Below are 108,266 nucleotides of genomic sequence, written 5' to 3'. Positions count from 1 at the left end.
GACGCTCACTACCCGATCGAGGTCGGACGCGCCTACACGCGGGTCGACGCCGACCCCACTCCCGAGTCGGTCGTCGAGGCGATCCGGGCGGGACGGGTCGAACCCGAGGTCGCAGGCGGCTCCCTCGCGCGACTCCTCCAGCGGGGCTATCGCCGGATCCACGAACGCAAGGGTCAGCTCACGGATTCGACGCCCGGCGTCGGCACGCCCCCGGAGGGCTAGCGCTGTTCGTCGAGGATCAGCCGCGTGGTGGTGCTGACGACCTCGTCCATGTCGCGGGCGCGCGTGATGAGGTCGTTGACCTCGCGCGTGTCGGCGGCGTCGACGACGAGGACGACGTCCTCCTCGCCGCTGACCTGCCAGACGAAGTCGACGGCGCTCCAGTCGGCCATCCGTTCGGCGACCTCGGTGGTGTCGACCGCGACGTCGACGCCGAGTTCGATCATCGCCTTGATGTTGCCCGTCCGGGTCGCGACGGTAAAGCGCTCGATGACGCCGGTTTCGAGCATCCGGTCGACCCGGTTTCTGACCGTCCCCTCGCTGGTTCCGACCCGATCCGCGATCTCCGTGTACGGGATCCGGGCATCCCGGCGCAGCACGTCGAGGATCTCTCGATCCAACTCGTCCATTGAGATCTACGGGTTGAGTACCGGGGAGCTTTATCGTTACGAAATTCGTAACTTCGCTTCGAAAGCAAGGTTTATACTCGGCGTGTTCGTACGCATCTCGTAATGTCGGACGCCTACCTGGCACTCGAGGGGGGTCGCGTACTCGAAGCACGCGCTCGCGCACCCGGAACCGCGCGAGGGGAGCTGGTCTTCACGACCGCGTACACGGGCTACGAGGAGAGCCTGACCGACCCCTCCTACGAAGAACAGGTGTTGACCTTCTCCTATCCCCTGATCGGGAACTACGGCGTTCGAGAGGAGCGATTCGAGTCCGAGCGGGTCCACCCACGGGCCGTCGTCGCACTCGAACTCACCGACGACGTCGCCGCGTGGCTCGAACACGAGGAGATCCCCGCGATCGACCACCTCGACACGCGGGATCTCGTCACGGAGATCCGCGATACGGGCGCGATGAAGTGCGGGATCGCCGCCGGCCCCGACGCCACTCCCGAGGACGCGCTCGCCGAACTCGCCGAGTGCAAGGGGATGAGCGAGCACACCGACATCGGCGCGCAGGTCAGCGTCGACGAGCGCTACACCGTGGAAGGCGGCGAGTACGACGTCGCGCTGATCGACTGCGGCGCGAAGGGGTCGATCACCTCCTCGCTGACCGACCGCGGCGCGGACGTCCACGTCCTGCCCTACGACACGACGCCCGCGGAGATCCGGGAGTTGGACCCGGACGTGCTGTTCATCTCGAACGGCCCGGGCGACCCCGCGAACTTCACCGCGGCACGGGAGTTGGTCGAGGAGTTCGTCGGCGACCTCCCCATCGCGGGGATCTGTCTCGGCCAGCAGATCGTCGCCCGTGCGCTGGGCGGCGAGACCGAGAAGATGGTCTTCGGGCACCGCGGCGTCAACCAGCCCGTTCGTGACCTGCGCTCCGGACGGGTGGTGATGACGACGCAGAACCACGGCTACACGGTCGCCGAGCCCGGTCCGGAGCTCGACGTGACCCAGGTGAACGTCAACGACGACACCGCCGAGGGGCTCGAGAACGACGAGCTGGACGTGATCACACGCCAGTACCACCCCGAGGCGAACCCGGGGCCCCACGACTCGCTCGACTTCTTCGACAGCGTCCTCGAACTGGCCGACCGGCCGGTCGCGACCGCCGACTAGGGCGGGAGCACCCGCCGGGGCGTCAGTACGTCGCTGTAGTCGGTGATGACGCCGTCGACGTCGCTGGCCGCGAGGAGCGCGGCCTCGTACCGGGTGGCGGGCGACCAGACGTTGATCCGCATCCCCGATTCGTGTGCCCGGTCGACGAGGTCGGTTCTATCGCCGACGGCGGCGTCCGTGAGGAGGTAGGCGGCGGGGTGGATCGCCGTACAGCCGTATCGGCGGGCGAGGGCCAGACCGGTCTCGGGGTCCTCGCCGAACAGGACGGCGGTCGGGACGTCGGAACCCTCGCTCACGGCCGCCAGCGCGCCCTCCCAGAACGTCGAGACGAGGACCCGGTGGTCGAACCCCGCGAGGGTGTCGAGCGCCGAACGAACCCAGTCCCAGTTCTCGGCCGGCCCGTCCCCGGTCGAGAGGACGCCGAACCTGCCCTTGAGGTCGAGGACGACGCCGACGTCCTGCGGGACGGCGGCGAGCGCCCGGTCGAGACGCGGGATCGAAAAGTCGCTCTCGAGCACCTCGGTCCCGAAGACGACCTCGCTCGGGGTCCGGGCGACGAGGCCGCTCCGGGCGGTGAGGCGGTCCAGCCGGTGGTCGTGAAACACGGCGAGGTCGCCGTCGGCGGTCGGGCGACAGTCGATCTCGATCCAGTCGGCTTCCTTCCCGGCGGCCCGGATCGCGCCCACGGTGTTCTCTGGGTACTGCCCCGCGAAACCGCGGTGGGCGATCAGCGACGGGGTCCCCTCGGGGGGCGAGGGCCGAACCCCCGATTCGACCGCCCACATCGGCTCGACGTCCCGATCGGAAGCCATCGGCGGGCCGTTGCTCGCGCGAGCGTATCACTCTTGCTAACTGGCGACTGGGGTCGGTTCCGAACCCCTAGTAGGCATCTATACCGCGCTCGGCTCGGTCCACGTCATCGGAACGACGTTTTTCGGCGACCCCCGAAGCCCCTCGCGGCTCACGACCTCGAAGGTGCGGTTCTCCGCGTCGGGCGTGAAAGGGGCGGCGACCATCAGGCGCGCGACGTCGGCCCGGGAGATCCGCCCTGAGACCGAGTCGCCGCCCTCGCCGACGACGACCTCCCCCGTCGGCGGGCCGTTCGTCAACCCGCCCGGCCGGAGGATCGTGTAGGGCACGCCCGACTCCCGGAGGTGGCTCTCCGATTCCTCCTTCGCCCGCAGGATCGGCCCGATGAGGACCCGTGCGGGGAGGGGAAGGCCCTCCTCGGCATCGCCCACCCCGAGCGATGACTCGAAGACGAACCGCTCGATCCCCTCCTCGCTCGCGGCGTCGACGAGGTTGCTCACGCCCTCGCCGTCGACGAACTCGCCGAAGAGCGCGTCGAGTCCCGGCTTCGTCCCCACGGCACAGAGGACGGCGTCGACGTCCCGCACCGCGCGGTCGGCGTCCGCCCGGTGGAGGAGGTTGCCGACGATCACCTCGTCGGCTCCCAACCGCTCCAGTCGACCGACCGTTTCTGGGTCGCGCGTCATCGCGCGGACCCGGAGGTCCGTGGTCCGAAGGAGGTTCATGATCTCGCGGCCCGTCTCCCCGCTCGCGCCCGCCACCAGCACGGTTTCGATGGCCATGACTCGAGTGAGAACCGCGAGGCGGTTGAAGGTTTACCCGGCGAGGTGTGATCTTCGCTTTGAACCCACTACCAATTACGGTGGGATCGACCGTCCGACCCTGTATCCCACTCATCGCTGCGCTTTCGTCATCCGCCACTCGGGAAACCGCCGTGAAACAGCGAGAAGCGGAAGTATCGGAGCGGTCTTGATCTCCACAACGATTTTATAGTATAATAACCAAAATTTTTGAGATGTATCGACGTCGATTGCTCGGGTCGCTCGCTGGTGTTTTTGCGGCGTGTACGGGAGGGTGTAGTCGGACTTCGAGGGCGAGAGTATCTCACACGCTGATATGTTTCGAAAACGAAACGGACGATCCGGCGACGATTTCGTGTACGATCCGGCGGCGCGACGCGATTCCGTTTATTCAATCCGAGACCGTCTTTTCGGACCAGCTATCGGTAGCACCCGATCGAGCGACACTGATCCATGATGTCGTCCGACCCAGTCGGAAATACGCGCTCGAACTCGAATTCGACCCCCGTGACGACGTATCACACGAATTCACAGGCCATCACGGTGTTCTGTACGTCGTAATCGGATCGGACCGAGTCGACTTCGTCCCCGAATCTGCAGAAGGGTGAGATGGCCGCCACGCTAGTTTCGTGACGGTTCCTGCCATCCGTCCGGTACGCGTTGGAAATTCACTCGCCGTCGGTCACCGGCCCCACTCTGCCTCTCGAACGGGGCGCTCGGAGACCGCCCGCACGTCGAGGGGTTCGTCGCGGGCGCTGAGCGCGTCCAACGCCGCCTGCACGCTCGGCGCGGTCGAGTAGTAGGTGACGTCCTCCTCGACGGCCGTCTGGAGTGACTCGCGGTCGCGCGTGATCACGAGGTCGACCTTCCCCTCGCGGATCGCCTGCGGGACGTCCTCGTACTCCTTGACCTCGTAGAACTCCTCGAATCCGTCGACGTCGAGGTCGATCACGGCGGTCCCGCCCCGCGGCAGGACCGCCCCGGCGGCCTGCTGGGCCTTCCAGTAGGCCTTGCCGAACGAGTCGGCGGTGCCCATGACTTCCCCGGTGGATTTCATCTCGGGGCCGAGCCGGGGGTCCGATCCGGGGAGGCGGTCGAACGGGAGGACGACCTCCTTGACGCTGGTCTGTTCGGGAATCCCCTCGGAGACGTCGAGATCGTCGATGCTCGCGCCCGCCATCACCTGCGCGGCGATCTTCGCGATCGGAACTCCCGTCGCTTTCGAGACGAACGGCACGGTGCGGGAGGAGCGCGGATTGGCCTCCAGGACGTAGACCTCGCCGTCGTAGACCGCCAGTTGGACGTTGAGCAGTCCCACGGTGTCGAGCGCGCGGGCGATCTTCTCGGTCACCTCGCGGATGCGTCCCATCGCGTCGGCCTCGAGCCAGCGCGGGGGGATCATACACGCCGAGTCGCCCGAGTGGACGCCCGCGGTCTCGACGTGCTCCATGATCCCGCCGATCAGGACGCGCTCGCCGTCGCTCACGGCGTCGACGTCGAGTTCGACGCCCCCCTCGAGGAACTTGTCGACGAGGATCGGCTTGTCGGGCGCGACCCGCACCGCCTCCTCGATGTACTCCTCCAGTTCCGCGTCGGAGTGGACGACCTCCATCGCCCGGCCACCGAGGACGTAGGAGGGCCGCACCAGCACCGGATAGCCGATCCCGTGGGCGAGATCGAGGGCCTCGGCCTCGCTCGTGGCGGTCCCGCCCTCCGGCTGGGCGATCCCCAGTTCGTCCATCAGCTGGTTGAACCGGTCGCGGTCCTCCGCTAAGTCCATCGCGTCGACGGTCGTGCCCAGCACCTCGCAGTCCAGTCCACGCCGCTCGATCTCCTCCTCGAGGGGTTCGCCGATGTCGACGGAGGTCTGGCCGCCGAACTGGATCATCGCGCCGTCGGCACCCGTGGTCTCGATCACGTCCGCGACCTCCTCCGCGGTGATGGGTTCGAAGAACAGCCCGTCGGAGGTGTCATAGTCCGTCGAAACGGTCTCGGGGTTGTTGTTGACGACGTGAGCCTCGATCCCGTTTTGCCGGAGTGCTTGGACCGCATGCACCGTACAGTAGTCGAACTCGACGCCCTGGCCGATCCGGATGGGGCCGCCGCCGACGATCACGACGCTCTCGACGTCGGTGTCGACCTGCACCTCGTCGCGGCCCAGTCGGTCGCCGCGGGCGCGCGCCGAGTAGTAGTACGGCGTCGAGGCCGCGAACTCCCCGGCGCAGGTGTCGACCTGCTTGAAGTCGCGCTCGGGCGCGCTCTCCTCGACCGCGTCGATCGCGCCGCCGTCGGCCTGCGGGATCGTCGACGCCTCGCTGGCGTCGATCCCCGCCGCGACCTGCGCGTTGGTGAAGCCGATCTCGGCCGCGCCCGCGAAGTCGCCGTCCTGTGCGGCGTCGGCCGCGCGGGCGACGGTCTCGTAGCGCTCCGTGTACCACTCCTTGATCCCGGTGAGTTCGCACACTTCCTCGACCGAGTAGCCCCGCGAGAAGGCCTCGAACATCCCGTAGTGGCGATCCGGCGAGGGCGTCTCGAGGTAGTCGGTTTCGAGTTCGGCGTCCGAAAGCTCCTTCCAGTCGACGTCGGGGACGTACTCCGTCGAACGAAGCGCCTTCAACAGCGACTCCTCGAAGGTCCGCCCGATCGACATCGCTTCTCCAGTGCTTTTCATCGCGGTGCCGAGTTCGAAGTCGACCTCGTCGAACTTGTCCTTGGGCCAGCGCGGAACCTTCGTCACGACGTAGTCGATCGCGGGCTCGAAGGCGGCGGTGGTCTCGCCGGTGATCTCGTTGTCGATCTCGTGGAGCCGTTTGCCCAGCGCGACCTTCGCGGTCACGCGCGCGATGGGATAGCCCGTCGCCTTCGAGGCCAGCGCCGAGGACCGGGACACGCGGGGGTTGACCTCCACCACCCTGTATTCGCCGCCGGGCGTGCCGTCGTCGCGCCAGGCGAACTGGATGTTACAGCCGCCCTGGATGCCCAGATCCCGGATGACCTCCAGTGCCGCCGAGCGCATCTCCTGGTGGCCGTCGTCGGGGATCACCTGCGAGGGGGTGACGACAGTGGACTCACCAGTATGAATGCCCATCGGGTCGATGTTCTCCATGTTGCAGATGATGATGCACGAGTCGTCCGCGTCGCGCATCACCTCGTACTCGAGTTCGACCCAGCCGGCGATCGATTCAGTAATGAGGACCTCGTTGTTGCGCGAGAGGCGAAGCCCCCTGCGGACCGACTCTTTCAACTCGTCCATCTCCTCGACGACGCCCGACCCCGACCCGCCGAGCGTGTAGGTCGTGCGCATGATCACGGGCAGGCCGCCGACGGCCTCGACCGCCGACTCGACCTCGGAGACCGACTCGATAGTGCGCGAGCGGGGCATCGGCTGGCCCAACTGCTCCATGCGCTCGCGGAACTGGTCGCGGTCCTCGGTCGCGTAGATCGTCTCCAGGGGCGTGCCCATGATCTCGACGTCGTGCTCCTCGAGGACGCCCTCCTCGGCGAGTTCCGCGGTCACGTTGAGCCCCGTCTGCCCGCCCAGTCCGGCGATCACGCCGTCGGGACGCTCCTTCCGGATGATCTCCGCGATGGCCTCGGTCGTGATCGGCTCGATGTACACCTTGTCGGCCATCTCGGGGTCGGTCATGATCGTCGCGGGGTTCGAGTTGACGAGGACGACTCGGACTCCCTCCTCTCGAAGCGCCCGGCAGGCCTGCGCGCCCGAGTAGTCGAACTCGGCGGCCTGTCCGATCTGGATCGGGCCGCTCCCGATGAGAAGGATCGTCCGTTGCTCCCCGTCGACCGTGTCCTCGTCGCTCATCACCCGGACCCAGTTCGCACATCGTAATAAGAGGAACGATACGCTGTGAAAAACGAAGCGAGATTTCGAAATTCGAATCCATCGGAACGACCATACCAGACCCGCGAGAACCACCAATGTGATCGATCCGATTCACCCGCCGCCGCTCGAACCGGGTGATGGCATCGCGCTCGTCGCTCCGTCACGCCCGATCGGGGACGACCGGCTGACGATCGCGCGCGATCGGCTTCGCGAAGTCTTCGACCTCGAACCCGTCGTCTTCGACACCGCGACGCGCGAAACGAAGTGGCTCGAAGCGAATCCCGCCGCCCGCGCCGAGGACCTCATGCGGGCGTTCGAGGACGACTCGATCCGCGGAGTGATGGCCGTCACCGGCGGCGACGACCAGATTCGAATCCTCCCGCACCTCGATCCCGACCGGCTGACCGACAGCCCCACGCGCTTTTTCGGCTACAGCGACAACGACAACGTCCGGCTCTTCCTCTGGAACCGCGGGATCGTGAGCTACGGCGCGGTCTGCATGCCGACGCTCGCAGTCGATCGCGAGATCCACCCCTACACCGAGCGGTACCTCCGACGGGCCTTCTTCGAGGATCGAATCGGCGAGATCCGCCCCGCCGAGGAGTGGACGGAGGGGTGGTACGACTTCGAGACGCGCGAGCCACGCGAGTGGCACGAAAGCGACGGGTGACGCTGGCGAGGAGATCAGGAGGTTTCGGGCCGACTCTGGGGCGGCTGTTTCGCGATCCTGAACTGGCAGCTCCAGACGGGCCGCTATCTTCCGAGTCCGGATGCACTTGATGGTGCGGTGTTGGCTCTCGAAACCAGCGAGGAGGTCCCGCTGGCACAGGACGTGGGCTACCTGCTCCGATCGCTCGGCGAACGTGGCTAGTTACGGCGGTTTTCGGGCGTGATGGTCGGCCGCCCGCGGGCGTTTTCGCCGCATGTGGATCGTAAAGTCGGTTTCGAGGACTATCGCGAGCGGCTCTACGGCGAGATCCGCGAGCAGCTGACGGAGTACAACCCCGACGCAACGGGCGTCTTCGACGTCGATTTCGGGCATACGGATCCACGGATTCCGATCCCGGTCGGTGGCGAGGTGCGATTGGAGCCGGGGAAAGAGCGGATCGTTTTCGAGTGATCGGACTATCGTCTGTCCGCGTTCGACCTACAGCAGCAATCCGAATAGCAGGCACTCTTTTACCCACACAGCACACACAGAACACCATGGGAGCGAAGAACATCTCGATTCCGGAGTCGGTTTACGAGCGGCTGAAAGACGAGAAGCGCGACGACGAGAGCTTCGGCGACGCAATCGACCGGCTGCTGAATTCGCGCCCGCTCGGGGAGTTCTGGGGGGCGTGGAGCGAGGAAACCGCGGATCGAGCCAGAGAAGCGATCCGCGGGGGACGCGAGCGCTCGAACGAGAAGATCGCGGAACGATACCGCTGATGGTCTGTCTCGACACCTCGTTTCTGATCGACGTTCTCGAAGCGAACGAGGACGCACGGGAACTGATGGGCGAACTCGACGGAGAACGGGAACATCTCTCGGTGACGCCGGTGACTGCCTCGGAGCTATGGATCGGTGGACATCTCGGATCACGAGCGGAGTACGAAGCGACGCGCGAGTTGCTCCAGTCGCTGACGTGGCTCAATTTCTCGCGGGATTGTGCGCGTCGAGCGGGTGACTTACAAGCCGATCTTATCCGAAAGGGCGGAGAGCTCGGAGTTGCGGACTGCATGATTGCGGCAATCTCACTCGAACACGACGAACGTCTCGTAACGGGAGATTCGGATTTCGAACGGGTTCCGAATCTCCGCGTACAGACGTATAAATAAAACGTAAAACTCAGGCCGGCCGGTCGAACTCGCTTTCGAACTCGCGAGCTTTTCGATAGTCGTCGACGAACGCCTCGACGTCGAACTCGAGCATCTGCTCCTCGAACTCGTCGGCGGCCTCCGAGTTCTCGCTGTGACTGATCGCGTGGTCCATGAGTTCGACCAGCAGTTCGACGACGATGACGTGCAGTCGCCGGGAGTCGAAATCCGTCAGCCAGAGCATCGAATACCCGACTTGACCGTTCTCGGAGACGTCCTCGGCGACGACCTCCTCGGGAAACTCCTCGAGGACGATCCCCATGACGTGGGGCGTACCGAACTCCCCGAACTCGTCCTCGGTCTCGACGGTCTCGCGCAACACGTCGACGATCGCCTCTGGGACGAACCGCGAGGGAGGGTGGACGTCCATCACGACGGCGTGGCGCTCCCCACAGGAACAGGCGTACTCGCGCATCCCCATGTCGAGTTCCGCGAGCGAGACCGACTCGCCACAGGGAAGCTCGATCGCCTCGTCGCCGGGAACGCGGGGCGTTGCCATCGGTCTCACTTGCGTCGTCGGCCGGTTAAAGGGCGCGTTTTCTACCACTCGACCCCGTCGGGGTCGTCCCACTCGTCGTGCGGGTCGAGGTCCGCCGACTCGGGTTCCTCGCTTCGCTCGCGCATCTGGACGAACGCCCGGGCCGAGACGGCGAGCCAGAAGACGTTCGCGACCGCCGCGACGGCGATCGAGACGACGGCCCCGGCGACGGGGACCGGCGAGAGGACGAGCGCGCCGAGGGTGCCCGCGAGCGAGATGGCCACGTAGACGACGACAGCCCCGAGGAGAAGGAGGAAAATCGCGACCCGGTCGCCCCGCGAGAGCCGCCAGCTCTCGACCATCGCGTCGATCGCGTTTCGGTCCTCAATGGCGATCAGCGGCCGGACGAAGTAGAAACAGACCGCGAGGAAGATCCCCGGGAGGACGAGGGCGGCGAACCCGACGGAGACGAGCGTCAGCACGACGATCCGGGCGGCGATCTCGTTGACCGTCGCGAGCGTCAGTCGTCGCGAGACCAGATCGTCGGGGATCGCGTCTGTGTGCTCGCTCGCCATGACCCGAACGGCGACGACGCTCGTCGCGGCCCACGCGAGCAGCCAGACGAGAAGCAGGAGGACGATAACCGAGCCGGGAAGCGAGAGCGCGAGCGGCGTCGAACCCTCGGGCAGCGTCTCGGGCTGGGGCTGGCCCGCCTCGGCGGCCAACTCGGCGGCGAGGGATTCGAGCGCGACCGTCGCGCTGTCGAGGGCGACGTTGCCGACGAGCGCGACGAGCACGAAGACGCCGACGAACACGAGGCCGTTGCGACTCGCCAGTCGGTCGAGCCCCTCCTTCAGCACGCGGACGACGTCGAGTGACATACCGGTCGGTGTCCCGGCCGCGTAATAAACCTCCTCGATTCAGGGCCAGTCGTCGCGGGCGTCCTCCTCGGGTTCCGGTTCGGGGGCGTCGGCCGCGAGGTCCCAGTCCGCGGCCTCGGCGGCGTCCCCGACGGGGAGGTACTCCCAGCCGACGCGTTCGGCGAGCTCGCGGTCGGCCTCGCTCGTGCCGACGAAGACGTGGCGTTCGGTGTCGAACTGCTCGCGAACGCTCTCGAGGCTCTCCTCGCGCCCGCGCGGGCCCGAGAAGAAGTCCTGTCGGATCCGGTGTTTGCGCGTGAAGTTCGTCACCACGTAGGTCGGCTTCTCGCTGACGACCCCCACGTACTCGGTCCACTGCCGGGCGTCGGTAAAGACCCGGTCGGGTTCGGCCAGTTCCTGTAAGGCCGCCAGATCGAACGCGAGGGTCATGTCGGCGTCCCCGTTCATACCCGTACTCGGCCGGGGCGACCGAAAACGGTACCGTTTCCTATTCTAGCCCGTTCATCTCGTCGTCCGAGAGTTCGATCCCGCTCGCGGCGACGTTCTCCTCTAAGTGCTCGACGCTCGACGTACCCGGGATCGGCAGCGTGACCGGCGAGCGCTGGAGCAGCCACGCCAGCGCGATCTGGGACTCGCTCGCATCGTGAGCATCGGCGATCTCCGAGACGGTCTCCTCCTTCTCCCCGAGGTCGTCGTCGCCCGATCCGATCGGCGACCACGGGATGAAGCCGATCCCGGCGTCCTCGCAGGCCTCCAGAACGTCCTCGTCGGAGCGATCGCCGACGTTGAACTCGTTCTGGACCGTCGCGACCTCAACGATGTCGCGTGCGGTTTCCAGTTGTTCGACCGAGACGTTGCTCACGCCGACGTGCTCGATCAGTCCACGATCCTTGAACTCCGCCATCTGCTGGATCGAGTCCTCGAAGGGCACCTCGGGGTCGGGGCGGTGGAACTGATAGAGGTCGATCGAGTCGACGCCGAGGCGATCCAGACTGCCCATCAGCGCGTCCTGAAGGTACTCGGGGTCGCCACACGGGGGCCAACGTCCATCCAGGGTGCGCCACAGTCCGCCCTTAGTCGCGACGACCACGTCCTCGTAGTCGGGGCCGAAGGTCTCGCCGATCAGGCGCTCGCTGACTGCGGGACCGTAGGAGTCCGCGGTGTCCACGAAATCGACGCCGATCTCGCGGGCGCGTTCGAGGACATCCTTCGCTTCCTCCTCGTCCTCGGGCGGGCCGATGATGTCCTCGCCGGTGATTCGCATCGCGCCGAAGCCGAGTCGATGAACGGTCAACTCGCCGCCGATGTCGAACGTGTCGCTCTCGTTTTCTACCATCGCCTCGAAAAACGGGTTGCGGGGACTTCGGTGTGTGCCTTGAAGCGGCCCTTACCAGTAGCCGCCAGCGGACCCGTCGTGCAGTGTTCGATACGGGACTGAAGCCTGCGGATCGGTATATCTACCTCTTGATCGGATGATTTCGGTTATCCTGGTGATCTTGTGATCAGATATAACGCTGTGGAATCGAGCGTTCACGAGCGCTCCGATCCGCGCTCGATGTCCTCGTCGCTTTCATTTAGAGGGCGGTCCAATGGCGCATCACAGTAGGAACAGGACTGTCGGTCTCCCGAATTGGGTGATCCGCATTCGGGACAGTTGATCGTCGTAGACGCACGCTGGCTGTCCGGAGATCGCTCTCGGTTCGCGTCAGACTCGATATACTGATGATCGTACAGAACGCCGCACTCGTCACACCGGGCCGCGTTTCGGCCGTCCCATGTACTCCCGACCGCCTGCTTGAGATCGCTCTCCTGGGCCACACGAACGTTGATCACCGTCATCTCCGAGCCACCACAGACTGGACACGTCATCTGTATCGGATACGTCAGGTAACGATCCCTTATCTGTACCGCTGCTCCAGCCGGTTACGGGGGAAGAGGCCTTTCTTGGCTGAGGATCGTCCTGCACCAATTGCTGGAACGATCGTCCGTCTCGATCGGTTTCTCTCCCGTATCTGCCAGCTGGTTCACGGACCCTTTCGAGTAGAAAACCGACTCCGCAGCGACTAGTACGCCCTACTGCGAGACCGCCAGATCGTCGAGGTCGATCTGTTCTTCGAGCAACACGTCGGTCTGGCCCTCGACGACCGTCTCCTCGCGCATGAGCTTCTTCAGGCGGGTCTGTGGCGAGAGGTCGCCGATCAGGACGCCGCCGACGACCTTGCCGTTCTTGAGCGCGATGCGGCGCCACTCCGTCTCGGAGTACTTGCGCTCGACGTACTCGTCGCCGATGGTCGGGTGGCCGAAGGAGAGGAAGGGGAAGTCGAAGTGGGTGATCGAGTAGGAGGAGACCCAGCGAAACGCCTCGCTTTCGGCGCCGGCGGCCATGTTGACGCCCGCGACCTTGCCCTGTTCCTTCGCGGAGCCCCACGAGCCGTTCTGGGCGTACTCGCCGAGGATCGTGTCGTAAAAGCGGGTGAGGTCGCCCGCGGCGTAGATGTCGTCGACGCTGGTCTGCATGTACTCGTCGACGACGACCCCCTCGTCCTGTTCGATGCCCGATCCCCGCAGGTACTCGGTGTTGAAGTTCAGCCCGATGGCGATGCCGACGAAGTCGGCCTCGAACCGGTCGCCGTTGGGATCGATCGCCGCGGTGACGCGCCCCGAGTCGTCGGTTTCGAAGTGATCGACGCCGCTGTCGAAGACGGGGGTGACGCCCTTCTCCCTGAGGCCGTCGTGGATGATCTCCGCGCCGTCCAGCGAGAGCGCGTAGCGCCACCAGCGGTTGCCGCGCATGAGGTAGTGCCCGTCGACGCCCTGTGCGCCACAGATCGCCGCGAGGTCGATGCCCAGCAGGCCCGCGCCGACGGCGACGCCGGTCTCGGCCTCGCTGGCGTCGGCCTCGATTTTTCGAGCGTCTTGGAACGTCCAGAAGTGGTGGATCCCCTCCGCGTCGCTGTTCTCGACGGGCAGTTGGGTCGGGGTGCCGCCGGTCGCGATCAGCAGTTTGTCGTACCCGAGGTCGTCGCCCTCGTGGGTGTGAACGACGTGGGCCTCGGGGTCGATGTGGGTGACGTGGGTGTTGAGCGAGAGGGCGATGTCGCGGTCCTCGTACCAGCCCTCGTCGTGGATGGAGATGGGGGCTTCGGGCAGCTTTCCCTTCGCGAACTCCTTGATGAGGATGCGGTTGTAGAGTGGTTCGCCCTCGTCGGTTATGACCGTGATCTCCGCGTCGGGATCCTTCTCCCGGAGGGTCTCGGCGGCGGAACTCCCCGAGATCCCATCGCCGATGATCACGTACGACTGGGTCATGGCGGTGGATTCGACACGAGGGGTAAAGTCGGTTGCTATTCGGACGACCGGCGGCGGGACGTTCATACGCCTGGCGTCCCAATCCCCGCGCATGAAGATCCGACAGAACCCGCGTCACTGGGCCGCGAAGAAGGCGCTGTCGACCCCCGGCGTCAGCACCGTCGCCAACTACGGGCTGGTCAAGATGCACACGCGGATCTTCCTCGGGAAGGCCGACGAGGACCGGCGCGAGGAGCGCCGGGCGCACCTCGACGCCTTCTTCGACGCGACGATGGACACCTATCTGCGCGCGCTCGAGGAGGAGTTCGACGAGGCGAGCGCCCGCGAGATCACCCACATCCAGGCCAACTTCGACTTCTACAACCACGGTTGGACCGAGATGATGGAGATCCCGGTCGACGAACTCGAGAAGCACTACGAGCGTTACGCCAACTTCTTCGAGCGCTACGACGTCACCATCGACGACCCGCTCGGGGCCTTCCGACCCGCCGAGGGCATCCCCGAGGCACCCGCGACCCTCGAAAAGCTCGACGATCCCGAGCATCCCCACGCCGAGGGCGGCTTCGCGGACGACCTCTACGTCGAGGACGAGCACGGCGAGGTCGGCGTCGGCGGCGGCGAGGAACCCGAGGACGTCGACGTGGGCAGCGCACCGGGCGTCCGCGACGAGGGCGACGCGTAGGCGCGGAGACGCTACCTTTTTGCCCCCCCTGTGGGTAGGTCGGGCATGGTCACCGTGCGGGCCCCCGCGACGAGCGCGAACCTCGGCAGCGGCTTCGACGTCTTCGGCGCGGCGCTCTCGCGACCCGCCGACGTCGTCCGGGTCGAGCCCGCAGACGAGACGACCATCGAGATGCGCGGGGCGGGAAGCGAGTTCATCCCCGAGGACCCCGGGAAGAACGTCGCCGGGGCGGTCGCCGAGGCGCTCGACTCCCCCGCGACCATCCGGATCGACAAGGGCGTTCGCCCCTCCTCCGGGCTGGGCTCCTCCGCGGCCAGTTCCGCCGGAGTCGCGATCGGGATCAACGAGGCCTACGGACTGGGCCACACCCGCGAGGAACTGGTGCCCTACGCCGCCGAGGGCGAGGCGCTCGTCTCGGGCGAAGCGCACGCCGACAACGTCGCCCCCGCGATCATGGGCGGCTTCACGATCGCCACCCCTCGTGGAGTCACGCAGGTCGACGCCTCGATCCCGCTGGTGGTGTGCCTGCCCGAGATCGTGGTCTCGACGCGGGACGCCCGGCGTGTCGTCCCCCGCTCGGCGGAGGTCTCGGAGGTCGTCGAGTGCGTCGGGCGGGCCGCCACGCTCGTCGCGGGGATGTTCCGCGACGACCCCGACCTCGTCGGGCAGGGCATGGAGGACGGCATCGTCACGCCCGCGCGCGCGGAGTTGATCGACGGCTACGCCGACGTGCGCGAGACCGCCCTCGAAGCGGGCGCGACCGGCGTCACGGTCAGCGGCGCAGGCCCGGCGATCATCGCGGCCTGCGAGGGCGAGCGCAGGAAGGCGATCGCGAGCGCGATGCTCGATCGATTCGCCGAGGAGGGGATCGAGGCCCGTGCCTACCAGACGGAGGTCGGCCGCGGCGCGGAACTGTTCTGAGGGTCACTCGACGGGAACGACCTCGCCGTGGCGAGCGCTCTCGGCGAGCGCGTCGATGGCCTCCATGTTTGCGACCGCCTCCTCGCCGTCCGTCCGCGGCGGATCTCCGGATTCGACGGCCGAGGCGAACGCCTCGACCTCGAGGCGGTACTGGTCGACCGGGTCGAAGGTTTCGATCCCCTCGCGGCCGTCGACCCGGTAGGCGAGTCCCGTGGATTCGGCGGTCGGCGCGTCGAAGGCGTCCTCGACCTCGATCCAGCCGTTTTCCCCCTCGACGCGGTAGCGCTGGACGAGCTGCGAGTCGAACCCGGAAGCGATACGGGCCGAAGCGCCGCCCCCGAAGTCGAGAACTCCCGCGAGGTCGGTGTCCACGCCGGCCCCTCGCGAGTCGTGGGCGGTCGCGAAGGCGGCCTCGGGTTCGCCGAGGAAGAGCCGGGCCACGGAGACGGGGTAACAGCCCACGTCCATCAGGCTCCCGCCGGCCAGTTCCGGCGAGAGGCGCACGTCCTCGGGATCAGAAAGCGGGAACTTGAACGTCGCCGATACGGAGTGAACGCCCTCTAGCTCCTCGCGGGCGAGTCCGACCGCCCGCTCGGTTCGAGGGTGATACCGGTACATGAACCCCTCCATCAGCGTCACGCCCCGCTCGCGACAGTGCTCGACGACCGCACGGGCCTCCTCGGCGTCCGCGGCGAGGGGCTTCTCACAGAGCACGTCGAGGCCGGCGTCGGCCGCCTTGCGGGTCCACTCGGCGTGCAACCCGTTGGGAAGCGGGACGTAGACCGCATCGATCCCCCCGTCCTCGAGCAGTTCGTCGTAGCTCCCGTAGTGGCGCGGGATCGCGTACTCCTCGGCGACGCTTCGCGCTCGCTCGTCGTCGCGCGAGGCGATCGCCCCGACTCCGTGCTCGCTCGCTTCGACCGCCGGGAGGAACGCCTTCCGTGCGATGCCCGCCGTACTCAGGACTCCGAACTCCATGCCGGAGGGTGGAACCGTCGGTATAAAAACATCGAGACACCGGCCCGCTCCCGTTGCTCTTCGATCGGCCGTCCCAAGACACGAGCTGCTACGAAAAGTATAAATTCTTCTCCGCTAAATAGAGATTTAGAGATGTCTAATTCGTCTGGCGGAGCCTCGGACGAGGGGCGTGAACGGAATGGCTGAACTGTTCGATATCCTCGTCGCGTCGATCCGCGACGGGTTCGTCCAGGTGAGCGCGTTCGTCGCGATCACGGTGGTGGTGTTCAGTTATCTGCAGTACCGGACGGGCGGACGGCTGGTCGAGCGCCTCGAGCGCAACGAACGCTGGCAGCCGCTGGTCGGCGCGTTCCTGGGACTGACGCCGGGCTGTGGCGGCGCGATCGTGGTGATGCCGCTGTACATCCGTGGGAGCGTCGGCTTCGGGACCGTCGTCGCGACGCTGATCGCCACCGCCGGCGACGCGGCGTTCGTCATCCTCGTGCTCGCGCCCGGGGCCGCGCTGTACGCCTACGGGATCGCGTTCGTCACGGCGGTCGTCTCGGGGTACGCGATCGACCGATTCGGCCTCGGGGTCGGCCGCGTCGACCGCGCGGTCGCCCGGTTGCGTCCGACGGTCACCGACGGCGGGACGATGGCGAGCGCGAACCCCGCGGCGAACCCGGGCCACGAGTACGGGATCGGTGCGTGCGGCCACGACCACGGGGACGAGCGGGAGACTGGATTCATGACGTGGCTGAGCCACGCCGTCCACGTCGCGTGGTGGCTCACCGCGCTCGTGGCGCTCGCCGCCGGCACGGCCTACCTGCTCCGGGGGGCGCCCGACGTCGCGATGACCGTCGCACCTACCTTCGAGGGCGCGTTCACCGTCGCCGGGATCGTCGGGTCGGTCCTCTCGGTGTACCTCTACGCGGTCGGCCGGCGCTACATCGGCGGGGGGCACGTCGGCCACGTCCGTGAGTCGTTCCACAGCGCCTACGACACGTTCCAGCACGCGGCGATGGAGACCAGTTTCGTCACGGTCTGGGTGATCGGGGGTTACCTGCTCTACGAGTACACCGTCGTCCTCGGGAACGTCGACGTCGCGGCGCTCGCGGCCGCGGCGGGGCTGCTCGCGCCGGTCGGCGGCGCCGTCATCGGGCTGATCCCCGGGTGCGGTCCACAGATCGTCCTCGCGGGCGTCTACGCCGAGGGCGCGATCCCCTTCTCGGCGCTCGTCTCGAACGCGATCAGCCAGGACGGCGACGCGCTCTTTCCCCTGATCGCGATGGACAAGACCGCGGCGATCGTCGCCTCGATATACACCACGATCCCCGCGCTGGTGGTCGGGATCGCCCTCCACGCGCTCTTCGGGCCGATGTTCGGGTTCGGGGTGCTCTGAGGCCGACCGCTCGAAAAGGGGCGTCGTCCGGGGGTCGTCTAAACGCCGCGATCCTGCATCCGCTCCTCCTCGGGGAGGTCGACGTTCGCGTCGCCCTTCATGCTCTTTCCGATATTGGAGGCGACCTCGGCGAGTTTCTCGGGGTCGTCCCAGTTGAGCGTCGCCGCGACGATCGCGTCGGCCATCGCCTCGGGGTTCTCCGCGCCGAAGATCCCAGAGCCGACGAAGATGCCGTCACAGCCGTGGTGCATCATGAGCGCGGCGTCGGCGGGCGTGGCGATCCCGCCCGCGGCGAAGTTCACTACGGGGAGACGGCCCGCGTCGGCGGTCTCGTGGACGAGGTGGGCCGGCGCTTCGATCTCGCGGGCGAACGCCTCGCGCTCCTCGTGGGTCATCCCCTCTAGCTTGCGGATCGCGCCCTTGATCCGGCGCTGGTGGTGGACCGCCTGGTTGACGTCGCCGGTGCCGGCCTCGCCCTTCGTGCGGATCATCGCCGCGCCCTCCTCGATCCTCCTGAGGGCCTCGCCCAGATCGCGCGCCCCACAGACGAAGGGAGCGGTGAAGTCGCGCTTGTCGATGTGGTAGGCGTCGTCGGCTGGGGTGAGCACCTCCGATTCGTCGATCATGTCCACCCCCACCGCTTCGAGGATCTGGGCCTCCTTCGTGTGGCCGATCCGGGACTTGCCCATCACCGGGATCGAGACGCTCTCGACGATCTCCGCGACGTCCGCGGGGTCGGCCATCCGGGCGACCCCGCCGCGTTTGCGGATGTCGGCGGGCACGGCCTCCAGGGCCATCACCGCGACCGCGCCGGCCTCCTCGGCGATCCGCGCCTGTTCGGCGTTGACGACGTCCATGATGACGCCGCCCTTTTGCATCCGTGCGAACCCGCGCTTGACGAGATCGGTTCCCCGCTTCAACTCCTCGATGTCGGTCTCCGCGGCCATGTCGGGACGGTGGGACGGGCGCGTGTAATACGTATCGGTCGGGCCGGCGTCGCCGTCGTTATCGCGTTTCCATCCCCGCACCGAGGACGATCCCGATGGCGACGCCCATCGCGAGGTCGTCCATCGCCACTCCGATCGCGATCCCGATCACGAGGCCGATCGCCATGCCCGCCCCGTGATCCGTGTTCGAATCACTTCCCTCCGAGTCTCGATCCAGATGTACTGACATGAGTTTCATTCGACTCGAACGGAGATAACTGTCACTGCCGAACCCGGGAGTGAATCACCCGAGCACGCCCGCGAGCGCGTCCATCGCCCGGTCGACCCGCTCGGGGTCGGCGTTGTGGCCCATGTGTCCCACGCGGAGGAGGTCCTCGGAGAACTCGCCCAGGCCGGTGGCGAGGACGACGCCCTCGTCCGCGACCCGCCGCTGGATGTCGCCCGCGTTCTCGACATCGAAGGCCGTCACGGTCGGGGAGGCCAGTTCCGGCGCGAACGCCTCCAGCCCGAGGTCACGCCCGCGCTCGCGACAGCGCTCGGCCGCCCGCTCGTGGCGCTCGAAAACGCTCCCGACTCCCTCCTCGAGGAGGAGGTCGAGCGAGGCGTCCAGTGCATGGAGGTTCGACACCGAGTGGGTGTAGGGGAAGGCGGCGGGCGGGTCGTCGAAGTCGAGGTCGCGCCACGGTTCGAGGCTCAGGTAGAAGGAGTCCTGCTCGGTCGCCTCGATCCGCTCCCACGCCGCGTCGCTCACCGACAGCGTCGCCAGTCCGGGCGGCGAACTGAGACACTTCTGGGACGCCCCGAGACAGATATCCATGAATTCGGTCGGCACCTCGACGCCGCCCAGCGAGGATACCGCATCACAGATCGTGAGCACGCCCGCCTCGTCGAGAACCGAGAGAACTCCATCGAGATCGTTCAGGACGCCCGTCGGCGTCTCGCAGTGGACCATCGTCGCCACGTCAGGCTCGTGTTCCTCGACCGCTTCCTTGACCGCCTCGGGGTCGAACCCCTCAGTCGGCGGGACCTCGCAGGTCACGGGCTGGCCGCCGTGGAGTTCGACGAGGTCGGCGAATCCCGCCCCGTAGATCCCGTTCGCCAGACAGAGGACTGTATCGCCCTCCTCGATCAGCGAGGCGACGCTCGCCTCGAGTCCGAGCATCCCCTCGCCCGCGAGGACGAGGAGGTCGTCCTCGGTTCCGTAACCCCTTCCGAGTTTTCCGAGGAGGTCCTCGTAGAACGCGGTGAACTCCGGTTCGACGTCGGGGTTCTGTATCGGGCGGGCCATCGCCTCCCGGACCTCCTCGGGGAGCGCGGTCGGCCCGGGCGTCATGACCAGCGTCTCTCGGTTCATACCCGACCCTCGACCGCCGTCGCCTAATACTGTCGGTCATGGGAGCCTGAACTGCGGTGGCACGAGTCGCCGGACAGCAGCCTAACTCTCGCCCGTCTTGGCTGTCGTCGATTCACGGCGGTATGACCGACAGTATAAACCGGTGTGGGTCGTGGCCGAACCGGCATCTCTTTGGTTCACTCACACACCCTTCGGGATAATGACCGGGTCGGAGCTTCCCCGCTGGCTCGCGCCGCTCCCCCGCCGACTGGAGGGGTTCGGGTTGCGGTACGCGTGGGCCATCGTCGCGATAAACGTGGCAGGAACGGCCTTCGGCTTCTGGTACTACCGCTTCCAGTTCTCGGGCACCCCCCTCGCCATCTGGCCGTGGGTGCCCGACAGCCCGCTCGCCACCCTCTTCATGGCACTGAGCCTCGCGCTTTGGAAGCTCGACCGGGGGAGCGAACTGGTCGACATGCTCGCCTTTTTCGGCAACGTCAAACTCGGGCTCTGGACCCCGTTCGTCCTCGTCGTCTTCAACGACGCCTTCCTCGCGGGGACCGCCGCCCCGATGTACGCCTTTCTCCTCGTGAGCCACCTCGGGATGGTCGCCCAGGCGTTTCTGATCCACCGCTACAGCGACTTCTCGATCCCGGCGGTCGCCGCCGCGCTCGCGTGGTACAGTTTCGATCTGATGGTCGATTACTTCGTCCCGATCGTCGGCGGACCCCACCACACGGCCCTGCCCTTTTCCGACCCGACGGCAGTCCCGATGGCGGGCAACACCACGGCGTTTCGGATCGCCGCGCTGGGCGCGACGCTGCTGACGATCTGGATCACCTTCTTTGCGCTCTCGACGCGCGCGGAGAAGGCGGCGGCCGAGTGATCCGATCTCACTCGGCGCCGGTGTGAGCGCGCACCCAGAGTTCGCCGATGCGCGAGAGGCGCGTCCGGTGGGACTTCCCGTGTTCCTCGCGCTCGATGTAGCCCTTCCCGCCCGGGCCGAGCCGATCGACGTTGTAGATCACCTTCGAGCGGAAGCTGTCGGTGTACGGCTCGTCGAGTTCGTCGGCGAGCGCCTCGGCGAGTTCGCTGACGCTCTCGAAGACGCCGTCCTCGCCGAGTTTGAACAGGATGAGTTCCTCGAACGGCTTGACGTTCGAGAAGGAGGCGATCGGGAGTTCGACGATGTGGCCGCCGCCGATCGCCTTCGCGCCGATGGTGGTGCCCCGTTCGTCGAACTCGCCGAGGAGGTCGCGGGCGGAGTCGAGGCGCTGTGCGATCCGATCGGGGTCGACGTCGCCCGACTCGAGATCCTCGAGCAGGCGGATCTCGCGGCGGAGTTCCTCGGCGAGTTCGGTCTCGAGGTACTTCTCGGGGGCGGTGTAGTAGGTGTGGACCCTCCGGCGGTCGGCCTCGCGTTCGACCATCAGCGAGTTCGCAGCGGTCGCGACCGCGAAGCTGACCGTACGAGGCATCGCGCTGACGTTGACCCAGACCTCGTTGCCGGCGTCGAGTTCGGCGTCGATCAGCCGGTAGGCCTGCTCGAAGGCCGCGTCGTAGTCGTAGACGTCCTCGAGGGCCAGTCGCTCGGTGTCGGCCCCCAGCAGGTTCCGGAAGTCCGTCTCGAGCTTGCGCGCGAGGTGCTTCGAGTACTCGACGTTGGCCTCGCTCCCGACCGCGCCCTCGATGAGGATCACGCGGTCGACGTCGTGCTGGTCGCGCACCAGCGGCGCGATCAGCCGGTCGTAGTCGAACCCGACCGGCACGATGTGCGTCTGCATACCCGTCGGTGCGCCCGTGAGGGGTTAAGGACTGTCGAACGGGACCAGAACTAACACGGGTCGCCCCGACCGGACGGACATGACGATCGAACTCAGCGAGGCGGTAGACGAGGCCCACTACGTCACGTTCAGCGCCGACCGGCGGGTGATGGCGGTCTGGTACGGGGCCAACACCGTCAGCTTCTTTCTGGTCGAGGACCCGGCGGCGATCGTCCACATCGAGACCGTCTCGATCGGGGAGTACCGCTTCGGGGAGACGAGCCGCGAGGACGCCGAGGGGACCATCGACTCGGTGTTCGCGGAGTATCGCCACACCAACGCCTGAAACCGACACGCGCAAGGGTCGCAGCGATCAGTACACGCGCGTCCCGTTTTCGACCTCGCGTTCGGGTTGGAGGTGGACGACCTCGCCCTCCCCCGCGTCCACCCCGGTCACGAGACACTCGCTTTCGAAGCCCGCGATGGTGACGGTTCCGAGGTTCACGACGGCGACGACCTGCCTGCCCACGAGGTCGTCGGGGTCGTACAGGTCGGTCAGCCCCGCCGCCGACCGTCTGGTTTCGGAGCCGAAATCGACTGTCAGCTTGTAGACGTCCTTTCTTGCCTCGGGAAACCGCTCGACGGATCGGATCTCGCCGATGCGCATCTCGACGTCCTCGAGGAATCGTTCGGGACTGATGTCGGGTTCGTCGATACCCATAGCCCACCGCTTCGTGTCGCCGCCCATAGTAGTTCCGTCACCCCAATGCGGCAATTATTTTCCCCACCGGCGCGAACTAGACGGCGTCATGGAGGCGTTCATGACAGTTACCAATGACACTCAACGATACAGCGAAATACCTCATTCACGCGGACATCACGGCAGACGGGGTGGTCGAGCGGAGTGACGTCGTCGGCGCGATCTTCGGGCAGACCGAGGGACTACTCGGGGACGACCTCAACATCCACGACCTCCAGCAGTCCTCGAAGGTCGGGCGGATAGACGTCGAGGTCGCGAGCCAGAACGGCCAGTCGGCCGGTACCGTGACGGTCGCGAGCAGCATGGACAAGGTCGAGACCGCCGTGCTCGCGGCGGCGCTCGAGACCATCGAGCGGGTCGGCCCCTGCCGGGCGACCCTCGAGGTCAACCGGATCGAGGACACCCGCGCGGCGGCCCGCCGCGAGGTCGTCAGCCGGGCGCGGGACCTGCTCTCGACGGCGTTCGACGAGACGGTGCTCTCGAGCGACGAACTCCTCGATCGGGTCAGAGAGAGCGTCCGCGTCGAGGACATCACCGAGTACGAGGGCTATCCCGCCGGGCCACGCGTCGCGGAGGGCGACGCGGTCATCGTCGTCGAGGGGCGCTCGGACGTCCTCCAGCTGTTGAAGTACGGGATCAAGAACGCCGTCGCCGTCGAGGGGACGAACGTCCCCGAGGCGGTCGCCGATCTCACGAAGGAGCGCACGACCACGGCCTTCCTCGACGGGGATCGCGGGGGCGAACTCATCATGAAGGAGCTACAGCAGGTCGGCGAGATCGACTCCGTCGCGTTCGCGCCGGCGGGCCGGTCGGTCGAGGACCTCTCACGCGAGGAGGTCATGGAGGCGCTCCGAGAGAAGGTGTCGTATCAGGCGATGGTCGAGGCGAACACACCGGTCGTCGCCGCGACCGACGGCAGCGCCCGACCCGCCCCCGACGGCGAGTCGGCGGTCGAGACGACCGAGCGACCCGAATCGCCCGATACACCCGCCGAGCCGACGGATCCCGACGCAGACGTGACATCGTCCGATGACGGGGATCGCACGGAGGCGAGCGAGGAGCCGTCGAGCCTGCGCGAGCACGCCGAGGCCGTGATCGGCGAGGGAACCGAGACGGTTCGGCTCCTCGACGGCGAGTTCACGGAACTGGCGAACGCGCCGGCAGAGGAGGCGTTCGAGGCGGTCCGCGGCGCCGAGGCCCCGCCCCACGCGCTCGTCGTCGACGGCGCGTTGAGCCAGCGCGTCCTCGACGTCGCCGCCCAGCGCGGCGTCTCGCAGGTGATCGCGCGCGAGCGCGGCCAGTACACGAAACGGCCGACGAGCGTCCGGATCCGCACCTTCGAGGAACTGGTCGGTCCCGCGTAGGGTTCTCAGAACAGGCCGCCGAGAACGGCGAGCGAGACGGCGACCGCCGCCCCCACGAGGGTCGCGAGGAAGTTCACGCCCTGGTTGTCGAGCCAGCGGTTCTCTACGGTTGCTCCCAGCAGGCTGTCGGCGGTCATGCCCGCGACCCCGCCGAGGGCGATCAACACCGCACCCACCGGGGTGATCGCGTCGAACAGGAGGAGGGCGGGACCGGCGACGATGAGCGCTCCCGCGAACCCCGCGAGTTCGCCCTGCCACGTGACCGCGCCGTCGGTCCCGGGGGGAACGCGCTCGCCGGTGGTGACGAGTCGGGGGCCGTCGTAGACGCCGCCGATCTCGCTGGAGAGGGTGTCGGCCATCGCGGTGGCGACCGCGCCCGCGAACGCGAAGAAGAAGAGGTCCGGGGAGACCGCAAGGGGGTCGGGCGTCGCGGCGTAGCCCAGCACGGCCACGAGCGCGACCGCCGAGTTCCCGAGGACGTTGCCGCTGCCGCGGGCGCCCTCGTTGTCCTCGGCGACCCCCCGGGCGCGTTTCCTCTCGTATTGGAACTTCGAGGAGAGGCCGCCGATGGCGAAGAAGGCGATCAGCAGGACGAACCAGCCGTAGCCGCCGAGGACGATGGTGACGAGCGCCAGCAACATTCCGGTGACCATCCCCGGGATCGAGGCGGTCCCCAGCGCGTAGGAGACGTAGCCCAGAAGCGCCGTCACCGCGATGGCGGCGGCGATTTCGAGGGGTGTGGTCTCGATCCCGAGGTCGGCGATCACCCACAGGACGAGCCCCACGCTGAGGAGGACCAGCGGGTCGTCGCGCTGGTAGAGGACGCTCCTGAGGAGCGAGGCGATGAGCGCGCCACAGGCCGCGAGGAACGCCGCCGACGCCGGTTCGACCCCGAGCGAGAAGGGGGTGACGAGCAACTGTGCGGCGGTCCCCGCGAGGAAGCCGCCGGCGACGAAGCCGACGGCGGACGCCAGATCGTCCGTCCGGCGGGCTACAACTGTTTGCTGGAGGAGGTTCCCGCCGGCGAGCAGACAGACGGTTCCGGCGAACAGTTCGGGCGGGAAGCCGACGACGACGAGCAGGGCGAGGCCGGTCGCGGCGAGCGAGAAACCCGCCAGCCCGTAGAGCGTGCGGTCCTCGTGGTCGCCGGGGCGTGCGAAGAGGTCGAAGACGGGGCCGCCGTCGATGACGAGCGCGGCCAGCAGACCGACGGCGGCGAAGGGGACGAACGCGGCGGGGCCGAGAAACGGCGCGGCGAGCGAGAGGCTGCCCACGAGCGCGAACGCACCTGCACGCCGGACTCGGCCGGTCACACCGATCCGGTTTCGGGGTCGAACACTTATACTATCGGATGTGGACACACGCGCCGGGGCGGCCGATACAGCGCGACGGCCCGCGGACGCGGGCCGTGAGGCTTACGGGGCCGCCAGCGAGAGATGGCGTGTGGGCCTGTACGACCGATATCTCGCCGCCCGCGTCCGGCGTCACGACGGCACGCCGCCGAGCCACGTCGCCATCGTGATCACCGAGCGCGACCTGCTCGAACGCGGGGCCTACGAAACCCTCGAGGACGTCCTCGGGTGGGCCTTCGAGTACGACGCCGACCGCGTGACCGTCTACGTGAGCGTCCTCGACCCGGCGGCCGCGCCCACGCTCGTGAGCGAACTCGAAGAGGTCGACGCCCCCCGGCCCGTCGACGTCCGCGGACCCGACGACACCCGGCGGGTCGACGCCCCGATCAGCATCGGGATCGGCCTCGGGGGAAAACGCGAGTTCGCCCGCGCGGTGCGCGGACTCGCCCGCGAGGTCGAGCGCGGCGAGCGCGACCCGGACGGCATCCGCGACGAGGACATCGAGGCCCAACTGGTCTTTCCCGACGAACCCGACCTGCTGATCAAGACCGGAGCCGAACGGCTCTCGGACTTCATGATCTGGCAGTCCGTCTACGCCGAACTGTACTTCACCGACGTCAACTGGCGGGACTTCAGGAAACGCGACTACCTCAGGGCCGTGCTCGATTACAAGAAGCGAAGCAGGCGGTTTGGGCGATAGTCCAAATCACGGGAGGCTCGTACGAGTCTCCCGGTGGTTCGGCCGATAGGCCGAGACTCGTCACGAGCGAAGCGAAGTGACGGCGGTTCGGACGATAGTCCAAACGACGTCGGGTAACGAGCGCCAGCGAGTGGACCGACGGAGTCCGGACGCCAGTCCGGATCACTCCCGCTTCCGTGCGGCGAGCCCGACGCTCTTGACGCCGTACTTGTTACACGCCCCCTGTGCTCGCTCCGAGACGAACTCGTACTGGGAGTTCTCCCGGACCTCGTTCACGTCGAAGCCCGACGCTTCGACGGTCGTCGTGTAGTCGTCGACCTGTTCGGCCCCGCCGATACAGGCCGCCCAGAGGTCCGCGTTGGTCTTGATGGACTCGGGCATCCGCTCCTCGCTGATGATGTCCGAGAGCGCCAGCCGACCGCCCGGTCGGAGGACGCGATACGCCTCGTCGAACACCCGCTCCTTCTCGGCGGAGAGGTTGATGACGCCGTTCGAGATCACGACGTCGAACGACCCGTCCTCGAACGGGAGGTCCTCGATGTACCCCTTCTCGAAGGAGACGTTTCCGAAGCCCCCGTCGTCCCGGAGCCGCCTCGCGTTCTCCAGTTGCTCGTCGGTCATGTCCAGGCCGGTCACGCTCCCGCTCTCGCCGGCGTGCAGCGCCGCGACGAAGGCGTCCATCCCCGACCCGCTGCCCAGGTCGAGCACGTCCTCGCCCTCCTCGATGGCGGCGAGGTCGAAGTGATACCCCACGCCCGCGAACGAGGCGATGGCCTCCCCGGGGACCCGGTCGAGGTCCTCGGGCGGGTAGCCGAGGCGTTCGGCCAGCGGGCGCCCCATCTCGAAGTGGAACTCCCCGTCGGGAGCCTGGGCGACGTCCCGGTAGACCTCCTTGACCTCGCGTTCGAGCCGCTCGACGTCGAGTGATTGTGCCATTCGTGCTCACCTCGTTAGACGACTTGCAGATGGTCCCCACGGAGTTCCTCGTCGGTAAACTCCTTTCCGTGAACCTCTTTCATGTGGTTCTTGGCCAGTTCGAGCGCCTCTTCTTCGTTTTCCGATTGAATGATGAACCGGCAATCAGCTTCTGCCGCTTCACAATCGAGTTTGTGTGCTTGCGTCATGTGTGATCAGCCTCTCAGTCGTCCGCCGCGGCCGCCCGCTCCTGGATGTAGGCGGCGGTCTCGGCGACCTCCTCGCGGAAGACGTCGAGGTCGTAGTCCTGTGCCTGTATCAGGGCGCTGTAGCGCGGCGTGTAGCTCGCGAGGAAGAACAGCTCCGAGAGTTCCTCCTCGCTCACGCCGTGAAGCCGTGCCGCCCCCTTGTGGAAGTGCCGGCAGTACTCGCAGCCGATGGCCGCCGCGACCGCGAGGCCGACGAGTTCGCGGGTCCCCGGGTCGATCGCCGACTCCCCGAACAGGAAGCGCTTCAGGTTCGGCCACTCGTTTATCAGCGCCTCCTCCGGGAGGGCCTCCATATAGCCCGGGAGGAGCCCGAGGTGTTCCTCGATGTCCGTCACCGTCTCCTCGTACGTCTGTGTCATGGTTTCCCACCCACACGTACTACCCCCGGGAAGGACATGTAGGCATCTAGCGGGATTCGGGCGGCGGGCGACCGGATTGCAGGGAGTGACACCGTTGCAACCGCTGCAATCCGGCGGGTGGACGGACGGTCCCGATCCCCCGTTGGCGTCTCAGGGGACGGCGGTCTCGACGGCGAGCGGCCGCGCCCTCCGGCGATACGAGTCGTAGGTCGATTCGGCCCACTCGCGGACCGCGGGCGCGTCGGTGTCGATCAGGGCCCGGACCGTGCCGCTGTCGGGGTCGTAGCCGCTGATCCCGACCCGGTCGTCGAGGAGACAGAGCCCGTAGGCCGGCAGGCCGTCGCACACCAGAACGGCGAGGTTGCCGCTCTCGAGGGGATCCGCACAGTGCTCGGGGTACGTCGAGAGGACGTGTCTGGCGGCGCTCGGCGGGTCGACGATCTCCGTCGCCATCCCGTCGACGATCCGCCGTCGGAGTTCGTCCCTGCAGGGTTCGAGCAGCGCGAGTTCGGGCCCGGCGAAGCGGAACCGTTCCGTCTCCCGGAGCAGCGAGACGAACCGGTTGACCGGCCGGTAGGGGTCGTCGGCCGCCGCGACCGTCACGACCGCGTCCGCGAGCGCCTCGATGCCGAGGTCGTCCTCCTCGATCGAGAGCAGCGGCCAGACGTCCCGTAGTCGTCGCTCGGTCTCGATTCGCTCGATCAGTTCCACCGTCCCCCTGGCGACGAACGCACCCAACTGGGTTGCCTCGTGGCGGTGTCCGTCCTTGCGGATCCAGCGCCGGGCCTCGAACTCGCGCAGGGTCCGACAGACCGTCGAGGCCGACACCCCCGTCAGCGCCCGCAGTTCGCGCCGGTCCCGGGGGCGGTCGGCCAGCGCGTCGAGCGCGACGATGCGGTGGGCCGACCGGGTGAGGAAGGCGACGTCGTCGGTCGCCGACGGCGGGCCGAGTCCGCCGTTGGCTCCGTTCCGGTCGCCATCGTCGAACGTGAGGTCCATGGTATCAGTACGCATCCATCGACAATAGCGTTCGGGTCGCGTTCGGGGGCGTTACCGATCGGTCGCTTTCGGGGCCTCGACCGGGGCGTCGCCCTCGCCGTCGATGACGTTCCGGGCCTTCGGGAGGTCGACGTCCGAGAGCGCGCCGACGAGCGCGAGCGCGCGGCGGGTCTTGGTCCGCTGCCACGAGGCCTCGCGGTGCTGGTAGGTTCTGACCGCGCGGAGGAAGTCGACCTTCGAGAACTCCGGCCAGTAGGGCGCACAGAAGAAGACGGCGGCCTCGTTGCCGTTGGCGTGCCACGGCAGGAAGTTCGAGGTGCGCTCGTCGCCGCCGGTGCGGATGATCAGGTCGACGTCGCGGACCTCGTCGTCGTAGAGCCGCCGGTCGATCCGGGTGGCGTCGATCTCCTCGGGAGCGAGGCCGCCGGCCTCGACCGCGCGGGCGACGTCGCGGGCGACGCCCAGCAGTTCGGCCCGGCCGCCGTAGGCCAGCGCGATGTTGAGCACGAAGGTGTCGTACTCGTTCGTCCGTTCCTCGGCGTAGCGGGCGGCCTCCCGGACGCGTTCGGGGAGGAGCGCGAGGTTCCCGAGCGCGCGGATCGTCACGCCGCCGTCGTGAACGCGCTCGGCGTCCGCGAACTCCCGGAGTTTCTCACAGAGCAGGTCGTAGAGCGCCTCTCGCTCCTCGGGGGGGCGTTCGAGGTTCTCGGTCGAGAACGCGTAGAGGGTGAGTTCCTCGATGCCGAGTTCCTCACACCAGTTGAGCACCTCTTCGGTGGTCCGTGCGCCGGCACGATGCCCGTCGGAGGTCTCGGTGCCGCGTTTCCTGGCGTATCGGCGGTTGCCGTCCTGGATGACGGCGACGTGGGTCGGCCCGTCGTCGATCTCGCGCAGGAGGAGGTTCTCGTACACGCGGGAACCGAGCGAGCGTGCGAGCGATACCATCTATCTCCGGCGACGCCACCCGAAACAATGATACTGTCGGTTGCAAGCCATTACACACCGGTCGTGACCGTCCTGCGACCGGTGTGACCAGTTGCAACCGATGGTATCGCCTCGTGCCCGGCCGATACGTGCGCACATTTTTAAGGGTGGGCGTCGAACGGGGAGTTGCAATGGCGAAAGGTACGGTTGATTTCTTCAACGACACCGGCGGTTACGGCTTTATCGACACAGAGGACTCCGAGGAGGACGTGTTCTTCCACATGGAAGACGTCGGCGGCCCGGACCTCGAAGAGGGACAGGAAGTGGAGTTCGACATCGAGCAGGCCGACAAGGGCCCGCGAGCGGTCAACCTGCAGCGGCTGTAATCGGCGCTTCCAGCGATAGTCCGGGGCATCCGCCCGTGAACCACGTTCTGTCATTTTCACGCGCCGCGAGCGACGCTGACCGTGAACGGTATAGGGCCGGCGCGCCCACCGACCGTATGAGCGAGACGCTCGACGACGACCTCTATCGACGGACCAAACGGCTGCTCGAACCCGGCGAGATCGAACTCGTCGGCGCGATCGTCCACACCGATCTGGGGAGCGCCGAGGACATCGAGATGCACCAGGCGACCGTCGACATCGGCGAGGTCATCGCCGAGGGGGCGGGCCACGACCCGCGCGACACCTACGTCTACTCGGGGACCGACGACACGAACTTCGCGTCGAACCAGCACCAGGGACTGACCATCGAGGGGGACGAGTTCGTCTGGGAGTGCCAACAACTCCTGCGCGAGGGCACGTTCGACGTCGTCTTCTACTACGAGGCGTCGGCGGATCACGAGGCGATCCTCGAGGGGATCCGCGAGCTTGGGTTCGACGTGACCGGCGTCGAGGAATAGGGGGAGACGAACGCGACGCTTATCCCACCCGAACCCCGAGCGTGGCGTATGACTCGGGCCCAGGTCGAGGACCTCGACCGCGTCGACCGCGCCCTGCTCAACGCCTTTCAGGGCGGGTTTCCGGTCTGTGAACGCCCCTTCGAGCGGGCGGCCGAGGCGCTCTCCGCTCGGGGCGTCGAGACCGACGGCGAGGACCTCCTCGAACGCACTCGACGGCTGGACGAGGAGGGCGTCCTCACGCGCTTCGGCGCGCTGATCGACGCCCAGGAGATCGGCGGCACGGCGACGCTCGTCGCCATGCACGCCCCCGAGGAGCGCTTCGATGAGGTCGCGGAGGCGGTCAACGCCCACCGCGAGGTCGCGCACAACTACGAGCGCGAGCACCCCCACCTCAACATGTGGTTCGTGGTGAGCGTCGCCGACCCCGACCGGGTCAAGGAGGTGCTCGCGGCGATCGAGGCCGAAACGGGCGAGAGGACCTACGACCTGCCCAAGAGACGGGAGTTCCGCGTCGAGGCGAAGTTCATGCTCGACGGGCCGATCCCCGAGGGCGATATCGACCTCTCGCATCTCGGCTCCGACGTGGAACCGTCGGGCCGCGGGACGCTGACGCCCGACGAGCGAGACCTCGTGCTGGCGATTCAGGGGGGGTTCCCGGTCGTCGCCGACCCCTACGAGGCGATCGCCGCCGAGCTCGGGGCCGATCCCGACTGGGTCCGCGCGACGATCAAGCGGTTCAACGAGGAGGGAAAGGTCCGGCGTGTGGGCGTGATCCCGAACCACTACGCGCTGGGCTACACCGAGAACGGGATGACCGTCTGGAACGTCCCCGACGACCTCGTGAGCGAGGTCGGCCCCGCGGTCGCCTCCCTCCCGTTCGTCACCCACTGTTACGAGCGCCCGCGCCACGAGGGCGTCTGGCCGTACGACTTCTTCGCGATGACCCACGGCCGAAGCGAGGCGGAGAGCAGGGACCGGATCGAGCAGGTGCGCGAGACGATGAACGAGTTCTGGGACGTGCGCGACGACGACTGGGACACGCTGTTCTCGACACGCATCCTGAAGAAGACCGGTATCCGGTTGGAGGAGCGCGCCGACGCGAACACGAGCGAGGGAGAGGGGTGATTGTTCTGCGACCGCGAGCCGCGCGGGACCGACGGTCCCGCTGGAAACCGGCGGCTTCGCCGCCGGTGACGACCGTCGGGAGCGAGCGGTGTTTTTTCGTCCAGGTTTTTTGCACGAGCGGTTCGCGAAGCGAACCCGAGTGGAAAAAAGGTGGGTCACCATGATCCCGCTGCTTCACGACTTCACCGACCAGACGGTGCTGGTATTCGGCGGCGGACGCGTCGGCGCGCGGAAGGCCCGGCGGTTCTCGCGGGAGGCGCGCGTCCTCGTCGTGAGTCCCGACTTCGCGGGGGAGTTCGACGGGAGCGAACTGATCCGGGCCGCGCCGACGTCCGAGGAGGTGCCGAATTGGTTCGAGCGGGCCGATCCGGCGCTGGTCGTCGCGGCGACCGACGACGAGGGATTGAACGCCGCGATCGAACGCGAAGCGCGGGAACGAGGGGTGTTGGTCAACCGCGCCGACACGCACGGCTCCCGGGAGCCGGGAAGCGTCGTCGTCCCCGCGACGATCCGCGAGGACCCCGTGGTGGTGTCGATCTCGACGGGTGCGAGGAGTCCGGCGCTGAGCAGGGAGCTCAGAAAGCGGATCGAACCCGAACTCGCGGGGGCGGGCGAGATGGCCGACCTGACCGCCGAGTTGCGCGAGGAGCTAGCCGACCTCCCGCCGGAACGGCGCCGGGAGGCGCTCCGGGCGGTCGTCTCCTCGTCGGCGGTTTGGAAGGATTTACGTAGGGGCGACACGAAGCGCCCGCAAGTGGTTGCAGACGTGATCGACAGCGTCGAGACGGGGGGAGAGTCGTCGTGAGCGGCGGCGTCATCGCGGGCGTTCGGATCACCCACGAGACCGCCTCGGTCGACACCATCGACGCCGCCTGTCACCTCGACCAGACGGAACTCGTCGAGGAGCTACTGGCCCGCGACGGGGTGTGCGAGGCGTTCGCGCTCCAGACGTGTAACCGTGCGGAGGCGTACGTGGTCGCGTCGGACCCGGCGACGGGCCGGGCCGCGCTCGAACGGTGGGTCGACCCCCTGCCGGAGGAGGCGGTCCGCTGGTCGACCCACGAGGCCAGCCTCCGGCACCTCCTCCGGGTGGCCGCCGGCCTCGAATCGCTCGTGCTGGGCGAGGACCAGATCATCGGCCAGGTGCGCGAGGCCTACGCCGACGCCCGCGGCGTCGGCGCGCTCGGGGAGGTCCTCGAGGACGCCCTGTTGAAGGCGATCCACGTCGGCGAGCGCGCACGCACCGAGACGGCGATCAACGAGGGCGTCGTCTCGATCGGCAGCGCGGCCGTCTCGATGGTCGCCCACGAGCGCGAGATTAACGGCGCGAGCGCGCTCGTGATCGGGGCCGGCGAGATGGGGACGCTCGCCGCGCGGGCGCTCTCGCGGTACGACCTCTCGGGGCTCGTCGTCGCGAACCGAACCCGCTCGCGTGCCGAACGGGTCGCGGCGGACCTCCCGATAGCGGCCGAGGCGCGCTCGCTCGACGGGCTCGAGGAGGCGGTCGCAGGCGTCGACGTGGTGATCGCCGCGACCGGCAGCGACGACCCGGTGCTCGACGCCGGCGCGTTCGACCCGGGCACCTGCGTCGTCGACCTCGCGAAACCGCGCGACATCGACCCCGCGAGCGACGCTGCCGAGTCGGTGACGGTCCACGACCTCGACGACCTCGAGCGCGTGACCGAGCGGACCGAGGCCCAGCGCGCCGCGGCGGCCTCGCGGGTCGAGGCGATGGTCGAGCGCGAACTCGACCACCTGCTCGAACAGTTCAAACGGGGGCAGGCCGACGACGTGATCGGCGGCATGTACGCGGGGGCGGAGCGCGTAAAGCGCGCGGAGGTGGCGACCGCGCTCTCGAAGCTCGAAGCGCAGGGCGGGCTGACCGACGACCAACGGGAAACCGTCGAGGCGATGGCCGACGCCCTCGTCGGCCAGTTGCTCGCCGCGCCCACGCGGAGCCTGCGGGAGGCCGCCGCCGAGGACGACTGGGAGACCATCAACGCCGCGATCCAGCTGTTCGATCCGACCGACGACGGGGACGGCGAGACCCCGAGACCGCCGGAGGGCGTCAGCCCGGACGGGTCTTCGGAGATGCCCCCGGGGATCGCCGCCCGCCTCGACGACGACTGATCGAACCCGCGGGCTGACTTTTATCCGCCCTCGCGTCGAGGGTCCGGTATGGCAGAGTTACTCGACGACGAGGAGATTCGTGACCGGCTCCCCGAGGGCTGGGAGCGCGACGGCGAGGAGATCACCCGCACGTTCGAGTTCGACGACTATCTCGACGGGATCGAGTTCGCCCGCGAGGTGGGCGTGCTCGCAGAGGAGGAGTTCCACCACCCGGAGATGATCGTCGGCTACGAGGAGGTCGAGGTCCGCTTCACGAGCCACGAGGAGGGCGGAATCACCGACCAGGACGTCGAGATGGCCCGACGGGTCAACGAGGGGGCGTGATACTGTCGGTCATATCTTCGTGAATCGAGTGGAGCCGACGGGCGAGACTCGTGCCGGTGCCCGTCGAATCACGCTGCAGGTCGTACGCCCATGACCGACAGCATGAGCCGGTACGTCTTCTCGGTGCGGTTTCGACTCGATCCGGAGGGGATTCGCGTCGAGCCGTCGACCTTCGGGACGACGCTCTACCGCGAGGCCGACCCGCCAAGCGAGGAGGGCTGGCTGTTCTTCCGGGACAACCTCTGGCGCGGCGAGGCGAACGCGTCGGGGCACCTCCGGGAACTCGCGGAGGAGGCGCTCGGCGTCCCGGTCGAGGCCGTCGAGTACCGCCGCTTCGAGACGACCGCCGAGGGGTACGCGGCGTTGAAGGAGGCGATCGCCGCCGACCTCGGGCAGTTCAACGCCGACTCGACCGACGAGGTGCTGAACAAGTACTTCGGGAGTTCGATCGAGGTGGAGTAGGGGGCCGACAGCCTCATATGTTCACGAGCGCGTAGCTAGGCCCCTCGATGACCGGCAGCGCGTACGACTACGACTTCTGGCTGCTCGACCTCGACGGCACGCTCGTCGACGTCGAGTGGTCCTACGTCCGTGAGACGTTCGACCGCGTGGGCGAGCGCCTCGGTCGGGGCTTCTCCGACGCCGAGGCGCGGAGCCTCTGGTACGGCCTCGGGGGCGACCGGGAGGCGCAGATCGCCGCGCTCGGCCTCGACCGGGGGCCCTTCTGGGCCGCGTTCGACGCGGTCGAAACGCCAGCCGAGCGCGTCGAGGCGACCACGCTCTACGAGGACGCGGCGTTCGTCGCCGACATCGACCAACCCGTCGGACTGGTCACGCACTGTCAGCCGTTCCTCACCGAACCCGTCCTAGAGCGCCTCGACATCGCCGACTGGTTCGACACCGTCGTCTGCTGTTCGGACGCCCTGGGTTGGAAGCCCGACCCGACGCCCGTCGAGCGAGCCGTCGGCGACCTCGGCGTCTCCGGCCGGGGCGTGCTCGCGGGCGACGGCGCGAACGACGTGGGCGCGGCGTGGAACGCCGGCCTCGACGCGATCCACGTCGAGCGCCACGGGGCCGAGAACCGCGGCGTCTGCGTGCTGGGCGACCACCGCGTGCGGAGCTTCTCCGAACTCGATCTCGGTTCAGCGCTCGAAGCCCGGTAGCTCCGCAGGGGCGTTCTCGATCGCCTCTCGAAGCGCCTCGACGCCCCGTTTCTCGAGCCTGTTGGGGTTCGCGAGCACCGTCACCCGTTCCTCGCCCAGCGAAACGAAGTCCAGTTCTAGCTTCTCGGCCGTCGCGCGCAGCCCGAGACCGGCGTCGGCCTTCCCGGACGCGACCTTCCTCGCGGGGCTCTCGTGGGCGCGGGCGGCGAGTTCGAACCCGTCGATCCGCTCCTCGAGGTCTCGACGCGACTCCCCGTGCGACTCGGCGAGGTCGGCGATGGCGGCGGAAAGTGTCGTCCGGAGCCCCGAGTCCGTTGGGCGGTTGACGAACCGGCGGTCCCGGTCGACGAGGTCCGCGAGCCCCTCGATCCCTCGGGGATTGCCCGACCCGACGACCAGCCCCCACTCGCGGGTCCAGCCGCCGAGTTCGACCGCGTCGGCCTCGCGCTCGATCGGTCCCGAGACGGCGGCGAAGTCGGGCACACCCCGGTCGAGGCGGCGGAGTCCCTGTCGGCTCCCGATCGCGAGGTAGCGCGGCCGGTCGAGGCCGTCGAGCACGCTCGAAAGGAGGGGGTCGTCCTCGCCGACGCCGAAGACCGTCGGCGGGCGCACCTCGGGCGAGAACAGCGTGACAGAGACGGGTTCGCCCGCACCGAGGTAGGCCGTGTCGGGACCGACCTCGACGATCCCGTCGGCCTCGACGAGGCTGGTCGTCGCGCCCGAACCCTTGTCGACCGGATAGGCGAGCGCCCCCTTTCCAGCGCTCTCGACCAGTCCGACCGGCATGAGGCGGGTGCGGCCCTCGCCGTAGCGCTCCTCGACGGCCATCTCGGCGTCGACGGTCGCCGTGCGGGGTTCGGGCAGGCCTGCCGCCCGGCGGATGGCGGGGGCGACGAAGTGCCTGAAGATCATGAGCGCCGAGACGGGATAGCCGGGGAGGCCGACGTACGCCGAGTCGGGGAACTCGCCGACGAGCATCGGCTTGCCGGGCTTGATCGCCACGCCGTGGAGCAGGAGGTCGCCGCGCTCCTCGATCACGCGGTAGATCACGTCGACGGCGCTCGCCGACGTCGAGCCCGACGAGAGCACGAGATCGCACTCGGCGGCGGCCTCGACCAGCACGCGCTCCATCTCGTCGTAGTCGTCGCCCGCGTGGGGATACAGTACTGCCTCCCCGCCCGCTTCCTCGACGGCGGTCGCGATCGTGTAGCTGTTGACGTCGTAGATCTGCCCGCGCTCGCTTTCGACCTCCTCGCCGGGGCGGACGAGTTCGTCGCCCGTCGAGACGATCCCCACGCGCGGTTTCGCGCGCACGGGGACCGAATCGATCCCGAGCGCCGACAGCAGGCCGATTTCCCTCGACGTCAGGCGGGTTCCGGGCCCGAGCGCGCGCTCGCCGGCGGCGACGTCGGCCCCGGCGAGCATGACGTGATCGCCCGGCGCGAGCGAGGTGCGGACCTCGACGCGTCTCGCGGTTTCACCGCTCGATCCATCCGCGGAGCCACGCTCCGCGCGTTCGTCGGTCCGCTCGACCATCACCACGGCGTCGGCGCCCTCGGGCATCACCGCTCCGGTCGAGATCTCGGCGCAGGTCCCCGCCTCGACGTACACGTCGGGTTCCTCGCCGGCGTGGACCGCGCCCGCCAGATCGAGGACCGCGGGGTCGGCCTCGTCCACGCCGAAGGTGTCGCGCGCGCGCACGGCGTAGCCGTCCATGCTCGCGCGGTCGAACCCCGGCACGTCGAGCGCGGCGTCGACCCGCTCGGCGAGAACCCGCCCGCGGGCCTCGCGCAGGGAAACCTCCTCGGCCCCGCTCGAAAGCGAGAGCGAGGCGATCGCCTCGTGGGCTTCTTCTGGGGGGACGAGGTCGCGGAACTCCTTTCGATCGGTCATACTCGCATCCCTCCCCAGGGGTCGTCCGATCGCGTCGTATCCGGTCGGCTCCCGAGCATGGCCGTGACCGCCACCGTAACGTGCATACTCACACTGGGAAAGCCAGCGGCTTCAAGGGTCGGTCTAGACGCCGAATTGCCGTCAGAGACGGCGAACGAAACCGCCGCGAGGCGGATATACGACCAGATACTATCCTCTACGGAGAATGGCCGGGAGAGGGGTCCGGATACGATGGAGACCGTAGTGGCACACGAGCAGAAGAGCGGACGATATCGGGCGCTCGGCGTGATAGCGATCGCGGAACTGCTGGTGATGTCGCTCTGGTTCAGCGTGACCGCCGCGGCGCCCGAACTCGCCACCGAGTGGGCGCTCTCGCCCGCCGAAACGGCGTGGTTGACGATCGCCGTCCAGTTGGGGTTCGTCGTCGGCGCGCTCCTGTCGGCCACGCTCACGCTCTCGGACGTGATCCGACCACGGGTGCTGGTCGCGGGATCCGCGTTGCTCGGGGCCGCGTTCACCGTCACGATCGCCGCGTTCGTCGACGCGGCCGCCCCGGCGATCGTTCTCCGGTTCCTGACCGGCATAGCGCTGGCGGGGGTCTATCCGCCGGGGATGAAGCTGATCGCCGGCTGGTTCCGTGCGGGGCGGGGGTTCGCCATCGGCGTCCTCGTCGGCGCGCTCACCGTCGGCTCCGCGCTCCCGCACCTGCTCCGGGCGCTGGGCGGCGTCGGAAACGCGCGAGCCGTCCTGTACGGATCGGCGGGGCTCGCGGTGGTCGGCGGCCTGCTCACGCTGGTCGTCGAGGAGGGGCCCTACCAGTCGCCGGCCGCGCCGTTCGACCCGCGTGCCGTTGGCCGCCTCCTTGGCGATCGACCGACGCTCCTGGCGAACGGCGGCTACTTCGGCCATATGTGGGAGCTGTACGCCGTCTGGACGTGGATTCCGGCGTACCTCGCGGCGAGTCTGGCCGCGAACGGGACGACCGCATCGACCGAGTGGGCGTCGCTGATCGCGTTCGGGACGATCGCCGTCGGCGGGGTCGGCGCCGTACTCGCCGGCCTCGCGGCCGACCGTCTCGGACGGACGACGATCACGAGCGCGAGCATGGTCGCCAGCGCGAGCGCCTGTCTCGCCGCCGGCGTGCTGTTCGGCGCACCGGTCGCCCTCCTCACGCCCTTCGTTCTGGTGTGGGGGTTCGTCGTCGTGGCCGACTCCGCACAGTTCTCCGCCTGCGTGACCGAACTCGCCGAGGAGAGCTACGTCGGCACGGCACTGACGATACAGACGGCGATCGGGTTCTCGCTCACGACGGTGTCGATCCAACTGGTCCCGGTCGCGGCGGCCGCCGTCGGCTGGCGCTGGGCGTTTTCGATCCTCGCGGTCGGTCCGGTGCTCGGGACGCTCGCCATGCTCCGTCTGCGCGCGCGCCCGGAGGCGGCGAACCTCGCGGGTGGACGGCGCTAACCGCTATGCCGACCACTCCCAGTCCTCGACGGCGATGGTCTCGCCCTCGGCGATCCCCTCGCGGTCCTCGGGGACGACCACCCAGCCGTCCGCGAGCGCGACGCTCGAGAGGACGCCCGACCCGCTGACGCGGGTGGGGCGGGCGGTCGTCTCATCGCCGTCCCCGCCCGCACGATCGAGTTTCACCCGTGCGAACGTCCTGATTCCGGGTTCGCTCCTGATCTTGCGTTCGAGACGCGCCTCGGTCGTCGGGTGGTCCTCGCAAGGCATTCCGCCCGCCCGCTTGAGCGCGGGCCGGAGGAACTGCACCGCGTTGACGATGCAGGCGACGGGGTAGCCCGGCAGCATCAGGACGGGCGTGTCCTCGACGATACCGAGGGCGACTGGGTGGCCCGGTTTGAGGGCGACCCCGTGGACGAGCACCTCGCCGATCTCGGAGACGACCTCGGGGATGAGGTCCCGTTCGCCCACCGAGGATCCTCCGGTAGTGACGATCAGGTCCTTCGTGAGGTCGCGCTGGATCGCCGCCCGCAGCGCCTCGGGGTCGTCGGTGACGATCTCCCGGTAGGTGGGCCGCCCGCCCCAGCGGTCGACGAACCGCGAGACCGTCAGCGCGTTGGTCTCGATCACCTCCCCGGGGGCGGGATCCGACTGGACGAGTTCCTCGCCCGTCGGGACCACCGCGACCGTGGGCCGCTCGCGGACCTCGACCTCGGTCAGCCCCACCGACTTGAGGAGGCCGAGATCCGAGGGACGAACTCGATGTCCTGGCTCGTAGAGCGTCTGGCCCTCCGAGACGTCTTCTCCTACTGGCCCGACGTTCTCGCCCTCGGCGACGGCGTCGCTGACTTCGAGTTCGTCGCGGACCTCGCTGACCTGCTCGATCATCACGACCGCGTCGGCCCCCGCGGGGAGTTCGCTGCCGGTGTGTACGCGGACGGCGGTGTCGGGGCCGATCTCCTCACCCGCCCGCAGGAGGTTCGGCGAGCGGTCGCTCGCGCCGAAGGTGTCCTCGGCGCGCACCGCGTAGCCGTCCATCGCCGCCCGGTCGTAGCCCGGCACCGGGTTGGGGGCGCTCACCGTCGTCGCGAGCGTGCGGCCGTCGGCGCTCGCGAGCGGGACGCGCTCGGTCCGGTCGTGTGGCGTGACCCGATCGAGCAGGCGCTCGCGGGCCGCCTCGACGCGCGTTCGCTCCTTGAACCCCGCGTGTCGGAGGTCGTCGTGGCTCATGTAGGTGGGTTGCGGGCGCGGGACCAAAAGCACACGTCGTCGACACGCTCGTCTCACGGGACCGTGCGGTCCGGCGGCGATCGTTCCCTCCCCGTCCCCGTGCTCGCGGTCCTCACGGCCGTCGCACCCGGATCGCCGGTCGGCACCGCGTTCGTGCTCGGCGCGTGACCGCGGGCTTTTTCGCCCCCGCCGCCGTAGCGCCGGGTATGTCAGCGCTGCGCGAGGCACTCCGGGAGTTGCCCGAGGCCGTTTTCGCGGATCTGCTCGAACGCGACGAGGAGTACCTGGTGGTGCTCGACCTGCCGGGCGCGACGCGCGAGAGCACCGAGGTCACCGCCGAGGACCGCCGGGTGCGGATCGAGGCCCGCCGCGAGAAGGACGCCCCGCAGGGCTTCGAGTACCTCCGGGAGGAGCGCTCGCTCTTTCTGGACGTCGACCTCCCGTTGCCCCCGGACGCGATCGGCGAGGAGGCCCACGCGACGATCGAGCGCGGCGTGCTCGAACTGTACGTCCCCCGTCGTGAGCCGGCCGAGGCGACGACCATCCCCATCGAGGACGCCTAGGCGGGGATGGTACGGCTCCGTGCGTACCGACGGTTCTTCGTCGTCGCGTGGCAGTTCCTCCCGCTCCTGTGGGCGTATACGCGTGATCGCAATCGGTTCGTGTTCTTCGGGAGCGCCCGGCAGGTCGACGTCGAGACCCAGCGCGAGCGGGCCAACCGCCTGCTGGAGTCGCTGCTGACCCTCGGGCCGACGTTCATCAAGCTCGGCCAACTGCTCTCGACGCGCCCGGACGTCCTCCCGCCGGCGTACATCGACGAACTCTCGAAACTGCAGGACGAGGTGCCCCCCGCCGAGTGGGAGGAGGCCCGACGGGTTCTCGAAACGGACCTCGGGCCCGTCGAGGAGCGCTTCGAGGAGTTCAACCGGAACGCGATCAGCGGCGCGAGCCTCGGGCAGGTCTACCGGGCGTACATCGACGATCGGCTCGTCGCGGTCAAGGTCCGCCGGCCGGGGATCGAGTCGCTGATCGAGGCCGATCTGCGGGTGATCAAGTTCTCGCTGCCGCTCCTGTTGCGGTTCGTCCAGGACGCCCAGGCGTTCTCGCTCGAGAACCTCGCCGACGAGTTCGCGAAGACGATCCGCGAGGAGATGGACTACGAGCGGGAGGCCGACATGCTCCGGGAGATCCGCGCCAACTTCGAGGACAACGACCGGGTTCTGATCCCCGAGATCGTCGACACCCACTCGACGGGGCGGGTGCTCACGATGGAGTACATCGGCGGGACGAAGATCAGCAACGTCCGCGAACTCGACGAGCGGGGGATCGACCGCCACGAACTCGCCGAGACCCTTCAACGAACGTACCTCCAGATGATCGTCGACGACGGCGTCTTCCACGCCGATCCCCACCCGGGCAACCTCGCCGTTCGCGAGGACGGGGCGATCGTCTTCTACGACTTCGGGATGAGCGGGCGGGTCGATTCGTTCATCCAGAACAAGATCGTCGAGTTCTACATCGCCGTGGCCAACCAGGACATCGACGCCATTCTGGATACCTTGATCGAGATGGGTACCCTGAGCCCGGAGGCGGACCGGCAGGTGATGGGCGACGTGATGGAACTCGCCATCGCGGACGTTCGAGGCGAGCAGATCGAGCAGTACCGCGTCAACCAGATCATCAGCCAGATCGAGAACACGATCTACGAGTTCCCCCTCAGACTCCCGTCGAACCTCGCGCTCGTCCTCCGGGTCGCGACGGTCGTCGAGGGGGTGTGTGTCACGCTCGATCCCGACTTCGACTTCATCGAGACCGCGACGGAGTACCTCACCGAGGAGGGCTACCGCGAGGAGACCGCCCGTCAGTTCGCCGAGGAGACCGGCCGGGAACTGTGGGAGTCGACGCAGGCGTCGATCCGCCTGCCTCAGACCGCGGACCGAACGCTCGCGCAGCTCGAACGCGGGGACGTCACGATCAACGTCGACATCGAGGACCCGAACGACGTCTTCGACCGGTTCGCCAAGCGGCTGATCTATGGACTACTGCTCTCGGTGACGCTGATCTCGACGTCCATCATCTACTCGTTTCGGGCGTGGCAGCCCGCGGTCGTCCCCGCGTTGCTCTCGGTGTTCATCGTCTACGTGCTCTATCGCTCCTTCACGAAGCGCCGCAAGGGGATCCGCGCGCGCCCGCAGTTCACCCGCCAGAGCATGCGCCAACGGCGCGAGGAATGAACCCATGACCGATAGCGACTCCCCACGACCGTGACCTACGAGATCGAAACCGAACCGCCGACCCCCGCGGAGTTCGTCTCGCTTCGCCGGGCCGCCGGTCTGAACGCCCACACCGAGGAGGCCGCTCGCCGCGGGCTCGGCAACGAGCTGTTCGCGGTAACTGTACGAGAGGGGACGCAAGCGGTCGCGATGGGACGGATCGTCGGTGACGGCGCCACCGTCTACCAACTCGTGGATATCGCGGTTCACCCCGATCACCAAGGCGAGGGCCTCGGCCGGCGAGTGGTCGAACGACTGCTCGCGTATCTGGACGACAACGCCCCCGAGACGGCCTACGTCAACCTGATCGCGAACGTTCCGGAGTTCTACGAGCGATTCGGGTTCGAGACGTGCGCGCCCGAACTGGTGGGGATGGATCGGCAAGGTTGAGGTGGGGTCGGACGTAGCCCCGCTATGGAGATCGCGCCCTTCGGACTCGAACGCTGGTTCGACGAGTACGAACACGACGCCGAGATCATGCTCGCCGAGAGCGGGATCCGCAGTCTGGAGGCGAACCGCTTCGACACCGACCCCGGCGAACTCGGCTACGTGATCCCGACGGACGGCGATCCCGAGTTCCGTGCCGAGATCGCTGCGCGCTACGGTCGCGACGCCGAGGAGGTCTGTTTCACCTGTGGGACCCAGGAGGCGAACTACCTCGTCTTCCGGTCGCTGCTCGAACCCGGGGACCATACGGTCGTCGTCACGCCGACCTACCAGGCGCTTTCGGCGGTGCCCGAGTCGATCTGTGACGTCTCGCGGGTGAGCCTCTCAGTACCCGACTGGGGGCTCGACGTCGATACGGTCGCGGAGGCGATCCGCCCCGAGACCCGCCTGCTCGTGCTGAACAACCCGAACAACCCGACCGGAAGATATCATTCGAAGGAAACGGTGGAAGCACTGTACGAGTTGGCCGAGGAGAACGACGCCTACCTGCTGTGTGACGAGGTCTACCGATTGCTCTGTGAGGACCCCCTCCCCCCCGTCGCGTCGATGGGCGAACACGGCATCAGCACGGCGAGCCTGACGAAGGCCTACGGCCTCGCGGGGTTGCGCTTCGGCTGGATCGCCGGCCCCGAGGAGGTGATCGAGGGCGCGGTGCGCTGGAAGGACTACACCACGATCTCGCCCTCCGTTTTCGGCCAGCACGTCGCGAGACAGGCGCTGGGCGAGCGGGAGGGGGCGATCCTCGCGGAGAACCGCGAGTTGGCGCGCGAGCACCACGATATGGTCGCCGAGTGGATCGACGAACACGGGCTGGAGTGGCACGATCCAGTGGGAGTAAACGGGTTCGTGACCGTCCCCGACGGGTTCGACTCCGGGAAGGAGTTCTGTCGAGCGGTCGTCGAGGCCGAGGGCGTCGTGCTCGCGCCGGGGGAGTTCTTCGGGTTCGAGGACTATTTCCGGATCGGCTTCGGACTTCCGACCGCGGAGTTGGAGGAGGGACTGACGCGGGTCGGGCGTGTGATCGAGGACCACGAGTAGCGCGTTCCAAACCACTTATACAGCTACCGTGGGTAGCGAAGCGCATGGTAACGCAGCAAAAGCAGGTCCGCGATCTCCAGGAGGGCGGCTATGTGATGATGGACGGTGCCGCGTGCAAGATCACCCACTACAGCACGGCGAAACCGGGCAAACACGGCAGCGCGAAGGCCCGCGTCGAGGGCAAGGGGGTCTTCGACGGCAAGAAACGCAGTTTCTCCCAGCCCGTCGACGCAAAAATTAGAGTACCGATAATCGAGCGAAAGCAGGGGCAGGTCATCAACGTCGAGAGCGACACCGTCGCGCAGGTGATGGACCTCGATACCTACGAGACGATCACGATCAGCACCCCCTCGGACGCGGACCTCTCGTCCGAGGACAGCATCGAGTTCCTCGAGATGGAAGGGCAGCGGAAGATCGTCTGATGTTCCCCGGCGCGTCGACCGCGCGCGAGGACGCCGACTACGCGATCGTCGGCGCGCCGCTCGACGTCTCGACGACCTTCCAGCCGGGAGCCCGGTTCGGCCCCGACCGGATCCGGCGGTTCGCCGAGACGTTCGACGACTACGACCGGCGTACCGACCGGCACTTCTCGGACCTCTCCGTTCACGACCACGGCGACGTCCGCGCCTGGACCGACGCCGCCGAGTACGTCGAGCACCTCTCGGGCGTGGTTCGGGACGTCGTCTGGGACGACGCCGTCCCCCTGCTTCTGGGCGGCGAGCACACCGTCAGCGCCGCGGGCGTCGACGCGACCGATCCCGACCTGTTCGTCTGTCTGGACGCCCACCTCGACCTCCGCGAGGAGTACGACGGCGACGAGTGGTCCCACGCGTGCGTGACCCGCCGCGCGCTCGAAACCGCCGAGGAGGCGATCGTCGTCGGCGCGCGAACGGGGAGCGAGGAGGAGTGGGACCGCGCCGCCGCGGAGGACGTTACCGTCGTCCCGCCCGAGGAGGTCGGCGCGTGGCTCCGGGCGGTCAAAGAAGGGGAGCGCGATCCGTTCGCGGGGAGGGACGTCTACCTGAGCGTCGACGTCGACGGGGCGGACCCGGCGTTCGCGCCGGGGACGGGCACGATGGAGCCGTTCGGCCTGACGCCGCGGGAGATGCGCGGGGTCGTCCGCGCCGCGGCACCCCACTGCGTGGGGTTCGACGTGGTCGAGGTCAACGACCGCGACGACGGCCAGGCGGCGGCGCTCGGTGGAAAGTTACTCAGGGAGTTCGTCGCTACACACGCCCATGGAACTGACGGAACTGTGTGAGCGCTACGACGACCGCCTCCGGACCGAGGCGTTCGACGGGATCGACGCGAGCGCCAACGGGTTGCAGGTCGGCCGCGAGGGAGAACTCGACCACGCCGCCTTCGCGGTCGACGCCGCACGCGAGACGATCGATCGGGCGGCCGAGGCGGGCGCGGACGTCCTCTGTGTGCATCACGGCCTCTCGTGGGGCGGCATAGAGCGAGTAACGGGTCGGAGTTACGACCGGATCGCCGCGTTGATCGAGAACGACATGGCGCTGTACGTCTCTCACCTCCCGCTCGACGCCCACCCCGACCTCGGGAACGCCGCCGGCGTCGCCGACCACCTCGGACTCGGGAGTCGGGAGCCGTTCGGGTCGCTCGAGTCCGAGACGATCGGGCTGGCCGGGCGTGCGTCCTCGACGTACAGCGCGGCGGGGCTCGAGGACCGGCTCTCGGACCTCGACACCGGCGGAGGGGCCGTCCGCGTGCTGGATTTCGGTCCAGAGGACGTAGAGGACGTCGCGATCGTCACCGGGAGCGGGGCCGACTGGCTCGCGGAGGCCGTCGAACGGGGTGTAGACGCGTTCGTGACCGGCGAGGGAAAACAGAAGGTCTACCACGAGGCGCGGGAGGCCGGCGTGACGGTCGTCCTCGCGGGCCACTACGCGACCGAGACGTTCGGCGTCCGATCGCTGCGGGCGCTGGCGGACGACTGGGGGCTCGAAACGACGTGGATCGACGCCCCGACGGGCATGTAGCCATAGTCCAGCCTGAAATACGCTCGTGGAATCGCGCTACAGTGACTCCTCAACGAAATCCGACGCTAATTCTTGATAGGCCGCGTGTTCGGCGTACTCTTCGACGAAGGGCTGTCGATGGTACCGAACGCTCCCGCTTCGGGGATCGTATTCGACCACATCGAGCTGCTCGAGCCGCGGGATCGCCCTCTCAATAAGGAGTGATTTGAGAGCAGCACCGCCGACCAGTGACGGTCGCTTGCTCTCGTGGGCTGCAAGCGTTTGAATCCCTGTGACCAACTCCCTTATCGAGATACTGGAGTCGGATGCCGCCAGGAAATAGTAGATGATATAGCGGCACGACTGCGATGAAAGCGCCTCGAAGACGGCTGAGTGAGCTGTTGCCCCGCCAAAGACATCCCTTTCAGAGGAAACAACTGATTCGATGTCGCTACTCATCGTTACCACTCCGTGTGTGTCGACGTTCGGCTGGTGAATACCGGTTCATTGTGTCAGAGGCACCTGTTAGGAGCGCCCACCTCCGAGAGGTTATGAGCGCAGCGGTCTCAGTCGCGTTCCTATACCCCGTCACCTCTCGGACGGCAGACGCTGAGCCGTACCTACGTCATCGACTATTGAAATCATCGAGGTTGATGCACAAACCCATTTATGCCTTCTTGTTTGACGGTGTAGTGTACTCCTATGGTGATTACATGAGTATTATCGCTGAATTTACCGTCCCAGCGGACCAATTTGCCCTGTACGAGACACTCAGCACGGCGACGGACATGATCGTCGAGGTCGAACGGGTCGTCTCCCATGGCCCCGATCGGATCATGCCGTATTTCTGGACCTCTGACGGGGATCACGAGACGTTCGAGGCCGCAGCGAGGGACGATCCATCGGTTGAAGACCTCACGAGGATCGACGAACTCGAGACCGCGGTCTTATATCGTGCGAATTGGATCCGGGACGTCGAATCGGTCGTCTACGCGTATACTGAGACAGGGGCGATCCTCCTCTCTGCGACCGGCCGTAACGAACGCTGGGAGCTGCAACTCCGATTCGATTCGGAGGATGATCTCACCCAGTTCAGCGATTACATCACGGCGAACGAGTTCGAGCTCGATCTCACTCGACTGTATCGTCCCTCGTCTCCAACAACCGACTTGCATGCCGTGCTCACGGAGACTCAGCGTGAAACGCTGGTTGCAGCGTTGCGATCAGGATACTACGAGATTCCACGGGAAACGGCGCTGAGTGAATTAGCGGAGGAGTTCGAGATCTCCTCACAGGCCCTCTCGAATCGCTTTCGCCGGGCACATAAGGCGTTAGCGGAGAATGCGGTTCTCATCACCCCACCAGATGGCTGACGACGGGCTCCCCTCTTTGTTGCTGGTCGAATGCTGTCGATATGGTCGACAGTCATTCCCTTCTGGAGACGAACGAGGATCAGAACGGAGTCTCGACAGCGAGCGAGTTGCTTGGTTAGTTACCCTCGCTACCGTTTCCGATTCGAACAGATCCCTGACGACACACCGAGTACTGTTCGGGTAGGAAATTTCCCACCCATTTACGGAGGATACATGACCGAACGGCCACTTCCTTCCTTTGTGATACCGTACTAACGAATACGACCTACATAGATATTTGCGAGTGGGGTGTATCGGTGGCGGACTCGGTTACAGCCACATTCAATCGAATTAAAAATGATGGTGATCCTTTGCTGAGGCCAGTTCTGTGTCGACCTGCCCGCCGATACAGACCCACTCATCTCCTTGCTATCGCAACTGACCAACTTTGGACGGAAAGAGTGCGCCAGAGAGCGTGTAAAACATCCGACAAGGAGGAAGGGTCTCAGAGTGCCTCTGGCGTCGTCCTCAGCCCGAGTCCTGCACTCATGATTTGCGAGGTGCTCTGACGTGCCTTGCGGCTCTTTCGTGTGGCTATAGCCACCCGATGTCGCCTTTTAGTCCGAGCCGAAACGTGACAAAAATCGTCGGGGTTCGGGCCGATAAATGGGTCACTAATCGGTATATAATAAAAATAAATTCATAATACGCGTAATTAACTGGTGGATAGTAATACGCTATCGGCGAGTGGTGGGTAGTGTATTCCCCGTCCGGGTCCGCTGACCCGAACGGAGGGGTACAGATCGGTCGACAACACACATCGGACCCACGTTCGCCCGGGTCGGTATCCTGGCAGAGACCGACCCCGACGGCGAACCGGCGGGACGACCCGTACCATCCGATGCGGGGGTCGTCCCCCCATGGCTATTCCCCCTTCCCCTTTCCGGTGTTTCATCGAACGGTTGAAACCCGCCGCGCGTCCAGACGTGATATGACCGAGGAGACACCACCCCGCGAGGAGTTCGCGCACGACCCGATCGGCCACACGAGCGTTCACGCCGGGATGAGCGTCGGCGAACTCGCCGCGGAGTACGGCAACGCGGGGATCGGCGCGGCCGACCTCCATCGCGCAGTCGAAATCACGGAGCGGATGTTCGGCGAGAGGGACGTCAGCGTCTTCTTCGGGCTGGCGGGCGCGATGGTGCCGACGGGGATGCGTCGCCTCGTCGTCGACCTGATCCGCGACGGCTACGTCGACGCGCTCGTGACGACCGGCGCGAACCTCACCCACGACGCGATCGAGGGGATCGGCGGCAAACACCACCACGGGGCCGTCCACGGTGACGGCGAGGGCACCGAGCGCGATCACGACGAGACCCTCCGAGACGAGTGGGTCGACCGGATCTACAACGTCTACCTGCCCCAGGAACACTTCACGCTGCTCGAAACCCACCTCCGCGAGGAGGTGTTCCCGTCGTTCGAGGGAACGGTCTCGATCCGGGAACTCACGGCCGAACTGGGTCGGGCGACCGCCGCGGTAAACGAGGAAGAGGGGATCGACGAGGACGCCGGGATCGCCGCGGCGGCCTACGAGGAGGACGTGCCGATCTACTGTCCGGCGATTCAGGACTCCGTGCTGGGCCTGCAGGCGTGGATGTACTCCCAGACCTCCGAGTTCTCACTCGACGCGCTCTCCGATATGACCCACCTGAACGACCTCGCCTACCACGCCGACCGGTCGGGCGCGTTCGTCGTCGGCGGGGGCGTCCCGAAGAACTACGTCCTGCAGACGATGCTCGTGACGCCGACGGCCTACGACTACGCCGTCCAGTTGACGATGGACCCCCCGCAGACGGGCGGGCTCTCGGGTGCGACGCTCGACGAGGCCCGGTCGTGGGGCAAGATCGAGAAGGCGGGGGAGAACGCCTCCGTCTACGCGGACGCGACGATCACCCTGCCGCTCGTCGTGGCGGCGGCCCGCGAACGGGTCGAACAGTAGAGAAGGTGGATGAATCCCTGAATGGTGCCTCTGACATCGGTCGCGGGACCCGGACGGCGGTGACACACGAGCATCCAAACGAGCACCACGGTCGACACCCAGTTACGGAACTCGTCGGGCCGCAGGCGAGCATAGGACTGCGGGGTGCATCGGCCTATCCGTTCACCGCTGAAGAGGTTTATACCGTCAGGGGGGAGAGGCCGCCAGCCCCGTGCGTTCGAGCAGCGTCGCCTGGCCGCGTCTGAGTCGGCCCGCGACCGCCCGCGCGGAGATGCCCAGTTCCTCGGCGACGTCCCCGAGGGTCGCCCGACGCGGTTCCTCGAAGTAGCCCCGCCGATACGCGACCGAGAGCGCCTCGCGCTGTTCCGCGGTGAGGCCGTATCGCTCCGTCTCGGGCGACACCGACGTCGAGATCCGGGTGAGCGACAGGGGAACGTCGCGTTCGTCACAGAACGTCCGGAACTCGGTGGTGGCGGCCCGGTCGTCGAACCGGATCTCGAAGTGCCACTCCTCGGACGTCGCCCGCGCGTCGAGCAGCGTCCCGCCGCTCCGGACGATGGCGAAGAGCGTGCGGGCGGCCTCGCGGTTCCACCGGGCGGCGAAGAGCGCCCCGTCCTCAACTCGGTCGACGACCGTGATCCGCTCGATCGCGTCTTCGGTCTCGGCGGCCGCCAGGAACGCCTCGGGGTCGAGGTGCCACACCCAGAAGAAGGGCATGACGGTGTCGTCGGTCGGCACGACCCGATCGAGTTCGAGGAGCGCATCGGGGTCGCCGCCCAGCGACCGGCCGAGCGCGCAGGAACTCGCGGGAACGGTGAACTCGATGACGGTGCTCATCACGTCCTATGGCACTCGGATCAGCATACACCTATCGCTCGCCGAGATCCGAGGGGGCCGACGTGCCCGGAAGGACAACCGTCTTGCCCCCGCCGCGGGTAGTCGCAACCGGCCGATGACGAGCACCCTCCCGAGCGCGTCTAGGCAGCGCGCGATGACGAGCCCTATGAGTGCCGAGGCCGAACTACTACCGACTGTTCATGGCTCGGTTCGGCGTTTCGATCAATCCTCCACGGCCGTTTCAGACGTCTCACGTATCGAACCTCGGCGTGATTCGGAGTCGTCGGTTCGTTCGTCGGCGTCCGGTATCTGCCGCGGCAGGAACGTCGATGCGATGAGCAGGAGCAGCACGAACAGCACGAGGAGGAGCAGCGCCGCCCGTTGAGCGTCGAACATCGCGGCCTCGAAGATACCCTCGAGCAGTTGTCGTTGCGTCGGAGTGAGCTGGTCCAGGAAGCGTTGTTGGGTGGCTTCGGTTGCCGTCTCCGCTGCGTCCTCGAGAGCGATCACCAGCTCGTTTCGTTGCTCCGTCGAAACGGTCACGTGTTCCGCTCGGAGCACTCTGTCGACGACACCACCGTAGAAGTGTCCGAGAAAGTACGAGCCGACGACTGCTGTCCCCATGGCGAATCCGATCGAACTGCTCACGTTCAGGACGCCGGACGCCTCGGCGGAGTCCGCGGTCGGAACGGCCGACATCGTCATGTTGGAGATCTGTGCCAGTATGAGTCCGACGCCGGTTCCATACAGCGCCACCGGGATGACCATCCTGCCGATCGTCTGATCGGGGCCCGTCTGCTCGTACAACAGCACCAGTCCGAGGCCGATACACACGATACCGACCTGGATGAGCGTCTTCGGCGAGACGTACTTGCGCCAGTCGGTCGTAAACGCCGCAAAGAGGACCGACGTAAGAGAGTACGGTAACAACGCGACCCCGGTTTCGAAGGCGGTGGATCCGAGTACCGCCTGAAGGTAGACCGGAAAGATGAACAGGAAGCCAGCCGAGACGATCGAGCGAACATTGTACGTGATGACACCGGCTAAAAAGGATCGGTTCGTCAGGACGTGCAGCGGGACGAGCGGCGACTTCCCCGCACGTTCCATGTGGCGTTCGTACTGAACGAACGCGGCGAACGCGAGCAATCCGACACCAAGGAGCCAGATCGCCGGCGACGTCCCAAGCGGGTTGAACTGCATCTCGCCGACGAAGAACGGCCGCCGTTCGACCAACCACCCGTACTTCCCGCTGAGAAGGAACCCGGTGACGAGCGACGTCGCGCCGACGATGGTCAGCGCCGTCCCGCCTTTATCCAGCGAACCGCGCGTTTCCGACAGCGGATTCGGACGCACGTATCGAACGAAGTAGAGAATAACCCCCACACCGACGAGTTGGAGCGTAAATCCCCACCGCCAACTCGCGTACGTGGTGAGTGCGCCACCGATGATCGGTCCGAGCGTCGATCCGACCCCGCTCACGCCGGCCAGCAGTCCGAACGCCTTCGCCCGGTCATCGTCCTCGTAACTGACCGTCAGTACAGTGAACGTCAGGGGAAATATCACGGCGGCCGCGGAACCCTGGACGAGCGACCAGCCGAGATAGAGGATCGTCGTGTTCCAGCTAATCGCCGCCACCAGCGTTCCACCGGCGTAGACGATCAGTGCAACCGCCATTACGCGCCGAGGACTACGCCGAGATGGCAGCGTACCGGCCGGGAGAATCAGCGCCGCTATCACCAGCGAGTAGAGCGAAACCGCCCCCTGAATCACGGTGACCGAGGTATCGAACTCCGCCACCATCGTGGGGATCGCCACGTTCATCAGGGACGCGTTGACGACCACGATGAACGTCGTCAGACTCACGGCGATCGCCGGGGCCCAGTATCGTACTCCCGTTTCAAAGTCCGTAGGGGGACGAGAACTCCCGTTGGAAGCAGACCCATCTCGGGGCATACAGCGGTCTACTGTTTTAGATTGTCAAATGACATGAAGCTTCCGTACGAACTCGTCGAAGCGGACGAGGAGAATGTCGCATCCAACGGACGGGACACAGGAGAACGCGCCGCGTTAGCGGTCGCAAAAGGGCGCAAGTAGCTCTTCTGACGGACCACCTCGCCACCCGAGAGGTGACTTCCGACGCGGGCGTCGAAGTACACGGTTCCATCGGCGTCATCGCGCTCGGTTACGGCCACGGATCGCTCGACAGAGACGAAGCGGCATCGCATATGCGAGCACTCCAGCGTGAGACGAGTCTCTTCGTGACCGAGGCGGTCGTGGAGCGAGGCATCCGAATGCTGGATGAGCAGTAACGGGACGAGCGGTCCCTATAGACGTGCTAAACACGTTCACTACGAATCGAGAACGAGTCGTGAGTTCCGAGGCCACCCCCGACCGGCAACATCCGAACCTACCCGAACATTCATTATAGATACGGCCATCGGGTGAGGCACAGATGTCGGTAGTACGTGTCCACGACTGATTCTCGCCGCGCGCATCGCCCCACGACCACGGACGCCGACACGCCATGAGCAGCACGCACCCACAGCCGACGGTCACGACCGAATCGCCACCGATCACCACCGCGAGCGACACCCGAGAGACGGCGGCTGGAGCGCCGGCCACCTTCGACACCGGCTGTCGTCGCCGACTGGTCTGTCTGATCGACGCCGAGAACCAGTCGGTCTCGCCCGCCCACGGAGCCCGACCCGAGTGAGCGATGCCGCATCCCGTTCCGGTATCCGTCCGCCGCGTGATACGCGGATCGTGAGGCGCGCTGGCGACAGATCGAGAGGTCCGGGTACGGATAACGGATCAGTCCGATCGGTTCGGACGCGGCTCGCTCACAACGAGACCCGCCGCAGGTCGCTCTCTACCTCCTCGACGTGGTCGTTGTACGCCTCGACGAACCCGCGGAAGTCGGGGACGTGCTCGCGGATGTCCGCCGCCGAGGGCGGTCCGTACTGCGAGAGCAGGTAGATCCCCCCGGAGCCGCCGACCCGCAGGTAGGACGCCCGGTCGCGCTCGCGTTTCAGTTCCCAGCGGGTGCCCGACACCCGCGCGGCGAACGTGCCGTACTCGCCGCCCTCGTAGCGGTGGAGTTCGCCCGCGATCCAGTCGCACGCCTCTCGAACGCGTCCGAGAACCCGGTCGCGCTGGGCGACGACGCCGTCGGTGGGTTCGATTTCGGGGAACTCGACTTCCACGTCGTCAAGGACGCCGTCAAGCGATCGGACGTGGTCGTTGAACGCGGCGACGAACGCCCCGTAGTCCGAGAGGGCCTCGGCCAGCGCCTCGGGGTCCGGCGGCCGTTTCGTCGAGACGACGTAGGTCTCCGGACCAGAATCCGGATCGTACCGGAGGTACTGCAGGTCGCCGGCCTCGTACTTCACGGTCCACTCGCCGCGGGCGGTCGGGAAGGTCCGTTGGCCGTACTCACCCCCCTGAAGCCGGGCGAGCCGGTAGGCGATCCGGCCGGCGTGCTCGCGCACCCCCTCGACGAGTTCGTCGCGCCGGGCGGCGACCCCCTCGATCCCGTCCACATCGGGCCACTCGGACATGCGCGAGGGTAGGGGTCGACGCGGGATATACTGCCGGTCGCACGCGCCCGCCGGGCGACGAGCGGGGGAGAGCATTCGTTTAGCGGGACCCAGCGGACGGAACGACGCGCCGGTCGTGGATTACCGCTCCGCCCGCACGCGCTCGCGCACCCCGAGCGTCGGCGGCTCGTCGGCCGTCACAACGGTGATCGCGTAGCCCCCTCCGATCACGCCCACGAGAACGGCGGCGATGATCGACAGGGCGTGAAGCGCGGTCGCCTCGGCGATCCCGAAGGGAAGCCACGTCCAGAGGATCCCGGTCATGCCGAAGACCACCCCGAGGCCGGCGAGCCACACGCCCAGCGGCGTGCCGTCGGCCCACTGAACGATCCAGAGCAACAGGCCACAGACGACCGCGCTCGCGACGACGACCGCGAGGAGGAACGTGGCGAACTCCAGAACCGAGACGGTCGCCCCCGGCATCGTCGTGGTCGAGAGGAAATCGAACCCCCGCGAGAGCGCCCACCCGATCGCGGCGAAGGCGGTGTCGAGCGCGCCCGCGGCCGCGAGGAACCCGTCGCGGGCCAGTTCGAAGGCCGTTCCTCGAACGCTCGCGAGCCGTGCCGGGTCGAGATACGCCGTCCCGTAGGCGACGGCGTGGACCGCCCCGATCAGCGCGACGAGCGCGACGACGACGTACGGCACCCGCCGCGTCAGCCAGACGGCTCCCGCTACGAGCACGAGCGCGAGCGCTACCATCCCCCCCGTCACTGTCACCCCACCTAGTTCGAACATCGTCCCCTCCGATCACTCCCCGATTGGTCATCCAGCGTAGAGAAACTTACGCTCTCAGCGGCCGATCTCCGTTTGCAGCGCCCGCAGCAGGTCCTCGCGGGTGATGATCCCCACCAGCCGTCCCTTTTCGAGAACCGGCACGCGGTTGATGTCGCGCTCCTCGTTCGCGAGAATCGCGAGCACCTCCTCGATCCCGGTGTCGGCCTCGACGGTCACCACGTCGCGGGTCATGACCTCGCTGACGTCCTTGCGGGCGTTCTTCACGAAGTCGATCCCCAGATCGAGTTCGTCGAGCGAGAAGTCCACCGCATAGGGAAGCGTCTCGCTGAACGGCGGGACGCCGATGGGGATCCACACCAGCCGATCCTTCTTGCGGAACAGCCTGACGAGGTCGCCCTGCGTGACGATCCCGACGACCTCGTCCCCGTCGACGATCGGAAAGCCGTTGAAGTCGGCCTTCGCGAGGCGTTCGAGCACGTCGCCGACCTCGTCGTCCGGGTGGGCGGTCTCCACGTCGGTCGTCATGACGTCGCGGGCACGGAGGTCCATATCGTGGGTGGGGCCGGTGGAGGGCTATGTCTTGTGGTCCAGGTCAGCGAACCGCCGCCTCCCAGAAGACCGCCTCGGGGTTCTCGACCGGTTCGCCGGCCGGACCGACCAGTCCGACGACGACCCCCTCGCCGTCGACCTCCCGGGGGAACGCACGCGAGGCCGAGGTCGACTGGAGCACGACGGTCGAGGGTTCCTCCGCCAGCCCGTGGTTCAGCACGTCGCCGTCCGCGACGGTCGTTCTACCGCCGCCCTCGGTGGGGTAGCCGACGTTGTCCCGGAGCACCTCGGGGCGCTCGTCGTAGCTGATGGACGCGACGTCCGCGAGGGTGTTCCCGAGGACGACGCCCTCGGTGTGGGGGCCTTCGAGCGCGATCCCACGGCGCCGTCCCTCCCCGGAGCCACGACAGCGGTTGCCGATCAGCGTGATCCCCCGGTAGGCCCCGCCCGCGGCGTCGAGGTGGATGCCGTTCGCGTTGTCGTGGACGGCACAGCCCGTGACCGCGACGTCGCGGCCGCCGCCCCGGTGGAGGACCCCCGCGCCGTCGTTGCCGTGGATCGCTGAATCGGTGATCGAGACGCCACCCACGGGGCCGCCGGCGTCGACGCGGACGCCGCAGCCGCCGTTGTCCGCGATCGTACAGTCGTCGACCGCGAGGGCGGCGTCCTCGGCGGCGTCCAGCACCTCGATCCCGGCCCCCGAGTTGTCGACGAGGTGGCAGTCGGCGATCCGGTGGTCGCGGGCCCCGAAGGAGGTGTCGGACTTGCCGCTCACGACGACACCGCTCTCGTCGTTCTCCGCGGCCGAACAGCCCAGGAACGTCACCCGGCGGTCCGCGGAGTCGCGAAAGCCGATCCGGTTGCCGACCGCGCTGCAGCCGACGGCCTTCATGAGCCCCGAGTGGGCGTCCTCGCCTTCGGGCCCCTGGGCCTCGAACATCACGCCGTTGTTGCCGTTGTCGAGGGCGTGACAGTCCGAGACGACGACGGACTCGGCGTCGTAGCGCCCCGCGCCGATCCCGATGCCGTTGGCGCCGATCCGTCCGGGCTCCCAGAACCGGCCGTTTCGCTCGGCGATGCAGCCGTGGACGAGGCTCTCGACCATGAAGTCGGTGCCGATACCGGTCGCGGGCGCGCCGTAGGCGTAGACCCGCTCGATCGAGCAGCGCCGGACGTACTGGAGGTAGATGCACTTCTCGCCCGTGTCGTAGCCCTCGCCGCCGAGCCCCGAGCAGTCGATCGCCAGGTCCGCGAACCCGAGGTCCTCGATCGGATCGTCGACCCTCCCGAAGCCCTCGAAGGCGGCGAAGCCCTCGCCCTCGGCGACGACGGTCGTGGCGCCCATCCCCGCGCCGACGACCCGGACGCCCGGGCGCATCGTGACCGCCGTCCTCACCACGTACTCGCCGGTGGGCAGGAACACGGTGCCGCCGTCCTCGCCCGCGGCGTCGACGGCCCGCTGGATCGCCCGTGCGTCGCCGTCCCCGCCCTCGAACGCCGTGACGTCGTACCACGGGTCGCCCGTCAGGTCCTCGCGGTCGGTCGGTTCGCCGTCCTCGTCCCGGTCGTGATCGGTCATACCTCCCGTTCGTCCGGCCGGGGTATGTAGCCCCCGACATCGGGAGGAAACGCAAGGGCTAACCCACGGAGCGGCCGTACCTGCGAGCAGTGAAACGCGTGAGGGCGACCGTCGACGACCGCGAACCCGCGTCGCTCGTCCGCGCGGTCCGGGACCACCCCGACGTCGAGGTCGTCGAGGTGACCCGACTCCCGGCGGGCGACGTCGCGATCGGCGAGGTCGGGATCGAGCGCAAGACGCTCCGGGACTACATCGGATCGACGATGGGGCGTGCGGGCCCGGACCTGCGCGACCAGGTCGGGCGGTTGCGGACGCGATACGACCACCCCTACGTCCTCCTCGAGGCGAACCTCGCTGACCTCGAGACGCTCCGGACGGGGGTCTCGGGGGCCGAACTCCACGGCTCGATGGCGTCGATCATCGCGCGGACGGGGGTCCCCGTGATGCCCTGTGGCGACCGCGAGCGCCTCGTGGATCTGGCGGTCCGTCTGGGGTGGAAACACGTCGAGGAACCCTCGGCGCGACGCCTCCCTGCGGGCGCGATCACCGCCCGCGACGAACCGACGGCCAAGCGCATGTACGGCTGCATCGAGGGGATCGGCCCGGAACTCGCCGGGACGCTGTACGAGGCCTACCCGTCCGTTTCGGCGCTGGCGGAAGCTTCGGTCGAGGAACTGCTGGCGCTCGAGGGGATCGGCGAGGCGCGCGCCCGGCGGATCGTGCGGGCGCTCCGGGACGGGGTGTAGGTGCAACGGAAAGCCTGATCCGCGTTCCGCGACTACGCCCGACGATGAGCACGGCCAGCGACGGCGGGGGGTTTCTGGCGTTCTACCGGGAATACGCCCACACCAGCATCCACACCGTGACCGCGACCGCCCTGACCGCGTTCGGGCTGCTGACGTTCGTCCACCGGGGGTTCGTCCTGCTGGCGATCGGGGTCTACGTCCTCCCGCCGATCTACCTCTATCTGACCCGCGACGGGGAGGCGCCCGAACCGGTCGTCGGGAACGAGACGGGTCGGACGAGCACGTCGGAACGGTCGGCGACGACCGAAACGGGTGGGATGGACGATTCGGACGCCGGGACGAACCGGACGAGCACGCCGGAGCGGTCGGTTACCGGGACCGAACCCCGAGGGGGGGACGGGGAACCGTCGGGGAGCACGACCGCTGCGGGGACAGCGACCGACGAGGCGAGCGCCGGATCGGCGGCGGGTCCGTCGGCGACCGAACGGGATACCGTCGAACCCGCGGCCGGTTTCGATGGCACCGACACGAACGAGGGACACGCGGAGGGCGACGAACCCGGCCCCGACGGAGCGGTCACGGACGCCGACGCCGATCGGGAGGCCGAAACCGGGCCGGCCGAGTGGGTCGAAGCCGACTCGCCGACCGGGGAGGCGCTGTTCGACGCCGTCGGGGCGGGCGAGAGCGCGTACGCGGTCGGGGCGAACGGCGTCCTGCTCGCGCGCCCCCCATCGGGGGACTGGGAGGCCGCCCTCGAAGGCGGCCCGGCGGCGGCGTCGACGACGCTCCGGGGGGTCGACGCCACGGACGACGGCGAGGCGGTCTGGGTCGCGGGCGACGGCGGCGCCCTCGGGCGCTACGACTCCACCACCGCTCGTCACACCGACCACTCGGCCCCGCGGGACATCACCGACAACTGGACCGGATTGGCGGTCGCGGGTGCGGCCGGCGAGGAGCGGGTCGCGCTGATCAACGGCTCGGGGCAGGTCCTCCTCGGGAGCTACGACGGCGAAACCGTCGCGTGGGACGAACCGGTCAAGCCGGGCAGCGGCTCCTCGATGAGCGCGATCACCTTCGTCGACGAGTCGCTTGGCTACTGCTGTGACACCAACGCCGGGGTCTACCGAATCCGGGAGAGCGAGTTCGAACGGATCGGGATCGAGGACGCGAGCGGGTTCGGCGCGCTCGCGGCGACGGAGGAGACCGTCGCCGTCGCGAGCGACGACGGCACGGTCCAGCGCTTCGACGGGAGCGTCTGGACGCCGATTCGCGTCGCCGAGGTGGCGCTCTCGGGGCTCGATACCGACGGCGAGGAGTGGCTCGCGGTCGGGGCGAGCGGCACGATCCACGAGAACCGGGCGGGCGACTGGGAACCCGCCGACTCGCCGACGGAGGCGGACCTGTTCGCGGTCGCCGTTGGCGAGTCCCCTCTGGCGGTCGGCGAGGGCGGGACGCTCGTGGAACGAGTTCGGTGAGCTAGTGCCCGCTGATGACGTTCGTGCTGTCACAGTCGGGACACTGCGTGAGCGTTCCGAGCTTCGGAACCTCCACTCTGGCCCACTCGTCGCTCCCCGATGCGGCGGTGAACCCGCAGTTCAGACAGCGCGAATCGGTTCGTGCGCTCGCCATGCGCTGACCTACGGTAGCGAACCACATAGTCGTTTGCCGCGGATCAGTTCGTCGAGACGATCTCGATCACGTCGCGGTGTTCGAGTTCGTGGCTCGCGCCGACCTGTCGGTCGCTCCGGCAGTCGATCCCGTGGAGCAGACCCTCGCCGATATCGGAGTGCAGGAAGTACGCGAAGTCCTCGGTGGTCGAGCCCTCGGGCAGGACGAAACAGTCGCGCATGAACTTCCCGTCCTCGGGCTCGCCGTTCGCGGAGCCGGGAAACACGGCGATCGCGTCCAGTTCCGAAAAGAGGGCGGCTTCGAGCGCGCGCTGGACGCCCGTGCCCTCGAACTCGCGGACGAACTCCTGTATCCGGGCGAGCCCCGCCTCCTGTTCGGAAGAGAGGTCGCCCACGATCTCGAAGTCGCTATCGCCCGCGCGGTACTCGATCGCGCCCTGTTCGTCGGCGCGCTTGAGCGCCTTCTCGGCGTGAGCGCTCGCGGGCACGATCGTCAGGTGGTCGTACTCGGGATCGCTCGTGATCGCCTCGTAGTTCTCCTGGGCTTTCGGGGTATCCATCTTGTTCGCCGCGATCACCATCGGCTTCGTCTCCGTGCGGATCTCGCGGGCGAGCGCCTCGCGATCCTCGGGAGCCCATTCGAGGGGGTCGAAGCCGAGGTCGAGTCGGAGGATCAGGCGCTTGATCTCGTCCTTGGTGATCCGGAAGGCGCTCATCTGTTCGGCGAGTTCCACCTCGATGTCGGCCTCCTCACCCGCGTACCGGTTCGAGAACTTCTCGATGCCCTTCTCCAGGATTTCGAGATACCACATGTCGAGTTCGGTCTCGAGGAAGTCGATGTCCTCCCGTGGATCGTGGCCCTCGGTGGGTTCGCCCTCGGCGTCGGTGGTCCCCGAGAAGTCCACGACGTGGACCAGCACGTCGGTCTCGTTGAGGTCGGTCAGGAACTGGTTTCCCAACCCGTTTCCCTCGTGGGCGCCGGGAATGAGGCCCGCCACGTCGACGAGTTTCGTCGGGACGAACCGCGTTCCCGCGCGACAGAAGCCCGTCTCGGGGGTACACGCGTGGTCGAACTCGGGGGCGGCACACTCGACGCGGACGTACGCCTCGCCGACGCTCGGGTCGATCGTCGTGAAGGGATACGCCCCCTCGGGGACGTCGTTCATGGTTGCTGCGTTGAAGAAGGTCGACTTACCCACCGAAGGCTTGCCGACGAGACCGATCCGATAGCTCATTATCCGAGGTGGTCGCCCGGCGACGGAAAGGGTTGCGGACCCGACGCTCGGCGCCCCGTGCTGGCATACCACGGCGGTCGAGGGTTCGAAGACCGATTCGACGGGAACCGTTTTGTATGTGTTCGTTGATACCACACGTATGTCGAGGGAACGAAGCTACGCGTTCGAGGGCACCGAACCGGAGATCGACGAGACGGCCCGCGTCAGCCGCGAATCGACGCTCGTGGGGGACGTCCGGGTCGCGGCGAGCGCGAGCGTCTGGCCCGGCGTCGTCCTCCGGGGGGACGTCGCGCCCGTCGTCGTCGGCGAGGAGTCGCACGTCGGGGACAACGCGACGATCCACGCCTCGACGCTCGGCGACCGGGTGATGATCGGCCACGGCGCGGTGTTGAACGACGCGACCGTCGAGGACGGCGCGCTCGTGGGTTTCAACGCCACGATCAACTCCCGCGTGACGGTCGGGGAGCGAAGCATCGTCGCGAGCGGGACGGTCGTTCCCGAGGACTACGAGATCCCGCCCGAGTCGTTCGTCCGCGGCGTGCCCGCCCGCGTGAGTTCACTCGAGGAGGTCGCGGTCGATCCCGACGAGATCTTCGAGGAGCACTCCTCGGGCGCGTACACGGACCTCGCGGACCGCCACGAGGAGCTGTTCGAGTGAGCTACGAAACGGTGTCCAGGGCGTCGATCCGTCCCGCGCCGAGTTCGGGGTCGCCACGGCCGTCGGTCCCCTCGGCGCCCCGAGCGATGGCGCTCTCGACCCGGTTCGCGTTCAGGTCGGGATCGAGGTCCCTGACGAGGCCGACCAGTCCGGCCACCTGAGGGGCGGCCATCGAGGTGCCGGCGAACCAGGCGTATGATTCGCCCGGTATCGTCGAGTAGACGAGGTTCGTCGGATAGGGCCGCTCGACGTCGGCGCCGGGATCGATGGTCTTTTCGAGCGTCTCGTAGCCGCCGCCGGGCGCGCCGACCGTGATCTCGCCGGTGCCGTAGTTCGAGTAGAACGCCAGTTCGTCGTTCGGGCCGGTCGCGCTGACGGCCATCACGCCCTCCACGCTGGTCGGGAGGGTAAACAGGCCGCCGCGTTGCATATCGGTCTCGGAGTTGCCCGCGCTGACCGTCGTCACGGTGCCCCTGCGGGCGACGCTCTGCATGACCCGCTGGACCGCGACGCGCGTGCCGTCGGCGTTCGCCTGCGGCGGGATCGGTTCGGTACCGATGCTCATGTTGGCGGCGTCGGCCCCGATCTCGGCGGCGTAGTCCGCTGCCGCGAGGACGTCCGCGAACGTCGCGCTCCCCTCGGCACCGAACACCCGCAACGAGACGAGTTCGGCGTCGGGAGCGATCCCGGTAACGCCCGCCTCGCCGGTCGCGGCGGCGATCCCCGCGACGTGCGTGCCGTGCTGGCCCGCGTCGCCGACGTGCGGCCCCACCTCGCCGTCGATGAACGACCGGCTCGACCCGGTGTCGACGTTCCCGAGGTCCGGGTGGGTGTCGTCGACCCCCGTATCGACGATCGCGATGCGCGTTCCCGAACCCGTGGTGACGTCGTGGGCCTCGAAGGCGTTCGTGACCTCCTTGTCCCACTGGAGATCCGAAGCGGCGGCCCCGGTGTGGCTCGACTCCCGCACCGGATCGGCGAGTTCGACCTCGAAGTCCCGCGTGACGCCGGCGATCCCGTCGACGGCGGCGAGGTCGCCCTCCGCGTCCGCCGGCCCCGAAACGACCCTGACCGATCCGCCCGCGAGTTCGCGTTCGACCGAGAACCCGCCGCGTTCCAGCCCCCCGCTCGACCCGCCGACCACGACGTACGTGACGGTCGACCGGGCGCTCGTCGTTCCCACCGCACCGAGCGTCAGTCCCGCCGTCGCGACCCCTCGGAGCAACCGCCTGCGTGTCGCATCGTGGTTCTGCATTATAGATACACAGTTATTTATATTTCATTTAGTCTTTTTCTAGTGTTTAGAAACATAAGACGTATGCCAGTTTCTGACGCAACGAGAGTCGCACTGGCAAGCGAACGATTCAGGGCGCTCGGGCCCGAAGCGGGGCTGTGTCTTCCTCACCCGCCTCCCCGATCGCGCTCACATACGACGACGACGGCACCGGTCTCCCGATCGTGTTCCTCCACGGCGGCTGGCTCTCCGCGGAGAGTTGGGCCGCCCAGCGCGAACGCTTCGGGGACGAGTACCGGATCGTCGCGCCCGACTTCCGCGGCCACGGTCGGACCGGGGCGAGCGACGCGGGGCGGTACTCGATCGACCTGCTGGCCGAGGACCTCGACGCGCTTTTAGACGACCTCGGGATCGACGAGGGCGTGATCTGTGGGCTCTCGCTCGGGTCGATGGTCGCACAGGCCTACGCCGCTCGACACCCCGAGCGGGTCAGGGGGATCGCCCTCGCGGGAGCGGTCCAGACGTTCCCCCCCGTGTCGATGCCCCGGGCGATGAAACGGCTGTTCACGCCGCTCCCGATGGTAGGGACCTCGCTCGCGATGGCCGGCAGCGGGGCGACATTTCGTTCCCTTCTCTCGACGATCCGCCCCGTGACGGGCGGGCCGTGGCTCGCACGCGATCCCGCGGTCAGGGACGCCGCGCTCGAGACGGTCGAGAACGTCTCGAGCGCCGAGTTCAAGAAGACCTTCTCCGCGCTCTATCGGTTCCGCCCGCCCGAACTCGACGGGCTCTCCGTACCTGCTCGCGTCGTCTACGGCGAACACGAGGCCCCGCCGGTCAAGCGCCAGAGCGGGGACCTCGCCCGCGCGCTCGACGCCGACGTCCACGAGGTTTCGGACGCCGCACACCTCGTCAACCAGGACAACCCCCGGGAGTTCAACGAGGTCCTGTCGGGCCTGCTCGACGAGGTCGAAACGAACCCATAGGGTCCCCTGGGACCGCTCGTCCCGGACGGTACGCCGGGAGATACGATTATATGCGACAGGTTCCCATAGTTCGACATGAGCGAGTCAGGGTTCCAGGCGTGCGAGGAGTGTGTCCCGCCCGCCGAAGCGTTCTCGGTCATCGGAAACGAGACGCGCCTCTCGATCCTCGAAGCCCTCTGGGACGCACCCGAGCGGCCGATCTCCTTCTCGGACCTCCACGGCCGGGTCGAGATGCGCGACAGCGCACAGTTCAACTACCACCTCAAGCAGTTGCTGGGGCAGTTCGTCGTCCGAACCGACGACGGCTACGACCTCCGCCACGCCGGCGAGAGCGTCATTCAGGCCGTCCTCTCGGGGTCGTTCAACCAGAACCCCGACAGACGGTTCGACGTCGAGGGCGAGTGTGTGGCCTGTGACGGGGCACTCGACGCCCGCTACCGCGACGAGCACATCGTCATCTCGTGTTCCGACTGCGGGCAGCGCCACGGCGAGTACGCGTTCCCCCCGGGCGGGTTGGACGGGCGAACCGACGAGGAGGTCCTGGCCGCGTTCGACCAGCGGGTGCGCCACCTCCACTGTCTGGCCGCCGACGGTGTCTGTCCGGCCTGCAACGGACGCATGGAGACGACCCTCCGCCGCGAGGACGAGTGCTGTCTGCGCCTCGACCTCCAGGTCGAACACCGCTGCGTGCGGTGTCGCCACCGACTCTGTTCGACGGCGGGCCTGCGGCTGCTCGAACGCTCCGAGGTGGTGAGCTTCTACCGCGATCACGGGACCGACCTCGGCTCGATCCCCTACTGGCGGCTCCCGTGGTGCGTCAGCGACGAGTACGTGAGGACGCTCTCGGAGGACCCCTGGCGGCTCCGGGTCCGAATCCCGCTCGACGACGAGGAGCTTCGCGTGAGCCTCGACGGGAACCTCGTCGTCTCCGAGGTCGAACGCGTCGCTTCACGTAGCCACTCCGAGCACTGAAACGGATTTCAGTAGGTCCGTTTACAGAAATGTTTTTCAGATAACACTTTTTCCCACGCCGGGTGTAGGGACAGTCGATGAGAACGATACCGAAACTCGGCGGATCGATCCCGGTCGCCCGTTCGACGGGGACGCGTCGTATCAGCCCTCCAGTACGACCGCCCGCAACCCTCGTCGCGTTTATCACCGTCATCGCGTTCGTCGGCTGTTCGATCGCGGGGATCCTCGCCGTACTGGTCGCGATCGGTCCGGTGGTGGCGCTGTTCGACGGGGGGAATCCCCTGCTCGTGTTCGTCTGGCTCGGCGCGCTCGCCCTCGTGCTCGCCGTCCCGACGCTCGTGAGGGAGGCGCTGGCGCAGGTGTTGCGCCGGATCGGTTACTGATCCGGGTTCGCGACCCCGTTTCGGAGGGTGCCCACGCCCTCGTAGGTGATCTCGATCTCGTTTCCGGGTTCGATGGTGCCCGGGTTCGCGGGACTGCCGAAGGCGATCACGTCGCCCGGCGAGAAGGTGAACCGCTCCGAGAGGTACGAGACGACCTCGTAGGGGTCGAACAGCATCAGTTCGGTGTTCGCTTCTTGTCGAACTTCGCCGTCGATCTCGGTGTGCATGTCGATCCCCCGCGGGTCGAGGTCCGTCTCGATCCACGGCCCCAGCGGGCCCGAGCCGTCGAAGGCCTTTCTGGCCGTTCTACCCTGTTGGTCCAGCGCGTCCACGTCGTTCATGATCGTGTAGCCACGGATCACCTCCGGCGCCTCCTCGGGCAGGACGTCCTTGCACTCCTCGCCGACGACGGCGGCGAGTTCGCCCGCGTAGGTCACCTCCTCGGAGAAGGTCGGATACGGGATCGGCGTCCCCGTCGGGATCACCGAGACGGGCGGCTTGATGAAGAAATCGGGTTCCTCGGGCCGGTCGTAGTCCATCTGATCGAGGGTTTCGGCGTAGTTCCGCCCGACGCAGTAGAGCGCCGAGGGCCGGCAGGGCGCGAGCAGGTCCTCGCGGTCGACCGCGTACTCGCCGTCGTCGGTGCTGAGCGTGCCGTCCTCGAACTCCCCCTCCTTGGGGCCGTCGTCGGTCAGGGCGCGAGCGAGTCGCATACCCCTGCTCGGAACGGGGGGACCGTATGCTATTCGCTTGTGATCGGGAGGACTACGTCGCCGACCCCGCGTCCGGCTGGAACGCCTCGTAGTCGCCCCGACAGATCACGGGCAGGTCCTTCAAACTGCGGATCTCGTAGGTCGGCGCCGCGGGCAGTTCGTACTCCGCGCGGTGCGAGCGGCGGATAAAGGCACAGTCGACGCCCGCCTCCCGGGCGGCCAGTACGTCGACCCCGCTGTCGCCGACGTAGAGCGCGTTTCGGGTGTCGAGATCCGTCAGCGCGCGTTCGAGGTAGTAGTCGTTGGGCTTCTTGCGGTCGATCCCTTCGAGGGTCGGCTCGCGCCCGTAATGGGTCTCGAAGTACGGGTGGAGGTCGTAGTGGTCGAGGATGAACTCGATGGTCCGGTGCTGGTTGTTGCTGACGACGCCCAGATCGGGCGCGAGGTCGTCGAGCGCGGCGATGTCCTCGTAGAGGGGTTTGCCGCCGTTCTCGATCGATTCACACTGCGCCCGCGAGGCGTTCGCGTCGCGGCGATACCAGAAGTCCGCGGCGTCGAGATCGTACGCCGCCGCGAGTTCGGCGATCGACTCACGCGTGACCCCGAGCAGCGCCTCGACCTCCTCGTCGGTCGGCGAGACGCCGAACTCGTCGTAGGTCTCGCGGATCGCTCCCCGCAGGACCTCCCGTCGGGTGCGCTCGACGAGCACGCCGTCGTTGTCGAAGACGACCGCGTCGTAGGCGGCCTCAGACATCCGCGACCTCCCGGACGAGTTCCGGCGAGTCGTTTCCGGGGCTGTTGACCGCCGTCGAGACGGGGTACGCACGCAACTCCTCGGCGGGCACGAGCGAGAAGGGCTCTCCGGAGAGCCACTCGCGTTCGCGCTCCCGTGAGAGGATCACGGCCATCCGGTGGTGCAGTCTCTCGACCACCTCGTTGGGTTCGGTGGTGACGACCGCGAACGTCTCGGTCGCCGCGGGGTCCTCGGAATCGGGATCGCCTCCCGAGAACGAATCGAGGCCGGTCTGTTTCGTCGGGGGCTCCCAGCGCGTCCGGAGGCCGGCCATCGCGAAGGGCTCGCCGTCCCGGCGGGTGACGTAGTAGGGCCGCTTGCCGCCGTCGGCCTCGACCCACTCGTAGAAGCCGTTCGCGGGGACGAGACATCTCTTCGCATCCTTGAAACTCGGCTTCTCGGCCATCGTCTCGGCGCGGGCGTTGATCAGGTCGCGCTGTTCGTCGGCCCATTCGGGTGTGAGTCCCCAGCGCGCGAGTCGGATCTCCTCGGCGTCGTCGGGGATAATTGGAAGGTTTTGGCTCGGCGCGGCGTTGTAGGTCGGGGAGGTTTCGGGGGCGGGAACCGAGAACCGTTCGGCGAGTTCGTCGGGCGGGGCGAAGAGCGCGTAGCGTCCACACATGGGTGAATGGAGGCGTCGAGACACCATAAGCCCCCGGCGTCGCACAACGACACCGGTTTACTCGCGGGCCGAGACCGGGGAGACGATGTGGACGCTCGCGTGGTTCGTCGCCCTCGCGCTGTTCGGAACCGCCGTCGTCTGGCGGGCCAGCGGCTGGCTCGAGACGTCCGCCGACCGGCTATCGGCGTACTACGGCCTGCCCGCGATCGTTCAGGGGTCGATCGTCGTCGCGGTCGGCTCCAGTTTTCCCGAACTCATGACCGCCGTGATCGCCCCGCTGATCCACGGCGAGTTCGAACTCGGCGTCGGCGCGATCGTCGGGTCGGCGATCTTCAACGTCCTCGTGATCCCGGGGCTGGCGGCGGCCTTCAGCCCGGGGGCCCTGGACGTGGGTCGGGACGTCGTCTACAAGGAGGCGCAGTTCTACATCATCTCCGTCGCCGTCTTCCTGCTGATGTGCTCCTTTGCGGTGATCTACTACCCGGTCGAGAACGGCGTCTCGGGGACCATCACGCCGACGCTCGCGCTGATCCCGATCGGGACGTACCTCCTCTACGTCTTCATCCAGTACCAGGACACGATCGAACACGACGCGCCCGACGTCTCGGGGATCGATGCGACGAAACAGTGGGCGTACCTGCTGGCGAGCCTCGCGCTCATCACGGTCGGCGTCGAGGCGCTGGTGCGGGCGGCGATCGGGTTCGGCGGCGTCTTCGGGACGCCGAGTTTCGTCTGGGGGCTCACGGTCGTCGCCGCCGCGACGAGCCTCCCCGACGCGTTCGTGAGCGTCGCGGCCGCCAAACGCGACCGCGACGTGACGAGCATCGCCAACGTCTTCGGGAGCAACGTCTTCGACCTCCTGGTCGCGGTTCCCGCCGGGGTGATCGTCGCCGGCGCGGTGACGATCGACTTCGGGGTGGCCGTCCCGCTCGTCGCCTTCCTCACGCTCGCGACCATCGCGCTGTTCGCGCTCCTCAGAACGGAGTTCGCGCTCGCCGCCTGGGAACCGGGGGTGCTCCTGGGGCTCTATCTCGCGTTTCTGGTCTGGCTCCTCCTCGAGACCGTCGGGCTGGTCGGCGTGCTCGTATAGCGCAGGGGCTTTCACCCGAGCGCCTGTGTCTCCGGTATGAGCGTCTCACGGACCGTCGAACTGGAAGGACACATCATCGACTCGGGCGTGATGGGGCGGTGTTTCGGCATCGTCATGGACATGGGCGGCTGGTTCGACATGGAGGAGTTCGACGTCGGCACCCGGAAACACGAGGAGACCTACGCCCGGATGCGCGTCTCCGCCGAGGAGGAAGGGACCCTCCACGAGATCCTCCACCAACTCAACCAGAACGGCGCGACCCTCGAGGACCCGATCGACGCCGGGATCGAGCCCGCGCCCGCGGACCGGGTCGTCCCCGCGGGGTTCTACTCGACGACGAACCACCCGACCGAAATCAGGTACGAGGGCAAGTGGGTCGAGGTCGAGCGCATCGAGATGGACTGTGCGGTGGTGGTCGAACCGGAGGGGAGCGACCACGACGGCCCGCGCGCGTACACGAAGGTGCTCAACGCCATCGAGGGCGGCGACCTCGTCGTCACTGGCAACACCGGCATCCGCGTCAACCCGCCCGAGCGTCCGCGGAACGCCGGGGGCGCGTTCGGGTTCATGCAGGGCGGCGTCAGCAGTGAGCGCCCCGCGACCACCCAGATCGAGAACGTCGCGAACGCGATTGCGGAGACCAAAGACCGGGGCGGAAACGTGATGGTCGTCGCCGGCCCCGCCGTGATCCACTCGGGGGCGCGAAACGACCTCGCGCGACTGGTCCGCGAGGGCTACGTCGACGCGATCAGCGCGGGCAACGGATTCGCGGTCCACGACCTCGAACGCGACCTCTACGGCACCTCGCTCGGGATGGACGTCGAGACCTTAGAACACCCCCGAAAGGGCCACAAACACCACATCTACACGATCAGCGAGATCATCCGCTCGGGCGGGATCGAGGCGGCCGTCACGGAGGGGAAGATCGACTCGGGGATCATGTACGAATGCGTCACCAACGACGTCCCGTTCGTGCTCGCCGGATCGATCCGCGACGACGGCCCGCTCCCGGATACTATCACCGACTCGATCCAGGCCCAGAACGCCATCCGCGAGCAGGCCCACGAGGCGGACCTCGTGTTGATGCTCGCGACCCTCCTTCACTCCGTGGCCGTCGGCAACTGCCTCCCCTCGACCACCCGAGTGGTCTGCGTCGACATCAACCCCGCGACCGTCACCCAACTGCAGGACCGGGGAAGCGCCCAGACGGTCGGCATGGTCACCGACATCGGCACGTTCGTCCCGCTGTTGGCCGACGCCCTGCTCGACGCCGACTGAGGACCCTTGCGGCGACCGACCTCCGAACCGTGAGACGTGGTAGCTACTGCCAATATTATTCATTAACGATCATGATATACCCTTGGCCAATATAAAATGATTAATCGTTATAGTTAAGTACGATAGCGGTGTCGGACAGCGTGCAGTGATCGATCATGCCCGTACGCGAACCCTCGCCCGATCGCACCGCCCACAGACCGCCCGCAACCGACACCCAATGTACACCGACACCGACAACACCGGCCTACCGATCGTTCCGCAACTGACCCCCGCGACCACCTCGAGGGACCGTCGCGAGACCATGGAGGAGGAGGTCTGGAGCCACCTCATCGAAACTCCCACGGAGGAAGCACGATGATAGAGGGGATCGGCGACACCGACACGACGATCAGGGAGATCGACAACCCGGCGGGGAGGAAGTTCCGAGAGCAGCTCGCGGACCAGCAGTTCGTCTTCGCGCCCGGGGCCTATCACGCGCTGGACGCCCGGCTCGCGGAGATGACCGGCCACGACGCCGTCTACATGAGCGGCTACTCCACAGTGTTGGGACAGTTCGGCTTCCCCGACCTGGAGATGGTCTCGATGACCGAGATGGTCGAGAACGCCGAGCGAATGGTCGACGCCTGCACCATCCCCGTGATCGCCGACTGCGACACCGGGTACGGCGGCGTCCACAACGTCCGACGCGCCGTCCGCGAGTACGAGAAGGCGGGCGTCGCCGCGGTCCACATCGAGGACCAGACCACGCCCAAGCGCTGTGGCCACATCGCGGGCAAGCAGATCGTCTCGCGCGAGCAGGCCGAGGCCCGCTTCTCGGCGGCCATCGACGCCAAGCAGAGCGAGGACACCGTGATCATCGCCCGCACGGACGCCTACGGCTCCGCGAACGGCGACTGGGAGGAACACCTCGAACGGGGGCGGCTCTACGCCGACTGCGGGGTCGACCTCGTCTGGCCCGAGATGCCCGACCCGAGTCGGGAGGACGCGACGAAGTACGCCGAGACGATCCACGAGACCCACCCCGACCTGGACCTCGCGTTCAACTACTCCTCGTCGTTCGCGTGGTCCGAGCAGGACGATCCACTCACGTTCGAGGAGCTCGGCGAGCTGGGGTACAAGTACATCTTCATCACGCTGTTCGGGCTTCACTCGGGCGCTCACGCCGTCTACGAGGACTTCAAGCAGCTCGCCGAGGAGGACGAGCGGGCCCAGTTCGACCTCGAGCAGCGCTACATCGGCCACCCGACCGAATCCCACCACGAGCTCTCGCAGGTGGGCCGGTACCAGGACGTCGAGATGGAGTTCGACGCCGAGGCCAGAGCACGCATCGAGGGCTCGGAGGGCTTCGCCGAGGAGCGAGACACCCTTCAGACGGCCGAAGAGCGCGCCGAACGCACGGAGGCGGAGGGCGACGACTGATCCGCCGCTGGTAGGAGGGTACAAACAACTAATAATCGGGCCACCCTAGTCGACGGCAGGGATCGAGGCCCGAGATGGTAGAGAGAGACCACATCGCACGGAGCAAGGCGATCCACCGCCGGACGGGTCGGACGTTCTACTACGCGACCCGGCTGCTTCCGGGCCGCGTGCGAGAGGCGACCTACGTCCTGTACGCCTTCTTTCGGATCGCCGACGAGGTCGTCGACGACGCCGACGGCACGCCGCCCGAGCAACAGCGCCGCGAACTCGAATCGATACGCGCACAGGCGCTCGGGCGGGCCGAACCCGACGGGCCGGTTCTCGAGGCGTTTCAGGTCGTCACGGAGCGCCACGGCATCGACGACGAGGACGTCGAGACGTTCGTCGACGCGATGGTGACGGACATCGAGACGCGCCGATACGAGACGTACGCGGAGCTCGAATCCTACATGAACGGGTCGGCGGCGGCGGTCGGGCGGATGATGACCGCGGTCATGGAGCCCGAGGACCCCGATGCCGCCCTCCCCCACGCGACCGCGCTGGGCGAGGCGTTCCAGCTGACGAACTTCGTCCGGGACGTCCGCGAGGACGTGATCGAGCGCGACCGGATCTACCTGCCCCGGGAGACGCTCGCGGCGTGTGGCGTCGCCGACGGGCGAATCGAGCGCTTCGAGATGAACGAGGACGTCGCCCGCGCGATTCGAGTCGAGCTCACGCGCGCGGAGTCGCTCTACCGCGAGGGCGTCGCCGGCATCAAGTACCTCCCGCGGGACTGCCAGCTTCCCGTCCTGCTTGCGGCCGTCCTCTACGCCGAACACCACCGGCTGATCCGGCGGTGTGGGTACGACGTCCTGAACAACGAACCCGAACTGGGGACGCTCCGGAAACTGTGGCTCGTCGCCCTCGTGCGCTGGCACTGGCAGTGGAACAGCGACCCCGAGGCGGTCTTCGATCGGGTCAGCGCCGTCCCCGACCGAACCAGTCGTACCACCGAACACCACCACGAGAGCCTGCCTACGCGCTGATACCGTCGGTCATAACCCCGTAAATCGGTCTAAATCGGCCGTTGACAGGCGGGATTCATGCGCGCTATGGCCCGTCGAAGTTCCTCTGACCGACGGTACGACCTACAGGACGTCGAAGTCGAACCAGTCGCTCGTGAGCAGGGTCCCGGCGAGCCCCAGCGCCAGCGCGACGGGCACCCAGTTCCCGAAGTAGGCGTTGATCAGCCCCCAGAGCACGAGGAAGCTCACCAGGTCGTCGAGGAAGAACCCACAGCCCTCCAGTTGGGCGAGGACGGCCCCGTGATCGAGCGAGCGCTGGAGGATCGCGATGGCGACCGACCCGCTGAGGAGCCAGCCGAGGTAGTTGATCGCGGGCACGCCGTAGTAGCCTCCCGGCGACGCCCACCCCCAGAAGCCGAGCGCGACCGCGCCGGGGTCGAGGATCAGGTCGAGCGCGAGCACGACCCCCAGCGTGAGCGCGAACCGCCGGGGGAACGAGGGGGTTCCGAGGAACAGCAACGCGAGCAGGTAGCTGTTCAGGAGGATGGGGAAGTAGAAGACGGGAAGCCCGAGGGGCACCAGCCCGAACAGCATCGGGCCGAGTTCCACACCATAAGAAAACTCGCCGTAGGGCAGCCCGGTGAGAACGCCCGCCAGTTCGATCCCCCACGTAAACAGCGCGAGGGCCGAGAGTCCGAGGGCCGCACGCCGGTCGATCAGCGGGGTGAGCCCGGCCACGAGCGGCGAGACCATCACGAGGTTGGCCCCGATCAACAGGTAGGGGTTCATCGCAAGGGCGGCGGGGACCAGCCCCTCCCTGCCGGCGATCAGGAGGGCGACCCCGACCAGCGGGAAGGTGACGGCAATGGTGAAGCGGTTCTCCTCGACGACGCGTTCGAGGGTCGATTCGACCCGCGCTCGCGGGGTCGCCACCGCTGGCTCGCTCACGACTCGCCACCCGTCGTCATTACCGGGGCGTTCGGACGGCGGGCACTTAGCCCCACTCGTTCAAACTCCACCGATTCGTCGGGAGCGTCGTCCGGACGGACCCCAATGCGGGGTCGGTCACCGCCGTCTCACGGCCATTCGCACGCGGCGCCGGTGGCCAGTCCTTCCTCCTCGACGTACGCCGTCAGACACGCGTAGTTGCAGAACTGACCCGCTTGGGAGTCGCTCGTATTCGTTCCCTCGTTCACGAACACGGGGTCGTGGCGCTCGATGTCGCTCCCGCAGTACGTACACTCGGTTTCCACGCCCGTCCGTAGGGTGCGACGCGATAAGTCGTCGTCGCACACGTGAGATCGTCACCCGTAGACCAACAGCCACAGCCCGCCCATCGTGAAGAGCGCGCCGACGGCGACGTTGATCGCGGGGAACCACCAGTACGCCCGCTCGACATCGACATCAGTGAGCGAAACGACGAGGACGAGCACCGGGTAGACGAGAAAGAGCGCTCCCAAACGAGTGTCGAGCGCGCCGAAACAAACGGTTGAAAGCGCCCAACAGGCCAGACAGTAGGCGTAGGTCCGGCGCTCGCCCAACAGGGTCGCCGTCGTCTCGATTCCGGCCGCGCGGTCGGGGTCGATGTCGGGGATCGCACTGAAGGTGTGCATCCCCATCGTCCAGAGCCACCCGCCGGCGATCGCGAGTACGGGCGGTTGGCTTCCCGCGATCGCGACGTAGGCCGCCGCACCCGGCGCGAGGTAGAGCCCGTTCGAGACCGAGTCCAGCAGGGGCGTCGTCTTGAACCGCGCGGGCGGGGCGCTGTAGGCCGCCCCGAGGGCGAGGAACGCGGCGAGCCACGGCCACGCGCCCGGCGGGAGGAGCGGGAAGAACGCGAGCGGGACGAGCGCACAGACGATCACGGCGATCGGGACGACCCGCTGGCCCTCGAAGCGCGCCTCGCGACCCTCCTTTTTGGGGTTTTCCAGATCTATCTCCCGGTCGTAGACGTCGTTGATGCCGTAGAGGAAGACGTTCGCGGGCAGGAGGAAGTAGAGGAACAGGACGAGCGTGGGTAGCGAGAGCAACTCGTCGACCCGCTCGGCCCCGAAGACCGCGCCCACGAGGACGGGGCCCGCGAGGTAGAACCAGAAGCGCGGCCGGGACAGTTTCAACAGGTATCGGAGGGTCACTGGTCCGGGTAGTCCTCGGCGACCGCCTCGGCGGTGAGTCGGCCGCTGATCAGACACATGGGAACGCCGATTCCGGGGGTGGTGTAGGAGCCGGTGAAGTAGAGTCCCGGAACCTTCTTCGAGCGGTGTGGCGGGCGGAACACGGCGGTCTGATCGAGGGTGTGGGCGAGTCCGAGCGCCGTCCCCCGGACGCTGTTGTAACGATCCGCGAAGTCGTCGATCGTGAAGACCTCCTCGAAGACGATTCTATCCCTCAGATCGACGCCGGTGTTCTCGGCGATGTCCCGGAGCACGAGGTCGCGGTAGCTCTCGCGGATCACCGGCCGGTCGTCGAGGCCGGGGGCGACCGGCACGAGCGTGAAGAGGTTCGAGTGACCCTCGGGGGCGACCGAGTCGTCGGTCTTCGAGGGGGCACAGAGGTAGTAGGCGGGATCGGCGGGCCACTCCGGGTCGTCGAAGATCGTTTCGAAATGGGACTCCCAGTCGGTCGGGAGGACGAGCGTGTGGTGGGCCAGCCCCTCGAGGTCGCCCTCGACGCCGAGGTAGAGCAGGAACGCCGAGGGCGCGTAGGTCCGTGACTCCCAGTAGGCCTCGCTATACTGGCGTTTTTCCGGGGGCAGGAGGTCGAGTTCGGTGTGGGCGTAGTCGGCGTCCGAAACGACGAGATCGGGGAGGAAGGTGTCGCGGGCCTCGACCTTGAACCCGCCCGCGCGGCCCTCGATCGCTTCCACCGGCTGGTCGGTGTGGTAGGTCACGCCGAGTTCGCTACCCAGATCGACGATCCCGTCGACGACGCCGCCCAACCCCCCTTCGGGGTAGTGGACGCCGAGGTTGAAGTCGACGTGGCTCATCAGGTTGTAGAGCGCGGGCGTGTTGTTGGGCGACCCGCCCAGAAACACGAGGGTGTACTGCATGACCTGCTGGAGCTGCGGGTGCTCGAAGTACTCCTCGACGTGGTCCTGCATCGAGCCGACGAGCGAGAGCCCGCGGGCGTTCCGCAGCACGTCGGGGTCGATCCAGTCGCGAAAACGGGGGCGGTCCTCGTAGACGAAGTGCTCCATCCCCACCTCGTAGTTGAGTTCGCTCTTCTCGAGGTACTCCTCGAGAGCCTCGCCCGCGCCCGACTCGTAGGCCTCGAAGGTCTCCTTGGTCTCCTCGACGTCCGAGGAGATATCCACCCGATCACCGTTCGCTCGCGGCTCGATGCCGCTCGCACGGCCCGAGGGGCGTGGTCCCTCGTTGTCCTTGAAGAAGATCCGATAGTGGGGATCGAGCCGTTCGGTCGTGTAGTAGTCCTCGGGCGAGCGCCCGAAGTCGCCGAAGAAGCGCTCGAAGACGTCGGGCATCAGGTACCACGACGGCCCCATGTCGAAGCGAAAACCCTCGGCCTCCAATCGGGACGCTCGCCCGCCGAGGCCCCCGTTCTTCTCGACCACGTGTACGTCGGCCCCGGTGTCGGCCAGATAGCACGCCGTCGAAAGCCCGCCGAACCCGCTCCCGATCACGACGACCGACTGCTCGCCCAGCTCCATGGCTGTACTCGGGACGACGGCCGCATAAATCCGGGTGACGCGGCGACGGCGGTTCGGCGATCCCCTCGTCGAGAGACGGGGGCGGCGAACGGGTCGTACGACGGGCGAGTTCGGCCAGCCCGTATATGACAAACCAGGGATAAGAGATATATGTACGCAGAATATAGATTAATTGCTGACAGTTGGTCAGCCACGTGGGGCGTCGTACTGCCCGGTTCGGCGCACTCCCGTGCCTCTGACACCGTTCCTATAGTTCACGGTGCGTATCCGGATCGGGGAGGTCCCAGAGCAGTTCAGGGAGGAAGGCGTCGAGGTTGTCGATCACGCGCCTGTCGCTCACGTCGAGGCCCTCGCAGTGGTCGTGGGCGCTCTCCCGGACGTCGACGTGGATGTCACCGTCGCGTCGCTCGACGGCGAGCGGGAAGACCGAACACCGGGTGGGCTTCCAGTCGTGTTCGGCGTGCAGCGCACACAGCCCGTCCTCCCGGAGGAAGTAACAGGCCGCGCCGTCCTCGTCGACGTGGTCGGTCCGGTCCTTCCGTTCGCGGCGGACGAACTCCTCGCCGCGAAACGAGGTGGTCGAGTCGGCGAGGTCGGCGTAGCTCGCGAGCCCCTCGAAGTCGCGTTCGTAGAGCAACACGCCGTGCTGACAGCACCACGTACACTCGTCGACGCACTCGAAGGTGAGGTCGGGGTCGAACTCGACGACCGCCTCGCGACCGGGGTGGACCTCGACGCGCGTGCTCACACCCCCACGACGGGACCGGCGGCCAAAAGCCCGTGGATCACGTCCGACGACGGTGTGAGTAGTTATCGGAAACCACATATCGTGTATGATATTAATTCGAACGTTCAATTACACAGATATTTGTCGAATCCGTCCGTAGGGAGGGAGCGATGGACGACGAGACCGAGGCAGGCGACGTGGACGGGTCTCGCAGGCGCCTCCTCCGGGCGGGCGGTGCGGTCGCCGGCGTGCTGTCGGCGGTGGGGGTGTCGGGGGCGGCCGCGGGCGGGCCGATCACCGGCGACGACGGCCGTCTCCCGTTCGATGGCCGGCGGGTCGGCGAGCCCCACCCGGCCTGCGAGGACCCCACGCCGGAGCCGAGCGCGAGCGATCCGAACGAGCGGTACCGCGAACTGCTCGAGCAGGCGCTCGACATGCGTGATTCGTATCAATCGACCATGGACCACGACGCCATCCGGGCCCTCCTCCGGGAACGAAACGGCGGCTTCGACGGCCACCTCGTCCTCTTCGCCGCGAGCGACTTCGGCGAACCGCGCGTGTTCCTCCCCGACGGGGTATCGGACCGGAGCGCGGCCCTGGAGGCGATCCTCGACCGGGTCCACGAGCGCAAGTGGCGCGCGAGGAACTCCGACCTCCGCGACGTGCGCAACCGGCTGTTCGAGGAGAAGTACGGCGTCCACCAGGTGCTCGCGGCGCTCTATCGCGGCTCCGGGGAGGCGGAGTACGACATCGACTACCCCTGGAACCGCACGTACAACTTCGTGACCATCAGGCAGGCCGTCGGCCTCGTCGACTGGGTGACGAACGCGAAGGAGCCGTGGCTCGACGGCCTCCGTCTGACGTACTAGCCGGTGTTCTTCATGCCGGCGGCGATCCCCTTGACGGTGAGCCGGAGGGTGCGTTCCTCGGCGTCGGTGCGGTGGGTCTGGCCAAGCAGGTGGGTCTGCAGCAGGTTCAGCGGGTCGACGTAGGGGTTGCGCCGCCGGAGGCTCTCCTCGAGCCAGTCACGGCGGACCAGCGCGTCGCGACCCGCGATCGCGGTCACCAGTTCCGAGGCGCGTTCGTACTCGTCCTCGATCCGGGGGAAGAACGTCTCGCGCAGCGAGGACTCGGCCAGTCCGGCGTACTCGGCGGCGATCTCCATCTCCGTCCGGGCGAGCGCCAGCGCGGCGTTGTCCAGCGTGGTTCGGAAGAAGGGCCACTCCTCGTACATCTCCTGGAGGGTCTCCATGTCACCGCCTTCGCTCGCGGCGTCGCCGCTCGCGCCGTCCAGGTAGGCGTCGATCCCCGAGGCCAGCGCGTACCAGCCGGGGATGATACACCGGGACTGGGTCCACGAGAACACCCACGGGATCGCCCGGAGGTCTTCAACTGTGCGCTCGCCGCTCCGGGAGGCGGGCCGGGAGCCGAGGTTGAGTTCCTCGATCACGGTGATTGGGGTTGCCTGCTCGAAGTAGCGGACGAACCCCTCGCTCTCGAGCAGGTCGCGGTACTCCTCGCGGGCGGCGTCGGCCATCGTCTCCATCGCCGCGGCCCACTCCTCGTCGACCTCCTCCTCGGGTTCGTGCAGCGAGCGCTGGCGCGCGCGCACCTGTGCGTTGACCATCTGCTCGATGTTTCGCTCCGCGATCCGGGGGTTGGCGTACTTCTCGGCGATGGCCTCGCCCTGTTCGGTGAACTTCACCTGCCCCGAGACCGACTCGTTGGGCAGCGCGAGCAGCGCCTCGTTCATCGGGCCACCCCCTCTGGAGATCGATCCCCCGCGGCCGTGAAACAGCCGCATCGTCACGTCGAAGTCGTCGGTGATCGCCGCGAGGCGGCGCTGGTTGTCGTACAGCGACCAGTTCGCCGCCAGGAAGCCGTTCTCCTTGTTCGAGTCGGAGTACCCGAGCATGATCTCCTGTGTGTCCCCGCGCGCCGCGAGCGCCCGGCTGTAGGCCTCGTTCTCGAAGAGCGTCCCCATGATCCGGCGCGCGCCCGAGAGCGCGTACTCGGTCTCGAGCAGGGGGACGATGTCCAGTCCGGAGTGGTCGGGCAGCGCGATCACGCCCGCCTGCTCGGCCAGGAAGAGCACCTCGAGGACGTGACTCGGCTCCTCGGTCATCGAGATGGCGTAGGTGTCGATGGCGTCGTCGCCGTACTCGGCCTGCCAGTCGGCCAACCGGGCGAACAGCTCCAGTACCGTGCGGGCGGTCTCGGAGATCTCGACGTCCTCGTCGCGATAGAGCGCTTCGGGGTCGATCACCCGTTCGTCCTGGAGGACGGCCTCGGTGAGCGTCTCGATCCGTTCGTCCTCGGAGAGATCCCGATAATCGATCCCCTCGAGCGCGAGCGCCTCCGCGACGGCCTCGGTGTGGTTCTCCTGGTGGTCGCGCAGGTCGAGACTCGCCAGCGAGAAGCCGAACGTGTCGACCTGCCTACGGAGGGGATCGACGTGGGCCGAAACGACGCTCTCGCCGCCGTTTTCCTCGGCGCTCTCGGCGAGGACGTCCAGATCGGCGCGGAACTCCGTCGCGTCCTCGTAGCCGCCGGGGCGGACGTCGTCGATCCGGTCGATGCGCTCGCGCATCAGCTTCAGCTTCTGGCGGTAGGGCTCGCGCGGGTAGCGCTCCTCGGCCTCGCGGGCGACCCCCGGGAGGCGCTCGCGGTCGGCCGTCAGCGACTTCTCGAAGCTCTCGCCGGCGTCGATCCGGCTCCCGTCCTGGCTCAACACCCCGGAGAGGCGTTTGAGCGCGTCCCGGTAGCGTTCGAGGACGACCCGTCGCTGGCGATCGAGGGTCTCGGCGGTCACCTCGGGGGTGACGTAGGGGTTGCCGTCGCGGTCGCTGCCGGCCCACGAGCGGAACTCGAACAGTTTGGGAACGTCGATGTCGTGGTCGACGTCCTCGAGGGCCGCCTCGAACTCGTCGTAGACCTCGCCGACCACGTCGAAGATGGTGTTCTCGAGGTACCACTGGACGTTGATCGCCTCGTCGGTCGGTTCGGGCCGGCGGTACCGTACCTGGGGGGTCTGCCAGAGGCTGACGACCTCGCTCTCGATGGTCCGGTCGACGTGGCTCCGCTCCTTGTCGGTGAGGGTGCGCTCGTCGAGGGTCTCGAGGTCGAGCGCGACCGACCGGAGCTTCGACTTGACGGTCTTCCGGCGGGCCTCCGTCGGGTGGGCCGTGAAGGTGGGTTCGATGAGGACGTCCTCGAGGACCTGCCTCGCCGTCCGCTCGTCCTCCTCGGCGAGCACCTCGGCGGCGACCTCGAGGCTGTCCCCGAGCGATCGCTCCTGGGAGGCGCGGCGGATCGCGCGCACCCGTTCTCGCTCCTCCGCGAGGTTGATCAGTTCGAAGTAGGTGGTGAACCCGCGCGCGACGATGCTCTCGCGGTCGGGCCGGAGGCGGTCGAGTATCTGGTGGAGGCCTTCTCGCGAGTCGGCCTCCCCGTCGCGATAGGCGATCGAGGCGGTCCTGAGGGTCTCGACGGTCTCGAAGTCGTCCCGTGAGGCCTGTTCGCGGATCGTATCCCCCACGAGCGCGCCGAGTTCCCGGACGTCCTGGTTGACGGTCCGGTTGTGCAACTCGTCGTCCATGCGTGACCACAACACGGCCCCCCTCTAAAAGTCCCTGTTATCCGCGAACGTTGTCTCGAATTCGAGTTAATTTCTGGACAACGACGGACGGTCCGATACGCGAACCCTCGTTCGAGCACGTCGCCCTTCACCGTGGATTCCAAGCCATCACGCGGGCCGGGCCGAACGATCACAAGCGTCAAAGGGATAACCGGTTGGCGTGTACGATCGAGGTGAGCTACCGTCATGCCGACCACAGACTCCCTCGTCCGGGCGGTGGTGCTCGTCGCCATCGTCGTCCTGCTCGCCCCGCTGTTGATGATGCTGTTCATGATGCCGCTGGTCGGGTTCGGCCACATGGGCTGGGCGGGCACGGCGGGTACGGGCTGGCCGTGGCTCCTCGGGTGGGCGAGCGTCCTCCTGATCGTCCTCGTCGGCGGCTACCTGCTCTACGGGGCGCTCGGTGGCTCCGACGAGCGGGAGTCCGACGCCGCGATAGCGGAGCTCCGGACCGCCTACGCGCGCGGTGAGATGTCGACCGAGGAGTTCGAGGAACGACGCGAACTCCTACAGCGCACGGAGTGAGGCGCGTGGCAGACGATCACTCTGACCACCAGCACGACTCGGGCCACCCGACGAGAACCGCAACGAAAAGCGATCGGCCGACCGACCGGCGCTGTCCGTGCTGTCGGGTCTGCACCATGTCGGCGGACGGGGCGGACGCGAGGAAACCGAACGAAACGCCGGCCACGGAAGGCGAACACGCGAAGGAACACGGACGACACGCCGCCGGCCACGACCGCGGAGCGCACGTCGATCACTCGGGCCACGAGGCGATGTTCAAGACGCGCTTTTTCGTCTGTCTCGTCCTCGCACTCCCCGTCCTCGCCTACAGTCCGATGCTACAGGAGTGGCTCGGATTCACGATACCGACCGTTCCCGGCGGCGCGTTCGTCGCCCCCGTCTTCGGCGTGATCGTCTTCGCCTACGGCGGAATCCCGTTCCTCCGCATGGGGGCCGTCGAGGCGCGAAACCGCGAGCCCGGGATGATGCTCCTGATCTCGCTCGCCATCTCGGTCGCGTTCGTCTACAGCGTCGCCGCCGTCGCGTTCGGGATCGGCGAGCCGTTCTTCTGGGAGCTCGTGACGCTGATCGTCGTCTTCTTGCTCGGCCACTGGATCGAGATGCGATCGGTCAGGCGGGCCTCGGGCGCGCTCGACGAACTCGCCGAACTGCTGCCCGATACCGCAGAGCGCGTCACCGGGACGGGCGAAATCGAGGACGTGTCGATCGACGGCCTCGCGGAGGGCGACCTCGTGCTCGTCCGCCCCGGCGCGAACGTCCCCGCCGACGGCGTCGTCGAAGGGGGCGAGTCGAACGTCGTCGAGGCGATGATCACCGGCGAATCCAGGCCGGTCGAGAAGGGGCCCGGCGACGAGGTGATCGGCGGGACGACCAACCGGGACGGAAGCCTTCGAGTCCGCGTGAGCGCGACCGGCGACGAGACGATGCTCTCCGGAATCGTGCGACTCGTCGAGGAGGCCCAGGAGAGCCGGTCCCGGACGCAGGTGCTCGCGGATCGGGCCGCCGGCTGGCTCTTCTATGCGGCACTCGGCGTGGCGGCGATCACCGCCGTCGCGTGGACCGTCGCGGTCGGCTTCGGACTCGCGGTGGTCGAACGCGTCGTGACGGTGCTGGTGATCGCCTGTCCGCACGCGCTCGGACTCGCCGTCCCCCTCGTGGTGGCGATCAACACGTCGATGGCGGCACGAAACGGAATCCTCGTGCGCGACCGGATCGCCATGGAGGAGGCGCGCAACCTCGACATCGTCGTCTTCGACAAGACCGGCACGCTCACGAGGGGCGAGCAGGGCGTCGTCGACGTGGCCACAGTCGAGGACTGGAGCGAGGACGGACTGTTGGCGCTGATGGCCGCCGCCGAGGGCGACTCCGAGCACATGATCGCGGCGGCCATCCGCGAGGAGGCCGACAGACGGGCGCTGTCCGTCCCCGCGGTCCGTGGGTTCGAGGCCCTCGAGGGTCGGGGCGTGCGCGCGACGGTCGAAGTCGAGGCCGTCACGATACCCGAGAACGGCGGGGGAATCGGAGACGGTGAGACGATCCACGTCGGCGGCCCGAACCTGCTTCGCCACCTCGACGTCGAACTCCCCGAACGCCTCGCGGCGTTCGCCGAGGAGGTCGGCTCGCGCGGACAGGGCGTCGTCTACCTGATTCGGGACGGCCAGGCCGCCGGGGCGGTCGCGCTCGCGGACGTCGTTCGCGAGGAGAGCCGGCAGGCGATCGAGGCGCTCCACGGGATGGGTGTCGAGGTCGCGATGCTGACCGGCGACACCGAGGACGTCGCGCGCGCCGTGGCCGCCGATCTGGGCATCGACACCTACTTCGCGGAGGTGCTGCCCGAGGACAAGGACGAGAAGATCGTCGAGCTACAGGAGCGGGGCGACCTCGTCGCGATGGTCGGCGACGGGGTGAACGACGCCCCGGCGCTGACCCGCGCGGACGTGGGCATCGCCATCGGCTCCGGGACGGACGTCGCCGTCGAGTCGGCCGAGGTCGTCCTCGTCGAGAACGACCCGCGGGACGTGGCGACCCTCGTTCGACTGAGCGCGAAGAGCTACCGGAAGATGCAGGAGAACATCGTCTGGGCGGCGGGGTACAACGTCTTCGCGCTGCCGCTCGCGGCCGGCATCCTCGCGCCGGTCGGGATCCTGCTCTCGCCCGCGGTCGGCGCCGTGTTGATGTCCGCGAGCACGGTCATCGTCGCGGTCAACGCCCAACTGCTCCGCCGGGCGGAGATCGGAATCTGACCGCCCGGGTCAGTTGTACTCGCGCCAGCGATAGCCGCACTCCTTGCACTTGAAGAATCGCGTCGGGGGTTCGTCGGCGCTGCCGGTCTGTTTGATCGTGTACCACGCCTCGCTCGCGCCGCACTCCTCGCAGGTGACGTCGCGCGCGGTGGGTTTGCCCTCGAACTCCGCGCCCTCCTCGGTCTCGATCAGTTCGTCACCGCTCTGCTCCTCGGTCGAGACGAACTCGGATTCGGCCTCGCGGTCCCGCGGGACCGCCGCGCCACACGACCCGCAGACCCACCGTTCGCCCTCGGCCTTCATCATCGACCCGCATTCGGGACAGAACTGCATGATGGGTCCGTAGTGGACGTACCCACTTGAACCTCGGTTCCCGACCGCGACGTGAGGCCGGGTCGGCGACGCACCCGTTCCGACACATAATTCGCTTTCAAACGCAAGGTCCACGATTAACCGGTAATGAATCGAGTTTCGTCCTATGGGAAATGATCACACGGAGGGGGACGAGAAAGACCAGGGCGACGAGCTAGGGGAACCGAGGGAACCGGACGAAGTGGAGGAGGAAGACGAGTTCCGCTGTCTAATCTGTGACGAGACCTTCGACACGCAACAGGAACTGGAGGAACACGGCGAGGAGGAACACGAGGGCGAGGAGGACTACAGCAAACAACCGTAACGCGTCGGTCGAACCCGCCGGAGGCGAGCGAGGAGGGCCGTCAGTCGATTCGAGCGCCCTCGTTGCGACCGGCGACGACGTGAACCTCGCCATCGACGTCGACCCGCGAGAGCGCCCGCCGTCCGGCCTCGCGGGCGGCCTCGGCGCGGTCGCGGTCGGTGGCGCCGTAGACGACCGGCCCCCACGAGGACTGGCCCGCGCCCGCTATCGCGGGGTCGGATTCGAGTTCGCGGACGACCTCGCCGATGGGCGGGCGGTACACGCCGCCCTGTGCGTCGGCGTACCACGCGCCGTTGAGCCTGCCGACCTCCGCGACGCCCGATCCGAAGGTAGCGAGGTCGCCCTCGACGACCGCCGGCAACACCCGCCGGGCGCAGATCGCCGTGATCTCGTCGGCGATGCCGGGGCTCGCGCGCTCGACGACCGCCCGCATGTCCGCGTCCTCCTCGGAACCGCTCTTTCCGGGACCGATGTCGGGGACGACGAGGAGGAACCGCCAGTGGTCCGGAACCGGGTGGCGCGCGAGTACCGGCGGCACCTCCCAGGTTCCGTCGCGGGGGCGTTCGGCGGTAAAGCGCGTCGCGGGATGGCCCGCGTCGAGGACGAACCCCCCTTCCCGAAAGGTGGCGATCCCGACGCCGCTTCGCCCGCCCCGCCCCAAGGGCGGGGCGCGCTCGCGGACTCGCGGCTCGCGGTCGTAGGCGCGGGCGATCCCCGAGAGGACCGCTAGCGCGAACTGGGTGCCGCTTCCGAGGCCGGCGTGCGGGGGGAGGGTCTCGCGGACCGAGACGCGCGCGCCGGGCACGTCGAGGAGGTCGACGACGCGGCGGGCGAGGCGTTCGGCGTCCGGGTGTTCGGCCCGGACGCCCTCGGCGCGCTCGCAGTCGACGACCAGCCGCGGCCGCTCGACTGCGAGCCCCAGACTCCCGTAGAGACGCTCGTGGGCGAGCGAGAGGTTCTGGAACCCGAAGTGGAGTCGGCCGCCGGTGGTCACTCGGACCGTCATCGACGGGGGTTCGGGGATCCAGGAAAAGGGCGTTTCGACGGTGGCAATCCCGCCATCGCTCCCGGCCACTCCTCGGCGCGGACCAGCAGTACCGGATACCTGCTGGGGGGACCGGAGCGAACCGCGAGAGGGTGACGGGATTACCACGAGGCCAAGGTTTACTACGGACGACCATGATCGACACACGACACCATGGTACTCGAGAACCCGATGGTCTCCTTCGCCATCGGCGTGGCGGCGGTCGTACTGTTGCTCGTCTGGTTGAAACTCCCCGCGTTCGTGGGGCTGATCCTCGCGGCGATGGCGATCGGGGTCGCCACCCCGGCGGTGCCGTTCGCCGACGTGCCCGCCGAGATCGCCCAGTCGTTCGGCGACGTGATGGTCTCGATCGGGATCCCGATCCTGATGGCCGCGATCATCGGCAAGACGCTGATGGACAGCGGGGCCGCCGACCGGATCGTCCGGGCCTTTCTCTCCGTGACCGGCGAGGGAAGGTCCGAGTACGCCCTGCTGGGATCGAGTTACGTCCTCTCCATACCCGTGTTCTTCGACAACGTCTTCTACCTGCTCGCGCCGCTGGGGCGCTCGATGAAGGCCCGGACGGGGATCAAGTTCTCGCTGTACGTCTCGGTGCTCGCGGCGGGGGCGCTCGCGACACACATGCTCGTCCCGCCGACGCCCGGCCCGCTGGCGATGGCCGCCGAACTGAACGTGGATCTCGGGCTGGCGATCGTCGTCGGCTCGATCGTCGCGCTGCCGGCCTCGATTCTCGGCGGCGTGGTCTACGGCCGCTTTCTCCACGGTCGCGAGGACTTCCCGCTCCGGGAGGCGATGGGCTCCTCGCCCGAGGACCTCCGCGAGCGGACCGAGCGCCCGACCAGCGCGCTGCCCGGCCTCCTCGAGTCGTCGCTGCCGATCGTCGTTCCCGTCGTGCTGATCGCCTCGAACACGGTCGCGGGCGTGCTCGCGGAGGAGGGCGCGATCGCGGCGGGCGGCCCGATCGACGCCCTCACCTCCTTTCTCGGCGACCCGAACTTCGCGCTGACGGCCGCCGCGTTGCTCTCGGCGTTCACCTTCTTCCGCATGGAGATGGCCGGCGACAAGGAACGCTTCGGGAACGAGTTGACCGAGGCGATCAAGAGCGGCGGCAACATCATAGCCATCACGGCGGCGGGCGGCACCTTCGGGGCGATGCTCGCGGCGGCGGGCGTCGGCGAGTACATCGCCGGGGGCCTGCAGGAACTCGGCCTCGGACTGCTGGTCGCGGGGTGGCTGATCGCCGCGGTCATCCGGGTCGCACAGGGCTCGGGCACGGTCGCGATCCTGACCGGCGCGGCGATCATGGCCCCGCTCGCGGGCGGGTTCGCCGCCAACCCGGTCTACCTGATGATGGCCGTCGGCTTCGGCGGCATGATCGCGCCGTGGTACAACGACAGCGGCTTCTGGATCATCAGCGAGGTCGCCGGCCTCACCCAGATGGAGACGTTCAAGACCTACTCGGCGGTCGCGACGGTGATGTCCGTCTCGGGACTGCTGATCGTCCTCGTCCTCTCGGCGCTCGTCCCGCTCTAAACCGAGAGCGCCCGGTCGACCGCCTCGCCGATCGCCTCCTTCGCCTCGTCGTTGAGTTCGACCAGCGGCGGCCGAACCTCGTCGCTCGGGATCACGTCGCGGTGGACCAGCGCGGCCTTCGTCGCCGGGGCGAAGCCGTACTCGACGCAGAGTTCGAACAGCGGCGCGACCGCCTCGCGCTGGAGTTCGGCCCCGCGTTCGCCGTCGGCCGAGCCGAGCAGTTCGGCGAAGACCTCGGGGATGACGTTCGCCAGCGCGTGGACGCCGCCGTTCGATCCCATCCGCAGTGCGGGTACAAGGAGGGTGTCGAAGCCCTGAAAGAGGACGAACTCCTCGGGGGTCCGGCGGTCGACCGAGAGGAAATAGGAGAGGTCGCCGCTGGTGTCTTTCATCCCCCGCACGGACTCGTGTTCGGCGAGCGCCCCCACCGTCTCGGCGGGGATCTCGCTCCCGACGTACATTGGGATGTTGTAGAGGTACAGCGGTAGGGCGCTCTCGTCGGCGATCGCCTCGAAGAACCGCTCGGTGCCGGCCGGGTCGTTGGCGGTGTGGAAATAGGGGCCGACGATGGCCGCCGCGTCCGCGCCCGCGGCCTCGGCCTCCTCGATGCGCTGGAGGGTCTCGGGGACGCTCGTGCCCGCCGCGCCGGCGATCACGGGCGCGTCGCCCGCGGCCTCCGCGACGGTCCCGATGACGCGGCTTCGATCCTCGGGCGCGAGGCTCGCGAACTCTCCCGTGGTGCCGCAGGGAAAGAGGCCGTCGACGCCGTTTTCGAGGATGAACTCGGTCAGCGATGCGAGCGACTCCTCGTCGACCCCGTCCCCATCGAGGGGGGTGACGATCGGGCACAGCACGCCGGTGAACGAACCGTCGGGTACGGTCATACACGTCGATCCGGGAAGCACCCCCAAAGGGGTTTCCGTCCCGGTAACTCCTCAGTCGAGAGGTTCGAGTTTCCCGTCCTCGAATCCGAGCGGTTCGAGTTCGCCGACCGAGACGTCCTCGCGGCTCGCCAACTCGCGGGCGACGGGTTCCGAAACCAGCAGGTCGTCGGGCTCCATCGTGTTCTCGATCCGAGCGACCCGCAGGTCGGCGGGGTCGGCGACCCCGGTGGTCGAACACGCTAGTACGAGAGCGGTCAGGTCGTCGGGGACGACGAGGGGGATGCGCGCCCGCGTGGTCTCGCCGCTGGTGACGATGTTGACGTACGTGTCCCCGAGGTCCAGTTCGTCGACGACGCTCCGATGAACGAAGTCGGCCAGCCCCAGTCCCACGCCGTTGCCGTGGGAGGCGGGCGTGAGCGAGCGCGCGTAGATCCGCGTAATCCGTGGAGAATCGGGTTCGTCCTCGCCGTGAAAGAGCACCCGGCCGATCACGTTGGTGTCCATGCCCGTCCCCGAGACGTCCTTGCCCATCTCGTCGAGGATCAGAACGTCGAGGTCGTCGACGGGCAGGGTCGGAAGCTCCTCGCGGGCGATGTCGAGGAGTTCTGGTTCGCGCTCCAGGATGCGATCCGCGGGCACGCCCTCGACGTGGGCCGCCCTGTCGGCGGCGTCCTCGATCAGCCCGATTCCCCCGATGACTGGACTCTCCTCGATGATCAACTCGGCGCGCTCCCGGATCACCTCGCTGAAATCAGAGGCTAGCCCCGCGTTGTGCAGCGACTCGGCGCCGCGGTGCTTTCCCAGTCCGATCACCGCCATCTTACAGAGGCCGCTCTCGACCGGTCCGTGAAAGTCGGTGTGGGGTTTGATCCGGTTGGCGAGGATCACCGCGTCCATCGCGAGCGCGTCCTCGGCGACGTAGACCGGCCGATCCAGACTATCGCGCCCGATTTCGTCGACATCCATCGACGTGTGGATCGCGCACCCGAGACGGTCCTCGGTGATCCCGAGCGCTTCGAGCGTCTCGCGCTGGCCCTCGCCCGTCGCCCCGCCGTGGGATCCCATCGCGGCGATCACGGCGGGCTCGAACCCCCGCTCGCGCAGTTCGTCGACCGCCGCCTCCAGCAGTGCGGGCATGTCGTGGATGCCGCGGCTCCCGGCGGTGATCGCGACTTCCGCGCCGGGATCGAGCGAGTCGAGCGGCAGGTCAGAGACTGCCTCGCGGGCGGCGCCCTCGACGTCGGAAATCGAATCGACCGCGCGCTCGCGGGTCGCGCGCGCGAACCGGGGCAAGTCGTCGGGTTCGACGTCGTTCGCGCCGCGAAGCGTCTCGCGGTCGGGAAACTCGAGGGTCACGCCCCCTCACCTCCCGCTTCAACCCGGGTTCGATTCCCGGCCATCCCGCTCGCGACCTCGACGGCCTCCAATAGGCTCCGCTCGCTGGCGATCCCCTCGCCCGCGATGTCGAAGGCGGTGCCGTGGTCGACGCTCGTCCTGATTATCGGTAGGCCGATCGTGACGTTCACGCCCGAGACCGCCCCGCCCTCGGCGAAGCCGAGCATCTTGATCGGGATGTGGCCCTGGTCGTGGTACATCGAGACGACGCAGTCCGCGGCGCCGCGGGCCGCCTGCACGTAGACCGTGTCGGGCGATTCCGGTCCGAAGACGTCGATTCCCTCCTCGCGGGCGCGCGAGACGGCGGGTTCGATCTCCGCGCCGTCCTCCGACCCGAGCAGTCCCCCGTCGCTTGCGTGGGGGTTCAGTCCGGCGACGGCGATCGTCGGCTCCGCGATTCCCAACTCGCGAAGCGCCTCGTCGGTCACCCGGATGGTGTCGAGGACGGCCTCCTCGCTCACGAGGTCGCAGGCTTCCCTGAGGGGAACGTGCGTGCTGACGTGCGTGACCCGGAGATCGCCCTCGATCAGCATCATCGAGTAGTTTTCCGTACCCGTGTAGTCGGCGAGCATCCCCGTGTGGCCCGCGTACTCGCTGCCCGCGAGTTCGGTCGACTGCTTGTTGATCGGCGCGGTGGTGATGGCGTCGATCCCGCCCGCCTGTGCGAGTTCGATCGCGCGTTCGATGTACTCGAGACTCGCTTTCCCGTAGGCCTCGCGGACGACGCCCCGCACCAACTCGTCGACGTTGTCCAGATCGAGCACCGGAATCCGGTCGCGCTCGAACGAGGCCTCCTCGGGCGAGTCGACCCGCTCGATCCCGAGGGCTGACCCGCAGACCTCGCAGGCGGCCTCGACGACCCCGGCGTCGCCGATCACCACCGGATCGGCCGCCTCCCGTAGCTCGCGATACGCCGTGACGATGATCTCGGGGCCGATCCCCGCCGGATCGCCCATCGTGATTCCGATCGTGGGCTTACTCATGGTCGCCACCGAGGGACCGCAGGCAGTTAACCGCTGTCTCCCTGCTCCCGAACCCGCCCGCCTTGGTGACGACCGGCGTACCGTCCGCGATCCCGCCGTCGATTCGACCGACCGGGACCCCCGCCTCGATCTCCTCGCCCGAGAGCGAGAGGGCTCGAACCTCGAGTCGGCCGAGAACCGCCATCGCCACCTCCCCGCCGGTGACGAACAGTCCAGCCGCGTCCTCGATGCTCGCATGCGCCGTATACGCGAGCGCTCGAGCGACCCGCGCCCGGATCGCCTCGTCGTCGAGATCCCGATCCCGACCGAGTTCGAGGGTGCGCTCGACCGCCGCTCGATCCGGCGCGGCCGTGGCGACGGCGTGCTGGCCGTCCGCGAGGCGCTTTTCGACCTGCTGGCCCGCCTCCCGACCCGCACCCTCGGGATCGGCGAGCAGCGCCTCGGGGCCGATCGCGAGTACCCACTCCTCGGGGAGCGCCGAGAGCTGTTCCAACGAGCGCTCGCTGACGCTGCCGACGATCCCGAGCGCGCCGCCGTCGCCGACGGCACCCGGGTGCGATGAGGCGCCGTCGGGGTCGCCCGGAACGGCGACGTACTCGGCGAGACCGGCGCTGCCGACGTAGAGCGTTGCGCCCTCGAGTTCGCCGCCCGCCCGTGCGATCGTCGCGAGGTGGCGGTCGTGGGTCGCGTCACAGACGACGAGCGCCTTCGAAGGGTCGTTGGCAAGCGCCTCGCGGACGGCGTTCGAGCCGGTTGCGACCGTCTCGACCCCGAGATGCCCGACGGGGCGGCCCAACCCCTCGAACAGCGCCGGCAGGTGGGCGTTCGTGGGGCCGTTCGGGTCCTCGGCGTACTCGGTGTCGGTCAGCAGTCGACCGTCCACGAGGTGGTAGCCGCAGGCGGTGAGCCGGCCGACGGCGGGCGAAGCGGGCGCGAACAGCGCGCGGTCGAACCCGCAGTCCATGGCGGCCTCGACCTCGCTTTCGACGTTTCCACGGAGGGTGGAGTCGATCTTCTTGTAGACGATCGACGCGTCGGTTCTCGAGATCGCTTGGTCGACCCGATCGGCGGCCGTCCCGGGGCCGGCGTACCGGGAGTCGGTGTTGACCGCGAGAACGGTCGCGTTCGGGGGTATCCCGTCCGGGTCGACCTGTACAGCCGTCTCGTACCCCCGTTTCGCGAACGCGTGGGCGGTGTCGGTCGCGCCGGTGAGGTCGTCGGCGACGACCAGTACGCGTGCCATGGATGGACGTTATCTCCGATCGTGAAAACACCCGTCATCGGCAGCTTTTAACCCCTCCGAACCGGCCGATTGGATATGAGTAACACGCCGCAACAGCGACAACGTCGCGAGAGACGCGAGAAACGCGAGGACCTGCCGAGCCGCGAGGTGACCGAGGGGGTCGAACGCGCACCCCATCGGGCGATGTTCCGTGCGATGGGCTACGACGACGAGGATCTGTCCTCGCCGATGGTCGGGGTCGCCAACCCCGCCGCCGACATCACGCCGTGTAACGTCCACCTCGACGACGTGGCCGACGCGGCGATTGAAGGCGTCGACGACGCCGAGGGGATGCCAATCGAGTTCGGGACGATCACCATCTCCGACGCCATCTCGATGGGGACCGAGGGCATGAAAGCCAGCCTGATCTCGCGGGAGGTCATCGCCGACTCCGTCGAACTCGTGGCGTTCGGCGAGCGCATGGACGCGCTGGTGACGGTCGCGGGCTGTGATAAGAACCTCCCCGGGATGATGATGGCTGCCATCCGCACCGACCTTCCCTCGGTCTTCCTCTACGGCGGCTCGATCATGCCCGGCGAGCACGAGGGCCGCGAGATAACGGTACAAAACGTCTTCGAGGGCGTCGGCGCCGTGAGCTCCGGCGAGATGAGCGAGGAGGAGCTGGTCGAAATGGAACACGAGGCCTGCCCCGGCGCGGGCTCATGTGGCGGGATGTTCACCGCAAACACGATGGCCTCGATCAGCGAGGCGATCGGGCTCGCGCCGCTGGGATCAGCGGGCGCGCCGGCCGAGACCGACGAGCGCTACGAGGTCGCGCGCCGGGCCGGCGAACTCGCGCTCGAATGTGTCGAGGCCGAGCGCACTCCCTCCGAGATCCTCTCGAAAGAGAGCTTCGAGAACGCCATCGCCGTGCAGGTCGCGATGGGCGGCTCGACCAACGCCGTGTTACATCTGCTGGCGATGGCCGCCGAGGCCGGGATCGACCTCGACATCGAGGAGTTCGACGAGATCTCCAGGAGAACGCCCAAGATCGCGAACCTCCAGCCCGGCGGCACGCGCGTCATGAAGGACCTCTGGGAACAGGGCGGCGTCCCCGTGGTGATGCGTCGCCTGCTCGAAGCGGGCCACGTCCACGGCGACGCGATGACCGTCACCGGACGCACCATCGAGGAGGAACTCGAACACCTGGAGGACGCAGGCGAGATCCCCGACGACGACGCGGTCGACGCCGACTTCATCTACACCACCGACGAGCCCTACCAGGAGGAGGGCGCGATCAAGATTTTGACTGGTAACCTCGCACCCGATGGCGCGGTGCTGAAGGTGACGGGCGACGACGCCTTCCACCACGAGGGCCCCGCCAGGGTGTTCGAGAACGAGGAGGACGCGATGGAGTACGTCCAGGAGGGGCACGTCTCCTCGGGCGACGTCCTCGTCATCCGCAACGAGGGGCCTCGCGGCGGGCCCGGCATGCGCGAGATGCTCGGCGTTACCGCCGCCGTGGTCGGCCAGGGCCACGAAGAGGACGTGGCGCTGCTGACGGACGGCCGGTTCTCGGGGGCGACCCGCGGGCCGATGATCGGTCACGTCGCGCCCGAGGCCGCCGACGGCGGCCCGATTGCGCTGGTCGAAGAGGGCGATATCGTGACCGTGGACATCCGCGAGCGAACCCTCTCGGTCGACGTGAGCGACGGCGAGCTAGCAGAACGCCGCGAGAACTGGGAGCGACGCGAACCCCAGTACACCACCGGCGTCCTCGCGAAATACGGCGCGCTGTTCGGATCGGCCGCAAACGGCGCAGTGACGAACCCCGGTGCGAAGCGGGACTGACCGGTCGAACATCGCTGCGGCCGATCGGTTTTCGGTGCGGGTATTCGTCGATCGAGGGAAAAGGCACGCACGGCGCGAGGGTGCGAAGCGGGCCTAACGGTTCACGAGAACGAGACCGACGAGCGCGATTCCGATCAGGGGGATCCCGATCCCCGAGAGACCGGTGCCGTAGGCGAAGTCGGCGATCGTGTGAATCACGCCTACGAACGCGAGGCCGAGCAGGAGGAGGCTGATCGCGAGCGACCGTTTGTCCATGCCGACGGGTAGACGGGAGCCGGCATGAAACCGCTGGCGGTCGTGTCAACACAACGGAACGGGTTTATGTGGCTGGCCCGACTCCATCGGGGTACCTGCCGATGGGATCGAGAGACGACGACCGGGCGGCGGCCGTCGGGCGACGACCGCGTCGAGAGCCGAGGCGATGATCCGGCCGGCCGTCTCCGGGCTCCCCGTCTCGGACCCCGTACTGATCTTCGCGCTCGCGATGATCGTCTTCCTCGCCGCACCGCTCTTCTTCCAGCGCTATCGCCTGCCCGGGATCGTCGGCGTGATCCTCGTCGGGGCGGCGATCGGCCCGAACGCGCTGGGCGTGCTCGAACGCGGCGAGACGATCGTTCTGCTGGGGGAGGTCGGGCTGATCTACCTCATGTTCGTCGCGGGCCTCGAGATCGACGTCGATCAGTTCGCGACGAGCGTCGACCGGAGCGTCGTCTTCGGTCTGCTCTCGTTCGTGATCCCGCAGGCAGTGGGAACGGTCGCGGGCGTGCTCGTACTCGGCCTCTCGATCCCGGCGGCGGCGCTGTTCGCCTCGATATTCGCCTCGCACACCCTGTTGGCCTACCCGGTGGCCAACAAGCTGGGAATCGTCACGGACGAGGCGATGACCGCGACCATCGGCGGGACGATCCTCACGGACACGCTGGCGCTGCTCGTGCTCGCGGTGGTCGCGGCCTCGGCGCAGGGTGCGCTCGACGCGGCGTTCTGGGTGCGCTTGGGAATCGGCCTCGCGCTCTTTTTCGCCGGCGTCTGGGTCCTCGTCCCGCGAGTCGGGACGTGGTTCTTCCGCACCGTCGATGAGGAGAGCTACTTCGAGTTCCTCTTCGTCATGAGCACCCTGTTCGTCTGTGCGTACCTCGCCGAGGTGGCGGGCGTCGAGCCCATCGTCGGCGCCTTTCTGGCGGGGCTCGTGTTGAACCGGCTGATCCCCGAACACGGGACGCTGATGAACCGCATCGAGTTCGTGGGCAACGCGCTGTTCATCCCCTTCTTCCTGCTCTCGGTGGGGATGCTCGTCGACGTCCGCGCGGTCGCCGAGGGCCCGCGGACGCTCCTGATCGCGAGCGTGCTGGTCGCGAGCGTGTTGGTCACGAAGTTCGCCGCGGCGTGGCTCACGGGGCGGCTCTACGGCTTCGACCGCGAGCAGGTCGCGGGGATGTTCGGCCTCTCGCTGGGGCAGGCCGCCGCGGCACTGGCGATCGTCCTCGTGGGCTTTCGCCTCGGGATCGAGGGCTTCGACGGGGACATGGTCAACGCCGTCGTGGTGATGATCCTCGCCGCCAGCGTGATCAGCCCCGCCGTCGTCGAACGGGCCGGAAAACGGCTGGCGGTCGCCGGCGAGCGCGGTGCCGTCCGCGGGGAGCGCCAGCGGGTGTTGATACCGTTCTCGGCGGGGTCGAGACACCGCGAGGAGCTGCTCGACCTCGCGTTCGCGCTCCGCGACCCGCGCTCGGGCGAGGCGCTCCGGGTGCTGACGGTCGTCGAACCCGGCGAGGGCGTCGAACGGCGGGTGGCGCGCGCCGAGTCGATGCTCGACCGGGCCGCCGAGTACGCCTCCGGGGCGGAGGTGCCCGTCGAGACGCGGACCCGACTCGAGTACAACGTCGCCTCCGGCATCGTCAACGCGGGCGTCGAGAACCGGATCACGACGTTCGTCATCGGCTGGGACGGCGCGCGCTCGCGCCGTCAGCGGGTGCTGGGCGACGTGATCGATCAGGTGCTCGGGCGGACCAGCCAGTTGGTACTCGTCTCGCGGGTCCGCGAGCCGCTCAACACCACCCGAGGGATCGTCCTCCTGCTCCCGCCGGGGATCGACGGGAACGCGGGCTTCGCCGAGGCGATTCACACGGTCAAGACGCTCGCGACCCGGATCGGCGTGCGGGTTCGCGGCGTCGTCGTCGGCGAATCCGAACGCTGTGAGCGGGCCGTCGAGCGGATCGAGCCGGCGGTCGACGTCGGGTTCGAGACCGTGAGCGACTGGAAGGCGCTGTTGGCGCTGCTTCGTGACGACGTGTCGCCCGACGACCTCGTCGTCTGCATGAGCGCCCGCCGCGGGACCCGCGGCTGGCATCCCGAGTTGGGAACGCTCCCGAAGAGCATCTCGACGCTTCACGAGGGGGATTTCCTCGTCGTCTACCCGGCGAGCGCGGAACGCGCGGACGACCGGCGGTTCCTCCGGCTTCGGTGATTCGATGACGGTGGCCGATGGGTCGTTGCCGCGGCCGTGGTGGCCGTCGACTCATCCCTCCGTGAGCGAGTAGGCGATCAGCGAGAGGCCCGCCAGCACGAACAGTCCCTCGACGAGTACGCCGAGGCCGAGCCACACCCCGAGGATCTCGAAGGCGAACCCGGCGAGGGCGCTCCCGAGGGTCACCAGGGCGAACCCGGCGGAGAGCAGTCCGAGCGAACGGCTCCGGGTGCGCCGAAACGCCTTGTACGCGAAGTACGTGACCGCCCCGCCCATGACGACCACGAGCGTCTTGACCACGATCAGTCCAACCGTTACCCAATCCGGTGCGGTTTCGTGTACCATCGTCAGATCTCCTGTCGTACCTCCGACCACAGCGCCTCGAGCCGCTCGTCGGCGGTGCGCGGGGGTCGAGAGATCGTCAGATCGAGCGTTCGGTCCTCGGCGACCGAGATCGATACCTCGTCGAACCCGATCCGATAGCGGGTGGTGTGGCGCCCGTCGGTGCGGATCTCCGTCAGCTCCTCCAACAGCGTCGCCTCCGCCATCATGTCCAATTTCCGGTACGTCGTCGAGAGCGGGATATCACAGGCCTCCGACACGCCGCTCGCGGTCATCGCGCCCTCCAGGTTCCGAACGATCGCCCGGCAGTCGTCGTCACAGAGCGCGGCGAGGACGTCAGCGGGTTCCGGGTCGTCCTCCTTGGCGAACGGGTCCCGAGCCATCCGACCGGACGTTCACGGCGAAGTGATATAACTGATACGACAGCCGTCGCCAGCGTGACGGCGCTCGCCGGCTGTGGCGGATCGGACCCCGGGCGAGCCGAACCGGAAACGGCACTAGACCTTTCTGCGGCCGGGCTAACAGTCGTCCATGACCGCCGCGACGATCTCCCGCTGGGCGCGCCGATACGTCGCCGTCGCCGTCTGCTCGCTCGTCGTCTGGCAGGCGAGCCTTCTGGTCGGCGTCCCCCGCGGGACGGAGGTCGCCCTCGGTCTCTACGGGTTCGTGTTGCACGTCGTCTTCGGGAAGGCCTACTCGCTGGTGCCGTCGTACTTCGAGCGCGACCTCGCCGAACCGCGGGTGGCGATCGTCCAGCTTCCGCTGACGGCGACCGGGGTGGCGTGTCTCGCGGCCGCTCCGATCGCGGGCGTGCCGACCGTCGTCGGCGTCGTCGGTGCCCTCTCGTGGGCCGTCGGCGTCTCGCTGTTCGTCGCGCTCCTGGCGTGGACGATCCGGGACAACCCCACGGGCGCGGAGACGGGGACCGGCGGCGCGAACGTCCACCGGGCGGCCGTCGACCGCGTGGCGAACGCGTTCGTGCCGGTCGCGCTGGCGTACCTCCTGATCGGGAGCTACGAGACCCTCGCCCTCCACGGCGTCGTCCCGCCGCTGTTCGACGGCTACGGACCCCGGGCGACCCATCTACTGGGCGCGGGGACCGCGACGCTCCTCGTGTTCGCGCTCGGGTTCCGGCTGTTCCCGCGGTTTCTCGTGGCCGAGCCGCCGCGGTCGCTCGTGTACGCCGTCCTCCCCGCCGGGGCGCTCGGGCCGATACTGCTCGCCGCGACGCTTCCGGCGGGCGGTTCCTTCGCCCTCGCCGCGTCGATCGAAGCGCTCGCCGTGACCGCGTACGCCGTCGGGTTCGCGACACTTTTCCGGCGGTCGGACCGACGCCGGATCGCGTTCTACGGCGTCCTCGCGGGCGCCGGGTGGGGGATCGTGGCCGTCGCGCTCGGCGTCCGGTTCGCGCTCGCGGGGCTCGACCCGGCGCTCGTCGTCGCCCACCGCCGAGTCACGCTCCTCGGCTTTCTCGGCATGACCGTCGTCGGCGTCTCCCTCCAGTTCTACCCGCCGAACGTCGGGCGGTGGCGGGGGTGTACCGATCGGACCGCCCTCGCTGCCGTCGTGCTGCTCGCGGTCGGCGTCGCGATTCAGGCCGTCGGCGCAGGGGGTTCGATGGCGCTCGTCGAGCGTGCGGGAACGGTACTCACGCTCTCGGGCGTCCTGGGGTACGGGTACCTCCTCGCCGGCGCGTTCGCGACGCGCTGACGGGATGGCGGTGGCTCGGGTGTACGATACGCTTCGAAACGGGGTCCGGAAGAGCCCGGACGAACCCGTCCGTCGAGGGTCTATTCGTCGGCGACCGCGACCGCGCCCTTCATGCCGTTGGCCTCGTGGGGGGTACAGACGTACTCGTAGACGCCCGCCTCCTCGAAGGCGTGTTCGAACGTGTGGCCGGCCTCGCCGACGAGTTCGCTCGCGAACGACCCGTCCTCGCCGGTGACGTTGTGGGCACCGCCCTCGCCGGTCCACTCCCATATCACCGTAGTACCGGGGTCGACCATGATCGCCGCCGGCTCGAACGTCAGGCCCCCATCGCCCGCACCGACGGCCACGTCGACGGTCTCCTCGCCGCGGAAGTCGTAGGTCCTCTCGTAGTTGGGAACGTCGTCCATGAATCCGCCGTAGTCCGGTTCCTCCTCGGAGCCCACGAAGTCCGTCTCGCCGGCGCCCTCGTCTCCGTTCTCCTCCGGTGTCGATCCCTCGTCCGTCCCGCCGTTTCCGTCGTCGTCGGAGTCGTCCGCCGCGGTACAGCCGGCTACCAGCGTCGCGGTGGCGGTCACACCGGCGATTCGGAGGAAGCGTCGTCGGTCGATGTCGTTGGGTTTCATACCGGTGTCGAACTGTACGTCGGCCAGACATAAACCACCGATCACGCTTCTCGGACTTCGAGAATCGGTGGCGAGCGCGTTCCCCTCCGATAGAGGGGTCGGCTCCATCGGCGGCGTGGTTCCGACGACCGGTAGCATACGATATAAACGGGCGGCCGCCGAACCCCGAGACATGTCCGTCACAGAGTTCCTGAGCGAGTTCACCGATCGCGACTGGCAGGAGCGCGAGGAGGGAACGGTCCGGTTCGCGATGGTCGGGATGGGCTGGTGGACGACCGAGGAGGCCATCCCCGCGATCGAGGGGAGCGACTTCTGTGAGACGACCGTGACGGTGAGCGGGTCGGTCACGGATCCGAGCGAGGTCGAGGGAACGGAGGTCGAACGCGCCATCGACTACGAGGCGTTCGCCGACGGCGAGGCGAGCGAGGCCTACGACGCCGTCTACGTCTGTACGCCAAACGCGCTCCACCTCGATCACGTCCGGGCCGCCGCCGAACTCGGTAAGGACGTCCTCTGTGAGAAGCCCATGGAGATCACCGAAGAACGCGCCCGCGAACTGACCGCGGTCTGCGAGGCCGAGGGCGTCACCCTGATGATCGCCTACCGGGTCCAGACCGACCCCGCGACCCGCCGGGCGCGCGACCTCCTGCGAGAGGGCGTCATCGGCGACCCGGTGAGCGTCTCTGGCGGTATGTCCGACGACATGCTCTCCTTTGTCGACGGCCCCGACCACTGGCGCCTCGACCCCGACCTCTCGGGCGGGACGACCATGAACGACATCGGGATCTACCCGCTGAACACGACCCGGTTCCTGCTGGATCGGGACCCCGTCTCCGCCACGGGGCGGACCTGGTCGAATCAACCCGAGTTCGAGGGAACCGACGAGCACGCGAGCTTCGAGTTCGAGTTCGAGGACGGGATCGTCCTCACGGGATCGGTGAGCCACAGCGCCACGGAGGAGAGCCACCTCCGCGTGGTCGGCACCGAGGGCCAACTCCTGTTGGACCGCCCCTTCTTCCCCGGCCGGCCCCGGAAGCTGGTCGTCGAACGCGAGGGCACCCGCTCGACGGTGGAGTTCGACCAGCGAAACCAGATGCGTGAGGAGTTCGACTACTTCGCGCACTGCCTGCTGACCGACACCGACCCCGCGCCGGACGGCGAGCACGGTGTCGTCGACATCCGGGCGATCGAGGCCGTCTACGAGGCCGACGAGACGGGCGAGCGCGTCGAGCTATAGCGACTGGAGGGACTCGCCGTCGAGCGGGCTCTCGACCTCGAGGCCGTTCTCGGCGAGCAGCCGGATCGCCAAGCGGTCGTGGAGGAACGCCTGCTGGTCGACATCCAGCCCGCGGTAGGTGACCTCGGTGATCCACCCCTTCGTCCCGAGGTCGCTTCCCGCCTTCATCGCGGCCATCAGGTGGGCCTGGTCGCTCTGTTGGATGTCCTCGTCCTCGACCCGCGCCGCCCGGAAGGCGTACTCGGGGTGCTCCTCGAGGAAGTCGGCCATGACCTCCGTATTTACGTACTCGACGGCCGTCTCGGCGGCCTCGCTCGATCCCTCGGCGGGCGAGGAGAACACCGTCTGGCCGACCGCGCCCTCGTCGACCCTGAGGATCCCCCGCGAGGTGTGCATGTCGATCAGGCAGTCGGGGTCGTACTCCTCGATCTCCGCCCAGAGCGCGCGGGCGATCTCCGTGGTGGGCTCCTCGCCGGCCGGGAACTGGCGGTTGAGGTTGCCGTCGGGGCCGTTGCGCGTTCCCTCGTCGACCGCCGGCTTGTTGGCCTCGGGGATCACGACGAGCCGTCCCGCCGCGAGGTCGTACTCCGTGGCGACGTGGGCGGCCTCGACCCCGCCGACCTCGTTGCCGTGGACGCCCCCGAGGACCATCCCCGTCGGGCCGTCGCCCGCCGTCAGGACGTGAACCGCAGTCTCGTAGGCGGTCCCCGCCATCAACGGGCGGGTCTCGCGTTCGGTCTCGGCGGGTTCGTCGTCGCCGTCCTCCCCCCGATCGCCTCCGTCGCCGCCGAGACAGCCGGCGAGGGTCGCCGCGAGGGTGCCGCCGACGGTTTCGAGAACGGTGCGACGCGAGGGGCGGACGGGAGGTGTCATCTACCGCGCAATGGGTACCGGTGGAAAATAAACGCCGCGTGATGGCTATCGCCCGTACCGGACCGCCAGCACGATCAGAGCACCGCGTAGCCGACCGCGAAGGACAGTCCCGCGAGCGTGATCGCGGCCAACCCGGTGAGAAGCGGCGTCAGCATCCCCTCGGGACGCGCTGACCACCAGTCGAGGACGGGCCAACCCCGATCGGCGGCCCGAAACGGCCGGGACACCCGCCGGGCGAGCGGTGCGGGGCCGACGACGCCGACCGCGAGGACGCTGAAGACGAACCGGTAGGCCGAATCGACGGTCGGTGCGGGCAGCGCCAGTACGGCACCCGCGTAGGCGGTTCCGAGGGCTGCCCGCCAGTGGACGTGCGCCAGGATCGACCGGCCGGTCAGCCGGCAGTAGACGGCCGCGGCCAGCCAGATCGTCGCCAGTTCGAGGCCGAACGCCCCGAGGAGGTGGACCGTCGGGTCCGCGCTCAGGAGGACGCGCTCGGCGACGGGTCGGACGTCGAGCGGGTAGAGGAACAGCGGCGGCTCGCCGGTGAGGAGGTCGCCGAACGGGTGGCTCAGTAGCCCGACGAGCGCCGCCGACCCGACCGCGGCGGGCCCGAGATCACACCGAACCGCCGCCGTCGTGACCGCGAGGCCGGCGAGGGCGAACGCCGCCATCACCGCGAGTCCGAGCGGGCCGCTCGTGATCCCTGCGACCCCGACGAGCGCGAGGAGAACCGCGAGCCCCGACGGCGTCCACGGCTCGAATCGGTCCCCCCGTTCACCCGAGGCGCCGCGAGCGTAGAGGGCGAACCCGACGGCGCTCGCCGCCCCGACGAGAAGCGAGTGGGTGGCGGCGCGGTGGACGAGCGTGCTCGCGCTCCAGAACCCCTCGACGCCGCCCGTCTCGCCGACCAGTCCCGACAGCGCATACAGCATGTCGACGTCCGGGACGGTCGCGAACGCCCCGGCGAGGACGCCCAGCGAGAGCGATCGCTCGCGCGAGCGCCCGGCCAGGCGCGCGCCCCCGGCGACGAGGGCGAACGCGAGCATCGCGTGGCCGACGAACATACGCTCCGAACGCACCTGATGAACATAAGCGATTCGCGCCCCTGTTTCGGAATACCACGCGGCTCACCCGTCCTCGAGGCGGGCCGTGATCGAGCCGACGAGATCGTTCAGGTGGGGGGTGCCCCAGAGCGCGACGGCGACGGCCCCGACGGTGTTGAACACGAGGTCGAGCATCGTGTCCTCGAGGCCGTACTGCGTCAGGACGGAGCCGAGCCCGAACCACGGGCCGATCCCCGCGATGGCGAACTCGACGACCTCCCAGAAGACGCCAAAGGCGAGGACGAACAGGAGGATGAAGACGAACATGAACCGCGAGGGGAGGTGGATCCCGTCGCTGTGGATCTCGACCGCGCGCGCGGCGGCGTAGCCGGCGGCGGCGACGACCGACGCCGACAGCCCGTGGGTCAGGTGGTCCCACCACCAGATCGATCTGTAGAGGTTGAGCGGGCTTCCGGGCAACCCCACCGTTCCGAACGCGTGGAGGAAGACGGCCGCGGTGATCCAGAGGGTCAGCCCCGCGTCCATCGCGATCCCGTACTCGCGTTCGAGCACCGGGGGGAGCTGCGTCACCGCGAGCGCCACGCCCGTGTTGACGACGATCCCCGTCTCGCCGCGATCCAGCCCGATGAAGAACATCCCGACGAGCGAGACCTCCATGAGCCACGCGAGGCGGCGCTGGCGCGCCGGCGAGATCCCGAGGCGGTCGCGGACGTTCACGGGCTTCCACCGGCCGGCGGCCGCCCGGCCGCACGCGAGCGCCGCCGGAAGTACAGTTCGAAGACGATCCCGGCGGCGATGCCGGCGGCCGTCGAGGCGACGAACTCCCACATGAGCGCCTCCTCGCTCCGGAGAAACCCGGTCGCGAGGGAGAGGTCGGCGATCCAGCGGACGACGGCCCACGCGCCCGCCGTCGCCATCGTCGCGACGACGACGAACACGACCGCGAAGCCCGAAGTCATCCTGACGGGCGTGAACGCCTGGAGTTCGACCGCGACGATCAGTGCGATCGCCGCCACCGAGAGGTAGGTCGCGAACTCGCTCACCTCGCCGGAGCCGAACGTCCGTACGAGGAGGGGGACGGAGGCGAGCGCGAGCACCTCCCAGGGGAGGGTCACCCGTCGGTTCCGGAACGCGACCGCGGGGAGCACCGCGAGCGCCCCGACACACACCGCGAAGCCGGCCCAGAGCAGATCGCCGACGAGAAGGCTCCCGACGGCGACGGCGACGACGAATCCGGTGAGTATCCACGCCGCTACCGCGTTCCGGGAGTCGTTGCCGACGAGCGTGTCGATCGCTGTCAGGTCCATTCGATGTCGGTGGCGTCCCTAGCCGGCCGTCGACGTATATGCCTCGTGTTTCTCGTTCGTGAGGTCACGGAGAATCGCGCCCCCGAACGAACGTGCGTCGCACAGACGTAGTGGGAGCGCCACCACTACCGATCGTTCACGCCGTTTTCCCTCGGAAAAGTGGGACCACCGCCGCACGGAGCGCGGCGTACTCCCATTCGACTGCGTCGAAATGGGACCGCCGTCACTTACTCCGCTCGTTCCCTGCTCCCATTTTTCTTCGAAAAAGTGGGACCGCCGTCACTTACTCCGCTCGTGACGAGCCTTACGCTCACTTCGTTCGCGTAAGACGCTGAGAGTCGAACAGTGCAAGACGGTCCTACTCGCTCGCATACGCTCGCTCCGTGGGCTGCGACTTGCTGGCTCGACACTCCGCTCTATCCATAATTCTGCTGCTCGCGGAGTTGCTCGCAGCAGAATATGGGACCGCTGAGAGTCGAACTCAGGTCCTACCGACCCCATCGGCAGAGGATACCACTACCCCACGGTCCCGCGTTTCGGACAACGCCCGTCGATCAATTAAGGGTGTCGTTTTCCGACTCGTCGAGTCGGGCCGCCGCGGCGACCACGCGTGAGAGGAGCTTTCGCTCCGCCCGGCGCAGGTTGTTCGAGACCGCCGTGTCCGAGATCCCGAACCGGTCGCCGAGCGAGGAGAGCGTCTCCCCCCTCGGCGTCTCGAAGTAGCCCCGGTCGACCGCGACCGAGAGCGTCTCGCGTTCGGTCACGGAGAGCGAGCGGCAGGCGGCGAGCAACTCCGAGGCAGGACCGGCGTTTCGAAGCACGTCGAACAGTTCCTCGGGCGAGACCGTCTCGCGTTCGGTCACGGCGAACTCGTTCTCGCGTTCGAGATCCGACAGCGTGTCGTCGGCGAGCCGTTCGTCGTCGAAGCCCACCTCCCAGCACTCGCGTCCGTCCTCGATGTGGAACGGGCCGGTGATGTAGCCGCCGTTCTCGCGGATCGTCCGCATGGCGTTGGTCTCGCCGATGACGGTTCGGACGAGACCGGTGTCTCCGTGTGTCATGAACGAGTCGCACTCGTGGAGGCGGTCGTGCTCGCGGAGCGCCGCCAGCGCCCGTTCGAGTTCGATGTAGGAGTCGGCCTCGACGATCATCCGGGTTTCGAGGCGCTCGCTCGCCGTGTCGAAGTGCCAGTGGAGCGCCGAGAACGCCACCTCGTACTCGTCGGTCGTGTCGATGAACGGGCAGTCGTACTGCTCCATGTCCATGGCGATGTCGATCATGCAGGAGCCTGCGCCCGCGAGACCATAACGATTGTTCCCCTCGGTATCGAAAGGCACTCGACGGTCGCGGCCGAACCGGGCGGCGTGGAAGCCACCGAGCGGTACGCCGACGTCGACGGCTATCGGATGCGCTACCTACGAGCCGGTGACGGCGGCCCGCCCGTCCTCCTGCTCCACGGCGGGCTGATCGACGCCGCCCATCTCTCGTGGGGCGGCGTGATCGACCCGCTCGCCGAGCGCTGTCGCGTGTTCGCGCCGGACCTACTGGGGTACGGCGACAGCGACAGCCCCGACGTCGCCTACAGCACCAAGCGCCACGTCGCCGTCGTCGAGTCGTTCATGGACGCGGTCGGGATCGACCGGGCGAGCCTCGTGGGGCTGTCGGTCGGCGGGGGCGTCGCGCTCGGCCTCGCGCTTCGCTCGCCCGAGCGGGTCGATCGGCTGGTGGCCGTCGCGAGCTACGGCCTCGGCAGGGAGTTGCCGAACGGCCGGCTCACCTACGCCCTCTCGCGGTTGCCGGCGCTGAACCGACTCTCGATCGCGGCCCTCCGGCGGAGCCGCCGGCTGACGAAGGCGAGCCTCGGAGGGATCGTGAGCGACCCCAACGCGCTCCCCTCGGAAGTCGTAGACGAGGTCTACCGGCTCGTCCAGCAGCCCAACGCCGGGCGAGCCTACCGGAGTTGGCGACGCCACGAGGTGGGTTCGAGCGGGTTTCGAACGGACTACCGGACCCGGCTCGGGGAGGTCGACGCCCCGACGTGGTTCGTCCACGGGCGCGAGGACGAGGTGTTCCCGCCCCGGTGGTCCTACAGGGCCGCGGAACGGATGGACGCCGAGTGCTGGCTCGTCTCCGATGCCGGGCACTGGGTGCCACGCGAGCGACCCGACGAGTTCGCCGAGCGCCTGATCGACTTTCTCGACTAGACCAGCACGCGTTCGAGCGCGACCACGCGGCCGGAATCGGCGTCGGGATTCCCTACTAAGCGGCCGAGACAGATCGCCGGCCCGTCGGGCGTGTAGCAGGCGACGAGCGGCTCCTCGTCGGGATCGCCCTCGGCGTCGATGACGCCCGGCGCGTAGACCTGCGCGCCGTGGGCGACCTCGCGGGCGGCGCTCGGCGCGATCGTCACCCGTGGGAGGTGCGCGAGCGCACGCTCGCCGGGTTCGACGAGGTCCCTGAGGGGGGCCTCGTCGCCCTCTCCGGCGAACGCGATCGCGTCGGCCAGGTCGTACAGCGAACACAGCGAGGTGTCGACGAACGGCGTCGTCGCGGTCCGCCGGAGGTGGCCCATGTGCGCGCCCGTCCCCAGCGCGAGGCCGACGTCGTGACAGAGTTTTCTGATGTACGTCCCGCTCTCACAGCGGATTCGGAGGAGGGCTTTCCGTTCTCGAACCTCTAACAGGTCGAGTTCGTGGACGGTCCGGACGCGGAGGCGCCGGGAGACCGCGCTCTTCCGCGGCGGTTTCTGGTAGAGGTCGCCCTCGAACTCGGAGACGACCGACTCGACGTCCGCCGGCGCCGGCCCGTGGAGTTCGAGCACCGCGACGTACTCCTTCTCGCCCTCCAGAAAGGCGGGCGCGAGGCGGGTCGCGGTGCCCGTCAGGACGGGGAGGCAGCCCGTCACCTTCGGATCGAGGGTGCCGGCGTGGGCGGCCTTCTCGACGCCGAGCATGTCGCGCAGCCAGCCCGAGACCTGGTGGGCCGAGGGGCCGGGCGGCTTGTCGAGGTTGACCACGCCGAACTCGACGAGGGAGTCGAGCGAGCGCTCGTCGGGCGGGTCGCGGAGCATCAGAACTCGTAGCGGACGTCGGTCACCGGGAAACCGCCCTCGTCGGTGTCGGGGTCGTAGCGCTCGGCGGCGACCACGAGCAGGTCGGTGGTCTCCTCGGGACCCCAGCGGGCGGTATTGAGTGCCAGATCGTAGATCGAGAGGTCCGAGATGTCGATCCCGTAGTACCCCTCGTAGCGAAGCGCCTCGCTCTCGGCCCGGGTCAGCGTCTCCTCGCGTGCCTGCCCGACGGGCTTGTCCTCCCGGTCGGCGATCCGCGCCGCTCGAACGTCGATCGGCGCGTTGAGCCAGACCCGGAGGTCGGCGTGCTCGCCGGCCATCCAGCCGGCGAGTCGGGACTCGAGGACGAGGTCCTCGCGCTCGGCGGCGAGTTCGCGCAGTCGCCGGTCGAGGTCGCGGTCGATGGCGTCGTCCTCCTCGGCGAGGGCGTTGAACTCCGAGAGCGAGAGGCCGCGTTCGGCCGCGAGTTCGCGAAAGACGTCGCCACCGCTTACGTGCTCGTAGCCGAGCGCCGTGGCGAGGCCGGACGCGGCGGTGCTCTTGCCGCTGCCCGGCGGTCCGGAGACGGTGAGTAACATATCCACTCTCGCCCGGAGAGGCTAAAAGAAGTTTCTATCCGGTCAGCCCGTCGGCGTCGTGCTGATGTTGAGCGACTTGCGCATGATCTGGGTGAACGCCATCGAGCAGACGAAGTACCAGACGATCCACGCCTGCATCGGGCCGACGACGCCGCTGGTCCACCCGACCTGTCCGACCAGCGGCATCACGACCCCGCCGACCTCCTGGAGGTGCGCGTCGGCGCCGCGGGCGCCGACCATCCAGTACATCCAGAGGAACACAGGGATGGTGAGCAGCATGATCCAGACCATCGGCCGGAACTGCTCTTTGAGCATCCCCATCTGCTCGCCCATCGCCTCCATCTGCTCCTCCTGGATGCGCTCCATGGCCTCGTCGTCGCCGCGCTCTTTCGCGCGCTCTCGCTTCTCCTGGATCGCCTTCATCTTGCCCTGGTACTCGCTCATCTTCGAGGTGTCCATCAGGTTCGCCTGCAACAGCGAGGAGTACAGCCCCGTCAGCATGGCGAGAACGAGGATCACGGCGTAAAACGGGAGCACGGCGTTCAGCGGGCCCAGCAACACGTCCATCGCCCCGCCGATGGTGTCCCGTGCGGGGCCCCACGCGTACCCCAGGAAGGTCAGCGCGACCCCGCCGGCGGCCATCTTGTCCCACTTCGACCAGCTCGACTCCTCACCATCCCCGTCGTCGCTCGTGGCCGTCGTCGCCGCCGGGGTCACGTCGCTGTCGACGACCGAACGGACCTCCTCGGGGTCGCGGACCTCGAACCCGTCGACTCCGTCGACGAGGATCCCCTTCTCGATCAGCCGTCCCCACTGCCCACTGGAGATCTCGTCGCGGACGTCCGCCCACTCGACCTCCCCACTGCCCCCGTCGGATTCGCGCAACACGACCGCGAGCGCGCCCTCCATGTCGGGGTTCTCGTCGACGAGGGTCTGTACCTTCTCCGCGGTTCGTCCCATTACCCCGCCGTAGGAAATCGTGCGTAATCAACCTGTTTACTCGACGCGACAGTTCCCACTGAAGCGGATATCTCTCTCTAAATCGGTGCGTAATCAACCTGTTTACTCGACGCGCTCGTCGATCGCGTCCCTGATGTCGTTCCAGACCTCGTCAGGGCTCTGCTCGCCGTCGATCCGGACGAACCCCTCGTGGTCCTCGTAGTGTTCGATGACCGGCGCAGTGTTCTCCTCGAAGACCCGCAGGCGCTCCTTGACGGTGTCCTCAGTGTCGTCGTCGCGCTGAACGAGGCGCTCGCGGACCTCCTCGTCGTCGGGCATGTCGTACTCCGTGTGGTAGTTCTCGCCCGTCTCGGGGTCGACGCGCCGACCCGTCAGGCGGTGGACGAGTTCCTCTTTCGGGACGTCGAGATATAGCACCACGTCGAGGTCGGTGATCCCCTGGAGGTACTCGACCTGCGACTCGTTTCGCGGGTAGCCGTCCAACACGTAGCCGTCGGCGGAGTCGAGCGCCTCGCGGACGATCGCGTTGACGAGTTCGTCGGGGACGAGTTCGCCCGCCTCCATGTACTCCCGCGGCGTCCCGTACTCCGTCTCCATGTCCTTGTTCGCCCGCAGCGCGTCCCCCGTCGTGACGTGTTCGACCCCGTACTCCTCGGCGATGTTCGAACTCTGGGTCCCCTTGCCCGCGCCGGGCGCGCCGACGATCAGGATCTGTGGCTGTGCCATGTCCCCCCCTCCCGCCTCCAGCACCAAAGAGGTACAGGAACTCCGACACGGCCGGTAGACGTGTATCAGAACTCGGCAACACTCGCGGGCCGAAACGACACGGTGAAGTCACGGACGGGAGGAGTACGGACGAGAATGGAACCGAAACGACGCCCCGAATCGGGTCAGAGAGGGCACGTGATCGCTCGATGGGAGCGGCTCGATCGGGGATGGCAGGCAGTGGCGCTCGGACTCGCCGTCGTCGGACTACACTGGTTGCTCCAGACGATCTGATGGGGTTGCGGCAGCATCTTCCGGGAATAGCGACGCTGGTTCTCGTCGGCGCCGGGACCCGAAGCACCGCGGCCGCCGTGGGGGTGAACGACCTCGTTCTCGCGATCGTCGCGGGCGTCCTGATCGGCAACCTCGTCGGCGTACCGTCGTGGGCCGCCCGCGGCGTCGAGAACCACAAGCTCTTCCTCGAGACGGGGATCGTGCTGCTGGGCGCATCGATCGCGATCGAGGAGCTGATCGGCGCCGGCCCGCGGGTCGTCGCGTTGGTCGTCGGGACGGTCGCGTTCGGCCTCCTGCTGGTCGAGGCGATCGCCCGCGGCGTCTTCGGCCTTCACGGGAAGACCGCCTCGCTGCTCGCCGCGGGGACGAGCATCTGTGGGGTCTCCGCGGTCGCGGCGGTCGGACAGGTCGTCGACGCGCGAGGCGATCAGCTCACCTACGCGGCCGCGACGATCGTCTTCTTCGACGCGATCACCCTCGTGCTCTATCCGATCCTCGGGGACCTGTTGGCGCTCAACGCGCGGGAGTTCGGCGTCTGGGCCGGCCTGAGCATGTTCAGCACCGGCCCGGTCGCCGCGGCCGGTTTCGCCCACTCGCCGGAGGCGGGCCAGTGGGCGACGGTGACGAAGCTCGCGCGGAACACCCTCTTGGGCGCGGTCGTCGTCGCGTACTCGATCGGCTACGCGACCCGGAAGGCGAACGATCCGGGGATCAAGCGCCTCTGGCTCCAGTTCCCGAAGTTCCTCGTCGGCTTCCTGCTGGTCGCGCTCGTCGCGAACCTCGGCGTACTGACGCCCGCCTCGCTGGAGGGGATCGGGCGCACCTCCGAGTGGCTGTTCGTCCTCGCGTTCGTCGGGCTCGGCTTCGAGATCCGGCCGGCACGGATGCGCGAGAGCGGCCTGACGCCGGTCGTGACCGTCCTGTGTGCCTTCTGCGTGATCAGCCTCGTGACGCTGCTCGTCGTCCGCGCCCTCCTGTAGTTCCGTCGGCCTTTTGGTCTCGCTCGCGTAGTCGGGGTATGACGAGATTCCGTGCCGAGTCGGACGAGGAGCGCCGAACGCTGTTCGCGGACGCGATCGCCGCCCACCGCGCCCGCGAGAGCCCGTTCTGTACCCTCGAGGCGGAGGCCGACGAGCCGACGTGGATCCAGGTCGGCGAGGGGGACGGGGACGACGATCCCGCGAGTCAGCCGGCGTCCGATTCCGGCGCCGGGCTGGTGAACCTCGACTGCACCGACGGGGAACTCGACCGGCTCGAATCCCTGCTGAACGAGTTCCCGGACTTCTCCATCGAGAGCCTGACCAGCCCCGAGAACGCGGCGGGGACGAACGTTCGCGTCGGGACGTTCGCGGACGAGGACCGACTCGCGGGCTTCGTCGAGCGCTGCTTCCGGACGGTCTACGAACGGCCGGCGGACTACGTCGCGTGGGCGACGGAGGTCTGATACCGTCGGGTCATATATACGCAACTCGCCGGTGACGAAGACGGGCAGGTACCACGCTGGTACTGTTCACATCGACTATCGCCGTTGACGTCCCCATGACCGACAGTGTGGGCCGGTTACTGTTCGATCTCGACGGGGTGGGCGGCGAACAGCCACGCCTCCGGGGAGGTGGCGTCCCGGAGTTCGAGACCGTCCGACCGGTAGTACGCCGAAACCCGACTCGCGGCGTCGTGCTGAAGGGGCATGACCTACCTATCGTCACGGTGATACCTTATTATGTGGCGACTATACCCGGCCGGCAACGGACGAGTCCATGCAGTCGATCCCGACCCCGTGTGGGGGTAGGAACGGCATAAGTGCCGATGGGACGGACCTATACGGGGAGATTGCAGCCCGGAAAGACGAGGAGGGTCG

Annotated in this window: 117 protein-coding genes, 1 tRNA gene and 1 pseudogene (1 of these 119 cut by a window edge); 56 read left to right on the top strand and 63 right to left on the bottom strand. The window is 67.9% G+C overall.

Annotated elements, in window-relative coordinates:
• Nucleotides 1–222, top strand: partial view of a PHP-associated domain-containing protein gene (locus tag QRT08_RS11820; protein WP_286046159.1) — the 3' end only. 471 nt of this gene lie to the left of the window's left edge; the window shows 222 of its 693 coding nt (coding positions 472–693); its start codon lies beyond the left edge, outside the window; its stop codon occupies nucleotides 220–222.
• Here QRT08_RS11820 and QRT08_RS11815 read toward each other — a convergent pair.
• On the bottom strand, nucleotides 219–629 hold the full coding sequence (locus QRT08_RS11815) for an Lrp/AsnC family transcriptional regulator (RefSeq protein WP_286046158.1): 411 nt from the start codon (nucleotides 627–629) through the stop codon (nucleotides 219–221). The genes QRT08_RS11820 and QRT08_RS11815 overlap by 4 nt on opposite strands.
• A gap of 102 nt (nucleotides 630–731) precedes the next feature.
• Here QRT08_RS11815 and carA point away from each other — a divergent pair, with 102 nt between their 5' ends.
• A complete protein-coding gene (carA, locus tag QRT08_RS11810; RefSeq protein WP_286046157.1) occupies nucleotides 732–1,790 on the top strand; it encodes a glutamine-hydrolyzing carbamoyl-phosphate synthase small subunit in 1,059 nt (352 codons plus the stop codon).
• Here carA and QRT08_RS11805 read toward each other — a convergent pair.
• The 3 genes from QRT08_RS11805 to carB form a co-directional block, all read right to left on the bottom strand.
• The gene (locus QRT08_RS11805; RefSeq protein WP_286046156.1) at nucleotides 1,787–2,602 is read right to left on the bottom strand and encodes a glycerophosphodiester phosphodiesterase; all 816 of its coding nucleotides are present in this window, start codon (nucleotides 2,600–2,602) and stop codon (nucleotides 1,787–1,789) included. The two genes, carA and QRT08_RS11805, sit on opposite strands and share 4 nt — an antisense overlap.
• Nucleotides 2,603–2,680: 78 nt before the next feature.
• A complete protein-coding gene (locus tag QRT08_RS11800) occupies nucleotides 2,681–3,382 on the bottom strand; it encodes an SDR family oxidoreductase (RefSeq protein ID WP_286046155.1) in 702 nt (233 codons plus the stop codon).
• Nucleotides 3,383–4,082: 700 nt separating this feature from the next.
• Nucleotides 4,083–7,220 (bottom strand): carbamoyl-phosphate synthase large subunit, encoded by a 3,138-nt coding sequence (gene carB, locus QRT08_RS11795; RefSeq protein ID WP_286046154.1) that lies wholly within the window; start codon nucleotides 7,218–7,220, stop codon nucleotides 4,083–4,085.
• A gap of 121 nt (nucleotides 7,221–7,341) precedes the next feature.
• Here carB and QRT08_RS18840 point away from each other — a divergent pair.
• The 3 genes and pseudogenes from QRT08_RS18840 (at nucleotide 7,342) to QRT08_RS11775 (ending at nucleotide 9,061) form a co-directional block, all read left to right on the top strand.
• Nucleotides 7,342–8,361, top strand: a pseudogene (locus QRT08_RS18840) (S66 family peptidase).
• 86 nt (nucleotides 8,362–8,447) lie between these two features.
• A complete protein-coding gene (locus tag QRT08_RS11780) occupies nucleotides 8,448–8,672 on the top strand; it encodes an antitoxin VapB family protein (protein WP_286046152.1) in 225 nt (74 codons plus the stop codon).
• A complete protein-coding gene (locus tag QRT08_RS11775; RefSeq protein ID WP_286046151.1) occupies nucleotides 8,672–9,061 on the top strand; it encodes a PIN domain-containing protein in 390 nt (129 codons plus the stop codon). Before QRT08_RS11780 ends, QRT08_RS11775 begins: the two co-directional genes overlap by 1 nt.
• 10 nt (nucleotides 9,062–9,071) lie before the next feature.
• Here QRT08_RS11775 and QRT08_RS11770 read toward each other — a convergent pair whose 3' ends face one another.
• The 5 genes from QRT08_RS11770 to QRT08_RS11750 all read right to left on the bottom strand — a co-directional run bounded on the left by QRT08_RS11770 (nucleotide 9,072) and on the right by QRT08_RS11750 (nucleotide 13,768).
• Complete coding sequence (locus QRT08_RS11770; RefSeq protein WP_286046150.1) at nucleotides 9,072–9,599, bottom strand: DUF5815 family protein; 528 nt, start codon at nucleotides 9,597–9,599, stop codon at nucleotides 9,072–9,074.
• A 41-nt stretch (nucleotides 9,600–9,640) separates the two neighbouring features.
• Complete coding sequence (locus QRT08_RS11765) at nucleotides 9,641–10,459, bottom strand: DUF7847 domain-containing protein (RefSeq protein WP_286046149.1); 819 nt, start codon at nucleotides 10,457–10,459, stop codon at nucleotides 9,641–9,643.
• A gap of 39 nt (nucleotides 10,460–10,498) precedes the next feature.
• Nucleotides 10,499–10,906 carry a DUF7124 domain-containing protein gene (locus tag QRT08_RS11760; protein ID WP_286046148.1) on the bottom strand — a complete coding sequence of 136 codons (408 nt, stop codon included), beginning with the start codon at nucleotides 10,904–10,906 and terminating at the stop codon, nucleotides 10,499–10,501.
• Between the two features lie 40 nt (nucleotides 10,907–10,946).
• The gene (locus tag QRT08_RS11755) at nucleotides 10,947–11,795 is read right to left on the bottom strand and encodes an aldo/keto reductase (RefSeq protein WP_286046147.1); all 849 of its coding nucleotides are present in this window, start codon (nucleotides 11,793–11,795) and stop codon (nucleotides 10,947–10,949) included.
• 737 nt (nucleotides 11,796–12,532) lie between these two features.
• Complete coding sequence (locus QRT08_RS11750) at nucleotides 12,533–13,768, bottom strand: NAD(P)/FAD-dependent oxidoreductase (RefSeq protein WP_286046146.1); 1,236 nt, start codon at nucleotides 13,766–13,768, stop codon at nucleotides 12,533–12,535.
• Nucleotides 13,769–13,859: 91 nt separating this feature from the next.
• On the opposite strand from QRT08_RS11750, the gene QRT08_RS11745 reads away from it, so the two are divergent.
• Nucleotides 13,860–14,450, top strand: a complete 591-nt coding sequence (locus QRT08_RS11745; protein ID WP_286046145.1) for a DUF6149 family protein — start codon at nucleotides 13,860–13,862, stop codon at nucleotides 14,448–14,450.
• A 45-nt stretch (nucleotides 14,451–14,495) separates the two neighbouring features.
• On the top strand, nucleotides 14,496–15,371 hold the full coding sequence (locus tag QRT08_RS11740) for a homoserine kinase (protein WP_286046144.1): 876 nt from the start codon (nucleotides 14,496–14,498) through the stop codon (nucleotides 15,369–15,371).
• A 3-nt stretch (nucleotides 15,372–15,374) separates the two neighbouring features.
• On the opposite strand, the gene QRT08_RS11735 is transcribed toward QRT08_RS11740, so the two are convergent.
• Nucleotides 15,375–16,349, bottom strand: coding sequence for a Gfo/Idh/MocA family protein (locus QRT08_RS11735; protein WP_286046143.1), 975 nt, complete (start codon nucleotides 16,347–16,349; stop codon nucleotides 15,375–15,377).
• Between the two features lie 178 nt (nucleotides 16,350–16,527).
• Between QRT08_RS11735 and QRT08_RS11730 the strand changes: the two genes are divergently transcribed.
• Nucleotides 16,528–17,730 carry a putative manganese transporter gene (locus QRT08_RS11730; RefSeq protein WP_286046142.1) on the top strand — a complete coding sequence of 401 codons (1,203 nt, stop codon included), beginning with the start codon at nucleotides 16,528–16,530 and terminating at the stop codon, nucleotides 17,728–17,730.
• Between the two features lie 38 nt (nucleotides 17,731–17,768).
• Here QRT08_RS11730 and pdxS read toward each other — a convergent pair whose 3' ends face one another.
• Genes pdxS through QRT08_RS11715 form a run of 3 tightly spaced genes read right to left on the bottom strand, consistent with a single transcriptional unit; the run spans nucleotide 17,769 to nucleotide 20,031 of the window.
• On the bottom strand, nucleotides 17,769–18,677 hold the full coding sequence (gene pdxS / locus QRT08_RS11725) for a pyridoxal 5'-phosphate synthase lyase subunit PdxS (RefSeq protein ID WP_286046141.1): 909 nt from the start codon (nucleotides 18,675–18,677) through the stop codon (nucleotides 17,769–17,771).
• A gap of 58 nt (nucleotides 18,678–18,735) precedes the next feature.
• Nucleotides 18,736–18,906 carry a glycine zipper domain-containing protein gene (locus QRT08_RS11720; RefSeq protein ID WP_286046140.1) on the bottom strand — a complete coding sequence of 57 codons (171 nt, stop codon included), beginning with the start codon at nucleotides 18,904–18,906 and terminating at the stop codon, nucleotides 18,736–18,738.
• A 54-nt stretch (nucleotides 18,907–18,960) separates the two neighbouring features.
• Nucleotides 18,961–20,031, bottom strand: coding sequence for a pyridoxal-phosphate-dependent aminotransferase family protein (locus QRT08_RS11715; protein WP_286046139.1), 1,071 nt, complete (start codon nucleotides 20,029–20,031; stop codon nucleotides 18,961–18,963).
• 199 nt (nucleotides 20,032–20,230) lie between these two features.
• On the opposite strand from QRT08_RS11715, the gene QRT08_RS11710 reads away from it, so the two are divergent.
• Nucleotides 20,231–20,896: a DUF1405 domain-containing protein gene (locus QRT08_RS11710; protein WP_286046138.1), complete on the top strand. Its 666-nt coding sequence runs from the start codon at nucleotides 20,231–20,233 to the stop codon at nucleotides 20,894–20,896.
• Nucleotides 20,897–20,903: 7 nt separating this feature from the next.
• On the opposite strand, the gene QRT08_RS11705 is transcribed toward QRT08_RS11710, so the two are convergent.
• Nucleotides 20,904–21,794 carry an HFX_2341 family transcriptional regulator gene (locus QRT08_RS11705; protein WP_286046137.1) on the bottom strand — a complete coding sequence of 297 codons (891 nt, stop codon included), beginning with the start codon at nucleotides 21,792–21,794 and terminating at the stop codon, nucleotides 20,904–20,906.
• Between the two features lie 79 nt (nucleotides 21,795–21,873).
• On the opposite strand from QRT08_RS11705, the gene QRT08_RS11700 reads away from it, so the two are divergent.
• Nucleotides 21,874–22,119 (top strand): hypothetical protein, encoded by a 246-nt coding sequence (locus tag QRT08_RS11700; protein ID WP_286046136.1) that lies wholly within the window; start codon nucleotides 21,874–21,876, stop codon nucleotides 22,117–22,119.
• Between the two features lie 27 nt (nucleotides 22,120–22,146).
• Here the strand turns inward: QRT08_RS11700 and QRT08_RS11695 are convergent, their stop codons facing one another.
• Entirely contained in the window at nucleotides 22,147–22,494 is a 348-nt protein-coding gene (locus QRT08_RS11695) for a tRNA-binding protein (protein ID WP_286046135.1), read from the bottom strand.
• A 113-nt stretch (nucleotides 22,495–22,607) separates the two neighbouring features.
• Between QRT08_RS11695 and dnaG the strand changes: the two genes are divergently transcribed.
• A complete protein-coding gene (gene dnaG / locus QRT08_RS11690; protein WP_286046134.1) occupies nucleotides 22,608–23,897 on the top strand; it encodes a DNA primase DnaG in 1,290 nt (429 codons plus the stop codon).
• A 5-nt stretch (nucleotides 23,898–23,902) separates the two neighbouring features.
• On the opposite strand, the gene QRT08_RS11685 is transcribed toward dnaG, so the two are convergent.
• Nucleotides 23,903–25,210, bottom strand: a complete 1,308-nt coding sequence (locus QRT08_RS11685; RefSeq protein ID WP_286046133.1) for a DUF92 domain-containing protein — start codon at nucleotides 25,208–25,210, stop codon at nucleotides 23,903–23,905.
• A gap of 130 nt (nucleotides 25,211–25,340) precedes the next feature.
• Here QRT08_RS11685 and QRT08_RS11680 point away from each other — a divergent pair, with 130 nt between their 5' ends.
• Nucleotides 25,341–25,949 (top strand): undecaprenyl diphosphate synthase family protein, encoded by a 609-nt coding sequence (locus tag QRT08_RS11680; RefSeq protein ID WP_286046132.1) that lies wholly within the window; start codon nucleotides 25,341–25,343, stop codon nucleotides 25,947–25,949.
• Between the two features lie 162 nt (nucleotides 25,950–26,111).
• Here QRT08_RS11680 and QRT08_RS11675 read toward each other — a convergent pair whose 3' ends face one another.
• The 5 genes from QRT08_RS11675 to uppS form a co-directional block, all read right to left on the bottom strand.
• Entirely contained in the window at nucleotides 26,112–26,885 is a 774-nt protein-coding gene (locus QRT08_RS11675; protein WP_286046131.1) for a methyltransferase domain-containing protein, read from the bottom strand.
• Nucleotides 26,886–26,899: 14 nt separating this feature from the next.
• On the bottom strand, nucleotides 26,900–27,073 hold the full coding sequence (locus QRT08_RS11670; RefSeq protein WP_286046130.1) for a DUF1059 domain-containing protein: 174 nt from the start codon (nucleotides 27,071–27,073) through the stop codon (nucleotides 26,900–26,902).
• Between the two features lie 14 nt (nucleotides 27,074–27,087).
• Nucleotides 27,088–27,492 carry a carboxymuconolactone decarboxylase family protein gene (locus tag QRT08_RS11665; protein WP_286046129.1) on the bottom strand — a complete coding sequence of 135 codons (405 nt, stop codon included), beginning with the start codon at nucleotides 27,490–27,492 and terminating at the stop codon, nucleotides 27,088–27,090.
• 150 nt (nucleotides 27,493–27,642) lie between these two features.
• Nucleotides 27,643–28,491, bottom strand: a complete 849-nt coding sequence (locus tag QRT08_RS11660; RefSeq protein WP_286046128.1) for a helix-turn-helix transcriptional regulator — start codon at nucleotides 28,489–28,491, stop codon at nucleotides 27,643–27,645.
• 51 nt (nucleotides 28,492–28,542) lie between these two features.
• The gene (uppS, locus tag QRT08_RS11655) at nucleotides 28,543–29,436 is read right to left on the bottom strand and encodes a polyprenyl diphosphate synthase (protein WP_286046127.1); all 894 of its coding nucleotides are present in this window, start codon (nucleotides 29,434–29,436) and stop codon (nucleotides 28,543–28,545) included.
• A 170-nt stretch (nucleotides 29,437–29,606) separates the two neighbouring features.
• On the opposite strand from uppS, the gene QRT08_RS11650 reads away from it, so the two are divergent.
• The 8 genes from QRT08_RS11650 (at nucleotide 29,607) to QRT08_RS11615 (ending at nucleotide 35,061) form a co-directional block, all read left to right on the top strand.
• Nucleotides 29,607–29,801: a cold-shock protein gene (locus QRT08_RS11650; protein ID WP_286046126.1), complete on the top strand. Its 195-nt coding sequence runs from the start codon at nucleotides 29,607–29,609 to the stop codon at nucleotides 29,799–29,801.
• Nucleotides 29,802–29,917: 116 nt separating this feature from the next.
• A complete protein-coding gene (locus tag QRT08_RS11645) occupies nucleotides 29,918–30,319 on the top strand; it encodes a DUF5778 family protein (RefSeq protein WP_286046125.1) in 402 nt (133 codons plus the stop codon).
• A gap of 48 nt (nucleotides 30,320–30,367) precedes the next feature.
• Nucleotides 30,368–31,444, top strand: a complete 1,077-nt coding sequence (gene ahbB, locus QRT08_RS11640; protein ID WP_286046124.1) for a siroheme decarboxylase subunit beta — start codon at nucleotides 30,368–30,370, stop codon at nucleotides 31,442–31,444.
• Nucleotides 31,445–31,604: 160 nt separating this feature from the next.
• Nucleotides 31,605–32,249 (top strand): precorrin-2 dehydrogenase/sirohydrochlorin ferrochelatase family protein, encoded by a 645-nt coding sequence (locus QRT08_RS11635; RefSeq protein ID WP_286046123.1) that lies wholly within the window; start codon nucleotides 31,605–31,607, stop codon nucleotides 32,247–32,249.
• Complete coding sequence (gene hemA / locus QRT08_RS11630) at nucleotides 32,246–33,574, top strand: glutamyl-tRNA reductase (RefSeq protein ID WP_286046122.1); 1,329 nt, start codon at nucleotides 32,246–32,248, stop codon at nucleotides 33,572–33,574. Before QRT08_RS11635 ends, hemA begins: the two co-directional genes overlap by 4 nt.
• A 48-nt stretch (nucleotides 33,575–33,622) precedes the next feature.
• On the top strand, nucleotides 33,623–33,898 hold the full coding sequence (locus tag QRT08_RS11625) for a 4a-hydroxytetrahydrobiopterin dehydratase (protein ID WP_286046121.1): 276 nt from the start codon (nucleotides 33,623–33,625) through the stop codon (nucleotides 33,896–33,898).
• Nucleotides 33,899–33,988: 90 nt separating this feature from the next.
• Entirely contained in the window at nucleotides 33,989–34,360 is a 372-nt protein-coding gene (gene lwrS / locus QRT08_RS11620; protein WP_286046120.1) for an LWR-salt protein, read from the top strand.
• 47 nt (nucleotides 34,361–34,407) lie between these two features.
• Nucleotides 34,408–35,061, top strand: a complete 654-nt coding sequence (locus tag QRT08_RS11615; protein WP_286046119.1) for an HAD family hydrolase — start codon at nucleotides 34,408–34,410, stop codon at nucleotides 35,059–35,061.
• On the opposite strand, the gene QRT08_RS11610 is transcribed toward QRT08_RS11615, so the two are convergent.
• Complete coding sequence (locus tag QRT08_RS11610) at nucleotides 35,041–36,954, bottom strand: molybdopterin biosynthesis protein (RefSeq protein WP_286046118.1); 1,914 nt, start codon at nucleotides 36,952–36,954, stop codon at nucleotides 35,041–35,043. The genes QRT08_RS11615 and QRT08_RS11610 overlap by 21 nt on opposite strands.
• A gap of 231 nt (nucleotides 36,955–37,185) precedes the next feature.
• Here QRT08_RS11610 and QRT08_RS11605 point away from each other — a divergent pair, with 231 nt between their 5' ends.
• Nucleotides 37,186–38,418 (top strand): MFS transporter, encoded by a 1,233-nt coding sequence (locus tag QRT08_RS11605; protein ID WP_286046117.1) that lies wholly within the window; start codon nucleotides 37,186–37,188, stop codon nucleotides 38,416–38,418.
• 3 nt (nucleotides 38,419–38,421) lie between these two features.
• Here the strand turns inward: QRT08_RS11605 and QRT08_RS11600 are convergent, their stop codons facing one another.
• A complete protein-coding gene (locus tag QRT08_RS11600) occupies nucleotides 38,422–39,648 on the bottom strand; it encodes a molybdopterin molybdotransferase MoeA (protein ID WP_286046115.1) in 1,227 nt (408 codons plus the stop codon).
• 206 nt (nucleotides 39,649–39,854) lie between these two features.
• Between QRT08_RS11600 and QRT08_RS11595 the strand changes: the two genes are divergently transcribed.
• The 7 genes from QRT08_RS11595 to QRT08_RS11565 are packed head-to-tail and all read left to right on the top strand — an operon-like array spanning nucleotide 39,855 to nucleotide 45,406.
• Nucleotides 39,855–40,211 carry an Hsp20/alpha crystallin family protein gene (locus QRT08_RS11595; protein WP_286046114.1) on the top strand — a complete coding sequence of 119 codons (357 nt, stop codon included), beginning with the start codon at nucleotides 39,855–39,857 and terminating at the stop codon, nucleotides 40,209–40,211.
• A 6-nt stretch (nucleotides 40,212–40,217) separates the two neighbouring features.
• The gene (locus QRT08_RS11590; RefSeq protein WP_286046113.1) at nucleotides 40,218–41,882 is read left to right on the top strand and encodes an ABC1 kinase family protein; all 1,665 of its coding nucleotides are present in this window, start codon (nucleotides 40,218–40,220) and stop codon (nucleotides 41,880–41,882) included.
• A 30-nt stretch (nucleotides 41,883–41,912) separates the two neighbouring features.
• Nucleotides 41,913–42,311 (top strand): GNAT family N-acetyltransferase, encoded by a 399-nt coding sequence (locus QRT08_RS11585; protein WP_286046112.1) that lies wholly within the window; start codon nucleotides 41,913–41,915, stop codon nucleotides 42,309–42,311.
• Between the two features lie 24 nt (nucleotides 42,312–42,335).
• Complete coding sequence (locus QRT08_RS11580; protein ID WP_286046110.1) at nucleotides 42,336–43,406, top strand: aminotransferase class I/II-fold pyridoxal phosphate-dependent enzyme; 1,071 nt, start codon at nucleotides 42,336–42,338, stop codon at nucleotides 43,404–43,406.
• Between the two features lie 44 nt (nucleotides 43,407–43,450).
• Entirely contained in the window at nucleotides 43,451–43,828 is a 378-nt protein-coding gene (locus tag QRT08_RS11575; protein ID WP_286046109.1) for a translation initiation factor IF-5A, read from the top strand.
• Nucleotides 43,828–44,667, top strand: coding sequence for an agmatinase (speB, locus tag QRT08_RS11570; protein WP_286046108.1), 840 nt, complete (start codon nucleotides 43,828–43,830; stop codon nucleotides 44,665–44,667). Before QRT08_RS11575 ends, speB begins: the two co-directional genes overlap by 1 nt.
• On the top strand, nucleotides 44,645–45,406 hold the full coding sequence (locus QRT08_RS11565) for a Nif3-like dinuclear metal center hexameric protein (protein ID WP_286046107.1): 762 nt from the start codon (nucleotides 44,645–44,647) through the stop codon (nucleotides 45,404–45,406). The genes speB and QRT08_RS11565 overlap by 23 nt, the downstream gene beginning before the upstream one ends.
• A gap of 36 nt (nucleotides 45,407–45,442) precedes the next feature.
• On the opposite strand, the gene QRT08_RS11560 is transcribed toward QRT08_RS11565, so the two are convergent.
• Nucleotides 45,443–45,844: a DUF7344 domain-containing protein gene (locus tag QRT08_RS11560; RefSeq protein WP_286046106.1), complete on the bottom strand. Its 402-nt coding sequence runs from the start codon at nucleotides 45,842–45,844 to the stop codon at nucleotides 45,443–45,445.
• 194 nt (nucleotides 45,845–46,038) lie between these two features.
• On the opposite strand from QRT08_RS11560, the gene QRT08_RS11555 reads away from it, so the two are divergent.
• Both QRT08_RS11555 and QRT08_RS11550 read left to right on the top strand, forming a co-directional pair.
• Entirely contained in the window at nucleotides 46,039–46,758 is a 720-nt protein-coding gene (locus tag QRT08_RS11555; RefSeq protein ID WP_286046105.1) for a helix-turn-helix domain-containing protein, read from the top strand.
• Nucleotides 46,759–47,728: 970 nt separating this feature from the next.
• Nucleotides 47,729–48,736 carry a deoxyhypusine synthase gene (locus QRT08_RS11550; RefSeq protein ID WP_286046104.1) on the top strand — a complete coding sequence of 336 codons (1,008 nt, stop codon included), beginning with the start codon at nucleotides 47,729–47,731 and terminating at the stop codon, nucleotides 48,734–48,736.
• 186 nt (nucleotides 48,737–48,922) lie between these two features.
• Here QRT08_RS11550 and QRT08_RS11545 read toward each other — a convergent pair whose 3' ends face one another.
• Together QRT08_RS11545 and QRT08_RS11540 are read right to left on the bottom strand one after the other, a co-directional pair.
• Entirely contained in the window at nucleotides 48,923–49,573 is a 651-nt protein-coding gene (locus QRT08_RS11545) for a helix-turn-helix domain-containing protein (protein ID WP_286046103.1), read from the bottom strand.
• Nucleotides 49,574–49,795: 222 nt separating this feature from the next.
• Entirely contained in the window at nucleotides 49,796–51,436 is a 1,641-nt protein-coding gene (locus tag QRT08_RS11540) for an MFS transporter (protein ID WP_286046102.1), read from the bottom strand.
• Nucleotides 51,437–51,699: 263 nt separating this feature from the next.
• Between QRT08_RS11540 and QRT08_RS11535 the strand changes: the two genes are divergently transcribed.
• Nucleotides 51,700–51,882, top strand: a complete 183-nt coding sequence (locus QRT08_RS11535) for a hypothetical protein (RefSeq protein WP_286046101.1) — start codon at nucleotides 51,700–51,702, stop codon at nucleotides 51,880–51,882.
• A gap of 215 nt (nucleotides 51,883–52,097) precedes the next feature.
• Complete coding sequence (locus QRT08_RS11530; RefSeq protein ID WP_286046100.1) at nucleotides 52,098–52,286, top strand: hypothetical protein; 189 nt, start codon at nucleotides 52,098–52,100, stop codon at nucleotides 52,284–52,286.
• 127 nt (nucleotides 52,287–52,413) lie between these two features.
• On the opposite strand, the gene QRT08_RS11525 is transcribed toward QRT08_RS11530, so the two are convergent.
• The 4 genes from QRT08_RS11525 to QRT08_RS11510 form a co-directional block, all read right to left on the bottom strand.
• The gene (locus tag QRT08_RS11525; RefSeq protein WP_286046099.1) at nucleotides 52,414–53,130 is read right to left on the bottom strand and encodes a profilin-fold protein; all 717 of its coding nucleotides are present in this window, start codon (nucleotides 53,128–53,130) and stop codon (nucleotides 52,414–52,416) included.
• A 120-nt stretch (nucleotides 53,131–53,250) separates the two neighbouring features.
• Nucleotides 53,251–53,904 carry a hypothetical protein gene (locus QRT08_RS11520; RefSeq protein WP_286046098.1) on the bottom strand — a complete coding sequence of 218 codons (654 nt, stop codon included), beginning with the start codon at nucleotides 53,902–53,904 and terminating at the stop codon, nucleotides 53,251–53,253.
• Between the two features lie 54 nt (nucleotides 53,905–53,958).
• Complete coding sequence (locus QRT08_RS11515) at nucleotides 53,959–54,453, bottom strand: CBS domain-containing protein (RefSeq protein WP_286046097.1); 495 nt, start codon at nucleotides 54,451–54,453, stop codon at nucleotides 53,959–53,961.
• A gap of 43 nt (nucleotides 54,454–54,496) precedes the next feature.
• Nucleotides 54,497–56,032 carry a right-handed parallel beta-helix repeat-containing protein gene (locus tag QRT08_RS11510; protein WP_286046096.1) on the bottom strand — a complete coding sequence of 512 codons (1,536 nt, stop codon included), beginning with the start codon at nucleotides 56,030–56,032 and terminating at the stop codon, nucleotides 54,497–54,499.
• Between the two features lie 89 nt (nucleotides 56,033–56,121).
• On the opposite strand from QRT08_RS11510, the gene QRT08_RS11505 reads away from it, so the two are divergent.
• Nucleotides 56,122–56,778: a helix-hairpin-helix domain-containing protein gene (locus QRT08_RS11505; protein ID WP_286046095.1), complete on the top strand. Its 657-nt coding sequence runs from the start codon at nucleotides 56,122–56,124 to the stop codon at nucleotides 56,776–56,778.
• A gap of 44 nt (nucleotides 56,779–56,822) precedes the next feature.
• Entirely contained in the window at nucleotides 56,823–58,253 is a 1,431-nt protein-coding gene (locus QRT08_RS11500) for an HVO_0234 family beta-propeller protein (protein WP_286046094.1), read from the top strand.
• Nucleotide 58,254: 1 nt separating this feature from the next.
• Here the strand turns inward: QRT08_RS11500 and QRT08_RS11495 are convergent, their stop codons facing one another.
• On the bottom strand, nucleotides 58,255–58,407 hold the full coding sequence (locus tag QRT08_RS11495) for a hypothetical protein (RefSeq protein ID WP_286046093.1): 153 nt from the start codon (nucleotides 58,405–58,407) through the stop codon (nucleotides 58,255–58,257).
• Between the two features lie 43 nt (nucleotides 58,408–58,450).
• Nucleotides 58,451–59,641: a redox-regulated ATPase YchF gene (locus tag QRT08_RS11490; RefSeq protein WP_286046092.1), complete on the bottom strand. Its 1,191-nt coding sequence runs from the start codon at nucleotides 59,639–59,641 to the stop codon at nucleotides 58,451–58,453.
• 139 nt (nucleotides 59,642–59,780) lie between these two features.
• Between QRT08_RS11490 and QRT08_RS11485 the strand changes: the two genes are divergently transcribed.
• Nucleotides 59,781–60,299, top strand: coding sequence for a gamma carbonic anhydrase family protein (locus QRT08_RS11485; protein WP_286046091.1), 519 nt, complete (start codon nucleotides 59,781–59,783; stop codon nucleotides 60,297–60,299).
• Nucleotide 60,300: 1 nt separating this feature from the next.
• Here the strand turns inward: QRT08_RS11485 and QRT08_RS11480 are convergent, their stop codons facing one another.
• Nucleotides 60,301–61,554, bottom strand: coding sequence for a S8 family peptidase (locus QRT08_RS11480; RefSeq protein WP_286046090.1), 1,254 nt, complete (start codon nucleotides 61,552–61,554; stop codon nucleotides 60,301–60,303).
• Nucleotides 61,555–61,691: 137 nt separating this feature from the next.
• Here QRT08_RS11480 and QRT08_RS11475 point away from each other — a divergent pair, with 137 nt between their 5' ends.
• The 3 genes from QRT08_RS11475 to QRT08_RS11465 all read left to right on the top strand — a co-directional run bounded on the left by QRT08_RS11475 (nucleotide 61,692) and on the right by QRT08_RS11465 (nucleotide 63,874).
• Nucleotides 61,692–62,519, top strand: coding sequence for an alpha/beta fold hydrolase (locus QRT08_RS11475; protein WP_286046089.1), 828 nt, complete (start codon nucleotides 61,692–61,694; stop codon nucleotides 62,517–62,519).
• A 75-nt stretch (nucleotides 62,520–62,594) separates the two neighbouring features.
• The gene (locus tag QRT08_RS11470) at nucleotides 62,595–63,491 is read left to right on the top strand and encodes a DUF7351 domain-containing protein (protein WP_286046088.1); all 897 of its coding nucleotides are present in this window, start codon (nucleotides 62,595–62,597) and stop codon (nucleotides 63,489–63,491) included.
• Nucleotides 63,492–63,568: 77 nt separating this feature from the next.
• Nucleotides 63,569–63,874, top strand: a complete 306-nt coding sequence (locus QRT08_RS11465) for a hypothetical protein (protein ID WP_286046087.1) — start codon at nucleotides 63,569–63,571, stop codon at nucleotides 63,872–63,874.
• Here the strand turns inward: QRT08_RS11465 and QRT08_RS11460 are convergent.
• The 3 genes from QRT08_RS11460 to QRT08_RS11450 are packed head-to-tail and all read right to left on the bottom strand — an operon-like array spanning nucleotide 63,868 to nucleotide 66,002.
• Complete coding sequence (locus QRT08_RS11460) at nucleotides 63,868–64,587, bottom strand: fumarylacetoacetate hydrolase family protein (protein WP_286046086.1); 720 nt, start codon at nucleotides 64,585–64,587, stop codon at nucleotides 63,868–63,870. The two genes, QRT08_RS11465 and QRT08_RS11460, sit on opposite strands and share 7 nt — an antisense overlap.
• A 52-nt stretch (nucleotides 64,588–64,639) precedes the next feature.
• A complete protein-coding gene (locus QRT08_RS11455; protein ID WP_286046085.1) occupies nucleotides 64,640–65,341 on the bottom strand; it encodes an HAD family hydrolase in 702 nt (233 codons plus the stop codon).
• Nucleotides 65,334–66,002 carry an SOS response-associated peptidase gene (locus tag QRT08_RS11450; protein WP_286046084.1) on the bottom strand — a complete coding sequence of 223 codons (669 nt, stop codon included), beginning with the start codon at nucleotides 66,000–66,002 and terminating at the stop codon, nucleotides 65,334–65,336. Before QRT08_RS11450 ends, QRT08_RS11455 begins: the two co-directional genes overlap by 8 nt.
• Nucleotides 66,003–66,087: 85 nt before the next feature.
• Here QRT08_RS11450 and QRT08_RS11445 point away from each other — a divergent pair, with 85 nt between their 5' ends.
• The 5 genes from QRT08_RS11445 to QRT08_RS11425 all read left to right on the top strand — a co-directional run bounded on the left by QRT08_RS11445 (nucleotide 66,088) and on the right by QRT08_RS11425 (nucleotide 70,814).
• Nucleotides 66,088–67,092 (top strand): sodium:calcium antiporter, encoded by a 1,005-nt coding sequence (locus QRT08_RS11445; RefSeq protein WP_286046083.1) that lies wholly within the window; start codon nucleotides 66,088–66,090, stop codon nucleotides 67,090–67,092.
• Between the two features lie 36 nt (nucleotides 67,093–67,128).
• Nucleotides 67,129–68,370: an ornithine cyclodeaminase, nickel-pincer nucleotide-dependent gene (locus QRT08_RS11440; protein ID WP_286046082.1), complete on the top strand. Its 1,242-nt coding sequence runs from the start codon at nucleotides 67,129–67,131 to the stop codon at nucleotides 68,368–68,370.
• Nucleotides 68,371–68,587: 217 nt separating this feature from the next.
• Nucleotides 68,588–68,728 carry a hypothetical protein gene (locus QRT08_RS11435; protein ID WP_286046081.1) on the top strand — a complete coding sequence of 47 codons (141 nt, stop codon included), beginning with the start codon at nucleotides 68,588–68,590 and terminating at the stop codon, nucleotides 68,726–68,728.
• On the top strand, nucleotides 68,725–69,789 hold the full coding sequence (gene aceA, locus QRT08_RS11430) for an isocitrate lyase (RefSeq protein ID WP_286046080.1): 1,065 nt from the start codon (nucleotides 68,725–68,727) through the stop codon (nucleotides 69,787–69,789). The genes QRT08_RS11435 and aceA overlap by 4 nt, the downstream gene beginning before the upstream one ends.
• 74 nt (nucleotides 69,790–69,863) lie before the next feature.
• On the top strand, nucleotides 69,864–70,814 hold the full coding sequence (locus tag QRT08_RS11425) for a phytoene/squalene synthase family protein (protein ID WP_286046079.1): 951 nt from the start codon (nucleotides 69,864–69,866) through the stop codon (nucleotides 70,812–70,814).
• A 102-nt stretch (nucleotides 70,815–70,916) separates the two neighbouring features.
• Here QRT08_RS11425 and cruF read toward each other — a convergent pair whose 3' ends face one another.
• From cruF to QRT08_RS11400, 5 genes are all read right to left on the bottom strand, one after another.
• The gene (gene cruF / locus QRT08_RS11420; RefSeq protein ID WP_286046078.1) at nucleotides 70,917–71,741 is read right to left on the bottom strand and encodes a bisanhydrobacterioruberin hydratase; all 825 of its coding nucleotides are present in this window, start codon (nucleotides 71,739–71,741) and stop codon (nucleotides 70,917–70,919) included.
• A 128-nt stretch (nucleotides 71,742–71,869) separates the two neighbouring features.
• Nucleotides 71,870–72,046 carry a hypothetical protein gene (locus QRT08_RS11415; protein WP_286046077.1) on the bottom strand — a complete coding sequence of 59 codons (177 nt, stop codon included), beginning with the start codon at nucleotides 72,044–72,046 and terminating at the stop codon, nucleotides 71,870–71,872.
• A 51-nt stretch (nucleotides 72,047–72,097) separates the two neighbouring features.
• Nucleotides 72,098–72,928, bottom strand: coding sequence for a prenyltransferase (locus QRT08_RS11410; RefSeq protein ID WP_286046076.1), 831 nt, complete (start codon nucleotides 72,926–72,928; stop codon nucleotides 72,098–72,100).
• Nucleotides 72,925–74,460, bottom strand: a complete 1,536-nt coding sequence (locus QRT08_RS11405) for a phytoene desaturase family protein (RefSeq protein WP_286046075.1) — start codon at nucleotides 74,458–74,460, stop codon at nucleotides 72,925–72,927. Before QRT08_RS11405 ends, QRT08_RS11410 begins: the two co-directional genes overlap by 4 nt.
• A gap of 247 nt (nucleotides 74,461–74,707) precedes the next feature.
• Nucleotides 74,708–75,208 (bottom strand): YkgJ family cysteine cluster protein, encoded by a 501-nt coding sequence (locus QRT08_RS11400; protein WP_286046074.1) that lies wholly within the window; start codon nucleotides 75,206–75,208, stop codon nucleotides 74,708–74,710.
• 149 nt (nucleotides 75,209–75,357) lie between these two features.
• Between QRT08_RS11400 and QRT08_RS11395 the strand changes: the two genes are divergently transcribed.
• Complete coding sequence (locus QRT08_RS11395) at nucleotides 75,358–76,056, top strand: hypothetical protein (protein WP_286046073.1); 699 nt, start codon at nucleotides 75,358–75,360, stop codon at nucleotides 76,054–76,056.
• On the opposite strand, the gene ppc is transcribed toward QRT08_RS11395, so the two are convergent.
• Nucleotides 76,053–78,785, bottom strand: coding sequence for a phosphoenolpyruvate carboxylase (gene ppc, locus QRT08_RS11390; RefSeq protein ID WP_286046072.1), 2,733 nt, complete (start codon nucleotides 78,783–78,785; stop codon nucleotides 76,053–76,055). The genes QRT08_RS11395 and ppc overlap by 4 nt on opposite strands.
• A gap of 225 nt (nucleotides 78,786–79,010) precedes the next feature.
• Between ppc and QRT08_RS11385 the strand changes: the two genes are divergently transcribed.
• Both QRT08_RS11385 and QRT08_RS11380 read left to right on the top strand, forming a co-directional pair.
• Nucleotides 79,011–79,349 (top strand): SHOCT domain-containing protein, encoded by a 339-nt coding sequence (locus tag QRT08_RS11385; protein WP_286046071.1) that lies wholly within the window; start codon nucleotides 79,011–79,013, stop codon nucleotides 79,347–79,349.
• A gap of 5 nt (nucleotides 79,350–79,354) precedes the next feature.
• Complete coding sequence (locus QRT08_RS11380; protein ID WP_483299951.1) at nucleotides 79,355–81,592, top strand: heavy metal translocating P-type ATPase; 2,238 nt, start codon at nucleotides 79,355–79,357, stop codon at nucleotides 81,590–81,592.
• Between the two features lie 9 nt (nucleotides 81,593–81,601).
• Here the strand turns inward: QRT08_RS11380 and QRT08_RS11375 are convergent, their stop codons facing one another.
• Complete coding sequence (locus QRT08_RS11375; RefSeq protein ID WP_286046070.1) at nucleotides 81,602–81,925, bottom strand: transcription factor S; 324 nt, start codon at nucleotides 81,923–81,925, stop codon at nucleotides 81,602–81,604.
• Between the two features lie 145 nt (nucleotides 81,926–82,070).
• Between QRT08_RS11375 and QRT08_RS11370 the strand changes: the two genes are divergently transcribed.
• Nucleotides 82,071–82,268 carry a C2H2-type zinc finger protein gene (locus QRT08_RS11370; RefSeq protein ID WP_286046069.1) on the top strand — a complete coding sequence of 66 codons (198 nt, stop codon included), beginning with the start codon at nucleotides 82,071–82,073 and terminating at the stop codon, nucleotides 82,266–82,268.
• A gap of 40 nt (nucleotides 82,269–82,308) precedes the next feature.
• Here the strand turns inward: QRT08_RS11370 and QRT08_RS11365 are convergent, their stop codons facing one another.
• Complete coding sequence (locus QRT08_RS11365; RefSeq protein ID WP_286046068.1) at nucleotides 82,309–83,274, bottom strand: beta-ribofuranosylaminobenzene 5'-phosphate synthase family protein; 966 nt, start codon at nucleotides 83,272–83,274, stop codon at nucleotides 82,309–82,311.
• A gap of 192 nt (nucleotides 83,275–83,466) precedes the next feature.
• On the opposite strand from QRT08_RS11365, the gene QRT08_RS11360 reads away from it, so the two are divergent.
• Nucleotides 83,467–84,846 carry a GntP family permease gene (locus QRT08_RS11360; protein ID WP_286046067.1) on the top strand — a complete coding sequence of 460 codons (1,380 nt, stop codon included), beginning with the start codon at nucleotides 83,467–83,469 and terminating at the stop codon, nucleotides 84,844–84,846.
• On the opposite strand, the gene QRT08_RS11355 is transcribed toward QRT08_RS11360, so the two are convergent.
• The 4 genes from QRT08_RS11355 to QRT08_RS11340 are packed head-to-tail and all read right to left on the bottom strand — an operon-like array spanning nucleotide 84,843 to nucleotide 89,351.
• On the bottom strand, nucleotides 84,843–85,730 hold the full coding sequence (locus tag QRT08_RS11355) for a dihydrodipicolinate synthase family protein (protein WP_286046066.1): 888 nt from the start codon (nucleotides 85,728–85,730) through the stop codon (nucleotides 84,843–84,845). The two genes, QRT08_RS11360 and QRT08_RS11355, sit on opposite strands and share 4 nt — an antisense overlap.
• Nucleotides 85,731–85,781: 51 nt before the next feature.
• On the bottom strand, nucleotides 85,782–87,086 hold the full coding sequence (locus tag QRT08_RS11350) for a nickel pincer cofactor-dependent isomerase, group 22 (RefSeq protein ID WP_286046065.1): 1,305 nt from the start codon (nucleotides 87,084–87,086) through the stop codon (nucleotides 85,782–85,784).
• Nucleotides 87,083–88,108, bottom strand: coding sequence for a 4-hydroxythreonine-4-phosphate dehydrogenase PdxA (gene pdxA / locus QRT08_RS11345; RefSeq protein WP_286046064.1), 1,026 nt, complete (start codon nucleotides 88,106–88,108; stop codon nucleotides 87,083–87,085). The genes QRT08_RS11350 and pdxA overlap by 4 nt, the downstream gene beginning before the upstream one ends.
• Nucleotides 88,101–89,351, bottom strand: a complete 1,251-nt coding sequence (locus QRT08_RS11340; RefSeq protein ID WP_286046063.1) for a four-carbon acid sugar kinase family protein — start codon at nucleotides 89,349–89,351, stop codon at nucleotides 88,101–88,103. Before QRT08_RS11340 ends, pdxA begins: the two co-directional genes overlap by 8 nt.
• Nucleotides 89,352–89,426: 75 nt before the next feature.
• On the opposite strand from QRT08_RS11340, the gene ilvD reads away from it, so the two are divergent.
• On the top strand, nucleotides 89,427–91,181 hold the full coding sequence (gene ilvD / locus QRT08_RS11335) for a dihydroxy-acid dehydratase (protein WP_286046062.1): 1,755 nt from the start codon (nucleotides 89,427–89,429) through the stop codon (nucleotides 91,179–91,181).
• Between the two features lie 93 nt (nucleotides 91,182–91,274).
• On the opposite strand, the gene QRT08_RS11330 is transcribed toward ilvD, so the two are convergent.
• Nucleotides 91,275–91,436, bottom strand: coding sequence for a hypothetical protein (locus tag QRT08_RS11330; RefSeq protein WP_286046061.1), 162 nt, complete (start codon nucleotides 91,434–91,436; stop codon nucleotides 91,275–91,277).
• A 166-nt stretch (nucleotides 91,437–91,602) separates the two neighbouring features.
• Here QRT08_RS11330 and QRT08_RS11325 point away from each other — a divergent pair, with 166 nt between their 5' ends.
• Nucleotides 91,603–93,645: a cation:proton antiporter gene (locus QRT08_RS11325; protein WP_286046060.1), complete on the top strand. Its 2,043-nt coding sequence runs from the start codon at nucleotides 91,603–91,605 to the stop codon at nucleotides 93,643–93,645.
• 51 nt (nucleotides 93,646–93,696) lie between these two features.
• Here QRT08_RS11325 and QRT08_RS11320 read toward each other — a convergent pair whose 3' ends face one another.
• Both QRT08_RS11320 and QRT08_RS11315 read right to left on the bottom strand, forming a co-directional pair.
• Complete coding sequence (locus QRT08_RS11320) at nucleotides 93,697–93,990, bottom strand: DUF7521 family protein (protein WP_286046059.1); 294 nt, start codon at nucleotides 93,988–93,990, stop codon at nucleotides 93,697–93,699.
• 2 nt (nucleotides 93,991–93,992) lie between these two features.
• Nucleotides 93,993–94,370: a winged helix-turn-helix domain-containing protein gene (locus tag QRT08_RS11315; RefSeq protein ID WP_286046058.1), complete on the bottom strand. Its 378-nt coding sequence runs from the start codon at nucleotides 94,368–94,370 to the stop codon at nucleotides 93,993–93,995.
• A 148-nt stretch (nucleotides 94,371–94,518) separates the two neighbouring features.
• Here QRT08_RS11315 and QRT08_RS11310 point away from each other — a divergent pair, with 148 nt between their 5' ends.
• Nucleotides 94,519–95,697 carry a hypothetical protein gene (locus QRT08_RS11310; protein WP_286046057.1) on the top strand — a complete coding sequence of 393 codons (1,179 nt, stop codon included), beginning with the start codon at nucleotides 94,519–94,521 and terminating at the stop codon, nucleotides 95,695–95,697.
• An 80-nt stretch (nucleotides 95,698–95,777) separates the two neighbouring features.
• Here QRT08_RS11310 and QRT08_RS11305 read toward each other — a convergent pair whose 3' ends face one another.
• Nucleotides 95,778–96,320, bottom strand: a complete 543-nt coding sequence (locus QRT08_RS11305; protein WP_286046056.1) for a halocyanin domain-containing protein — start codon at nucleotides 96,318–96,320, stop codon at nucleotides 95,778–95,780.
• 172 nt (nucleotides 96,321–96,492) lie between these two features.
• Between QRT08_RS11305 and gfo6 the strand changes: the two genes are divergently transcribed.
• On the top strand, nucleotides 96,493–97,557 hold the full coding sequence (gene gfo6 / locus QRT08_RS11300; RefSeq protein WP_286046055.1) for a D-xylose 1-dehydrogenase Gfo6: 1,065 nt from the start codon (nucleotides 96,493–96,495) through the stop codon (nucleotides 97,555–97,557).
• Here gfo6 and QRT08_RS11295 read toward each other — a convergent pair.
• From QRT08_RS11295 to QRT08_RS11270, 6 genes are all read right to left on the bottom strand, one after another.
• Nucleotides 97,552–98,430: a succinylglutamate desuccinylase/aspartoacylase family protein gene (locus QRT08_RS11295; protein ID WP_286046054.1), complete on the bottom strand. Its 879-nt coding sequence runs from the start codon at nucleotides 98,428–98,430 to the stop codon at nucleotides 97,552–97,554. The genes gfo6 and QRT08_RS11295 overlap by 6 nt on opposite strands.
• A gap of 74 nt (nucleotides 98,431–98,504) precedes the next feature.
• Entirely contained in the window at nucleotides 98,505–99,494 is a 990-nt protein-coding gene (locus QRT08_RS11290) for a metal-dependent hydrolase (protein ID WP_286046053.1), read from the bottom strand.
• Nucleotides 99,495–99,557: 63 nt separating this feature from the next.
• Entirely contained in the window at nucleotides 99,558–100,211 is a 654-nt protein-coding gene (locus QRT08_RS11285) for a DUF2238 domain-containing protein (protein WP_286046052.1), read from the bottom strand.
• Complete coding sequence (locus QRT08_RS11280) at nucleotides 100,208–100,801, bottom strand: hypothetical protein (protein WP_286046051.1); 594 nt, start codon at nucleotides 100,799–100,801, stop codon at nucleotides 100,208–100,210. Before QRT08_RS11280 ends, QRT08_RS11285 begins: the two co-directional genes overlap by 4 nt.
• A 460-nt stretch (nucleotides 100,802–101,261) precedes the next feature.
• Nucleotides 101,262–101,332: transfer RNA gene (locus tag QRT08_RS11275), tRNA-Pro, on the bottom strand.
• A 23-nt stretch (nucleotides 101,333–101,355) separates the two neighbouring features.
• Complete coding sequence (locus tag QRT08_RS11270; protein WP_286046050.1) at nucleotides 101,356–102,081, bottom strand: helix-turn-helix domain-containing protein; 726 nt, start codon at nucleotides 102,079–102,081, stop codon at nucleotides 101,356–101,358.
• A gap of 84 nt (nucleotides 102,082–102,165) precedes the next feature.
• Between QRT08_RS11270 and QRT08_RS11265 the strand changes: the two genes are divergently transcribed.
• Nucleotides 102,166–103,005 (top strand): alpha/beta fold hydrolase, encoded by an 840-nt coding sequence (locus QRT08_RS11265; RefSeq protein WP_286046049.1) that lies wholly within the window; start codon nucleotides 102,166–102,168, stop codon nucleotides 103,003–103,005.
• On the opposite strand, the gene QRT08_RS11260 is transcribed toward QRT08_RS11265, so the two are convergent.
• The 4 genes from QRT08_RS11260 to QRT08_RS11245 all read right to left on the bottom strand — a co-directional run bounded on the left by QRT08_RS11260 (nucleotide 103,002) and on the right by QRT08_RS11245 (nucleotide 106,135).
• Nucleotides 103,002–103,871: an RNA-guided pseudouridylation complex pseudouridine synthase subunit Cbf5 gene (locus tag QRT08_RS11260; RefSeq protein ID WP_286046048.1), complete on the bottom strand. Its 870-nt coding sequence runs from the start codon at nucleotides 103,869–103,871 to the stop codon at nucleotides 103,002–103,004. The two genes, QRT08_RS11265 and QRT08_RS11260, sit on opposite strands and share 4 nt — an antisense overlap.
• Nucleotides 103,871–104,449, bottom strand: a complete 579-nt coding sequence (gene cmk, locus QRT08_RS11255; RefSeq protein WP_286046047.1) for a (d)CMP kinase — start codon at nucleotides 104,447–104,449, stop codon at nucleotides 103,871–103,873. Before cmk ends, QRT08_RS11260 begins: the two co-directional genes overlap by 1 nt.
• Before the next feature lie 42 nt (nucleotides 104,450–104,491).
• Entirely contained in the window at nucleotides 104,492–105,409 is a 918-nt protein-coding gene (locus QRT08_RS11250) for a DUF106 domain-containing protein (RefSeq protein ID WP_286046046.1), read from the bottom strand.
• A gap of 102 nt (nucleotides 105,410–105,511) precedes the next feature.
• Entirely contained in the window at nucleotides 105,512–106,135 is a 624-nt protein-coding gene (locus QRT08_RS11245) for an adenylate kinase (RefSeq protein ID WP_286046045.1), read from the bottom strand.
• A gap of 135 nt (nucleotides 106,136–106,270) precedes the next feature.
• Between QRT08_RS11245 and QRT08_RS11240 the strand changes: the two genes are divergently transcribed.
• The 3 genes from QRT08_RS11240 to QRT08_RS11230 are packed head-to-tail and all read left to right on the top strand — an operon-like array spanning nucleotide 106,271 to nucleotide 107,852.
• The gene (locus QRT08_RS11240; protein ID WP_286046044.1) at nucleotides 106,271–106,408 is read left to right on the top strand and encodes a hypothetical protein; all 138 of its coding nucleotides are present in this window, start codon (nucleotides 106,271–106,273) and stop codon (nucleotides 106,406–106,408) included.
• Nucleotides 106,408–107,388 carry a YeiH family protein gene (locus QRT08_RS11235; RefSeq protein ID WP_286046043.1) on the top strand — a complete coding sequence of 327 codons (981 nt, stop codon included), beginning with the start codon at nucleotides 106,408–106,410 and terminating at the stop codon, nucleotides 107,386–107,388. Before QRT08_RS11240 ends, QRT08_RS11235 begins: the two co-directional genes overlap by 1 nt.
• 38 nt (nucleotides 107,389–107,426) lie before the next feature.
• Complete coding sequence (locus QRT08_RS11230; protein WP_286046042.1) at nucleotides 107,427–107,852, top strand: DUF7975 family protein; 426 nt, start codon at nucleotides 107,427–107,429, stop codon at nucleotides 107,850–107,852.
• A gap of 116 nt (nucleotides 107,853–107,968) precedes the next feature.
• Here the strand turns inward: QRT08_RS11230 and QRT08_RS11225 are convergent, their stop codons facing one another.
• Entirely contained in the window at nucleotides 107,969–108,097 is a 129-nt protein-coding gene (locus tag QRT08_RS11225) for a hypothetical protein (RefSeq protein ID WP_286046041.1), read from the bottom strand.
• Nucleotides 108,098–108,266: the final 169 nt, after the last annotated feature.

The organism is Halalkalicoccus sp. NIPERK01 (assembly GCF_030287405.1).
GTDB lineage: Archaea > Halobacteriota > Halobacteria > Halobacteriales > Halalkalicoccaceae > Halalkalicoccus.
Note: the sequence above shows the minus strand (reverse complement) of the source record. Positions and strands in the feature narration are given on the sequence as shown.

Bases quoted from the DNA above. Each gene is read 5' to 3' on its own strand.
- QRT08_RS11525 (WP_286046099.1), bottom strand. From the start codon at position 53,130: ATGTCCGAGTGGCCCGATGTGGACGGGATCGAGGGGGTCGCCGCCCGG.
- QRT08_RS11600 (WP_286046115.1), bottom strand. From the start codon at position 39,648: ATGAGCCACGACGACCTCCGACACGCGGGGTTCAAGGAGCGAACGCGC.
- QRT08_RS11750 (WP_286046146.1), bottom strand. From the start codon at position 13,768: ATGACCCAGTCGTACGTGATCATCGGCGATGGGATCTCGGGGAGTTCC.
- QRT08_RS11435 (WP_286046081.1), top strand. From the start codon at position 68,588: ATGTACACCGACACCGACAACACCGGCCTACCGATCGTTCCGCAACTG.
- QRT08_RS11780 (WP_286046152.1), top strand. From the start codon at position 8,448: ATGGGAGCGAAGAACATCTCGATTCCGGAGTCGGTTTACGAGCGGCTG.
- QRT08_RS11635 (WP_286046123.1), top strand. From the start codon at position 31,605: ATGATCCCGCTGCTTCACGACTTCACCGACCAGACGGTGCTGGTATTC.
- QRT08_RS11260 (WP_286046048.1), bottom strand. From the start codon at position 103,871: ATGCTCCGCGACCCGCCCGACGAGCGCTCGCTCGACTCCCTCGTCGAG.
- QRT08_RS11340 (WP_286046063.1), bottom strand. From the start codon at position 89,351: ATGGCACGCGTACTGGTCGTCGCCGACGACCTCACCGGCGCGACCGAC.
- QRT08_RS11440 (WP_286046082.1), top strand. From the start codon at position 67,129: ATGAGCGTCTCACGGACCGTCGAACTGGAAGGACACATCATCGACTCG.
- QRT08_RS11760 (WP_286046148.1), bottom strand. From the start codon at position 10,906: ATGAACGGGGACGCCGACATGACCCTCGCGTTCGATCTGGCGGCCTTA.
- ppc (WP_286046072.1), bottom strand. From the start codon at position 78,785: ATGGACGACGAGTTGCACAACCGGACCGTCAACCAGGACGTCCGGGAA.
- pdxS (WP_286046141.1), bottom strand. From the start codon at position 18,677: ATGGCCGCGGAGACCGACATCGAGGAGTTGAAGCGGGGAACCGATCTC.
- QRT08_RS11315 (WP_286046058.1), bottom strand. From the start codon at position 94,370: ATGGCTCGGGACCCGTTCGCCAAGGAGGACGACCCGGAACCCGCTGAC.
- dnaG (WP_286046134.1), top strand. From the start codon at position 22,608: ATGACACTCAACGATACAGCGAAATACCTCATTCACGCGGACATCACG.
- QRT08_RS11485 (WP_286046091.1), top strand. From the start codon at position 59,781: ATGTCGAGGGAACGAAGCTACGCGTTCGAGGGCACCGAACCGGAGATC.
- QRT08_RS11280 (WP_286046051.1), bottom strand. From the start codon at position 100,801: ATGGACCTGACAGCGATCGACACGCTCGTCGGCAACGACTCCCGGAAC.
- QRT08_RS11520 (WP_286046098.1), bottom strand. From the start codon at position 53,904: ATGTTCGAACTAGGTGGGGTGACAGTGACGGGGGGGATGGTAGCGCTC.
- QRT08_RS11480 (WP_286046090.1), bottom strand. From the start codon at position 61,554: ATGCAGAACCACGATGCGACACGCAGGCGGTTGCTCCGAGGGGTCGCG.
- QRT08_RS11405 (WP_286046075.1), bottom strand. From the start codon at position 74,460: ATGGAGCTGGGCGAGCAGTCGGTCGTCGTGATCGGGAGCGGGTTCGGC.
- QRT08_RS11375 (WP_286046070.1), bottom strand. From the start codon at position 81,925: ATGCAGTTCTGTCCCGAATGCGGGTCGATGATGAAGGCCGAGGGCGAA.
- QRT08_RS11735 (WP_286046143.1), bottom strand. From the start codon at position 16,349: ATGGAGTTCGGAGTCCTGAGTACGGCGGGCATCGCACGGAAGGCGTTC.
- lwrS (WP_286046120.1), top strand. From the start codon at position 33,989: ATGACCGACAGCATGAGCCGGTACGTCTTCTCGGTGCGGTTTCGACTC.
- QRT08_RS11515 (WP_286046097.1), bottom strand. From the start codon at position 54,453: ATGGACCTCCGTGCCCGCGACGTCATGACGACCGACGTGGAGACCGCC.
- QRT08_RS11590 (WP_286046113.1), top strand. From the start codon at position 40,218: ATGGTACGGCTCCGTGCGTACCGACGGTTCTTCGTCGTCGCGTGGCAG.
- QRT08_RS11360 (WP_286046067.1), top strand. From the start codon at position 83,467: ATGGTACTCGAGAACCCGATGGTCTCCTTCGCCATCGGCGTGGCGGCG.
- QRT08_RS11665 (WP_286046129.1), bottom strand. From the start codon at position 27,492: ATGACACAGACGTACGAGGAGACGGTGACGGACATCGAGGAACACCTC.
- uppS (WP_286046127.1), bottom strand. From the start codon at position 29,436: ATGGTATCGCTCGCACGCTCGCTCGGTTCCCGCGTGTACGAGAACCTC.
- QRT08_RS11500 (WP_286046094.1), top strand. From the start codon at position 56,823: ATGAGCACGGCCAGCGACGGCGGGGGGTTTCTGGCGTTCTACCGGGAA.
- QRT08_RS11700 (WP_286046136.1), top strand. From the start codon at position 21,874: ATGACGATCGAACTCAGCGAGGCGGTAGACGAGGCCCACTACGTCACG.
- QRT08_RS11615 (WP_286046119.1), top strand. From the start codon at position 34,408: ATGACCGGCAGCGCGTACGACTACGACTTCTGGCTGCTCGACCTCGAC.
- carA (WP_286046157.1), top strand. From the start codon at position 732: ATGTCGGACGCCTACCTGGCACTCGAGGGGGGTCGCGTACTCGAAGCA.
- QRT08_RS11395 (WP_286046073.1), top strand. From the start codon at position 75,358: ATGGACGACGAGACCGAGGCAGGCGACGTGGACGGGTCTCGCAGGCGC.
- aceA (WP_286046080.1), top strand. From the start codon at position 68,725: ATGATAGAGGGGATCGGCGACACCGACACGACGATCAGGGAGATCGAC.
- QRT08_RS11730 (WP_286046142.1), top strand. From the start codon at position 16,528: ATGGCTGAACTGTTCGATATCCTCGTCGCGTCGATCCGCGACGGGTTC.
- QRT08_RS11450 (WP_286046084.1), bottom strand. From the start codon at position 66,002: ATGTGTGGACGCTACGCGCTCTTCGCCCCGCCCGACGAACTCGCCGAA.
- QRT08_RS11605 (WP_286046117.1), top strand. From the start codon at position 37,186: ATGGAGACCGTAGTGGCACACGAGCAGAAGAGCGGACGATATCGGGCG.
- QRT08_RS11510 (WP_286046096.1), bottom strand. From the start codon at position 56,032: ATGACCGATCACGACCGGGACGAGGACGGCGAACCGACCGACCGCGAG.
- QRT08_RS11770 (WP_286046150.1), bottom strand. From the start codon at position 9,599: ATGGCAACGCCCCGCGTTCCCGGCGACGAGGCGATCGAGCTTCCCTGT.
- QRT08_RS11270 (WP_286046050.1), bottom strand. From the start codon at position 102,081: ATGATCGACATCGCCATGGACATGGAGCAGTACGACTGCCCGTTCATC.
- QRT08_RS11305 (WP_286046056.1), bottom strand. From the start codon at position 96,320: ATGAAACCCAACGACATCGACCGACGACGCTTCCTCCGAATCGCCGGT.
- QRT08_RS11465 (WP_286046087.1), top strand. From the start codon at position 63,569: ATGAGAACGATACCGAAACTCGGCGGATCGATCCCGGTCGCCCGTTCG.
- QRT08_RS11545 (WP_286046103.1), bottom strand. From the start codon at position 49,573: ATGAGCACCGTCATCGAGTTCACCGTTCCCGCGAGTTCCTGCGCGCTC.
- QRT08_RS11225 (WP_286046041.1), bottom strand. From the start codon at position 108,097: ATGCCCCTTCAGCACGACGCCGCGAGTCGGGTTTCGGCGTACTACCGG.
- QRT08_RS11815 (WP_286046158.1), bottom strand. From the start codon at position 629: ATGGACGAGTTGGATCGAGAGATCCTCGACGTGCTGCGCCGGGATGCC.
- QRT08_RS11745 (WP_286046145.1), top strand. From the start codon at position 13,860: ATGAAGATCCGACAGAACCCGCGTCACTGGGCCGCGAAGAAGGCGCTG.
- QRT08_RS11720 (WP_286046140.1), bottom strand. From the start codon at position 18,906: ATGTCAGTACATCTGGATCGAGACTCGGAGGGAAGTGATTCGAACACG.
- QRT08_RS11310 (WP_286046057.1), top strand. From the start codon at position 94,519: ATGACCGCCGCGACGATCTCCCGCTGGGCGCGCCGATACGTCGCCGTC.
- QRT08_RS11250 (WP_286046046.1), bottom strand. From the start codon at position 105,409: ATGGGACGAACCGCGGAGAAGGTACAGACCCTCGTCGACGAGAACCCC.
- pdxA (WP_286046064.1), bottom strand. From the start codon at position 88,108: ATGAGTAAGCCCACGATCGGAATCACGATGGGCGATCCGGCGGGGATC.
- QRT08_RS11495 (WP_286046093.1), bottom strand. From the start codon at position 58,407: ATGGCGAGCGCACGAACCGATTCGCGCTGTCTGAACTGCGGGTTCACC.
- QRT08_RS11245 (WP_286046045.1), bottom strand. From the start codon at position 106,135: ATGGCACAGCCACAGATCCTGATCGTCGGCGCGCCCGGCGCGGGCAAG.
- QRT08_RS11425 (WP_286046079.1), top strand. From the start codon at position 69,864: ATGGTAGAGAGAGACCACATCGCACGGAGCAAGGCGATCCACCGCCGG.
- QRT08_RS11365 (WP_286046068.1), bottom strand. From the start codon at position 83,274: ATGACGGTCCGAGTGACCACCGGCGGCCGACTCCACTTCGGGTTCCAG.
- QRT08_RS11675 (WP_286046131.1), bottom strand. From the start codon at position 26,885: ATGGCACAATCACTCGACGTCGAGCGGCTCGAACGCGAGGTCAAGGAG.
- QRT08_RS11370 (WP_286046069.1), top strand. From the start codon at position 82,071: ATGGGAAATGATCACACGGAGGGGGACGAGAAAGACCAGGGCGACGAG.
- QRT08_RS11610 (WP_286046118.1), bottom strand. From the start codon at position 36,954: ATGACCGATCGAAAGGAGTTCCGCGACCTCGTCCCCCCAGAAGAAGCC.
- QRT08_RS11565 (WP_286046107.1), top strand. From the start codon at position 44,645: ATGGAACTGACGGAACTGTGTGAGCGCTACGACGACCGCCTCCGGACC.
- QRT08_RS11530 (WP_286046100.1), top strand. From the start codon at position 52,098: ATGAGCAGCACGCACCCACAGCCGACGGTCACGACCGAATCGCCACCG.
- QRT08_RS11800 (WP_286046155.1), bottom strand. From the start codon at position 3,382: ATGGCCATCGAAACCGTGCTGGTGGCGGGCGCGAGCGGGGAGACGGGC.
- QRT08_RS11695 (WP_286046135.1), bottom strand. From the start codon at position 22,494: ATGGGTATCGACGAACCCGACATCAGTCCCGAACGATTCCTCGAGGAC.
- QRT08_RS11740 (WP_286046144.1), top strand. From the start codon at position 14,496: ATGGTCACCGTGCGGGCCCCCGCGACGAGCGCGAACCTCGGCAGCGGC.
- QRT08_RS11715 (WP_286046139.1), bottom strand. From the start codon at position 20,031: ATGAACCGAGAGACGCTGGTCATGACGCCCGGGCCGACCGCGCTCCCC.
- QRT08_RS11660 (WP_286046128.1), bottom strand. From the start codon at position 28,491: ATGGACCTCACGTTCGACGATGGCGACCGGAACGGAGCCAACGGCGGA.
- QRT08_RS11235 (WP_286046043.1), top strand. From the start codon at position 106,408: ATGGGGTTGCGGCAGCATCTTCCGGGAATAGCGACGCTGGTTCTCGTC.
- QRT08_RS11710 (WP_286046138.1), top strand. From the start codon at position 20,231: ATGACCGGGTCGGAGCTTCCCCGCTGGCTCGCGCCGCTCCCCCGCCGA.
- QRT08_RS11670 (WP_286046130.1), bottom strand. From the start codon at position 27,073: ATGACGCAAGCACACAAACTCGATTGTGAAGCGGCAGAAGCTGATTGC.
- QRT08_RS11460 (WP_286046086.1), bottom strand. From the start codon at position 64,587: ATGCGACTCGCTCGCGCCCTGACCGACGACGGCCCCAAGGAGGGGGAG.
- QRT08_RS11230 (WP_286046042.1), top strand. From the start codon at position 107,427: ATGACGAGATTCCGTGCCGAGTCGGACGAGGAGCGCCGAACGCTGTTC.
- QRT08_RS11490 (WP_286046092.1), bottom strand. From the start codon at position 59,641: ATGAGCTATCGGATCGGTCTCGTCGGCAAGCCTTCGGTGGGTAAGTCG.
- QRT08_RS11385 (WP_286046071.1), top strand. From the start codon at position 79,011: ATGCCGACCACAGACTCCCTCGTCCGGGCGGTGGTGCTCGTCGCCATC.
- QRT08_RS11445 (WP_286046083.1), top strand. From the start codon at position 66,088: ATGTGGACGCTCGCGTGGTTCGTCGCCCTCGCGCTGTTCGGAACCGCC.
- QRT08_RS11290 (WP_286046053.1), bottom strand. From the start codon at position 99,494: ATGTTCGTCGGCCACGCGATGCTCGCGTTCGCCCTCGTCGCCGGGGGC.
- QRT08_RS11560 (WP_286046106.1), bottom strand. From the start codon at position 45,844: ATGAGTAGCGACATCGAATCAGTTGTTTCCTCTGAAAGGGATGTCTTT.
- QRT08_RS11650 (WP_286046126.1), top strand. From the start codon at position 29,607: ATGGCGAAAGGTACGGTTGATTTCTTCAACGACACCGGCGGTTACGGC.
- QRT08_RS11575 (WP_286046109.1), top strand. From the start codon at position 43,451: ATGGTAACGCAGCAAAAGCAGGTCCGCGATCTCCAGGAGGGCGGCTAT.
- QRT08_RS11775 (WP_286046151.1), top strand. From the start codon at position 8,672: ATGGTCTGTCTCGACACCTCGTTTCTGATCGACGTTCTCGAAGCGAAC.
- QRT08_RS11470 (WP_286046088.1), top strand. From the start codon at position 62,595: ATGAGCGAGTCAGGGTTCCAGGCGTGCGAGGAGTGTGTCCCGCCCGCC.
- carB (WP_286046154.1), bottom strand. From the start codon at position 7,220: ATGAGCGACGAGGACACGGTCGACGGGGAGCAACGGACGATCCTTCTC.
- QRT08_RS11765 (WP_286046149.1), bottom strand. From the start codon at position 10,459: ATGTCACTCGACGTCGTCCGCGTGCTGAAGGAGGGGCTCGACCGACTG.
- QRT08_RS11645 (WP_286046125.1), top strand. From the start codon at position 29,918: ATGAGCGAGACGCTCGACGACGACCTCTATCGACGGACCAAACGGCTG.
- QRT08_RS11555 (WP_286046105.1), top strand. From the start codon at position 46,039: ATGCACAAACCCATTTATGCCTTCTTGTTTGACGGTGTAGTGTACTCC.
- QRT08_RS11325 (WP_286046060.1), top strand. From the start codon at position 91,603: ATGATCCGGCCGGCCGTCTCCGGGCTCCCCGTCTCGGACCCCGTACTG.
- QRT08_RS11805 (WP_286046156.1), bottom strand. From the start codon at position 2,602: ATGGCTTCCGATCGGGACGTCGAGCCGATGTGGGCGGTCGAATCGGGG.
- QRT08_RS11240 (WP_286046044.1), top strand. From the start codon at position 106,271: ATGGAACCGAAACGACGCCCCGAATCGGGTCAGAGAGGGCACGTGATC.
- speB (WP_286046108.1), top strand. From the start codon at position 43,828: ATGTTCCCCGGCGCGTCGACCGCGCGCGAGGACGCCGACTACGCGATC.
- QRT08_RS11295 (WP_286046054.1), bottom strand. From the start codon at position 98,430: ATGACACCTCCCGTCCGCCCCTCGCGTCGCACCGTTCTCGAAACCGTC.
- QRT08_RS11320 (WP_286046059.1), bottom strand. From the start codon at position 93,990: ATGGTACACGAAACCGCACCGGATTGGGTAACGGTTGGACTGATCGTG.
- QRT08_RS11625 (WP_286046121.1), top strand. From the start codon at position 33,623: ATGGCAGAGTTACTCGACGACGAGGAGATTCGTGACCGGCTCCCCGAG.
- QRT08_RS11580 (WP_286046110.1), top strand. From the start codon at position 42,336: ATGGAGATCGCGCCCTTCGGACTCGAACGCTGGTTCGACGAGTACGAA.
- QRT08_RS11755 (WP_286046147.1), bottom strand. From the start codon at position 11,795: ATGGTAGAAAACGAGAGCGACACGTTCGACATCGGCGGCGAGTTGACC.
- cmk (WP_286046047.1), bottom strand. From the start codon at position 104,449: ATGTTACTCACCGTCTCCGGACCGCCGGGCAGCGGCAAGAGCACCGCC.
- QRT08_RS11455 (WP_286046085.1), bottom strand. From the start codon at position 65,341: ATGTCTGAGGCCGCCTACGACGCGGTCGTCTTCGACAACGACGGCGTG.
- ilvD (WP_286046062.1), top strand. From the start codon at position 89,427: ATGAGTAACACGCCGCAACAGCGACAACGTCGCGAGAGACGCGAGAAA.
- QRT08_RS11355 (WP_286046066.1), bottom strand. From the start codon at position 85,730: ATGACCGTACCCGACGGTTCGTTCACCGGCGTGCTGTGCCCGATCGTC.
- QRT08_RS11705 (WP_286046137.1), bottom strand. From the start codon at position 21,794: ATGCAGACGCACATCGTGCCGGTCGGGTTCGACTACGACCGGCTGATC.
- gfo6 (WP_286046055.1), top strand. From the start codon at position 96,493: ATGTCCGTCACAGAGTTCCTGAGCGAGTTCACCGATCGCGACTGGCAG.
- QRT08_RS11595 (WP_286046114.1), top strand. From the start codon at position 39,855: ATGTCAGCGCTGCGCGAGGCACTCCGGGAGTTGCCCGAGGCCGTTTTC.
- QRT08_RS11330 (WP_286046061.1), bottom strand. From the start codon at position 91,436: ATGGACAAACGGTCGCTCGCGATCAGCCTCCTCCTGCTCGGCCTCGCG.
- ahbB (WP_286046124.1), top strand. From the start codon at position 30,368: ATGACTCGGGCCCAGGTCGAGGACCTCGACCGCGTCGACCGCGCCCTG.
- QRT08_RS11550 (WP_286046104.1), top strand. From the start codon at position 47,729: ATGACCGAGGAGACACCACCCCGCGAGGAGTTCGCGCACGACCCGATC.